Below are 114,222 nucleotides of genomic sequence, written 5' to 3'. Positions count from 1 at the left end.
TTCCAGCCCGGCGAAGGCCCGAGTGGCGCCGGTATCCATGAAAATGCTCCGCTGGAACTGGGCATGAAGTTTACCGCCTCGACAAGCGGGACCCTCACCGGCATTCGCTTCTACAAGGCTGCCGGTGATACAGGCGCCCACACCGGCTCAATATGGGCTGCGGACGGCACGCTGATCGGCACAGTCACATTCACAAGTGAGTCCCTGAGCGGTTGGCAGACGGCCAAGTTCTCCTCGCCGATCCAGATTACGGCCGGAACGACCTACATTGCTTCCTACCATACGACGGGCAATTATGTCGCAACCACCGATTACTTTTCGACTGCCCACACCAGCGGCGCGCTGACGGCCTTGGCAAGCTCTGCCAGTGGCGGCAACGGCGTTTTCTCCTATGGGACGAACACGACGTTCCCCACATCCAGCTACCAGGCAGCGAATTACTGGGTCGACGTCGTATTCAACCAATCAACGGTCAATAGTGCGCCGGTTGCGGCCAACGACAACGGGTTCACCACCTATTCGAACACGGTCCTGTCAATCGCGGCGGCAAGTCTGCTTGCCAATGACACGGACCCTGACGGCGATGGGCTGACGATCACGGGGGCGAATGGCGCAACAAATGGCACTGTGGCATTTGATAGCCAAACCAACTCCGTCGTCTTCACACCGACGACAGATTACGTAGGCGCGGCAAGCTTCAGCTACTCGATTTCCGACGGTCGCGGTGGAACGTCGACAGCCACTGTTTCACTCAACGTCGGAGCCCAAGCCAGCGGTGCGGGCCTATTTGCCACCACGGACACACCAAGTACTGCCGCCGAGAACGATTCCTCCTCCGTTGAATTGGGCGTCAAGTTCGTGGCATCTGCACGCGGCGAAATCACCGGCTTGCGCTACTATAAGAGTGCTCAGGACGTCGGCACCCATATCGGCTCACTCTGGAGCAGCACCGGCCAACTTCTCGCGACGGCAACCTTCACCAACGAAACGGCAAGCGGCTGGCAGACCGTCACCTTCTCGCAGCCGGTTAGCATTTCTGTAGACGTGACCTATGTCGCAAGCTATCATTCGAATGGCTTTTATGCAGCGACGCCCAACTACTTCACGACGAGCCATAGCAACGGTGTGTTGACAGCGCCGTCCAGTTCGGAAAGCGGCGGAAATGGCGTCTACGGATACGGAAGCGGCAGCCTGTTTCCAACCGCGACCTACAATTCGGCCAACTACTGGGTCGACGTCCTCTATCAACAGTCGTCACAAAACACTGCGCCGGTTGCCGTCAATGACAATGGAATTTCCACGGGGGTTGGAACGCCGGTCGTCATCCAGGCATCAAGCCTCATTGCCAATGACAGCGATCCTGACGGGGATCAGATCTCGGTTGCCAGCGTTGCCAACGCGATCAATGGTACGGTGGCTTTCGACAGCCAATCCGGCGCGATCACCTTCACCCCCCTGGCCGGGTACTCCGGTGCAGCCAGCTTTGACTACACGATCAAGGATTCTCAAGGCCAGACCTCAACGGCCAATGTCGCGGTTAGCGTGACCAACCAGGGTCCCGAGCAAAATGTCTTTGCCGCCGGCACGACCCCCGCAATCAGCTCGGTCAACGACAGCAGCCCGGTCAATCTCGGCATGAAGTTCCAATCGGATGCAGCCGGCTGGATCACCGGTATTCGCTTCTACAAGAGCGAGGAAAATACCGGACCCCATACGGGCTATCTGTGGACGGCAAGCGGCACATTGCTTGCAAGCGCGACCTTCACCAACGAGAGCGCAAGCGGTTGGCAGTCCGTCAATCTCTCGCAACAGGTCGCAATCGATGCCGGTACGACATACGTCGTCTCCTACAGCACCAACGGCAACTATTCGGCAACAGGCAACTACTTCGCTGACAGCACGACAAACGGCAACCTGCAGGCCATGTCGTCAGCGCTCAGTGGTGGCAACGGCGTCTATGGCTACGGCTCCAGCGGGCTGTTCCCGACAAGTACATTCAACAGCACCAACTACTATGTGGACGTGGCATTCAGGCAGCAGCTCGCAGCGTAACAGCGGGTGGGGGAGTATCAATGACAGGTGGCGACAAGCGCCTCCCAGTAACGGTTTTGGCGGGTTTCCTCGGCGCGGGAAAAACAACCATCCTCAACCATGTATTGCGTAACCGGGAGGGTCGCCGGGTCGCTGTCATCGTCAACGACATGAGCGAGATCAACATCGATGCCGAGCTCGTTCGTGATGGCGGCGCCAACCTCTCGCACACCAATGAAACGCTGGTTGAATTCACCAATGGGTGCATCTGTTGCACGCTGCGCGACGATCTCTTGAGCGAGGTGCGTCGGCTTGCTGCCGATGATCGCTTCGACTACCTGCTGATCGAGGGCACCGGGATCGCCGAACCTCTGCCGATCGCCGCCACATTTTCCTTCCGCGACGAAAATGGCAGTGCGCTCTGCGACGTCGCGCGGCTGGATACGATGGTTTCCGTCGTCGACGCGGCAAACCTCCTGGCGGATTACTCGAGCGCAGATTTCCTCAGTGATCGCGGTGAAACTCGTGACACCGATGACGAACGAATACTCGTCGATCTCCTCGTGGAACAGATCGAGTTTGCCGATGTCGTTGTGATCAACAAGGTCTCGGAGGTCAGTTTAGAAACACGCGCGATGGTGCACCAGATCGTTGCCGCGCTTAATCCCGATGCCCGTGTCATCGAGACGGACTTCGGCGATCTGCCGCTTTCCACCATTCTGGATACCGGTCTTTTCAGCGAGGCGAAGTCTGCTCGTCACCCGTACTGGCACAAGGAGCTCTACGGTTGGGGCAATCATGTCCCAGAAACCGAAGAGTACGGTATTTCGAGCTTCGTCTATCGCGCACGCCGCCCCTTCGACCCGGCTGCACTCGATCGCTTTCTCGCGCAGCAGTGGCCGGGCCTCATCCGCGCCAAGGGGCACTTCTGGCTGGCAACACGACCGAACGAAATCGGCCTGCTTTCCATCGCCGGCACACAGCGGCGCACCGACACAAAGGGCTTCTGGTGGGCGAGCGTGTCAAAGGCACATTGGCCACGTTATCCGCAATTCCGCCAGCTGCTCGACCGCCATTGGGACGCAGTCTGGGGCGATCGCCGCCAGGAACTCGTGTTCATTGGCGCGGGCTTCGATCAGCAGGCAATCAGCGCCGCGCTCGACGACTGCCTGATCGGAGAAGAGGCAAGCTTTGACCCCGATCTCGGCAGAGGTCTCACGGATCCGTTCCCGGCCTGGCAACACGCGCAGCATCACCATCCATGATCACTCATCAAAACGAGGAGACGACAATGAGCAATGAACTCTATGCAGACGGAATTGGCGAAATCACCATCACCGGCACCATCGTGCGCATCGATCTGATGTCGCTGTCGGCCACCGAGCGCGATGCGAGCAACAACCCGAAGCCCGTCTTCCGCCAGCGCATCATCATGCCGGTCGACGCTTTTGCAAACGCAGTCGACCTGATGCAGAAGGCACTGGGTGGATTGGTCGAGGCCGGTGCCGTGCGCCGTATCAACGATCAGCCATCAAGCCCGAAGGCTGAAATCATCCAACCGTCGGGTAGCGCGGTAAACGCCTCACCCAATTTCAACTGACCAAAAAGTTCCTCTTCAACGCAGACACTCGGGTGGGCCATGAGTACATTTTTGCACACCAATCTACACTGCCTTGCACTCGTCGCGCGCCATCACGGCGTCGATCTGTCCCCCGAGCGCCTACAGCACGACTATGCTGTCGACGAGCGGCCGGTCGAAGTCCGGCAACTGCTGCGCATGGCCAAGGATGCTGGACTGCGCGCACGGCAGATCAGCCTCTCCTGGACTGCGCTGCTCCAGTTGGGGGAGGCCTTCCCGGTTCTAGCGGAACTCGAAAACGGCAACTGGGTGGTCATTGCCGGCCCCGCCATGGGTGAGGAGGAGGCCAAGATCAGGGTTCTCGACCCCCTGGCCGTGCGCCCTGACTTCATTCTCCTGAACGAGGAGCAGTTCACCAGATCCTGGTGTGGATCCGTGGTGATGCTGAAGCGAAACTTCAGTCTCAATGATGCCGACCAGCCCTTCGGCTTCCGCTGGTTCATTCCCGAGATCATCAAACAGCGCAGCTTCTTCCGCGATGTTGCCCTTGCCGCCATCGTCCTCTACGGCCTTGGCCTGATGACCCCGATCTTCTTCCAGCTCGTCATCGACAAGGTGCTGGTTCATCAAAGCTATGCAACGCTGACGGTCCTGACCATTGGCATCGCCATCGCCCTTGTCTTCGATGCTGCCTTCAGCTTCCTGCGCCGCTACCTGTTGCTCTATGCCACGAACAGGATCGATATCCGTATTGCAACCCGCACCTTCGGGCATCTGCTCAATCTTCCAATCGCTTTGTTCGAGCAGGCATCTGCAGGTGTTCTCGTCAAGCACATGCAGCAAACCGGCAGGATTCGCGAGTTTCTGACAGGCCGCCTCTTCCTGACGCTCCTCGACGGCGTTTCCTTGCTGGTCTTCATTCCGATCCTGCTTCTCTACAGCGTGAAGCTGACGCTCGTCGTCATCGGCTTTGCCGCGCTTGTCGGTCTCGTCGTCATGCTTCTTGTCGGCCCATTCCAGCGCCGTCTCCAGGCGCTCTACAAGGCTGAAGGCGACCGGCAGGCCCTGCTCGTTGAAACCGTTCACGGCATGCGGACCGTCAAGTCGCTGGCGCTTGAACCGCGCCAGCGTCGCGCCTGGGATGACTATTCGGCGCAATCGATATCCGTGCGGTTCCGTGTCGAGAAAATCTCCACCGTCGCTCAGTCGATGACCGGGCTTCTCGAGAAACTGATGAGCGTCGCCATTATCGGGCTCGGTGCCCTTGACGTCTTCAGCGGCGCCATGACGATTGGCGCGCTGGTTGCATTCAACATGCTGGCTGGGCGGGTCTCGGGTCCGCTTGTCCAGATCGTCACGATGGTGCATGAGTACCAGGAGGTTGCGCTTTCGGTGCGTATGCTGGGCGAGATCATGAACCAGCGTCCGGAACAAGCCGGTCGCGGTCGCGGCATCCGCCCGCATCTCAGAGGCAACATCGAATTCGACAAGGTAACGTTCCGCTATGGGCCGGATGGGCCCCCTGCGCTCGACGACGTCTCCTTCAGTATTCCCGCCGGCTCGGTATTTGGCGTCGTTGGCAAGAGCGGTTCTGGCAAAACCACGATCACTCGCCTGATCCAGGGTCTTTATCAGAACCAGCAGGGCATCGTTCGAATGGATGGTTATGACAGTCGGGAGATCGACCTCGTGCATCTGAGAACGAGTACTGGCGTCGTGCTCCAGGACAACTTCCTGTTTCGTGGCACCGTTCGCGAGAACATCGCGGCAGCAAAGCCCGATGCAAGCATCGAGGAGATCATGGAGGTCGCGCGTATTGCCGGCGCCGAGGAGTTCATCGAACGGCTTCCGCGTGGTTTCGACACAATGCTGGAGGAAAACGCCTCGAACCTGTCCGGCGGGCAGAGGCAACGCCTGGCCATAGCCCGCGCACTCATCACCGATCCGAAACTCCTGATCCTGGATGAGGCCACCAGCGCGCTTGACCCCGACAGCGAGACGATCATCCGCCAGAACCTCAGCCAGATTGCGGCCGGGCGAACGGTGGTCATCGTTTCGCACCGCCTCTCCACGCTTGTCGATGCCGATGCCATCCTCGTCGTCGAACGGGGCAAGATCGCCGATATCGGCAGGCATGATCAACTCGTGACGCGCTGCATGACATACCGTCACCTGTGGTCTCAGCAGATGAGGCAGGTAGCATGAACGCGCGCGCTGAAAAACCAAAGGAGAACCTGCCTGTTCCGACGGCGGCCCAAGTCACGCAACCAGCCCTCAGGCGCTCGTTTCCAGCTGCAATCGCAGAGTTCCAGTCAGATGCTGTGGAACTTGAAGAGCGCGCGCCGCCAAGGGTCGCCCGCATGACGCTCTACGGCATTACTGCGCTGATTACCGCGGCAATCGTCTGGGCGTCGGTATCGTCGATCGATGAGGTCGTCGTCGCACCCGGCAAGCTGATTACGACCCAGCCGACCATCGTGGTGCAGCCGCTGGAGACATCGATCATCCGGACAATCAATGTCACCGCCGGGGAGATCGTGGAAAAAGGTCAGGTGCTTGCTACGCTCGATGCGACGTTCAGCCAGTCTGACGTCGATCAGCAACGAGCCAAATTCGTAGCCCTCGACGCCCAGGTAAAACGCCTGGAAGCCGAGCTTGACGGCACGGACTACACCAAGACTGCCGGCTTGTCGCGCGACGAACTGCTTCAGATGCAGTTGTTTGGGCAGCGCCGCGCCTATCATGCGGCGCAGTTGCAGAACTACGATCAGCAAATTGCGGCCCAGGCGGCGACGATTGCCTCAAGCCGGAACCAGGAGGCAGTCCTTGCCAATCGACGCGAAACGCTGTCGCAGATCGAAGGCGCCAGAGAACGGCTATATGATCGCGAGAGCGGATCTTTGATAACACTCCTGGGATCGCGTGACGCCCGTCTTGACGTTGAGACCAGCCTTACGGCTGTCCGGGGCAAGGCCGATGAAGCCGAGCATACCTTCGCCAAGCTCAAGGCGGATCGACAGGCATTCATTGAAGACTTCCGACGCGCCGCCATGGAGCAGCTTGTAGATCTGCGTAGCCAGCGCGACACTGCCGCCGAGGAACTGAAGAAGATGGAACTCCGGCGCGACATGGTGGTACTAACGGCACCAGCCAATGCCGTCGTGCTCGACTTGGCGGCGCGCTCGGTCGGCTCGGTGGTTCGAGAGGCCGAGCCCATCGTGACGCTGGTTCCTCTCAATGTACCGCTGGAGGCCGAGGTCTCGGTCAATACGCGCGACATTGGCCGCATCACCACGGGCAAGGAAGCGCGGATCAAGTTCGATGCCTATCCGTTCCAAAAATTCGGTACCGCGTCGGGAACGGTTCGAACGGTGAGCCGTGACGCGTTCACGCCGTCTCAGCAAGAGGCAGCGACTCAAACGACCGCGCCTTACTTCAAGGCACGTATCCCGTTGGCGGATCCAAGGCTGAAAGGCTCAGACGAGCCCGTGCGACTTTTGCCCGGTATGACCGTTTCAGCCGAGATCATGGTCGGTCATCGCACCGTCATCTCATACTTCCTCTATCCCATCCTGCGAGGACTGGATAGCGCAATTCGGGAGCCGTGATACGAAGAGAGGCACCATCGGTGCCTCTCGAACAACGGCTGCATCGCGATTTCGCCCCCCACGACGCGGTGGGGGTGCGGCAGCCTGCTGAATATGATAGATCGCACCCTCACCATCCAAGGAGGAGCCGGTGACGGCAGCGACCAACCAGGCAGATGTCCAGGCCAGCGAACTGATCCGACGGATTCTTGCCGAAAGCCCGCTTAAGGCAGCGGGCTTTATCGTGACAATCTACGGCGATGTCGTCGAGCCGCGTGGCGGCATCGCATGGATCGGCAACCTGATCGAGACCTGCGCAGAAGTCGGCATCAGCGAAACGCTCGTGCGCACTGCCGTCTCTCGGCTTGTCGCCGCCGGCCAGCTCTCCGGAGAAAGAGAGGGTCGACGCAGCTATTACCGGCTGTCGCGTTCGGCCGGCAGCGAGTTCGCGGCCGCCGCACGCGTGCTTTTCGGCGTTCCCGAAGAGAGCGGATGGCAGTTCGTTCAGGTGATGGGACCGGCCGTCGAAGAGGCCATGCAGTCGCTCAGGCGTGCCGGCCATGCGCGTCTCAACACCCGCCTTGCAGTTGGTCCTGCAAGGCCGATGGCAGCCGCAATTCCTGCCTTGATTTTCCGCGCAGACGTCCCGCAGGACCACAATGCCTTGCAGGCGTTTGCCTCCGAATATTGGGATCTTGCAGGTCATGCGGAGGCATACGAAACATTCCTGACGCAGTTCCGCGTCCTATCCGATTCGCCCAGCGCCCCCGGTTTTTCGCCCGCGATGGCGCTGACGATCCGGCTCCTCCTCGTGCATCGCTTTCGCACAGTTCATCTGCACGATCCAAGGCTGCCAGCCGCTGCACTTCCCGACAACTGGCCAGGCAAAGCGGCTCGGCAGCTGTTTGCACAGCTTTATCGACGGCTCTCACCGGCAACTGATGCGTTCGTAGCCCACACCTTTGTGACAGCCTCCGGCCCCCTTGCCGCTTCAACCCCCACAACAGACTTTCGCCTCGAGATGCTAGCCCACGAGGCCATTTAGCCCTCCGTTCCTGAGGCTTTTCAGGTCGGTGCGCGTCTTTTGTGCTAGAATTTTCCTCGTTAACATTAAACATCACACATCTATGCAAATAATCCATTGATCTGTGACATATCGCATGATAAATACATGACCGATCGGTCGGTTAATCAATACTAGATTGATCGGTATTGTGGGAGCAGGAGGAAGTCGCGCATGTCGGAAGCGTTCATCTGTGATGCCGTTCGCACACCTATCGGCCGCTATGGCGGTGCGCTTGCTGCGGTTCGCGCAGACGATCTGGCAGCCCTCCCCCTCACTGCGCTGATGGAACGTAACCCTGAGGTCGACTGGAGCAAGGTCGACGATCTCATCTATGGCTGCGCCAACCAGGCTGGCGAAGACAATCGCAATGTAGCCCGCATGGCCGTGCTGCTTTCGGGCATGCCGATCACCATTCCCGCGACCACCGTCAACCGCCTGTGCGGCTCCGGCATGGATGCCGTCGGCATGGCGGCAAGGGCGATCCGCGCCGGCGACTGTGACCTCGTGATCGCCGGTGGCGTCGAGAGCATGAGCCGGGCGCCTTTTGTCATGCCGAAGGCAGACAGCGCTTTTTCGCGTGCCAATGCCGTCTACGACACGACGATCGGCTGGCGCTTCGTCAATTCGAAGATGAAGGCTGAGTTCGGCGTCGATTCGATGCCGCAGACCGCCGACAATGTGGCGGCCGATTTTGGCGTCACCCGCGCCGATCAGGACGCGTTCGCGGCCCGCAGTCAGGCCCGCTGGGCGGCGGCCCAGGAAGCCGGCCTGTTCGTTGACGAATTGGTCAGCGTCAAGGTTCCGCAGAGAAGAGGCGATCCTGTTGTCGTCGACCGCGACGAGCATCCGCGCCCCGGTACGACCGTCGATCAGCTTTCCAAGCTCAAGGGCGTCAATGGCCCGGACCTCAGCGTCACCGCTGGCAACGCCTCGGGCGTCAACGATGGTGCTGCGGCCCTTGTCGTCGCAAGCGAGGCGGCCGCGAAGGCGCAAGGTCTGACACCGAGGGCCCGCATCGTCGCAATGGCGGCGGCCGGTGTCGAGCCGCGGATCATGGGCGTTGGTCCAGCACCGGCCGCCCGGCGTGTGCTCGAACGCGCAGGACTGACCATCGGCCAGATGGATGTGATCGAACTGAACGAGGCATTTGCCGCCCAGGCGCTCGCCGTGCTGCGCGATCTGGACCTTCGCGACGATGCACCCCATGTCAATCCGAATGGCGGCGCTATTGCGATGGGCCATCCGCTGGGCATGAGCGGCGCCCGATTGGTCACGACGGCAACCTACCAATTGCACCGTCAGGGCGGTCGCTATGCGCTTTGCACCATGTGCATCGGCGTCGGCCAGGGCATCGCAATCATTCTCGAGCGCGTCTGACGCGCGAAGGCAAGGGAGACGAACCATGTACGCACAGATGGTCAAAACCGACAGCGCCCGCGTCAAAACGCTTGATGAGATGGATCCGGTCGAACGTGCCTTTCAGGAGCGCATCGATGCTGGCCAGAAGATCGAGCCGAAGGAATGGATGCCGGAAGGCTATCGCAAGACGCTGATGCGCCAGATCAGTCAGCATGCGCATTCCGAAATCGTCGGCCAGCTGCCGGAAGGCAACTGGATCACCCGCGCCCCGACGCTGGAGCGCAAGGCGATATTGCTCGCCAAGGTGCAGGACGAGGCCGGCCACGGTCTTTACCTCTACTGTGCCGCCGAAACGCTCGGCATCAGCCGGGACGAGATGTATGAGCAACTGCATAGCGGCAAGGCGAAATACTCCTCGATCTTCAACTACCCGACGCTGAGCTGGGCCGACATCGGCGCGATCGGTTGGCTGGTTGATGGTGCGGCGATCATGAACCAGGTGCCGCTGCAGCGCTGTTCCTACGGGCCTTATGCCCGCGCCATGGTCCGCATCTGCAAGGAAGAAAGCTTCCATCAGCGGCAGGGCTTCGACATTCTGATGAAGATGGTGAAGGGCACGCCCGCCCAGAAGGAAATGGTCCAGGACGCGCTGAATCGCTGGTGGTGGCCGTCGCTGATGATGTTTGGTCCCTCTGACGACGCATCAGTGCATTCGGCCCAGTCGATGTCCTGGAAGATCAAGCAGAACTCCAATGACGAGCTGCGCCAGAAGTTTGTCGACCAGACAGTCCCGCAAGCCGAATACCTCGGCCTGACGGTACCGGATCCGGATTTGAAGTGGAACGAGGAAAAGGGCGGCTATGATTTCGGCGAGCCTGACTGGACCGAGTTCTTCGCCGTCATCGCCGGCAACGGCCCGTGCAATGTCGAGCGCCTCAGCGCCCGACAGAAGGCGTGGCACGACGGTGCCTGGTTCCGCGATGGTCTCGTTGCCCATGCCGAGAAGATGGCGTCGCGCCACGCCGCAGCGCGGACCGCCGCCGAGTAAATCAAGGCGCCGGCAGGGCCCCGCTCTGAGCAGTTGCTATCGTAACAAGTACGCGATTTTCGGGCCTTCGGCCGAGGAGTCGCAAGCAGGAGAAACACCGATGTCCAGCGAATGGCCCCTTTGGGAAGTTTTCATCCGCGGCCAGCACGGCCTCAATCACCGGCATGTTGGCAGCCTTCATGCACCCGATGCCGAGATGGCCGTCAACAACGCCCGCGACGTCTACACCCGTCGAAACGAGGGAGTGAGCATCTGGGTGGTCCGGTCCAACGATATCACGGCAAGCGCACCGTCGGACAAGGGCCCGCTGTTCGATCCGTCGAACTCCAAGGTCTATCGCCATCCGACGTTCTTCGACATTCCCGATGAAGTGGGGCATATGTGATGAGCGCCATCTCCAATACGACCGTCAGCCCGACGGCACTCTTTGAGTTCCTGACGCGGATCGGCGACAACACCCTGATCCTCGGTCATCGCGTATCCGAGTGGTGCGGGCATGCGCCGGCACTCGAAGAGGACATTGCTCTCTCCAACACCGCGCTTGATCTGATCGGACAGACCCAGCTCTGGCTCGGCCTTGCCGGCGAGATCGAAGGTAGGGGGCGCAGTGCCGACAATCTTGCCTATCTGCGCGATACCCGCGATTTCCGCAACGTCCTGCTCGTCGAGCGCCCAAACGGTGATTTCGCAAAGACGCTGATGCGTCAATTCCTGTTCGACGCCTGGCATTTCCTGACGCTGAAGGCACTGTGCGCCTCGACCGACAAGCGCATCGCCGACATCGCCGAAAAAACCTCGAAGGAAGTTGCCTACCATCTCGATCGCAGCCGCGATCTGATCATCCGTCTTGGCGACGGCACCGCCGAAAGCCACCGGCGAATGCAGGAGGCGCTTGACGATCTGTGGGCTTATACCGGCGAGCTTTTCGTGGGCGACGCCTCAGATGCCGAGCTTGCTGCGGCCGGCATTGCACCGGAACCCGAAAGCCTCAAGGCCGCGTGGGACGAGCTGGTTGATGACGCGCTTTCAGAAGCGACGCTGAAGAAGCCGGCCGACGGCTTTATGCATAAGGGCGGCAAGCGCGGCGTTCATACAGAGCACATGGGCTTCATCCTCGCTGAACTGCAGTTCCTGCAGCGCGCCTATCCGGGCGCGAACTGGTAACCGGAAGGAGGCGGTTATGATAGCCGAGACTTTGCCTTCGATCGCCGATGTCTGGCAATGGCTTGAGGAAGTCCCGGATCCGGAAATCCCGGTGATCTCGCTTGTCGATCTCGGCATCATCCGTGGTGTCGCCTGGAAGGAGGACACACTGGTCGTGACAGTGACGCCGACCTATTCCGGCTGCCCGGCAACTGCGATCATCAACCTCGATATCGAGCAGGCACTCAAGGAAAAGGGGATCGACAAGCTGCGGCTGGAACGCCAGCTTTCGCCTGCCTGGACAACCGACTGGATCAGCCCGGCGGGTCGCGACAAGCTGCGCACCTACGGCATTGCCCCGCCGGTGGACGGCACCGCGATAGATGGCATTCTGCGCCAGCGTATCGACCGGCTGTCCGGCCGCTCCAATCTGACAATCGCCTGTCCGCGCTGCGGATCGACGAACACGGAAAAGATCAGCCAGTTCGGCTCGACGCCCTGCAAGGCGAGCTATCGCTGCACCGACTGTCTTGAACCATTCGACTACTTCAAGTGCATCTGACCCTTTTGCCCAGTGAGGTCCGCAATATGGCGCGTTTCCATTCCCTTCAAGTCACCGACGTCAGGCGCGAGACGCGCGATGCCGTGGTCGTCACGCTCGCTCCGCAAGACGAGGACCGCGGTGCGTTCGATTTCACGCAGGGCCAGTACCTGACGTTCCGCCGCAAGTTCGACGGCGAGGAGCTGCGCCGGTCTTATTCGATCTGTGCTGGACGTGATGAAGGCGTCCTGAGGGTCGGCATCAAGCGGGTCGATGGCGGCTGCTTCTCAACCTGGGCGAATGAAGAATTGCGGATCGGTGACAGGCTGGAAGCGATGCCGCCGATGGGCGCATTCTTCACCGCGATTGAACCTGAGATCTCCAAAAGCTATCTCGGCTTTGCCGGCGGCAGCGGCATCACGCCGGTGCTGTCCATCATCAAGACGACGCTTGCGCGCGAGCCCCGCTCGCGCTTCACGCTCGTCTACGCGAACCGCCAGATCAGTTCGATCATGTTCCGCGAAGAACTGGAGGACCTGAAGAATACTTATCTTGGGCGGCTCTCCATTCTGCATGTGCTGGAAAGCGAAGCCCAGGACATCGATCTCTTCACGGGCCGTATCGACGCTGACAAATGCGCAGCACTGTTCAAGCACTGGATTGACCTCAAATCAGTCGACACCGTCTTCATCTGCGGTCCCGAACCGATGATGCTGACGATCGCAGCCGCCCTTCGCGATCGCGGCATGCGCGAGGAGCAGATCAAGTTCGAGCTCTTTGCGTCCTCGCAGCCCGGCCGCGCACGCCGAAAGAGCGAGAGTGCTGTCGCTGCCGACAGGGGAGCGGCATGCGAGGCGACAGTTACCCTCGACGGCGCGACCCGCGTCTTCAAGATGCCGAAGCAGGGACAAACACTGCTCGAGGCCGCTCTTAAGAACAGCATGGACGCGCCCTATGCCTGCAAGGCAGGTGTCTGTTCCACGTGCAGGGCCAAGGTGATTGAGGGCGAGACCGAGATGGAGGTCAATCATGCGCTGGAGGACTACGAGGTCCGCCAGGGCTACGTGTTGACCTGCCAATGTTATCCGCTGAGCGACCGCGTCGTGGTCAGCTACGACCAGTAAGGTGGCGAGATCGAGGGAGGAATGCCGATGTCAGATACGATGCCGATCGAGGAATATCTGCTCAAGGGCGGCGTGCTGACGTCGCCTGACAATGTGACCCCGCGCTATCGCGGCGAGCTTCTGCGCCTGATGGCGAGCTTCGTCGACAGCGAGCTTGCGGGTGCGGCCGGCTTTGCAGACACGATCAACGATGCGCCGGGCATCAAGGAACGCATTGCGTCCGCCAAGATCGTGCTTGAAAAGACCGACCACGCCGGCCGCGTGCTGGAGATCATGGGCAGCTTCGGTGCAGACACCGACCGCTATGCCGTGCATCATCCGTGGGGTGCCCGCCTGACGCGTGAGGCCGATATCGGTGCAGCACGCCAGGGCGGCGACATGCGCCTCTCGGTCTTCCACTATCCCTTGCAGGGATGGATCGACGCGGTTGTCATGAATATGCTGATGGGCACTGCAGGCACCATCCAGCTGCGGGAACTGACCCACGTCTCCTACCAGCCGCTTGCCGAAGTGTTCCGCGCGGTTCTGCCGCGAGAGGCGCATCACACCGAACTTGGCATCGAGGCGCTGAAGCGGATTGCTGAAAATGAAGACGGAGCGACGGCCGCGCGTGAAGCGATCGCCTACTGGCGCCCGCGCGTTGCTGCAAGCTTCGGACTCTCCGGCTCGACCCGCTACGAAACGCTGGCACGTTTCGGTCTGCGCCATACTCCCAACGAGACGCTGCTATCTGAATGGCAGGCAGCCGTCGATGCGCAGCTTGCTGCGCTCAATCTGAACTGACCGGAAGGATAAGACAATGAACGTTCTGGTAAACCCGCCGCGCCGCCTTCAAAGCTATGTCTACGGCCGCTGGGTTCCCGGCACGAAGGATGGCGCCGAACTGCTTGATGCCTCGACAGGCGTGCCGGTGGCGTTGATCGATTCCACCGGCGTCGACTTTGCGGCGTCTTTGGCGTACGGCCGCCAAAAGGCAGGCCCGGCGCTGCGACGCATGTCGTTTCACGAGCGCGCCGCCATGCTGAAAGCGCTTGGCCAGGCGCTGATGGACCGAAAGGAAGAATTCTACGCCCTTTCGTCGGCAACCGGTGCAACGAAGGCAGATAGCTGGATCGATATCGACGGCGGTATCGGCACCTTATTGTCCTACGCCTCAAAAGGCCGACGCGAGCTGCCCAATACGCGCGTGCTCGTTGATGGCGACGTGGAAGCCCTGTCGCGCGACGGTACTTTCTCGGCCCGGCACATACTGTCGCCGCTGCAGGGCGTCGCTATTCATATCAATGCCTTCAACTTCCCGGTCTGGGGCATGCTGGAGAAGCTGGCACCGACACTGCTTGCGGGGATGCCGGCGATCGTCAAGCCGGCGAGCCAGACGGCCTATCTCACCGAACTCGTCGTCCGTCGCATAGTCGAAACCGGTCTGTTGCCGGAAGGCGCCGTGCAATTGATCTGCGGCTCCGTCGGCGATCTGCTCGACCACGTCGACGGCCAGGATGCTGTCACCTTCACCGGTTCGGCCTGGACGGGCCGAAAGCTGAAGACGCATCCGGCGATCATTGAGAATTCGGTACGCTTTACCATGGAGGCCGACAGCCTCAATGCCTCGGTTCTCGGTCTCGACGCCGCCCCCGGGACGGAGGAGTTCGATCTTTTCGTCAAGGAGGTCTCCCGCGAAATGACGGCAAAGGCCGGGCAGAAGTGCACGGCCATCCGCCGTGTCATCGTACCCCGCGCCTATTGCGAGGCACTGGTTTCCGTCCTTGGCGAGCGTCTTGGCAAGACTACGCTTGGCAATGCCACCGATGAAACCGTCCGCATGGGCCCGCTTGCAAGCCTTGCCCAGCGTGACGAGGTTCGCCAGCGCATCCGCGATCTCCTCGCCGATGCCGAGATCGTCGTCGGCGATCCGGATAATCCGCGCATTGTGTCGGGTGACGCCGAGGCCGGCGCCTTCCTCAATCCGGTGCTGCTTTATTGCGACAAGCCATGGCAAGCCAAGGTGGTGCACGATGTCGAAGCCTTCGGCCCGGTCAGCACGGTCATGCCTTATGACAGTGCCGAGGAGGCGGTGGATCTTGCCCGTCGTGGCAAGGGAAGCCTGGTATCCTCGGTCTTTACCAACGACCCTGCCTTTGCCGAAGAGGTCGTTCTCGGTATGGCCCCGTTCCACGGCCGGGTGCTGATCGGCAACCGCGTGAGCGCCAAGACGTCGACCGGCCATGGCTCACCGCTACCGGGCCTGGTGCACGGTGGTCCAGGACGCGCCGGCGGTGGCGAGGAGCTCGGTGGGCTGCGCGGCGTCAAGCACTACATGCAGCGCACCGCGGTGCAAGGTTCGCCCACACTTCTGTCGGCGGTCACCGGCCGTTGGGTTTCGGATGCCGAGGTGCGCAAGGATGGTGAGCATCCCTTCCGCAAGTCGCTGGCCGAATTGCGCATCGGCGACCAGCTGGTCACCGGCACGCGCAAAGTCACGCTTGAGGATATCGAGCATTTTGCCAATTTCACCGGTGATACCTTCTACGCTCACATGGACGAGGAGGCTGCCCGTGCCAATCCGTTCTTCGATGGGCGCGTTGCCCACGGCTATCTGATCGTTTCCTTCGCTGCCGGTCTCTTCGTCGACCCAGCCCCTGGCCCGGTTCTCGCCAATTATGGGGTCGACAACCTGCGCTTCCTCACGCCAGTCAATCCGGGCGATACGCTGCAGGTGCAATTGACCTGCAAGGAGATCAACCCGCGTATCGGCGCCGAGCATGGCGAAGTGCGCTGGGATTGCCGTGTTAGCAACCAGAGTGGCGCGACGGTTGCTCAATACGACGTGCTGACGATGGTGGCCAAGACAAGGGCTTGATTAAGATGGCGCAGGTCTATTCCTATGATGGCGTCGTACCGGTGATCCACCCAACGGCTTTCGTCCATCCGGCCGCCGTAGTGATTGGTGACGTCATCATTGGATCGGCCTGCTATGTTGGCCCCTGCGCCGTATTGCGCGGCGATTTCGGGCGGATCGTCATGGAACGTGGCTCGAACGTCCAGGAGACCTGCGTCGTTCATAGCTTTCCTGATGTGGAGGTGGTGATCGGCGAAGACGGTCATATCGGCCACGGCGCCGTGCTGCACGGCTGCCGCATCGGTCGCAATGCCATGGTCGGGATGAATGCGGTCGTCATGGACGAAGCGGTGATCGGCGAAAATTCGATTGTTGCCGCCATGGCTTTCGTCAAGGCAGGTGCGGAAATCCCGGCAAACAGCCTGGCGGTCGGATCACCTGCCAGGGTCATTCGCGAACTCAGCGAAAAAGAAATCGCCTGGAAGCGCCAGGGAACGGGCGTCTATCAGCGCCTCGCGCTGGAAGCCAAGGACAAACTTCGACCCGTCGAGCCGCTCAGCGAACCAGAGGCGGATCGCCGGCGGATCCAGGCTCCCGCGTATGACCCGCTGATCTTGGAGCGGCTGAAATTCGGTGATTGAGCCAAGGCATGTCCCCCGAACAGGAAAGGGGTTCGGGACAAAGACATGCAGCCGCGGCCAGCTGGATGCTATCGGCCATTCAAGAGCGGATAGGTGAACGCGATCTTCTCGGCTGGAAAAAGCTCGCGGCCGTCGTGGATAAGGCAGCGCAACTGCTCAAGGCGCCAAGCAAGCATGTGCATTAATCTAGGACCAAAACCGGGATCGCCACGGTTAGCGAGCAGATTCGCGCGTCAGAACATAGAGGTTGCCGTCCAACGCGGAAACGACCATCCGCCGCTCGTCCCAGACAAGCACAGACACCGGGCGGGTCAGGCCCTCGAGAATAACCTTCGGTTCCCGCGTCATCTTATTGAACTTAAGCAATCTCCCACTCGCCTTGCGAAAACCTTCCTTCTGGTCGTAGGTGCCGTGCTCGAGGACAAGCATCTCTCCATCGTTGTCGAAAGCAATACTGACGGGCGCATTGAGCGCTTCGACGTCAATCTGCGGCATTGACTGATCGCCAGCCTCGGGAATCGAAACAATCTCTCCGGCACCGGTAAGGAAGGGAAAGCCGCCGAACAGCGCTATATAGAGGCGCCCGCCGTGAAGGGCGATACCGGCCGGCACCGCATCGGTTTCGTAGCTGTTGCCTTCGGTGAACTCCGTCGGCGAAAGGCTGCGGAGTGCCGTGGCCGCCTGCCCCATGCGGCGGAATGTCAGAATCGTGCTTTTGCTGCCGCCCGGCAGTAGACGTTCGACACTGTTTCGAGCGGAGTCTATCACGTAGTAGCTTCCGCTCGCCGCAATGAAGTCGAACGGATTCCAGAAATCGCTGCTGATCACGCGGACCTGACCGGCCGCGTCGAGCGCAACGAGCGCGTGGTCAAACGGCCCTTCTTTGGAGCCGACTGGCGTCCATCCCTGAGCGACGACAAGGCCATCGTGGGCGCGCACGACACGATATGGACCGGTCGGGTCGCCGATCACGTCGAGGCCATGGGGAAATACCGGGCCGAATGCGACAAGCTTGCCGTCCGCGCCGCGCCGGTAGAGCCGGCCGCTGGCGAGATCACTGACGAGCAGGCCTTCGGCGTCGCGAGATAGGCCGGCGAAGGCGGCACCAGGCGTGTTGAAGGTCTTAAGCGTGTAGCCGGGCGGCGCCGTCGGTTCCGCACCGGCGCCGGCGGCTAGCAGCAGAAAACCGGTGACGACAATCAAGGTGTAGAACGGACGCATCTGAAGCCACCGTTGGCTGAGAACCGGAATTCCGGATCATAGGCGAGCCGATAGGTCGTTGTCAGGTGGTTTGGATCGCTGTTCCAAGAGCCACCACGAAGCACGCGGTACAGCCCGGCACTCCTCACCGCGCTCCCGCCTTCATACGGCGCGTAGACGTCACGGGTCCACTCCCAGACGTTGCCGACAAGATTGAAGATGCCCTCTTTGCTTGCGCCATCAGCGAAGGACACCGCTGGTGCGGTCATCGGATACCCATCGCGCACGTCACCGGAACAACAGACATCCGCTCCCGAATTTGCCCGCGCATTGCCCGGTGGCACCTCGCCCCATGGAAACGCGCTGCCCTGAGTTCCTCGCGCCGCCCGCTCGTATTGTTGTTCCGATGGAAGAACCAACCCATAGTGACGGCAAAATGCATCGGCATCTCCCCAACTCACCCCGACGACCGGCCGGTCGTCCAATCCCAGGATTGGATGATTGGCGTAAAAGGCTGCACGATGGCCGGTCTCCTTGACGAAGAGCCCATATTGCTGGTTTGTAATCTCGGTGCGATTGATTGCAAACGCCTGCCCCTCCAGTTCGCGCCGCGGGCTTTCGTTTTCGGGGCCGTCGTCGCGGCCGAAGATGAACGTCCCGGGAGGAATCTCAATCAGCGGATTTCCAGCGATGAGGCCGCCATCGTCAGCGGTCGCAGCAAATGCAAGGATGATCACCATCACTGCCGCCCAAAGGCTAGAAGTCAACACGATCTTTGGTCTCGCCATTGAACAGAAATACGCGATCCGCCGCGACCTTGACGCCGATCTGCTGGTCGATCTGACCCGTGAAATTCTTGTCGGCACGCAAGGTCATGAGTTGACCTCCCAACCGTAGGCTCACAAGCGTGTTCTCGCCGGTGAGTTCCGCCGAATAGATCGGCGCGACCAGATTGACGTCTGCGTCACCGGCATCAGTCGGGTGGACGTCCTCCGGCCGGACGCCGAGGACAGCGCCAGAGAGGGTCGCCCGGCCGATACCGCCGACCCTGAGACCGCCGCTAACGAACACACCGTCTCTCACTTCTCCTGGAATTAGGTTCATCGGCGGCGAGCCAATAAAGCCGGCAACGAAGAGCGTGCGCGGGTCGTTATAGATCTCCCGCGGCGTCCCAAGCTGCTCGATAACGCCCTTGTTCATCACGGCCACGCGATGGGCAAGCGTCATCGCTTCGATCTGGTCATGGGTGACGTAGATCGTCGTGACCTGCAGCTCATGTTGCAGATGCTTCAGCTCGGCGCGCATCTGTGTGCGCAGCTTGGCATCGAGATTGGACAGCGGCTCGTCCATCAGAAAGACGCGTGGCGTGCGCACGATAGCGCGGGCAAGTGCCACGCGCTGGCGCTGCCCGCCGGAAAGTTCCTTCGGCAGCCGCGACAACATAGAGTCGAGTTCTACACGCCGTGCAACCTCTGCTATTCGTCGCTTGCATTCAGCGGGCGGCACTTTGCGGATCTTCAGCGGGTAGCCGATGTTGTCTTCGACGGTAAGGTGCGGATACAAAGCATATGACTGGAATACCATTGCAACGTCGCGATACTTGGGAAGGACACCGTTGACGCGGTCCTCGTTGATGTAGATGTCGCCGAACGTCGCTTCCTCGAGACCCGCGACCATCCGCATGGTCGTTGTCTTGCCGCAACCGGAAGGTCCGAGCAAAACGAGAAACTCCTTGTCCCTGATGTCGAGGTTGAAATCATTTACGGCAACGAATTCGCCGAATTTCTTGCAGACGTTCTTGAATGTGACGGACGCCATAGGTCTCAACCTTTGATGGCACCCAGGGACAATCCCCGGACGAGATGCTTCTGGACGATGAAGGCGAAGATGACGATTGGCACGCAGGCCATGAAGCCCGCCGCACTGATTTCACCCCAATAGGTGTTGTACTGCGTTACGCGCCCGGCAATGCCGATCGGCAGCGTCTGCGACTGCTCGGTGAGCGTGATGATGAGGGAAAGTAGAAACTCGTTCCACGAGATGATCAGACAGAAGATCGCGGTGGCCGCAAGCCCAGGCCGGGCAAGAGGTAACGCCACATGCAGGAATGCGCCCCACCGTGTGTCGCCGTCGACGATCGCCGCCTCCTCCAGTTCGACCGGAAGATCCTGGAAATAACTCTTCATCATCCACGTTGCGAACGGCAGATTGAAGGCAGTGTAGGCGACGATAAGAGCCGACTTGGTGTTGAGCATGTCGAAATAGTTGAAGAACAGGTAGAGCGGAATGATACTGACGATAGGCGGCATCATGCGCGTCGACAGGATCCAGAACGAAATCTGCTTCCGCCACTGCCAGGGATAGCTGAACCGTGCCAAGGCATAGCCGGCCATGGTGCCGAAGGTCACGGAAATGATCGTCGTTCCTACAGCGACGAGAAAGCTATTCAACGCGTAGCGTAGGAACGGACGCTGAATAAACGCTTCGCTATAGTGTTTTAGGGTGGGGTTGCGCGGTAGCCACTCCGGCGGCACCGCGAATATGTCGATATCATATTTAAACGAGTTGGTCGCGATCCAATAGATCGGAAAAAGTGTGACGACCAGCGCGACAACGATCGTCAGATAGGCCAGCAGGCGAATGAGCACCTCTGTGGTCCGACTGCGCGCGTGTATGGTTTTGGGCAGTGTCATGGTCATTCCGCCAACCGCATGCGTTTCATGAACCAGGTGCTTAAGACGATCGTCACAAACAGCACGAAAAGCGACATCGCCGCCGCGTAGCCTGGATCGGCGAAGCGGTAGGCGACTTGATAGATATAAAGGCTCAAGACCTTGGTCCGGTCAGCCGGCCCTCCTCCCGTCAGTATGAAGACCAGATCGAAAAGACGCAGTGCATCCATGACACGCAGAAGGAGCGCAATGGCGATAACCGGCTTGAGGAACGGCAGCGTCAGGTCCCGGAACTGCTGCCAGGACGAGGCTCCGTCGAGCGCGGCGGCCTCGTAGGGCTCGACCGGCAAGCTGGCCAACCCCGCCAACATTAGAAGGAATATGAAGGGTGTCCATTGCCAGACATCAGCGACGATGATCGAGAACATCGCAAGATTCACGTCGCCCGCCCATGCCTGCAATGGCAGACCGAGGCGGAACATGATTTCGTTCAGGACGCCGAACTGAGGTTCATAGATGAGCTTCCATGTGATCGCGACCGCGATCGGCGGCAGCATCATGGGGATCATCAGGACTGTCTTCAGAAAGGTCAACTTGCGAATGAATTTATCGAGGAGCAGCGCCAGGCCGAGACCGAGGATGAATTCCGCCGTCACCGCCGCGACCGTAAATACGGTGGTGTTCCAGAGCGCGACGTGAAATTGCGTGTCGGAAAAAAGCCGCGCGAAATTACCGGCACCGACGAACGTCCAGGGCAGATCGGGATTCGGGCTGATTTTGTGAACCGCCGCATAGAACATGTAGACGCTGGGAAAGATCGTCAGGCCGAGGAGTATGAGAACTGTCGGCGCAGGCATGAGGAAGCGCAAATGCCGCTCTACCCATCGCTCCAAACCGCCACCCGTTGGAAGCGGCGCGGCCACAGTTCCGCTCTCCGACGTCAACATTGACCTCTCCCGTAAAGCCCTGCCCCGACACGCCTGAATTCTCGGGTTTCAAGCTCATCGGACGCGATTGCCGGCGCAGCAAGGGAGCGGCGTCCGAAAACCCCGCTCCGAATAGCTGTTGCCTAGTAAAGGTTGGTAATCCGTGAGACCGCCTCCTGCGAGTTCTTCAGAGCCTCTTCCGGCGTGATCGTACCTGCGACCGCCTTGGAAAGCTCGATGCCGAAGGCGTTCTCGATCTCTGGCCACTTCGGGTGACGCGGACGGGGAGTCGAGGCCTGGATCGCCTCCATCAACACCGGATAGTGCCGGAACTTCTCCTGCGAGGTCAGTTCCGGGTCGGTGAAGACCGAGGTCCGGACAGGCGGATTGCCCCGTAGGGCCGAAATCTTGATCTGTTCAGGCGAGGTCGCCCACATCATGAAGTCGAAAGCTTCCTGCTTATTCTTGGAGGCCGACATGATGCCCATGGTCCAGTGGCCGATTTCCGAGCTGCCCGGTTTCGTTCCAGCAGGAATGGGACTGTAGGAGATTTTGCCGACCATCTTCGATTGGGTCGGATCTTCAAAGGTCGCCACCCAGTTCGGCCAGTTGATCGATGAAGCAGCAGTACCGGCGGCTAGCGCCGTGCCAACCTCGTTGGCATTGTAGCTCTCCACTCCCTTCGGCGAGACATCGCGTAGCGCCATGAATGTCTTCATGGCAGCGGCCCCTTCAGACGTGTCGATCGTTACCTTGGTTCGGTCGGCGCTGAACATATCCGCACCATAGGACCAGAAGATCGGCATGAAATCGGCAACCACCGGATTTCCCTGGCCGCCTCGGAAGACGTAACCGAAATAACGGCCACCTCCGCTTTCTGTCAGCTTCGTGCTCGCCTTCAACACGTCATCCCAAGTCTTTGGAGCATCTACGCCAGCTTCCTTGTACTTGGCAGCATCATAGAAAAACATCTGCGCATTTCCCACGTAGGGTAGACATACATAGGGCCCCGTATTGTAGGGATTGCGGCAGACCGCCAGCGACTTCGAAAGGAAATCACTGTCAGGCCCCTCCATTCCGGCCTTCTTGAAGTAGGCGGTCAGATCTTCCAGATGTCCATTCTCGGCGAAAAACGGAATCCACGGATCGTCCATCAGGATAATGTCGAAGACACCGGACTTGGTCGCGCCGGCATTGGCGCCCTGCTCGAACACGTTGGCATAGGGCGCCTGGACGGCCTCCACCTTCGTGCCCTTCAACTTTCCATAGTCTTCGGCAGCGGCCCTGAGACCGTCGCCCTCGCTGCCCGATGGCACGAGGATCGTGATGTCAGCCCATGCGGCTCCGTTGATCGCCAGCGCGGAAGTCGCAATAGCCAAGGTGAGAAACAATCTGCGAAGCATTGTACACCTCCCATTCCGAGATGTTATCCCGAGGCCTCTTTATCGGGGATTCAGTCTTTCCAGCATGGCGGAAACGCTACCTCGACACACAGGCGAACCACTCTGCGAAAAGTCGAAACGTCGCCCGGCATCTCATCCTCGAGCGAGTTGCAAATTTTATCACATCGGGAGCTATATTTAGAGTGTCTGTATTAGCATTTTCTGTATTTTTGCCCTGGTGGCCATCGCAGTTCTGGGGTCAGTTTTCCGACCTCCGAAGCTTTCTGATGAAGGGGTTGCGGCAACAATCGCCGTTGCGCTTTGCAGCCCGTCCGAGGATCGAGACGTCGCATCCTCGCAAGCTCAAGCGTTCGAGCGAAAGCTTGAGCTTTGCGTTCGTCTTTGGACGTACCCTGCGATGCTTTCCTTTCTCTTTGTGATTTCTGACATATATTAGAAATCATGCGCGTTCCGCAGGTCGTAGCGCTGAACTTAAAGCGTTGGCGGTGGCTGCCGCCAATCCTGATCTTGTTGTTCTCGCTGCTATCAACTCTGGGCATCTTCACGCTATCGGCGTCGTCGCAATCCAACCGCGCTGCGGTCGTCCTGAAGGTGAACGGCGCCATCGGGCCCGCAACAGCAGATTATGTGATACGAGGCCTTCAGCGTGCTGGCGAACATGGAGCGGGCTTGATCATCCTGCAGATGGACACACCCGGCGGCCTTGACACCTCCATGCGGAAAATCATTCGCGCGATCCTTGCCTCGCCCGTGCCTGTCGCGGGCTTCGTCGCACCGAGCGGGGCACGGGCTGCCAGCGCCGGCACCTATATTCTCTACGCAAGCCACATTGCGGCGATGGCGCCAGGCACCAACTTAGGAGCAGCGACACCGATCGCGCTCGGCGCAAACCCTTTTGGCGGCGATACGAAACCCGAACAAGAACCGAGCAAGCAAAATGACAAGCAGGCCGAGGCTCCAGGCAGCGCCAGCGACAAAAAACTCGTTAACGACGCGGTGGCGTACATTCGCGGGCTTGCGGAATTGCGCAATCGCAATGCCGAATGGGCAGAGCGGGCTGTGCGGGAAGCCGCAAGCCTTTCATCGACTGCTGCCGCGCGCGAACATGTCATTGATTTCACGGCAGTTGATGTCAACGATCTCCTTGCGCAGACACAGGCGCGCATGGTGCGGGTCGGTCAAACGGATGTCCGCCTCGATACCGCCGGTTTAGCCGTGCAGGAATTCGAGCCGGACTGGCGCACACGCCTGCTTTCCGTGATTACCGATCCGAACATCGCGATCATCCTGATGATGGTCGGTATCTATGGCCTGATCTTCGAATTTCTTGCCCCCGGGACAATGCTTCCCGGCACGATCGGCGGCATCTGCCTCCTTCTTGGTCTCTATGCCTTGGCATTGCTCCCGGTGAGTTTTGCCGGCATTGGGCTTATTTTCCTCGGCGTCGGATTGACAGTGGCTGAGATACATTCGCCAAGCTTCGGCGCCTTGGGCGTCGGTGGCGGGGTAGCCGTGATCCTGGGCGCAACCATTCTGTTTGATACGGATATGCCAGGCCTGGAGGTTTCGCGCCCGGTACTGGGCGCAATCGCTCTTGCATGCCTCGCTTTCAGCCTTCTCGTTGCTCGCCTCGCATTTACCTCGCGGTGGCGCGAAGTCGCTACTGGTGCGGAGCAGATGATCGGGATTTCGGGCCAGGTTGAGAGCTGGGGTGGGGCCACGGGTTACGTCATCGCGCATGGCGAGCGCTGGAAAGCGATTTCCACCGAGACGCTTACCGCTGGCGACGCCGTCAGCGTGATCGCCCGCAACGGGCTGACTCTCGAGGTCGAGAGGCGCCCCAACGAGACTTAGCGGCCTTCAGAAAGCAGGAGGAGACGTCATGGGTATGTTTGTAAATCTCGCCTTTTATCTCGTGGCGATCCTTATCTTGCTCATCATCGTCGCATCCGCGGTCAAGATCCTGCGGGAATACGAACGCGGCGTCGTTTTCACGCTTGGCCGCTTTACCGGCGTCAAGGGACCCGGCTTGATATTCCTCATCCCCTACGTCCAGCAGATGATACGGGTCGACTTGCGCACGCGAGTACTCGATGTCCCCAGTCAGGACGTTATTTCTCATGACAATGTCTCGGTCCGCGTCAGCGCAGTGATTTACTTCCGGGTCATCGATCCCGAGAAGTCGACGATTCAGGTCGAGGACTTCATGATGGCGACAAGCCAGCTTGCCCAGACGACATTACGCTCGGTACTCGGCAAGCACGACCTCGATGAAATGCTGGCGGAACGTGACAGGCTCAACTCCGACATTCAGGAAATCCTTGACGCTCAGACGGATGCTTGGGGCATCAAAGTCGCCACTGTCGAGATCAAACATGTCGACATCAACGAATCGATGATCCGCGCGATTGCCCGCCAAGCGGAAGCCGAGCGCGAGCGCCGCGCAAAGGTCATCAATGCCGAGGGTGAACAGCAGGCAGCCGCAAAGCTCCTCGAAGCGGCCGAAATACTCGCCAGGCAGCCGGAGGCTATGCAACTACGCTATTTAAGCACTTTGAACATCATCGCCAGCGAAAAGAGCTCAACGATCTTGTTTCCCTTTCCGATGGAGCTCGGTAATCTACTGCCCGTCAAGCCGAAATAATCAACCGTTTAGGTTTGGCCCCGTCGGTGATCACCCTCTGCGGTTTTGGCGATATCGCGTGCCCTGTCTCGCGCACCTTCATGGATTGATCGTGGAACCTTCCGTGCCGGCTCTGTGCCGCTGGTAGAAAGCGTCTTGCCTGCAGGGCAGTGATAAACGTCGTTCTGTCGATCCCCCCGTGAAGTCCTTGCGCGAGAATGTGCCATCCGTTCTGCCCGACCTATCAAAGACCGGAATGTGCGGGTCGATGCCTTGTTCGTGCACCAGCCAACCAAGCATCTCCGCCGAGCGTCTATCACCGCACCGGATTCGGCAGTCCAGCCGAATAAAATCTCGATTGCGAGAAGTGACGCTTCATGGTTGCTGCGGGGCGCGTCAGCCGCGATCAACTCGGCCGTACAGTCCCCAAGCACAATGCAGCGGTAGTCGCGGTTGCTTGCCGAATGGACCTCTCAAACGTCCGAGTTCTGATCATCGAACAAGATCATCGCTGGCCGATAAGGACCCCGCCTCCGCCAAGTGAATTCGCCGCCAATCAGAGATCGGCGCGCGCACGGCTCGGTGTGACGCGATAGCAACAGCCGTCGGGAAATCCAGTTGCGCAAGCGCATGCTAATACAGCAACAAATTGTGCGCTGGCTCACTTCGTATGAATACTGACCTGACTGTGCCAATTCCTGCGCTCCGCCGCCCAAGACGATCCGGTGTGACGCTCCGTGCATTTGCGCATCCGAGCCACATAGGCAGCGACGCGCTTTTGATGTTTTCGCGACTTGGTTTGGGGGCGGATGGGCATGTGTGGATTTTGTTTCGAAGCACCTTGTTCCTTTGACGGCTTTTCCAACGGACAACACCAGCGGCGCAAGCCGCTCGTGTTCGGTCTTGTGTCATCGAGTTGGCGGCCGCCGTGGCTTTTTGCCTTGCCTATGGTCGCATCGCTTGGACTGTCGGCGCAGGCCGCCGCGCAGGAGGTGTTCGCCACCACCAACGAGCCGGCGACATGGATCGGCGGTACGGGAACAAATCAGTGGAACAATCAAAACAACTGGGACATCAAGGCTACGCCGCTCCTGGTTGCGAACTTCACAAACCTGGCTACGGTGAGCAACAGAACGGTCCGCGACCAAAATAACCAGTCCATTGGCAGGCTCAATTTTACCGCCCTAGGCTATGTCCTGAGCTTGGAGAACAACAGTACCTTTACCGTCAACGGCGCGGGGTTCGTGATCGACACTCCGGCCAACAGACCGACCGTCAATGTAGGCCTCGTTGGCGGCGGCACGATCAAGTTCACGAGCGCCTCCACTGGAGACGTGGCGAAATTCGTGATCGCGTCAAACGGTACGCTCGACATGTCGGGACGTTCGACGACAACCGGGATGACAACGGGTGCTATCGACAACGCCGGCAGCATCATTGTTGCAAACAGCGACGACAGCAGCGTTGGCAACGAGCTCACTGTCTTCGGTCCCTATAACGGCACCGGGGGTTCCATTTACCTGAGAACGGATCTGGGAGACGATAGCTCGCCGTCCGACAAGCTCGTAATCGATGGCAGTACGATCACGATCGATGGTCCAGCCCAAGCAATGGGCAACACATTTCTGCACATTATCTCTGGCCCGAACAGCCCCGGCGCCTACACGGCGGCGGACGGTATCCTGGTGGTTGACGCGACCAACGGCGGCACGACAACGGAGGGTGCCTTTACGCTCGCCGGCGAGGTGCGCGGCGGATTCATCGACTACCGTCTCTTCCGCGGCGGCCTCAACGACAGCGACGCCGATGACTGGTTCCTCCGTTCGGATTTTAACGGCGACAACGGCAACGGTGGCAATGGGCCGATCACACCGCCGGACGAACTGCCGCCAGAAGCACTGCCGGAAGACTTGCCGGCGACACTGCCGCCAGGGGTTTATCCAATCATCGGACCGGAGATTGCGACTTACGGTACGGTACAGCCGACTGCCCGGCAGCTTGGACTAGCCACGCTCGGGACCTTGCATGAGCGTATTGGTGACACGCTTGCGACAGGGAATCCGGAAAGCAGCGGCGGGAACCGGGCCAGTTCCGCTTGGGGCCGCGCCTTCGGTGAGCAGATTAACGACCGCTATCGCGCCTTCGCCGATCCGCGCACCGACGGCTATTTGGGCGGCCTTCAGAGCGGCATCGACCTGCTGCGCGGGGAATGGCTGCCCGGCCATCGCGACGTCGCCGGCATCTACTTCGCCTTCGCCAATGCCAATGTCGACGTGACCGGCCTCGTCACCAACGAGACTGCAACGAACTATACGCTACGCAAGACCGGCAGCGTTAATCTCAATGGTTGGTCGGGCGGCGCCTATTGGACACACCACGGCCCGACCGGCTGGTATCTCGATGCAGTGTTGCAGGCAACAGTCTACGAAGGCTCGGCGTCGACGAACTTCGCCAGTCTGTCGCCCAATGGTACCGGCTTCGCCTCCTCGCTGGAAGCGGGCTATCCCATTCCTATACCGGGACTCGGTCCCGGCTTCGTGCTGGAGCCGCAGGCGCAAATTATCTGGCAACATGTCTCGTTCGACGACGACAATGACGGCTTGGGCGATGTCGCGCTCGGTTCAACATCGGGAGCGAGCGGACGGCTCGGTCTGCGCGGCCGCTGGACCATCGTCAGCGATGATGGTCAGGTTTGGCAGCCTTATGTGCGCGCCAACTTGTGGCGCGATTGGGGCGCACAGCCGACCACGACGTTTTCGGGCGTCGATCGGGTTCCGTTGCTGGAACAGGCAACGCGAGTTGATCTGAGCGCCGGGGTGACCACCAAAATCAACGCCGGGCTGAGCTTTTATGCCCAGGCTGGGTATCAGTTCGCGGTTGAGGACACCGATGGCCACGAGCGCGATGGCGTTCGAGGCGATTTCGGGCTGCGCTATACGTGGTAAGGGTAGGGCCATCTCACCGGAGAAGCGCAGGATGGCGCCGGCCAGCTCCGGCCTTCGCTCAGCAATACGAGACTAAAACGCAACAAGTGAATCTGAAATTCGGCGATTAAGCTTAGCGCTCAGCGCACCGCCTTGACGCCCTCGAGGATCAGGGTGGTGGCGATGTCGGCATATTCGTCGCGACTGACGGGACCGCCCGGGCGGAACCACATATAGACCCAGTTCATCATCCCGAAGAGCGACATTGTCACGGGCATCAGCAGCGGCTTGCTCGCATTGAGATCCGGATTGATCTCGATGATTGTGTTGGAAAAGCGCTTGACGATCCGGCGCTCGATTGCCCGCAGTTCGTCAAGCTGCTCAGTTGAGAGCGCGCTCGTGCCGTTCAGCTGCACTTTATGCTCGTTGTCCGCGTCGCGATAATTTTCCAGCACCTGCCGCACCAGCAGCCGAAGTCTCTCCTGAGGCGTCGCCTCAGGTTCGTCTGCGGCGGCGACGGCGGCTTCCAGTTCCTCGAGATGGTTGCGAATGATGTCGAAAATCAACGCGTCCTTGCTCGGGTAGTAATGGTAGAGCAGGGCTTTGGAAACGTTGCTGCGCGAGGCAATGTGAGCCATGGAGGCTTTCTCCATCCCCATCTCGGCAAAGACGGCGGCGGCGCTGCTCAAGAGGCTGCGTTGTTTCTCTTCAAAGTCGATCGCGCGCGTTCGTGCCATGTTGTCCTGCGTTCCTGTTCTTCCTCCGCGCCCTCCACGCGACGAGCTCGTGACAGCTCTTGTTGGGTGCTTACCGGAATGGTCATCACGCCGGGAAGCCGTCATCCTTATTCCTTCGGTCTGTTGTCGACGACCCGTTTCGCCTTGCCCTCGGACCGTGCGACTCCACCCGGGTCGCGAATCTCGATCTTTGTGGTAACACCAACGACGCTCTTGATGTAGTGGGCAAGGGATTTTGCCGAGGAAGCACGTGCAATTTCGTCGGCAGCCTCCGGCGTACACTCGACATGAACCGTCATCTCGTCCATGCGGCCGGTGCGGCTGAGCTCGATCTGGAAATGCGGGGCAAGCCCCTGACACTTCAGGATCTGCTCTTCGATCTGCGTCGGGAAGACGTTGACGCCGCGAAGGATCATCATGTCGTCCGATCGACCGGTGATCTTTTCGATGCGCCGCATGGAGCGCGCCGTGCCAGGCAGGAGCCGCGTCAGGTCGCGGGTGCGATAACGAATGATCGGCAAGCCTTCCTTGGTCAGCGTCGTGAAGACGAGTTCGCCCATTTCGCCATCGGGCAGAACGTTGCCCGTCGCCGGGTCAACGATCTCCGGATAGAAGTGATCTTCCCAGATGTGCAGACCATCCTTGGTCTCGACGCACTCACTGGCAACGCCGGGCCCCATGACTTCCGAAAGACCGTAAATATCGACCGCATGCATGTCGAACGACTGCTCGATCTCCTGGCGCATGGCGTTTGTCCAAGGCTCGGCGCCAAAGATGCCAACGGCCAGCGAGCTTTCGCGCGGATCGATCCCTTGGCGGCGGAATTCGTCGAGGATGGAGAGCATATAGGAGGGCGTCACCATGATGATGCGTGGCTTGAAGTCCTGCATCAGCGTGACCTGCCGCTCGGTCATGCCACCGGACATCGGCACGACAGTACAGCCAAGCCGCTCGGCGCCGTAGTGGGCACCCAGGCCGCCGGTGAAGAGCCCATAGCCGTAAGCGACATGAACCATATCGCCGCGGCGGCCGCCGGCGGCGCGAATGGAGCGTGCCACCACATCCGCCCAGATATCGATATCCTTCTGCGTATAGCCGACGACGGTCGGCTTGCCGGTGGTGCCGGATGAACCATGAATGCGGGTCAGCTTTTCGCGTGGGACGGCAAACATTCCGAACGGATAGGTATCGCGGAGGTCCTTCTTGGTCGTGAAGGGGAACTTTGCCAGATCGGCCAGCGATTTCAGATCCGACGGATGGACGCCTGCCTCGTCAAATCGCGCACGGTAGAAGGGTGAGTTCTCGTAGGCGTGGCTCAGCGACCATTTCATCCGGTCAAGCTGAAGTGCTGCAATCTCGTCACGCGATGCTGTTTCTATCGCGTCGAGATCCCCAGGGCGGGGTGATAGGTCTTCCATGTCTGTCTCCTCCGAGATGAATGACCGGCGGCTTTACGCCCTTTCCGGCAAAAGCGTGCCCTTGACGGTGCGCGAGTGGCCGCGGAACTCGGCAATGTGCTCGCCGTTCTGATTGGTCACGTTGATATCGTAAATGCCGCCACGACCGCGCCGCGAGACCTCCCGCGCGATTGCCGTCAGGCAGTCGCCGGCAAAGGCCGGTGCGATATAGGTGACCGAACAGTGCTGTGCGACGGCCCGGTGATTGTAGGTGTTGCAAGCAAAGGCGAATGCGGAATCGGCCAGCGTGAAGATGTATCCGCCGTGGCAGGTCCCGTGGCCGTTGGTCATCTCAGGCTTGATGACCATCGATATCACCGCCATCCCGGGCGCCACGCGTTCCATCGCCATGCCGAGGTGACGCGTCGCATTATCCTCGCGCCACATTGCGTCGGCGCAGGCATCGGCAAGCCCCTGCGCTGTCAGAACGAGCCTATCCGTCATTGTCCCTTGAACTCCGGCTTGCGCTTTTCCAGGAAGGCTAAGACGCCTTCGGCGTAGTCCGCGCTACGTCCAGCCTCGCGCTGCAGATCGCGTTCAAGCTCCAGTTGCTCGTCCAGCGAATTGGTCGCCGCAGCCTGGATGGCGCGCTTGGTCATGCCAAGGCCCTTTGTCGGTCCGGCTGCGAGTCTGGTGGCAAGAGTATTGGCTTCATCAAGAAGCTCAGCATCGTCGACCGCCTTCCAGATCAGGCCCCAGCTTGCCGCTGTTTCCGCATCGAGCGGTTCGGCGGTCAATGCCAGCGCCTTGGCGCGCGCCTCACCAAGCAGGCGTGGCAGGCTCCAGGTGCCGCCGGAATCGGGTACCAGACCGATCTTGGCGAAGGCCTGAATGAAACGCGCCGAGCGCGCAGCCAATGTGATGTCGCAAGCAAGCGCGATATTGGCGCCGGCACCTGCGGCAACGCCGTTCACGGCGCAGATGACCGGCTTTTCGAGTGTCCTGATCAAACGGATCAGGGGGTTGTAGAAAAGCTCGATCGTGCGTCCAAGGTCGGGGGCCGCCCCACCATTGCGCGGATCGCGATCGCCGAGATCCTGCCCGGCACAAAAAGCCCGACCGGCGCCAGTCAGAAGCACAGCCCGCACGGATGCATCCTGATGCGCGCGTTCGAAGCCGGCGCGCAGCGCCAGATGCATCTCTTCGTTGAAGGCATTGAGCTTGTCGGGGCGGTTGAGGGCCAAAGTAAGGACGCCACCTGCAAACGCCGATAGGACGGTGTCGGATTCGGACATGTTTCCTCCAGTTCCGCCAGGATCGGGCGGTGCATGAAAAAACTCTTGCATAAACCGACCGGCCGGTCAATTATAAATCACAGCATGAAAGGAACATGTGATGGATGCCCTTTTTGACCGCCACCAGCCGACACTTACCGCAGCCCTAAAGGCTGCGCAGGAACGCGGCTATTGGTCGGCCTACCCGGAAATCCCGAGTGGCAAGATCTATGGCGAAACCGCCAAGGACGATGGTCTGGCATCCTACAACGCCCGGCTTGGCAAGCCCTTCGACATGTCCGGTCATCCCGTAACGGCACAGGTCGGTGCGGAAGTTTCGCCGTTCGGCCCGACGCTCGATATCACCTATCCGGCTGCCGATGCCGGCACCCTGATTGCCGCCTCGCAGTCTGCAGCACCGGGATGGGCCACCGCCTCTGTGAAGACACGTGTCGGCATCTGCCTTGAAATTCTCGCCCGCCTCAATCGGCGCAGCTTCGAAATGGCCAACGCCGTCATGCATACGACGGGACAGGCCTTTGCCATGGCGTTTCAGGCTGGTGGACCGCATGCGCAAGATCGCGGCCTTGAGGCTGTTGCCTATGCCTACGCAGAGATGACCCGCACCCCGACACAGGCCCTGTGGACCAAGCCGCAAGGCAAAGGCGAGCCGATTGTACTGGAAAAGCATTGGCGGATCGCACCGCGCGGCGTCTCACTGGTGATCGGCTGCCAGACCTTTCCGACCTGGAATAGCTATCCGGGCCTGTTTGCCAGCCTTGCGACCGGCAACACAGTCATCGTCAAACCGCATCCGGGCGCAATCCTGCCCTTGGCGATCACGGTTGCAGTCATTCGCGAAGTGCTTGTTGAGGAGGGATTTGACGCCAATATCGCACTCCTTGCGGCCGATGCGCCAGGAGCCGAAATCACCGGCGATCTCGTAAAGAGCGATGCGGTGTCGATTATCGACTACACTGGCTCGAACAGCTTTGGCGAATGGGTGCGCAAGCATGCTGGCGAGGCGCAGGTCTATACCGAAGAGGCCGGCGTCAATTCGATCGTCATCGCCGCCACCGGCGACTTTGTCGGCATGTGCGCCAACATCGCCTTTTCCCTGTCCCTTTACAGCGGCCAGATGTGTACCGCGCCACAGAACATCTACGTCGCCAAGACCGGCATCCAGACGAATGAGGGTCACAAGAGTTTTGACGAGGTGGCAGCGGGCATTGCCGCGGCGATCGACGATCTGCTTGCCGATCCGGCGCGTGCCGCCGGCGTCTGTGGAGCGATCGCCAACCCTGCGACCGTTCAGCGTGTCGAAGCCGCACGCAGCCTTGGAAAAATCATTCGCGACTCTGCCCGGATCGGGTCAGGTGATGCGCGCACCGCGACCCCCCTCATCCTTGCCGTCGATGGCAACGAAACGAATGCGCATGCGCAAGAGCTCTTCGGTCCGATCGTCTTCATCGTCGCCGTAGCCGATGCGACCGACGGTATTGCGCAGGCGACCTCGCTTGCCCGTCGCAAGGGTGCAATTACCGCAGGGCTTTACGACACCGACGACAGCCGTATCCACGTGGCTGTCGATGCCTTTGCCGCCGCTGGCGTCAACCTCTCGGTCAACCTCACCGGCAGCATCTACGTGAACCAGAGCGCCGCCTTCAGCGATTTCCACGTCACCGGCGCCAACCCGGCCGGCAATGCCAGCCTGACCGATGCGGCCTTCGTGGCCAACCGATTCCGCACCGTCATGTGGCGCCGCCCGAAGGCGGCGTGACGGGCTTTGATTTAACCTTTGTTCTCTTGGGAGGAGACTGACATGAAATTTGCGATAACGACCGCGCTGGCGGGCACGCTGGCGTTTGCCCTCGGTCTGGCCGGCCCCGCCCTTGCCGATATCCGTATCGGCGCAACCATCTCGGAAACCGGTCCCGCCTCGTTCCTCGGCGATCCGGAAGCAAAGACGCTGAAGCTTCTGATCGACGAGATCAATGCCGCCGGCGGCGTTCTTGGCGAGAAACTCGAACTCGTCATCTACGACGATGGTGGCGACCCGAACAAGGCACGCACCTTCGCAACGCGACTGGTCGAGGACGACGAAGTAACTGCCGTGATCGGCGGCACCACCACCGGCACCTCGATGGCGATCATTCCGGTCGTCGAAGATGCCGAGATCCCCTTCATCTCGCTTGCCGGCGCAATCGAAATTGTCGACCCGGTGAAGCCCTATACCTTCAAGACACCGCACACCGATCGCATGGCATGCGCAAAGATCTTCGATGACATGAAAAAGAAGGGCTTCACGAAGATCGGCATGATTTCCGGTTCCGACGGCTTTGGCGCCTCGATGCACAAGCAGTGCATGGCAATCATCGGCGAGTACGGCATTGAGGTGGTTGCTGACGAAACCTATGGACCGAGCGATGCGGACATGACCCCGCAGCTTACCAACATCAAGAACACGGCTGGCGTCCAGGCGATCCTCAACCCGGGCTTTGGCCAGGGGCCGGCGATCGTCACGCGAAACTACGCACAGCTCGCCGTCGGACTGCCGCTCTATCAGTCGCACGGCGTTGCCTCGAACGGCTTCATCGATCTTGCCGGTGCAAGTGCTGCCGAAGGTATTCGGCTGCCGGGCACGGCTCTTTTGGTGGCCGACCTGTTGCCCGAAAATGATCCGCAGCGCGCCGTCGTTGCTGCCTACAAGAAGAGCTACGAAGCAGCGACCGGCAAGCCGGTATCGACCTTCGGGGGCTATGCCCATGATGCACTGCGGATTCTGGTCGACGCGATCAACCGCGCCGGCAAGGCCGATCCGGCGGCTATCCGCGAAGCCATCGAAGGGACGAAGGGCGTCGTCGGAACGACCGGCACAGTCACCATGGCAAAAGACGACCACCTCGGCCTCGATCTCACCGCCTTCCGTATGCTCGAGATCCGAGACGGCGGTTGGAAGATCGTCGACTGACGCGCAAAACCGCTTCCGTCGGGAGGGACCAGCTCTCCCGACCTTGTGCAGCGCAAACGGAGGGACCCATGGCCGAGTTCATGCAATTTTTGCTGTCCGGGGTGACGGTCGGCGCGGTCTACGCGCTGGTCGCGCTCGGCTTCACCATCATCTACAACGCATCCGATGTCGTGAATTTCGCTCAGGGCGAGTTCGTCATGCTTGGCGGCATGATCACCGTCTTTTCCTATCAGGCGGCCATTCCTCTGCCCCTGGCGGCGATCCTCGCAATCCTCGTCACAGCGGCAATCGGGATCGCGCTCAACAAGCTCGCCATCGAGCCTGCGCGAGGGGCTCCCGTCGTGTCCCTGATCATCATCACGATCGGCGCCTCGATCTTCATCCGCGGGCTGACGCAGATCACCTTCGACAAGCAACTGCATCGCTTTCCCGCCTTTTCAGGTGATACGCCGATCGCGATCGCCGGAGCGACCATTTTGCCGCAAAGCCTGTGGGTCGTTGCTGGCGCGTTGGCAGTCTTCATTGGCCTTTGGCTGTTTTTTACCAAAACGCTGACCGGGCGCGCGGTGCTGGCGACTGCCAACAATCGCATCGCCGCGCAGCTGGTCGGCATCAACACCCGCTACATTATGACGCTGAGCTTCGCGCTTTCGGCGGCGATCGGCGCGCTGGCGGGGGTTCTCGTGACGCCGATCACGCTGACCAGCTATGACGTCGGCATCTCGCTCGCGTTGAAGGGATTTGCCGCCGCCATGCTGGGCGGCATGGGCAATCCCAAGGGAGCGCTGGTGGGCGGCCTTCTGCTCGGCATGCTCGAAGCAATGACGGCCGGCTACATCAGCTCACAGTACAAGGACGCTGCCGCCTTCATCGTCATCCTCGCCGTCCTCTTCGCCATGCCGCAGGGCATTTTTGGCCGCAAAGTCACGGATCGGGTATGACGATGAAACTCTCCTCGAAAGCCACCACCTTACTGGTGCTTGCGCTCCTCGTCATTGCGCTGCCCTTCCTGTTTCCCTCGTCCTACTATTTCCGCGTCGGCTCGCTGATCTTTGTCAACGGACTTGCGGTCACGGGCCTCGTCATCCTCACCGGATATGCCGGCCAGATCAGCCTCGGCCATGCCGGCTTCGTCGGCATCGGCGGCTATAGCTGCGCGCTTGCGCCGCTCCATCTCGGCCTACATCCCGCTCTGGCCGCTATCCTTGGCGCCGTGCTCTGCGCCCTCGTCGCCTGGCTGGTCGGCCGACCGATCCTGAGGCTCAAGGGATATTATCTCGCTGTCGCAAGCCTGGGGCTTGGAGCGCTGGTCGCCATGGTACTTGCCAACGAGGCCGCCTGGACCGGCGGGCCCGACGGCATCGCTGTCGCAGATCTCGGACTTCGGGCGCTGCTGAAATCGCTCGGCCTCGACATGTCGAACCCCGTCTTCTGGTACGCATTTACCGGGCTCATCATGCTGATCGGCGCCTGGCTTGCACTCAACCTCTTTCACAGCCCCACCGGGCGGGCGCTGCGCGCGCTGCACGGCTCGGAGATCGCGGCTCGGACCGTGGGCGTCGATGTCGCCAACTACAAGCTGCGGGCATTCGTGATCTCCGCCGTCTACGCGTCGGTCGCAGGATCGCTACTGGCTCTGCAGAACAAGTTCATCACGCCCGACGTGGCCGGCTACATGCACTCGATCGAACTGGTGACCATGGCGGTTCTGGGCGGTGCGGGTTCGGTCGCCGGCGCGATCCTCGGCGCGGCGATCCTGACGACGTTGCCGCAGGTTCTGACCGTGTTCCAGGAATACGAACAGCTGGTGCTCGGCCTTATCATGATGCTTGTCATGATCTTCATGCGCGACGGCCTGCTGCCGAGCCTTGCGCGCCTGATCAGAGGGAGGGGAGAATGAGCCTGCTTCAAGTCGAGAGCCTAGGGATCGACTTTGGCGGTCTGCGTGCCGTCAACGATGTGAGCTTTTCCCTGAAGGCGGGCGAAATCGTTTCGGTGATCGGGCCGAATGGCGCCGGTAAGACGACGCTCTTCAACATGATCTCAGGCGTCTACCTGCCCGGGCGCGGGCGAATATTGCTCGCCGGGGAAGAGGTCACCGGCCTCGGCCCGCATCTTTTGGCCGAGCGCGGTCTGTCGCGCACCTTTCAGAACCTGCAGATATTCCAGACGATGACCGTCCTCGAAAATGTCACCGTGGGCCATCACCTGCATGAGCGGGGATCCGTCCTGGCCGATCTTTTGGCTCTACCGGCGTCGCGCCGCCGAAGCCGTACTTCGGAGGCTGGCGCCTACACATTACTGGAACGGGTGGGCCTTGCCCAGGCGGCGGAAAGAACTGCCGGTTCGCTGTCTTATGGTGCGCTGAAGCGCCTGGAAATCGCCCGCGCGCTCGCCTTGCGGCCGCGTGTCCTGCTTCTCGATGAACCTGCCGCAGGCTGCAATGCCGTTGAGACAGAGGAGATCGATCACCTGATCGCCGAGATCGCCGCTGCGGGCGTTTCCATTCTGCTGGTGGAGCACGACATGAAGATGGTCATGCGAATATCGAACCATATCGTGGTCCTCGATCACGGCGAAAAGATCGCCGAGGGAGAACCGTCGACCGTGGCGCGCAATCCGCGGGTCGTCGAAGCCTATCTCGGTGCACAGGGTGTGGAGGCGGCCAATGTTGACTGTTGAGGGACTCCGCTCTCGTTACGGCCGCATCGAGGTGCTGCACGGCATCGACCTTGAGGTGGGCTCCGGTGAAATCGTCACGGTGGTGGGCGCGAACGGGGCTGGCAAGACGACGCTCCTGCGATGCCTATCCGGCATACAGCCGGTTTCAGCCGGCACCATCGTGTTTCGTGGCGAGGCCCTGAACGCCGTTCCGGCTTACCGTCGCGCAGCACGCGGTCTCTCGCAATCGCCGGAGGGCAGGCAGATCTTCACAAATCTTTCTGTCGAGGAAAACCTGCGTCTGGGCGCTTTCCTCTATTCGGATGACAAGGTCGAACGGGACATGGAGGACGCATTCGCCATGTTCCCGATCCTGCGCGAGAAGCGCAATCTGGCGGCCGGCGGCCTCTCTGGCGGTCAGCAGCAGATGCTTGCCATCACCCGCGCCCTTATGGCCCGTCCCTCCTGCCTGCTGCTTGACGAGCCGAGCATGGGGCTGGCTCCGATCCTCGTCGCGCAGATCTTCGAGGTGGTGAAGGGCTTACGCGCGCTCAATGTCACCGTGCTGCTGGTCGAACAGAACGCCTTCGGCGCACTCTCCATCGCCGACCGTGGCTACGTGATGGAGACCGGCCGTATTACAATGTCGGGACCAGCGCCGGAGCTGATTGCCGACGAACGTATTCGCGAAGCCTACCTGGGACTATGACATCATGACCGTGACCATCGAACGCACTGGCGACGTCGCCGTCGTCACCATTGACAACCCGCCCGTCAACGCGCTCTCGCAGGGCCTGCGCCAGGATCTGTGGAATGCGGCGGAAACGCTGGACGCCGACCCCTCGGTGCGCGCCGTGGTCCTGATCTGCCAAGGGCGGACATTCATCGCAGGTGCCGATGTCAACGAACTCGGCAAGCCGCCGATGCCCCCTCACCTTCCAGATCTCGTCGCTCGTATAGAGACGGCGACCAAACCATGGATAGCGGCAATTCATGGCAGTGCGCTCGGAGGCGGTTGCGAAGTGGCGCTCGGCTGCCGTTTCCGCATTGCCGTACCGTCGGCGAGCGTCGGCTTGCCCGAGGTCCGGCTAGGCATCGTTCCAGGGGCCGGAGGGACCGTGCGCCTGCCACGACTGATCGGACCGGCGCTCGCTGCCGACATGGTTACATCTGGTACCCCGCTGGCGGCGCCGAAGGCTCGATCGCAGGGGCTGATCGACGCTATCGTCGAGGGTGATCTGGAACGGGGAGCGATCGACTTTGCACGGGCGGCCGTAGATCAATCTCTTCCGCTTCCACTCAGCGAGCGAAGCGTGCCCGCAGTGGACGCGACTTTCTGGGAAACAACGTCTAGGGCCGTTGCCGATCGCGCCAAGCGCGAAGACGCGCCGCTCCGCGCGCTTGCCTGCGTGCGCAAGGCGGTCGAAGCAGATTTCGACACTGCAATGGCCTTCGAGCGCCAGACATTTCTCGAATTGCGCGGCTCGTCCCAGGCTGCCGCCTTGCGCCACGTTTTCTTCGCAGAGCGTAGCGCGCCACGGCCCCCTGAGCTCGCCGGCGTTGAGACCCGCTCGATCCGTTCTGCCGCCGTCATCGGCGGCGGCACGATGGGAGCAGGGATTGTGGCAGCCCTTCGCGATGCAGGCCTTCCGGTCACTCTCGTGGAACGCGACGAGGCGGCAGTCGAGCGGGGACTATCGAACCTGCGTTCGATTTTTGAAAACTCGGTCAAGCGCGGCAGGATCACCTCTGAAACGGCGGCCGAGCGACTGTCCGGTGTAATCGGCACGACCAACTACGAGCTTCTTGCTCGGGTCGACGTCGTCATTGAAGCGGTGTTTGAAGATCTCGACGTGAAGCGCGAGGTCTTCGGCAAGCTTTCCACCGTCTGCCGTCCCGATGCCGTGCTCGCCACGAACACCTCCTACCTTGACCCCGAGCAGATAGCGGCCGGCATCAAACACCCGGAGCGCTTTTTCGGGTTGCACTTCTTCAGCCCGGCCCATGTCATGAAACTGCTTGAGATCGTGCCGACCGCTCATACGACGCCGGCGACACTCGCGACGGGTTTCGCGCTCGCCCGCATGCTGAAGAAGATTCCCGTGCGCGCCGGCATTTGCGATGGCTTTATCGGCAACCGGATCCTGAAAATCACCCGCGCCCAAGCCGAACGCCTGCTGCTATCAGGTGCGACACCAAAGGCGGTCGATGCGGCGATGCGCAGCTTCGGCCTGTCCATGGGTCCCTTCGAGGCTCAGGACCTCGGCGGTCTCGACATCGCCGCGTTCCAGCGCCGGGCGGCGCGCGCCCGTGGCGAAACGCCCTTTGCGCCGATCGCCGAACGGCTTTGTGCGTTGGAGCGCTTTGGGCAGAAAAGTGGCGGGGGATGGTACGACTACGCGAAGGGCGACCGTACTCCGCAACCCTCTGATATCGTCGCTGATATCATTGCGGGGGAAGCCAAAGGAATATCCCAACGGCAGTGGGATGAAGCCGACATCATTGATTGCATTGTCCTTCCAATGGTCAACGAGGCCGCGAAGATCCTGCACGAGAAGGTCGCGCTCAGGGCCTCCGACATCGACCTCGTGGAAATCCATGGATATGGATTCCCGCGCTGGCGCGGTGGCCTGATGCACTATGCTGAAGAGCGTGGACTTACTGAAATTGCGGCGAAGCTCAAAGAACTCGCAGCAAATGATCTAACTGAGCCGCCTTGCAATCAGTTCGAGAGTGCCTGAGGAAAGCGCGGGACCTCGAGCGAGGGTTGAATGCCAAGAAGGACTGTCCGGGGCGGCCTCTTTTCCTAATAGCCATACTGTTCCTGACTGTACTGGCTCTTGTTGAGGACAACCCCTAGCACATTCGTTTTCTCGCGCAGGCTCTGCTCGCAAATATCCACTTCGCTGACTGTGCTCTGGTCGGAAGCGGCAACGAGGACGACGCCGTCCACATTCGGCAGGAAGGCGAGCACATCGTCGGTCGATAGCATTGGCGGCAAGTCATAGAGGATGACGTCCGGCTTTATCTCCTGACGCATCTCTCGTAGCGATTGAGCTGCCGCGGCACTTTGAAGGAGTTCCGCCGAATACTGTACCGCCTGCCGGTTTGGCCCAATCGCGAGGTTGTCGCCGTATCGGAAAAAGGTTTCGCGTAAGCCAGCGTCGCCCTTCAGGAAACTCTCGATAGAGCCTGGATTCTTAATGGCAAGGGTCTTGCCGATCTGCGGGCGCCGTAAATCGAGATCGACAAGGACAGTTCGACAATCCCTCTGATTGGCCAGACTGAATGCGAGATTGAGCGCAATGCACGTCTTCCCGCATGCCGGGGTAGGCGACGTGATGGCGACCGAGGTCCAGTTATTCTCCCTGAGGAGACGGAGCAGTTTCGTCCGCATCATGTCAAAGGCGCCATGGGCCGGGGACAACCGGTCCAACGTGATAACGCGATTGTTGGCGGCTGCATCGTGGTCGATGACAAGTGGGGGCAGTCCCTCCCACGCCCCTCTCACAATTTCAAGCGGTTCCGGCAACGCCGGACTCCGATCGTCCATCTCGGCAACCCCTCTACTACGCGACGATCTGCCAACAAATTCCATTACATGTCCTCAATCACTGCGTCGAAGCCTGACGCTATTTAGGTTCACCACTTTGGCCAGCAGTCTGGGAATGCGGAACCTCTTCCCAAATTCAACGTCAACGGTAGCTGAACATCCGCGTGACGCTATTGAGCTTCCTCTTCAATGGCGGCGTTCGCGTTTCGTAGGGGGTATTGATGAACGGGATCACCGCCAGTGGTTGTGCCTGGAGCATCTGGACCAATTCGACCGGCCGGCGGATCGTCCTGTTCAGCATTTCAAGCAATGCGATGATCGCAAAACTGAGCGCAATGCCGGCCAATAAGCCAGCAAGGACGATAAGCCGCCGGCGCGATCGCAACGGTGATTGCGGCTCGGTGGCCGCTTCCAATAGCGAGAATCGGCCACCATCCGAGCGCGCCTCTATCTGCTGGCCCAATGAGGCTTCCGCGCGTTTGGCAATCGCCGTATTGTATTGCGTTTGCGTGTTTGAGAGCGTGCGTTCAAGCGCGTTCAGGCGGATATCGGTGGCTGGCGTGGCGCTTATGGATTGCGTGAGAGAAGCGATCTTCTCGGTTATCTGCACCCGCTCCTTCTCGATTGCATCTATCCGCCTGTCCACGTCGGAGAGCTGAAGGTCAAGACCGGACTGCGCTTTGGTATCGGCGCCCTCTTGCTTTTTGGGAACGACCTTTCCGCGTAGGGCGGCAATGCGTGCTCTCAGCGCGATAATGTTGGGGCTCGTTTCGGCAAAGACCGAGAGCTGATCGGCGAGCGCTTTGTTGAGATCCAAAAGCATCTGCTGTTCGGCAGTCAGCGGCTCGCCTGTCGGATATTTGCCGGTCACCATATAGGTCTCGACCAAAAGACTGCGTCTCGTGCGAAGATCCGATTCCTCACGCTCAAGCGATATCAGGCGCTCTTGCAAGGTGCTCTGCTGGGTGCGACGAAACTCCAGGCTCTCAGGCAGCGTATCCCTGTTTTCGTTCTTGAATTTCAATAGGTCAGCTTCAATGCGACCGAGGTCGTCGTCCAGCCTCTTCACCTCGTCGTTGAAGAACTCCAGCGTGTCCCCCGCTCTATCGGTTCTTTGCTTCTGATTGCTGTGCAGGATCGATGTCGCAAGTTCGTTAGCGACACGTGCCGCCAAGGCGGGCGTGCCAGCCTCGAATCCAATTGTGAATACCGATGCGCCATCGCCGCTGCTGAGCTCGGTTTCCTCAAAGATGAGCCGGGACCGCAAATCCTTCACCAAATACTCGACAGGAGGTTTCTCCTTCTCGCCCGCATAGATGTCGAGTTTGGCCGCGAGTCTAACCAGATTGTCCCGTGTCGTTAGATGCTGCTGGATTATTTGCAGCTGGCCAAGCGAACTTGTCGGCACTGTCGAGCGTACCAGATTAACGGGAATCTGTGGCGCCTCGACCAGGATCTTGGCTGTAGACTGATAGCTACGCGGCAAAAGGAGGGCAGCAGTGAGAGCGAGAGCTGTCGTCACGGTCACGCACAACAGAATTAACGGCAATCTCCGTAGCAGAATAGAAAGATAAAAACGGACATCGATGTCACCCATTACGAATTCATCCGAACTAAAGAAACGAGAGCGGCGTACTGTAGGGGTGACATCTTCGATCAGTTTTTGGATCCACGATAGTTGATCGATAGTGGGTGTGCCGCCAACGGTTTGTTAGTCCATTTGGCTAGTTTTTGTTCCAGGCGAGCCGCGTTTCAAAGCTAACCCCAATGCCCCGAGAGATTTCCTTTCCGTCATCATTGTCAGACGCTCATCATTTTTGGTTATTTGGCGCCCCTTGTCGGATGGTCGCATGTGAATGTATTCTTCAAGCAACAGAGAATAGATCTAAAATAAAATTCTCGCGACATCTCTAAATTAGACTTGAAACGACGCAGAACCAACTCTGGAAGTTTGCTGATGCACTATTTGATATTGAGGATGGGCTTCGGCAACCTTTTACGGCCACTAGCGCGGCTTCCCGCCGCAGCGATTGCTGCACTCGTTTTCCTGAATGTCGGCGCGGCTTGCGGCAGCCCACTTCTTCCGAACACGAAGGTCCGGTTGACACTCGTCCAGTGGATGCCGACCAAGGGGAGCTACGAGCAATGGGCCACGGTCGGAGGCGAATATACCGTCTCGGACGCAGGAACGATATCGATCCCCCTGCTTGGACCTGTTTCCGTTGGAAACATGGATGAGGCAACGCTGGCATCGGCCATTGCAAAGCAGTTGAAGGAAAAGATCGGGCTTGTCGACGAGCCAGCCGCCACTATCGAGATCCTCAAATATCCACCAATCTATGTCGTTGGCGATGTTACAAATCCCGGTGAGTATGCGTTTCACACCGACATCACCGTCCTGCAGGCCTTCGCAATGGGAGGCGGCCAAATGCGCGCCTCAGCTGGTTCGCAAAACTCGGTGGACACTACCAAACTGGTGGGCGACCTAAAGGAAATCGACGACGCCATCATCCGCAGCACGGCCAGAATCGAGCGTCTGGAAGCGGAAATGGCCGGGGAAAAGAGCCTACAATCCCGACAAGAGGGCGCGAATGCGAACCCGTTGACTGCTGCCATTTATAAGCAGGAAGAGGCAATATTCTCCGCCAGGGCAAATGAGCTGACCAGACAGTCGAAATCACTGTCGGGACTACGTGACCTCCTGTCAGAGGAAATCAACGTACTGCAGGAGAAGGTAAAAAGCACGGACGCGAACATAGGCTCGGTGCAACAGCAGCTCGACAGCACGATTGCCCTCATTGAGAAGGGCGCTATCGTTGCAACGCGACAGGCCGAGGTCGAGCGTGTCATGAGAGGCTATCAAAACGACCGCCTTGATCTCACGGTTGCAATAATGCGGGCCCGCCAAAGCATAAGTCAGGCAACGCGAGATCTCGAGGGTCTATACGATAGAAGACAGACGGAAGTTGCTTCGGAATTGCAGGCCGAGCGGGCGACCATAGGACAGTTACGAGTGAAGAGAGATACCAGTCAGAAGCTGCTGATGGACAGCCTGTCATCCAGCAGCGCCGCGCGGCCCAATGAAGATCCGAAGCTCGCATTCAGCATCGTTCGCAATCTTGCTGGAAAAAGCAACGAAATCGACGCCTCCGAAACTACCACGATGATGCCTGGAGATGTCCTGAAAGTTACCCTGCGGCCAGGCTCCCAAACCTCCGCGTCAAATTCCCTGAAGGCGGCCGAAACGACTGCGCGCAACATCAGCCAATGATCAGCGACCTCGACAACGACGATCGTGTTGAAAAGCCGACGCCAGGCCCGTCAAAGATGACCCCTCCCATCGGCACCGGGAGCAAGAGTTACTTACAGATAGTCAAGTCGACGATGCTTATCGGCGGGTCGTCGGTTATCAATGTGATGTTTTCCATCATCCGAAACAAAGCCATGGCGCTGCTTCTCGGGCCCGAGGGCATCGGAGTGATGGCTCTTTATAGTTCGATCGCAGACATTTCACAGACCGTGGCGGGGCTTGGCATCAATGCGAGCGGTGTTCGCCAGATTGCCGCTGTCAATTCAAAAGACACTGTGCAGATAGCCGAGGTCGTAGCGGTGCTGCGCCGCGTTTCCTTGCTTTTGGGCTTCGTCGGAACAGCCCTTTTACTGCTCTTTTCGGAACCTGTTGCGCAATTTACCTTCGGTACCCGCCAGCATACCGTTGGAGTGATGCTCTTATCGCTAGCAGTATTCTTTCAGGTGGCAGCGGGAGGAAGAGCCGCGCTGATACAGGGCATGCGTGATATCTCCAGCCTTGCCTGGATGAGCGTTCTTGGGGGCCTTTTCAGCGTAGTGGTCGGGGTGCCGATCATTTACTTCTTCGGAGAGCCTGGAATTGCGATATCGCTGGTAGCTGCAGCCTTCGCAAGCTTCGTAGCCTCATGGTGGTTCAGCCGGAGGATTGATATACCTCGCGTCCCTGTTACTGCGCGACGGGCCTTGCAGGAAACCAGCGCGCTGTTCAAGCTCGGCATCGTGTTCATGGCGAGTGGCTTTTTAACCATGGGCAGTGCCTATGCCATCCGCCTTATCGTGTCATCAGAGAGCGGATTGCATGCGGCCGGCCTTTACCAAGCAGCCTGGTCACTGGGAGGGCTTTATGCGGGCTTCATCCTACAGGCCATGGGCACCGACTTCTATCCGCGCCTCACGGCCGTCTGCGAGAACAATGCAGAATGCAACCGGCTGGTCAACGAACAGACTGAAGTCAGCATCCTGTTGGCCGGTCCTGGCCTGATTGCGACGCTAACACTTGCCCCGGCCGTCATGGCGCTGTTCTACTCCTCTGCATTTCAGGGAGCGGTCGATATTCTGCGCTGGATTTGCCTTGGAATGATGCTGCGCATTGTGGCCTGGCCGATCGGATTCATTATTCTCGCCAAGGGTGCAAAAGCGATTTTCTTCTGGTCAGAAGTCGCTGCCGCCGTCGTTCACGTTGGACTCGCGTGGCTGTGTGTGCCGGCACTTGGCGCCGCAGGCGCTGGCCTTGCCTTCTTCGGCCTTTATGTTTGGCACAGCGTCCTGATGTATTGCGTGGCGCGACGCTTCACGAACTTCCGCTGGTCACCCGCCAATCGCAAATTAATTACGGCCTATCTCCCGATATCGGCACTTGTCTTCGGCGCATTCCAGTGTTTGCCGCTCTGGCAAGCAACAAGCCTTGGACTGTGTATCGCAATTCTGGTTGGTCTATTCTCGCTGAGGATGCTGGCTGGTCTGCTTCCACAACACATGTTCCCGAAAGCAATTCGGCCGCTGCTTGAAAGTATACGGGGTGCATAAATATCCACGGCCCCTCCATCTCGATGGTTGGCGGATGCGGGCCAGTGAGATTGAGACTTTGGGCAAGACACAGCGTGAAAGATCAACCCACCTGTTCGATTGCCAATTCAGGCGCGCAAACGGACGCTTTCACTGCCTCGGCAACCGATGTCAATTCGCTCGCCGTCATCTGCACAAACAGCGGGAGAATGATCGAATGCTGCTGTGCCAGGACACTTTGTTGCAGGCTCGTCGCGACGCGATGCGAGCCAGGTTCGGCATAGGCGGCCTCAAGATGGATGTTCATGATCCCGCGTCTCGTCGAGACGCCCTGATCAAGCAACTCCTGCATGACGTCATGCTGGTCGAGATCTAGTGACAATCCCAAGCAGAAGCTCTGCCAATTGCTGCGCGCCCACGAGGGCTCGATGGGCGGCGCAACCCCCGCTGCTGCATAAAGCTGTTCGGCATACTGGCTCGCAAGTTCGCGCCGACGCACAATGATCGCCGGCAAACGCTTGAGTTGCTCGCGGCCAACGGCTGCCTGCATGTCCGTCATCCGATAATTGTATCCAAGCTCGGGATAGGACTCGAAAATAACCTGCTTCGAACCGTGCCGCACAGCATCGGTGACGCTCATTCCATGTTGCCGCCACAGGCGGAACTTTCGATCATACTCGGGATTGGCCGTCGTCAGCATGCCGCCGTCACCCGTTGTCACCACCTTGCGAGGATGAAACGAAAAACAGGCTATATCGCCGTGGGGCTTGCCGATCTTTTCCCAGCGGCCCTTCCAGAGAATTTCGCTGCCGGTGGCGCAAGCGGCATCCTCGATCACGGGGATGGAATGACGGGCCGCGATCGCAACGACGCGATGCAGATCGCAAGGCATTCCGAGCTGATGGACGCAAATGATGGCCTTGGTACGGGGCGTGATGGCCGCCTCGATCAGGTCGGGATCGATGTTGTAGCCGTCTTTTTCGATATCGACGAAGACGGGCACGGCACCGCAATAGCGGATCGCATTTGCTGTTGCGATGAAGGTGTGGCTAACGGTGATGACTTCATCGCCGGCCTCGACGCCGACCGCCTTCAGGGCGAGGTGAAGCGCGGTCGTGCAATTGGAAACGGCACATGCATGCCGGGCACCGACAAAATCGGCGAACTCTTCTTCGAAGGCAGCGACCTCTGGCCCTTGTGTAACCCAACCGGACAGAATGACGCGGCGAACCGCCTCGACCTCCTGCTCATCGAGGACGGGCTTGGCAACCGGGATCTGGTTCATGCTGCCTCTCCTGCGTTCAGGCTCTTTTCCTGGCGCCACCACTCTACGAGATCGCGCAGGCCCTCTTCCATTGTCACCTTTGAGCTGAAGCCAAGAAGCTTCTCGGCCTTGGCGGTCGAGGCAAGGCGCCGCGGCACGGCGTTGACTTTACGCGCCGGTCCGAATTGCGGCTCCAACGACGAGCCCATGACCTTGGTCAACAGGGCTGCAAGCTCACGCAAGCTCGTCTCGGTGCCGCTTGCGACGTTGAAGACTTCGTCAGTCACATCGGATTTCGCGGCAAGCAGATTGGCCCGCGCGATGTCGTGCACATGAACGAAATCCATCGTCTGCGTACCGTCCCCGAGGATGATCGGCGGCAAGCCGCCGGCAATGCGTTCCATCCAGCGGATCAGAACTTCCGTGTAGGCGCCGTAGACATCCATGCGCGGACCGTAGACGTTGAAGTAGCGAAGCGCCACGTAGCGCAGGCCATACATCTCCGCAAAGCTGCGCAGCACACCCTCGTTGAAGGCTTTGGCGGCGCCATAGATGGTACGATTGTTGTAGGGGTGATGTTCCTCGGTGGTCGGGAAGGTGTCGGCCAGTCCAAGGACCGACGCTGAGGACGCGGCCACAACTTTCGACACCCCGGCCTGCACCGCCGCTTCAAGCACGTCGAATGTCCCGCCTGCCAGGACATCAAAAGCAAGCCGCGGTTCCTCGGCGCACTGCGTGATGCGAATGGCGGCCTGGTGGAAGACAACATCGATGCCTTGGCTCACTTCCTTGATAAGCGCGCGATCCCTGATGTCGCCCTCGACTATCGTCACGGGAGCCCGGTTGACGGCGTCGGCCAGGTTCTCACGCCTGCCGCGGACGAAATTGTCCAGGATCACTATTTCCTTGGGTTCCTCGCGGGCGACGAGATCGGCAATGTGCGAGCCGATGAGACCGGCACCGCCGGTGATCAAAATCCGCTTATCCTTCATACTCTAACACTCCGAATTTGGTCCGCTCGAATCCTGATCCGTTCGCCAGCGGAGGAATTTTGCAGGAACGCCGGCGACGACAGAGAAGGGGGCAACATCGTCAACAACAACGGCACCCGCGCCGACAATTGCGCCTTTGCCGACAGTCACGCCGGGAAGGATCGTGGCACTGGTGCCGATGTCTGCCCATGCGCCAATGCGGACCGGTTTGATTTCGAGGTCGGTGCGGATAATCGGCATATCGACTGGCATTGCAGTATGGCTTGAGCCCAGGACCTTCGCGCCTGGCCCCCACCCAACATGATCCTCAAGCACCAGGTCACGCGCATCAAAATAGGCCTGGGGGCCGATCCAGACGTTGTTTCCGATGCGGCACGTGCCGTCGAATCTGCCCTGAATGTAGGCTTGTGCGCCGATAAAAACCCCGTCGCCGATTTCGAAGGTTTCCGGATGTTTGAAACCGGCGCCGCTGCCGACCTGCAAGCCGTTGCCACAGGCGCGCGCCAGGCTTTTCCAGATCGCCTTGCGCATGAAACTGTCAACAAAACCGTCGCCGGTCGCGAAGCGTGCGTAGAGTTCTACGAGGCCCACGGTACCATAGGAGCGCGTCAACTCTTCGGCCAGATGAACGACATAGTCGGGGTCCACGGAGGTTTGCTGGCGCCCATGGACAGCCAGGACAAGACGCACGCCGGTGACGGGGTCAGCTGACATAGGCGTCCTGCTCCACAGCAGCTGCAATCTGATCGACTTGCTCCAATGTCAGCTCCGGATAGATCGGCAGCGAGAGCACCTCACGCGCTGCGGCCTCCGATACCGGGAGATCTCCGGCACGATACCCAAGATCAACATGCGCTTTCTGCAGGTGGATCGGGATCGGATAGTGGAGCCCGGTATGGATGCCCTCGGACCGCAACGAGTGCTGCAGATGCTCACGGTCGCGGCTGCGCACGGCGTAGACGTGGTAGACATGGCGGCGATCCATCATCACAACGGGAACGCGCACCGAGCGCGAATCGGCCAAAAGCGTTGAATAGCGATCGGCACGAACCCGTCGTGCTTCGGTCCAGGCTTCGAGATGTCGAAGCTTGATCCGCAGGATCGCGCCCTGGATCTCATCCATGCGGTAGTTGAAGCCCTTCAGCGTGTGGTGATAGCGCTGCTCCTGACCCCAGTCCCGCAACATTCTGATTTTCTTGGCATGTTCGTCATCGTTGGTGACGACGATACCACCTTCGCCACAGGCGCCGAGGTTTTTGCCGGGGTAAAAGCTGAAGCAGCTCGACACACCGATGCTTCCCGCACGCCGTCCCTTATATTCGGCGCCATGGGCCTGGCAGGCGTCTTCGATCACCGCAATTCCATGCTTGTCAGCGATAGACTTGATTGCGTCCATGTCGGCCATCTGCCCATAAAGATGGACGGGCATGATGGCCTTGGTCCGCGGTGTTATCGCGGCTTCCAGCTTAGCCGGATCCATTGTCAGCGTCGCTGGCTCGACATCAACGAAGACCGGACGAGCGCCCGTGTAGCAGACTGCGGATGCGGTCGCGACAAACGTGAAGGAAACGGTAATAACCTCGTCACCTGGACCTACGCCGGCAGCAAGCAGGGCAAGATGCAAAGCGCTTGTCCCGGTGTTGACCGCGATCGCATGCTTGGCATCGCAATAGACCGCAAATTCGTCCTCAAAGCGAGCGACTTCCTCGCCGAGGACATAATGGCCCGAGGCGAGCACGCGCATCACGGCGGGCTCGACCTCGCTCTTGATAGAGGCATACTGAGCCTTGAGGTCGAGAAGGGGGATCATGCGATCAGCCTCGCCGGCTCGAGTTCGATGACACGCCCGCGCTGTGCGAGCGACTGGGTGGCGGCTTCAAGAATGCGCACGACGCGCAGTCCTGCATGGCCATCGGCAATCGGCTGGCTGTTTGTCATGACACAATCGACAAACTGCTTGAGCTCCCGGCCAAGTGCTTCCGTCATGTCGAGTTGTGGGGCGTACATGTCGCCGGTGCGGTAGCCTACGCGCATGTCGTAGACCTTCTCGCCGTCCGACTGCGGATTGCCGTTGAGCGTGATACCCTTGTCGTAGACCTTGATCTTCTCACTTGGCTCCAGATCGTCATAGACGATCATCTTGCTGCTGCCGCCGATCAGCGTACGGCGCACCTTTACGGGTGCGAGCCAGTTGACGTGGATGTGGGCGATCAGCTTGCTCTCGAAGAAAAGCGTCAGATAGGCGATGTTCTCGGGCTCGCCGGCAACGTGACCCATGCCCGTCGCCGACACCGCCACCGGCTTTTCCGGCAGGACGTAGTCCATGATCGACAGATCGTGGACGGCGAGATCCCAAATGACGCTGACATCATGCTGGAACAGGCCGAGATTGACGCGCACGGAATCGTAGTAATAGATCTCTCCGAGACCATTCTCGATGATTTCCCGCATCTTGCGGACGGCGCCGGTATGAATGAAGGTGTGGTCGACAGCGAGAACAAGATGGCGGCGCGCCGCCTCATCCACCATTCGGCGAGCCTCTTCGGAGGTTGACGCCATCGGCTTTTCAACAAACACATGTTTTCCGGCCATCAGGGCTTTCATCGCCAGCATGTAGTGAGCCGATACCGGCGTCGCGATGGCGACGGCATCAACGCGGGGATCACGCAACACCTCGTCGAAATCGTCGGTGATCTGGACTGTCGGATAGCGCAGCTGGACGCCGGCAAGGCGATCCTTCTTGAGATCGCATACCCAGACAAGCTTTGCGCCCGGCGTTTCTGCAAGATTGCGGACCAGATTCGGCCCCCAATACCCGTAACCGACGACAGCAACCCCAATCATCTTGCTCTCCCGGATGAAATGACTTCGAGCGGCGCATCCTTTGCGCGGCCGATAACTCTTGCCGGTACGCCGGCAACAATTGCGTAGGCAGGCACGTCCTTGGTGACGACCGCACCTGCGCCAATCTGCGCGCCTTCGCCAATCGTTATGCCGGCGACGATGGTCGCGTTGCTGCCGATCGAGGCGTAACGCTTGACGAGCGTCGGCACGACCGACCAGTCCGCGTCGGATTGAAGGGTGCCATCGAGATTGACGGCACGTGGATGCAGATCGTTGGTGAACATCACGCCGTGGCCTACAAAGACGCCGTCTTCGATGGTGACGCCTTCGCAGATGAAAGAGTGGCTGGAGATCTTGCAGTTTTCTGCGATTGAGGCGTTCTTCTGGATCTCGACAAAGGTTCCGATGCGTGAGCCCCGGCCGATCGAGCAGCCGTAAAGATTTACGAGATCTGGATGATGGATCACGACGTCATCGCCCAGCCTTACGCTTTGTGCGATCATGGCATCCGCCTCGCGTAGCAACCGCTTGATCCCAGCGGATCGTCATTTACCTCGAGCATAAAACGCGCCCCCAGCTGAACAATGTACTGAAGACAAAGAAGTCTTTTTTTATCCTTCGAGTAAAGAAAACAAAAATCGGTATTCGATAGATCGAAAGGAGTACGCGTGAAATCAATTTGCCAGTTTTACATTGCGTAGCGAAAGTAATTTATAGAATAGGATTGAAATTGGTCATGCAGACGCAATTGACCAGGCGGAAAGACACCGTCGCGGCAGGCGAGCGTAAAGAACGCATTGGGCACGGAGACGGCACGATTGCCACTTACATCAAAGAAGTTTTCGGGCGTCAGTCTCCTCGCGTCGGCAATTGCGATCGTGACGACAGCACGCACACAGCTGAACCGTCGTACGCGTCAGATCAAGCGCCTTGTGTTCGATGAGGGGCTGGGCGCGCTCACTGACAAAATCAGGACCAAGCTGTCGGACGCAATTCGACCCAAGACATTTATGTGGCACGTTTTTCCATCGGATATCCTGCAGGCCGACCTGTCGAAGCCGCAACACCAAACCATCCCTGTCATAAACGACGGCCAGCCGATCGAGCTAAACTGGATCGTGGGCCCCGCTGGACCCGGATCGGGAGGCCACACCACCATCTATCGGACGCTAAAGCATCTTCAGGCCGCCGGGTATCACAACCGCGTCTACTTTTATGACCCCTTCGGCGGTGACGGCCAATACTATCAGGACTTAGCACGGTCTTATTATGGACTGACCTGCGAGATCCAGGACATTCGCCATGGCATGAAGGATGCTCACGGCGTCATAGCAACGTGCTGGCCCACTGCCTATGCCGCGTTCAACGCGTCGTGCTCCGGCAAAAGGTTCTATTTCATCCAGGATTATGAACCGTACTTTTACCCCGTGGGCACCAACAGCGCTCTGGCAGAGACCACCTACAGAATGGGATTCCACGGGCTCACCGCGGGACGTTGGCTCTCGGAAAAGCTCACGCGCGAGTTCGGAATGGACACGGATTGGTTTCCATTCGGGTGCGATACGACACGCTATCGTTTTGATGCCAATTCGCAACGCTCCGGCGTTGCCTTCTATGCGAGGGCAGGCACCCCGCGCCGCGCGGTCGAGATTGGGCTGCTTGCTCTCGAGCTGTTTTCCAAGCGGCAGCCTGATGTCGAGTTGCACCTGTTTGGCCAGCGGATGGGAAGCCTTCCCTTTAAGTTCACCAACCACGGCCTGGTCTCTCCGGACAAGCTCAACCAGATCTACAACCGCAGTTTTGCAGGGTTAAGCCTCTCGTTGACGAACGTCTCGCTCGTACCTCATGAAATGCTTGCCTGCGGCTGCATGCCCGTCGTCAACGAAGCGGATCACAATCGCATCGTGCTGGACAATGCTTATGTCCGATACGCTGCACTGCTGCCGCATGCGCTTGCCGAAACACTGGAAGCGATCGTCACAATGCCAAACTTTGGCAGTGCGGCCCAAAGAGCTGCCGACAGTGTCAAGTCGACGTCCTGGGATATCGCCGGGGCAGCTGTCGACACCGCAATTCGCAATGCGATCATCGCGGAGACCGCCAGATCACGATCTCGACGGGCCTTTCCGATCTCAATCTCGTCATAAAGAGGCCAACATGACCACTGTCGATATTGTGATTCCCTGCTATCGCTACGGCAAATTTCTCAAACAATGCGTCGACAGCGTCATCACTCAACACGATGTCGAGGTAAGGTTGCTCATCATCGATGACGCCTCGCCTGACGATTCACCTGAGATCGCAGAAGAACTCGCACGTCAGGACAACCGGATTGAGATTGTTCGTCACACAAGAAACAAAGGACACATAACGACCTACAACGAAGGGATCGAGTGGGCCAAGGCCGACCTTTTCCTCCTTCTATCCGCGGACGACTATCTGCTTGCCGGTGCGCTCTCGCGTGCCGCCGAACTGCATAGAGCCAATCCAGACATGAGCTTTGCCTTTGGGGATGCGATTTTGGCCTACGACGATGGGACGCAGGCCGCACGCAAACCGTTTGGAACCGCATTCAGCGACACCACGAAAGTGTTCGCCTGCGCGGACTTCATCAAGGCTATGGAAGGCAGGAACATTGTTCCAACGCCGACCGCGATCGTGAAAACCGCGGTACAAAAGAAGGTCGGCGGTTATTCTCATCATCTCCCACACGCCGGCGACATGGCAATGTGGCTGAACCTGTCGGCCGAAGGACCTGTGGGGTTCGTTGGCGCCCCTCAGGCGGCCTACCGCATGCATTCGCATAATATGTCACGTTCCTACTCATCGGCCCGCCTGCCGGACCTCCAGCAAAGGCAGGCGGCGATTGAGCATTTTCTGGAACGTATCCGCTCGACACGGTCAGACGTCGAGCAATTTCGAAGGATATTGATGCGAGATCTTGCTGTGAGCGCGTCCATGCAGGCCGCGGCCGCGTTTGATGAGCGTGAATCCGACATCTCCCGCCAACTGGCAAAGTTTGCACTTACTCTGGACCCAACCATTCGGTTCAGCCTGCCGTGGCTGCGACTGCATCTGCATAAGGCTATCGGACCCCGGGGATGGCAGATCCTGCGTTCTTCACTTGGAGTGTCCGCCGGCGTTCCCGACTGATCGATGCATCTCCTAGAAAAATAGACTCATCGGCGCGCTGCAAGGCGGCTGACACGCATTGGTGCTCCCCCGGCAGCGCGGTCACTGACTGTTCGGCCTGACGGGTTTTCATGACCACGCGAATCCAGTATCCAGGCGCCGGCTCCGCCCAAAAAGAAAAACCACGCATATGTGGCACCCCAGAAATGCACGGTGGCACCGACGAAAACGAAGCTTGCCATGCAAATGAGGTAGGCGGTGCGATAGGAGGCAACGACGGGCTCCAAAACCTTCCTACGCGCAATCGCGAACCATAAGCCGAACCAGGACAACACCATAAGTGTAACGCCAGGGATGCCGTGGCGCATCGCCAAAATTAGCCAGAAGTTGTCTATACTATCGCTCACCATCCAGCCCGGACGCATCCAGTCGCCAAGGCCAATTCCAAAGATCGGGTGCCTTTCGACTGAGGCCGTGCCATACTCCCAGATCCACATGCGGTACCAGCCAGTCTGCTGCTCGAAGGTAAAATGTGAGACGTAAAACTGCGCGGGCGTTTGGTTGGAGCCGAACTCGATAGCACCGATGCCGAGGATTGCGACCGCCCACAATAGCTTCCAACGTCCCGGGAAGCCACGTAGCAATCTGTCCCAGGTCAGGAGCGCAATTTGCAACGCAAGTCCAGCAATTGGAGCCGACGACATGGAAAGGACAGCACTGCCGACAACCACGCTTGTGAAGAATACCGCGGTGAAACCGTTGTAACGGAATGACGATGCCCGGCATACTAGGGCAAGCAGGCTAGCGCAAAACACGCCGTACAGGATCGAATGACTAAACGGTCCCTGTACGCGCCACAAGCCCATACGTGGATACATCCGGGTGATCTCGACCGTGGGAAAAATCGTGCCAAGTATCGTCAGGAGCGGCTTTTGCCCAGTCAACCATTCATAGAGACAGAACGGCAGCAGGCACACGAGCAGCTTCGAGACGAACATTACCATGCTGCGAAAATCATCTGGCGTACGGATGAAGCATCGGGCCATCAAGTAGGAGCCCATGCCCTCGATGAACAGCATGCCACCCGGTTGAATCGCTGGACCTATTCCGTGGACAACGACAAGTCCAACGGCGGCCCAGAGGTGGAACAGCGTCAGCCCCAGATCAGGGAGACGAATGCGTCCAGCCCTGCCCTGCATCCAGAGCACCGAGCATGGCACGAATGCCACCAGCAACACGATTCTATAGGCCGATAGATTGAGGGAACCAAACGGAATGATCCATGGCAGGACCAGGCCGACCAAGAAGAGCTTCACTGGCAGTGCAAGCCCGTGGTTAGGTTGCGCCACCATCTCTGGTGCCGCTTGCGCCGATATCTCGGGCTTTCGAAACGGTCGATCGACGGGTTGATAGCGGTGCACTGTGGTCATGAATGCCCAACGGCCTGATATACGCTCAAAATGCAAGCACAACGGGCTTGTTTTACTCGGAACAATACTAATCTGAACCGCTAAACATTGCGCTTATTCTTTCTGGTGCGCGTATTTCGCCCAAAGGAGGATGCCAGTCACGCCTTACCTGCTTGCAGGCGATCGCCTACTCTCAAAGAGCGGGCCTAACAGGCGGTGCCCGATCGGGGGACAAACGTGCAAGCCACCGTGGCCGGCATCAGCATCAAACCGACGGTGGGAGTATAAGATGTCCTACGACCAAGCGCTGAGAGTCATGCGCGCCGCTCTGCGAAGCCGCCTCATGGCGGGCAGGTGACCATCCAAAATGTGGTCGATCATCGCATCCGTCATGCCGCCCCGTATCGAGGTGCGGGCCTGCAAGAATCGACCGGTCGTGGCGTCGCCGCCGTCGCTCGAATAGACGGTTTCGTAGCCACAGGCGCGCAGCTTCGCCAGTGTCGCGCGATTATAGCGACCGAACGGGATAGAGGCCGAATGCAAATGATGGCCGCAGATCTCCTCGAGCAGACGTTTCGACTGGCCCAGTTCCCATTCGAGTTCGCCATCCGACAGACCGGACCAATCGCGGTGATCGATCCCATGACTGCCGACACCCATGCCCATCTTCAGAAGCCATCGAACGTCGTCTGGATCGAGCGAGCCTGTCTTGCCCAGTCTCCCGGTTAGCACGAAGAATTCCGCGTCCAGACCCCGCCGGCATAGTTCCGGCGCCGCAAGGCGAAGATCTGACAGGTTGCCATCATCAAAGGTGATCAGAACTTTGTCTCGATCGACGTGGTGGCAGACGCGATCCAGAATATCGCAGAACCGGTCAAGGCCAATCCAGTAATCAGCTTCCCCCGGATCGAGAAGTCGCTCAGGCTCACCTACTCCGTGAAACGTCAAAATCCGGCGCTTCATGACTTTCTCCAGCTCAGGCTCGGGCCGTCGCCCGGAATTGCGATAGCGCCCCGGAAGGCCGCAATGCGCCACCTAGTCCGGCGCGGTGTGTGGACCCACGCCAGCATCGAAGCATCTGCCCGAAGGCGATTCCCGAAGCAAACAACGCCGCTTTCAGCCGTCCGTGATGTCTGCGATAGTAGCGAATTCGGTTCGCAGTCATCAGCGCGAACAACCGCGGACTGCTGCCGCTACCACCACCGGCATGCATGACCTTTGCCTGCGGTTCAAAGATAATCGAAAGGCCGGCCTCTCGCACCCGTCGCTGATAGTCGACTTCCTCGCTATAGAGGAAGAAGGACTCGTCCCACTCACCGACGATCCTGCGTGCTTGCGCGGAGATGAGAAGCGCCGACCCGGTTGCCCATTCGGCGGCACCGCAGCTGTCGTAGCGTGCGGACAAATCGACAATTTCTCCCCACCCTACCCTCGCTGCCAGGCTTCCGCCCAGAACCGCCTCTGCCCAGGCGCTCAGAACCGAGGGCTCGCGACGCAGCGTTGGGTCGACGCTCCCATCCTGCTTGTAATTGATAGGCACGACCACGCCGACACCCGGGCTTGCCAGATGCTCGACGAGCGGTTTTGCCGCGTCTGGATAAAGTCGCAGATCCGGATTGAGCACGAGCAGGCTGACGCCTTGGCGAACCGTTGCAGCAGCCGCGTTGATCGCCGCGGCATAGCCGGCATTCCACCCCATGCGGATCACCCGTGCTCCAATGGGATGGGCCGCGGCAAGGTCCGAGGAACCATCGTGCGAATTGTTGTCGGCGACGACTACCTCGAACCGCTCGATGCCGCGAAGTCCGTCTGCAAGCGAGTCAAGCAAAGCCGGCAAAGCCTCGGCACTGTTATAGGTGACGATGATGACCGCAAGCCCACCTTTGTCGTCGGGCGATGTTTCGACAATATCCATGGTTGCCCCATGCTCCCTGCCCAAGTCCCTCGACCTCCGCACCTATGCAACGCTGCCCGGATGGCCAAGCGTCAATGCGTTCGATGCCGATCGACAAACGCCGCGAGTGAGCCGACGGTCTCGAAAATCTCGCCGGTGAAATCGTCGTCGTCGATCTGGAATCCGAACCTGGACTCCAGCGCCGATGCCAGACTTAGCACCGCGAAGGAATCGAGTTCGGGGATGTTGCCGAACAACGGCGTGGAGGCTTCCGCGATGCGGGCGCGGTCGGCGATACCAAGCGTATCTGCGATCACGTCCTTGACCGATTCGAATGTTGAAGAATTCATGGCACCTCACCGTTTCTAATGAATAGCGTGGATCTGAAGCTTACTAGACAAGGATCTCCGGCGGCATCGGATGCCCGAGAAATGCGGTTGGGCTGGCCGTCAAGCCATAGGCACCAGCCTGGAAAATGACCACCAGATCGCCGACCTGGGCCGGCGGCAGGCATACGTTCTCCCCGAGCAGGTCGAGCGGCGTGCAAAGGCAGCCGACCACCGACACCGTTTCGCGGTCCTCCACGCCCATCCTGTTGCCGATGATGAGCGGATAGTTGCGACGGATGATCTGACCAAAATTTCCGGAGGCCGCCAATTGGTGGTGAAGCCCACCATCGACAACGAGATAGGTCCGGCCGCGCGACACCTTTCGGTCGACGACGCGCGTCACATAGACTCCAGATTCACCGACGAGGTAACGGCCGAGTTCTATCACCACACGGGCGTCCGGCAGAGCCGGGCGAATTGCGCTTTCTACCAGATCGCTCAGTCTGCGCCCAACCGGCACGAGGTCAAGTGGTTGATCCTTCTCGAAATAAGGAATTCCAAAGCCACCGCCAAGGTTGAGATAGCGAACAGGATATCCGCAGGTTTCGGCAAGCTTGAGTAGCAGCTCGACATTGTGGGACAAGGCATCGCAAAGAATGTCGGCGTGCAAGTTCTGAGAGCCGGCAAACACATGGAAACCGACGAAGTCGAGATCAGCACTTGCGAGATGGCGAAGCAGCGCCGGCACCTCTTCGGCATCGATGCCGAACTGCTGCGAGCCGCCGCCCATCTTCATGCCGGAACCCTTGACCTGATAGTCCGGGTTGACCCTGAGCGCGACGCGCGGCCGGATTCCAAGGCGGTTGCCGGCTTCAACGATGCGCATGGCTTCGCCCGCTGACTCCATCTCAATGGTCACGCCGGCGGCCACGGCTTGGGAAAGTTCCTGCGATGTTTTGCCGGGGCCAGCAAAACTGATGTTGGATGGCGGCACGACCGTGTCCAGCGCCGTCTTCATCTCATATGCCGAGGCAACGTCGAAGGAATCGACAAGTCCAGCCATATGCTGGACCAGTGCTGGCATCGGATTGGCTTTGACCGCGTAACTGAGCGTCACATCCTTCGGCAGAACAGAGCGAAGATTGGAAATGCGCGAGTTGATCAGCCGACGGTCATACGCGAAAAACGGCGTTGTCCCGACGCGCTCGGTCAAACGGTCAAGGGGTATGCCGCCGACCGCCAGACAGTCTTCGGCAACATCGAATATGCCAATGGAAGGATGTACGCTCACGAACCCAGTTGCTCCCTCAACAGTACACGGTCGAACTTGCCGTTTGGATTTGTCGGAATAGACGTCATCTCTATGACCTTGGACGGCACCATGTATTGCGGCAGCTGGCGCCTGAACGCGCTCAGCAGGGCGGCAACGTCCAGCGTTTCTGATACCGGGCTGGCGACGAGGACAATACGCTGCCCGAGCGCTTGGTCATCGACGCCCATGGCAACCGCGTCGCGTGCGAGGCCTGTCGCGTAGGCAACCTCCTCGATTTCTGTCGGACTGACACGATAGCCAGAAGTCTTTATCATCTCATCGCGCCGACCGACAAAGTAGAGAAAGCCTTCATCATCCCGCACGACCGTGTCGCCAGAAAAAACCGCCATTTCAGGCTGCTTCCAACGTGCGACAGTGCCCGGCCATGACTTGAAGCGTTCACCAGTGCGGACTGGATCGTTCCAGTATCCGAGGGCCACCAGCGGCCCCCTGTGCACCAGCTCCCCTGGCTCTCCCGGGTCGCAAAGTGATCCGTCTGACCGCACGACGAGGATCTCTGCGTTCGGAATCGCCTTGCCGATTGAATCCGGCCGACGGTCTATTTCAGCCGGATCGAGATAGGTCGATCGGAATGCCTCTGTCAGTCCATACATCAGGTAGGGCAGTGCGTTCGGGAAGGCCGATCGCAGCCGTTCGAGCGTCGCCTTGGGCATGCGACCACCGGTATTGGCGAAGTAGCGCAGTCGAGCAGCCACCTCAGGCGGCCACGCCAGATCGCAGACTTGGATCCAAAACGGCGGAACACCAGTAATTCCCGTTATCTTATGCCTCTCGCACAGCCGCATCACATCGGAAGGGAGGAGATAGTTCATCAACACCAGGTGGGCACCGGAATGAAAGGCCGTCGTCAATTGGCTCAGGCCCGCGTCGAAACTCAACGGCAGAACTGACAAAATGGTATCGTGCTCTCCATTGCCGAGATAGTGACTGACGCTCTCGGCGCCCACGATCATGTTGCGGTGGCTGAGAACCACGCCCTTTGGCTTCCCGGTGCTCCCGGACGTGTAAAGAATTGCGGCAACGTCGCTGTCTACGCCCGCAGGTCTTGATGCCTCGCCTTGCGAGGCCACGACCTGTTCAGTCCAGGAATGGAGGCGCCATGGCTCACTCGGGGTGGTGCTCTCGTTGCCAGCTGGCGCATCGACAAGGATAACATGCTGAAGGGCGCTGTCGCTGTCGACGAACTCTCGCAGTTGCGCCAGCCGGTCTGGCGAGGTCACAAGTACCCGAACATCGCAATCGGCAAGGATATAGGCGACCTGTTGCGGTCGCAGTAGCGGATTGATTGGCACGGTAACGCAATTCGCGGCCGCCGTCCCAAATATCGCTTCGACTGTTTCAACGCGCTTGTCGAGCAGCACCGCCACCCGATCGCCGCGAGCGACCCCGAGCCTATTGAGCGCGGATGTGAAGCCGAGGACATATTGCCACATCTCTTCATAGCTGAGGGTGGTCGCCTTGAAGGTGACAGCCGGGGCGGATCCATGGCGGGCTGCTCCGTTGCGAAGGAGATCAGAAAGATTGATGTTGACCGGTGATCGCATGTTCGCCCCAACGTCTACCAAGGCACGCACGTGAGTTCGCTGTAAAGGTAATCGACCTGACTTGGCGGCACCCGGCTGCTCAAGATCATCTTCGGACGCGGCGATTTGAGCGGTAGTGCCAAGAACAGCGGGGCGCTCGCGAACCGTTCCTCAATCAGCGTGGCCGGCAGACCGAAGCGCGTCAGCAAGTAGCTGCGCAAATGCCAGGCGGTCTCTGAAAACAGAGATCTATCCCCGACGTGCAGGATCGAAGCGAACAGGCGCAGGCCCTTGCGCGTATCCTTGCGGAAGATCACGTAGCAGCTTCGATGCCCTTTGACGATGACCAGATGATGCGCAGCCGGCGCACTGACATGGTCCCTGTAGATCTCGAGGTCCCGACCAGACAGGTAGGTCTGCATCAAGGCGGGATGATCGACGATGCGCACGCCGCTTCCCCATCTCGGCCACGGCAGATTGACCGCCAGCGCGGCAGCCGTGTTAAGTGCCTGGAACTTCAGGCGACGATTGAGCGGAACGACATTGCCACTTGGTGACAGATCAGTGAAGCTGTAGCCAGGCTGATCGAGTAGCGCCTTTAAGAGGCGCAGGCCGTGGGCGCGATAAGTATCAAGCACACACCACGCAGCAAGGTTGCAGAATTTCTCGTTCTGTCCGTCGACGATGCGCTGCGAGTAGAAGGCGACGTGTGCGCCAACGATGTGCCCCCCCGAGAGCAGCATGAAGCCGTGGTTTGGAGCCTCGCTTTGCCAGCCCGGACGAATGGCCTGCGCCCAAGAGGCCGGCGTTAGGCGGGCGTTTAGCTCCTCATGAAGGAAAGATGCGACCCGATCCACGTCATCGGCGGTGATGGGGCGCACCGTTGCTCTTTGATCGTCAGCTTGGAGAACGGACCGCGCCACTTTCTAAAAATTCCCCTAGTACACGTTACAAACACCATCAAATCCGGACCACTGTTTTACAAGTATAACTGACCTACTTGGTAGATACCCTTATGGCTGAAGCGGATATACACAAAAGATCCGCTCGACTATCCCGTTTGCTAACTGGAGAATTTCCTCTGAAGAGATTTGAATTGAGGCACAAACCCGCTCAATAAACACACGGGAGGCCGCCATTTCTAGGAACAACCATATTCTAATCTTGGTCGAGAACTTGCCGGTCCCCTTCGATCGCCGAGTCTGGCAGGAAGCACAGGCGCTCGTTGAAGCCGGGTTCGACGTTTCCGTCATCTGCCCGCAAGGGAAGGGACACGACAAGAGCTACGAGGTGCTGAACGGCGTGCACATCTACCGGCATCCACTTCGCGAGGCGAAGTCCGCCGCCGGCTATCTTCGGGAATATTGGATGGCTCTCTTCCATCAGATGCGTCTGTCGTTTCGCGTCCGGCGCCGACAGTCGATCGATGCCATTCAGGCCTGCAACCCTCCCGACCTGATGTTTCTCGTCGCGCTCGTACACAAACTTCTATTTGGCACGCGCTTTGTGTTCGACCACCACGATCTCAGCCCCGAACTCTACGTGACGAAGTTCGGGCGGAAGGACATCCTTTATCGCCTCCTCTGTTTCTTCGAGAAGCAGACCTTCAAAATGGCAGATGCCAGCATCGCCACGAACGAAACCTTCAGGGATATCGCAATCTCGCGTGGCGGCATGGCGCCTGATCGCGTGATTGTCGTCAAGAGCTATCCCGAAGCGTCGCGCTTCCGCCGCACCATTGCCGACCCGTCCCTGGTCATACCCGGCAAACATCTGATCGGCTATATTGGCATCATGGGCGAGCAGGACGGGGTGGAATCGCTCGTTCGCGCCCTGGCAGAGATCGTCCATGTCCGCAAGCGCAACGATGTTCACGGCCTGATCATCGGCGACGGCCCTGAACTGCCGCGCCTGCGGGCGATGGCGACCGAGTTGGGCCTCAATCACGTCCTACGCTTCAGCGGTTATCTGACCGGTCAACCTCTGATGGCGCACCTTTCGGCGCTGGATGTGGGCGTCATTCCCGACCCCCCGAATGACTTCAATGACAAGCTTTCGATGAACAAGGTCTTTGAATACATGATGCTCGGTTTGCCGATCGTTCAATTCGACCTCAGACAAGCCACACGCGACGCCGGAAACGCGGCTGTGGTGGTGCGCGAGCATACGCCGATGGCCTTGGCTGAGGGCATTCTCTCCCTCGTCGACGACCCGCGACGCTGCAGCGAGATGGCTTCCGTGGGCCGGGCCGTGGCCGAACGCGAGTTCAGATGGACGACGGAATCACGTCGCTACCTAGGGGCTTACCGAAGCCTGCTTCGCAGGAGCCTGGATATCAATGATCAGCGTCATTATCCCGCATCTTGACCAACCGGAACTGCTGAGCACCTGCCTGGCGTCTCTCGCAGCCCAGACCGGCGTCCGGCAACCCTACGAGATCATTGTCGTCGACAACGGCTCGAAGCAACTGCCCACTGGGGTTTGCGCAGCTCATCCCGGAACGGTTCTGCTGTCGGAGACGGTGCCGGGCCCGGGGCCGGCACGCAACCGTGGCGTATCGAAAGCGACAGGCGACATTCTCGCATTTATCGACGCGGACTGTCGGGCAAGCAGCGTTTGGCTCAGTGAAATCGAGCGCCAGTTTGCTGACTCGAGCGTGACCATTATCGGGGGCGATGTGCGCATCGGCTTTGAAGATCCCGCATGCCCGACGCTTCTGGAAGCTTATGAGAGTGTTTATGCCTATCGAATGAAGGAATACATCGCCAAACAGGGCTTCACCGGCACCGGAAACCTGGCAGCGCGAGCGAATGTTTTTGCCGCCGTGGGCAAATTTGGCGGCATCGACATTGCTGAAGACCGCGACTGGGGCCAGCGGGCCTTGAGTTGCGGATATCAGACGCGGTACTGCCCCGACATGATCGTCTTTCACCCCGCCCGCAAAACGTTTGCAGAGCTGGCACGCAAGTGGCAGCGACACACGGCTCACGATTTTGCGCGTGTTCGCGCGCGACGCGCCTGGTGGCCGCGATGGATGCTTCGCACGGCAGCCGTCGCTCTGTCGCCGGCTGCCGAGTGGTTCCGCATCGGCCGCTCGGACCGCCTGCATGGAATAAGAGCGCGGCTCCTGGCCTTCACCGGTCTGACCCTCATTCGCTGCTACAGGGCAGCGATCATGCTATCGCTTGCGTTTGGGGCCAGCGCGACACGCATGAGCGCTCAATGGAACCCGGCATCCATGCCGGCCCTGCCCCGCGATAGCTAGGCGACCAGAAGGCCTGCATGCCGCACGACGCCGATCATTTGAAACAGGAACTCCAATGCCTATCGACAACCGCAACACGCATCCTGCGCTTTCACTCATTCTTGCTGCCGCAGTCGGTGGGTGGGGAACGCAGGCGGCAGGAGGGGTCGACCTGGCGGCGTTTCCAGGCCCGGACAATACCGGGATACCATCCGGAATTACCTTGACGCCCTACGATGGCCCTTGCGAGATCACGCAGCCCAACACCATCATCGATGCGAAGACGGTCAGCTGTCCGCTGGTGATCCGGACAACCGGCGTCGTCATCTCGCGAAGCAAGACCTCGCGCATCGATGTTGACGGACGAGGCGTATCATTGACGATCGAGGACAGTGAGGTCGACGGCGGGAAATGGCAGGGGCCGGCCATCGGATTCTCCAATGTCACGGTGCGGCGCTCGGAGGTCAGGGGCGGACAGACAAGCATTCAGTGCACGCCGGAGTGCCTCGTTGAGGACTCTTGGTTGCATGGCCAATACATGCAACCAGGGAAACCCCAACATCTCGGCGGTTTTCTCTCAAATGGCGGGCATGACGTAACGTTGCGGCACAACACGATCGTGTGCGACGTACCGGACAATGATGTGGGTGGCGGTTGCTCGGGAAGCGCACAAATCTACGCCGATTTTTCCGCACTGACCAGGTTCCGCTTCGAACGCAATTTCTTCCGCGCAACTCCAGGCGGCTTTTGCACGTCATTCGGGTTGAGTCCTGGGAAACCGTTCGGGGACAACCCGACCTACGTTGTCGTTGCCGACAATGTTTGGGAACGGGGACCTAATGGCAACTGCGCGGTCTATGGACCGACCACGTCCTTTCATGCGGGGGGCGAAGGTAATGCGTGGCGCGGCAATGTCTGGGACGACGGAACCCCGCTGGAGGCGCGCTAGCCGCTCCCAGCGGGACTACGGTCAGCTTCCGAAGCCGCCGGCTGTCGGCGTTGTGACGATGATCGCCTCACCCGCTTCCAATACCGTCTGATCGCTTGCCTTCAGCACCTCCACGCTACCATCCAGCCGTCGCACGCTCGTTGCCCCCACACGGCCGTTGCCGCCCCCGTTTATTCCCCGAGGCGGGTGGTCGCGGTGGGAGGACAGAATTGCGCTTTCCATCCGCTCCAAAAACCGAATGGTTCGCTCGGTTCCGTCGCCTGCGTTCCATTTGCCGCTTCCGCCCGAGCCCGGTCTGATGTGGAAGTCCTCCAACAGGACCGGGAATCGAAGTTCCAGCACCTCGGGGTCGGTGAGCCGCGAATTTGTCATGTGGGTATGAACGCCAGCCGTCCCGGCAAAGCCGCGCCCGTCGTTCATCTGTCCCGCAGGCGAGCCCGAGCAAATCGTTTCGTAGTACTGGTACTTGGCATTTCCGAAGGTCAGATTATTCATCGTACCCTGCGAATTGGCCATCGCTCCCATGGCGCCGAAGAGCGCGTTGGTTACATGCTGCGACGTCTCAACATTTCCCGCGACAACCGCGGCAGGATAGGCAGGCCTTAGCATACAACCGTCCGGGATGATGATGTTTATCGGTCTCAGGCAGCCGGCGTTCATCGGGATGTTCGCTTCAACCATCACGCGGAATGCGTAAAGAACCGCAGCGCGGGTGACCGGTTCCGGCGCATTGAAGTTGTTCATCTCCACCTGGGACGTGCCAGTAAAATCAACGGTGGCCTCACGTTTCTCGCGATCAACTGTGATCTTGACCTTGATGACTTGCCCCGTGTCGGTCGGGTAGTGGTATTGGGCCGTGTCCGGCAAGCGATCGATGACACGACGCACACTTTCGGCCGCATTGTCCTGGACATGCCCCATATAGGCTTCGACCACCGAGAGGCCAAAATGGGCAACCATTTTGCGCAACTCCGCCACGCCCTTTTCGTTCGAGGCAATCTGAGCCTTTAAGTCGGCGATGTTCTGGTGCGGATTGCGCGCCGGATAACGATGATTTGTGAGGAGCTCGAACAGTTCGGCTTCGCGAAAACGGCCGCCTTCGACCAGTTGGAAATTATCGAAAAGGACACCTTCCTCTTCAACGGTCGTCGCAAGCGGTGTCATCGAGCCCGGTGCGGTTCCTCCTATGTCGGCGTGATGTCCGCGCGAGGCGACATAAAACAGGATCTCGGTTCCCGCGTCGTCAAAGACAGGCGTGACGACTGTTATATCGGGGAGATGGGTGCCACCGTTGTAAGGGGCGTTGAGCGCGAACACATCACCCGGGTGGATATTCCCTGTGTTCAATTTGATGATCGTTTCGACTGACCGGTCCATGGAGCCGAGATGAACCGGCATATGCGGTGCATTGGCCACCAGCGCGCCGGTTCGATCGAAGACAGCGCAAGAAAAATCCAACCGTTCTTTGATATTGACGGAATAGGCGGTGTTTTGCAGCGTGACGCCCATCTGTTCGGCGATCGACATGAAGAGATTGTTGAATATCTCCAGCATAATCGGATCGGCCTCAGTCCCCAGCGCTGCTGCAGTCTTCTTCTTTTCAATACGGCGCAGCAACACGTGGTTTCTTGAGGTGATTTCTGCCTGCCATCCAGGCTCGACGACAATTGTCTGATTGGCTTCGATGACAAGTGCTGGACCGAGCGCTTGGCAACCGGGGGAGAGATCCTTACGCTTGAAAACGCTGGCATCACACCAGGCGCCCTCGAAGAATACGCGACGGCTTTGAGGAGCATGAGCGACCCTTGCCGCCGCCTCGTGACTTGCCTCCTGATAGCGGTCCGCGGATTGATCGGTTCCCTCGACGCCCACGGATTCAACGACAATTGGTTTCCCGTCGTAGATGAAGCCAAACTGCGCCTTATGCGCCCGCTCGAAGTCGGCCCTGGCACCTGATATCGAGCCAAGGCTGAAGTCGACCGGCAACGCGGTATCCGTACCCTCATAGCGCAAGTCCAGGACGGGCCTGAATTCCATTGAAGAGGGGGAAATGCCTTGTGCCTCCAATTCTTCGCGAACGTCCACGCTCAAGGTTTCGATCAAACGACCGAGCTCCGGGAGCACCTCTGCGGATAAGGGTTTGATGAACGCTTGCTGTCGCGATGCGAAGATCGATGACAAGCCCATGCCGTAGGCGGAGAGCAGGCCTGAGAACGGGTGGATGAGCACCGTGGACATCCCGAGGGCATCGGCAACGAGGCAGGCATGCTGACCTCCGGCACCGCCGAAGCAGTTCAGCAGGTAGCCGGTCACGTCGTAACCACGCTGCACCGAAATCTTCTTGATGGCGTTGGCCATATTTTCAACTGCGATCTTGATGAAGCCTTCCGCAACACTCGCCGCGCTATGCCCGGTGGCTGCTTGCACCGATAGGTCCTCGAATCTTTGGCGCACGGCCTCAATGTCCAGCGGCTCGTTCTGGCCGGGCCCGAAGATTGCGGGAAACAGGTCTGGTTGCAGCTTGCCAAGCATGACGTTGGCGTCGGTTACCGCCAGCCGACCGCCGCGACGATAGCAGGCTGGGCCCGGGTTGGCACCGGCCGAATCGGGGCCAACGCGAAAACGACCAGCTTCAAAATGAAGGATGGAGCCGCCGCCGGCGGCGACCGTGTGAATGCGCATCATCGGCGCCCTTACACGAACCCCTGCAACTTCGGTCTCGAAGGCACGTTCATACTCGCCGGCATAGTGGGCGACATCGGTTGAGGTTCCCCCCATGTCGAACCCGATGACCTTGTCGAAACCGGCAAGCTTTGCAGTCTCCACCATTCCGACCACGCCCCCGGCCGGTCCGGAGAGGAGTGCGTCCTTTCCCCGGAACATATCTGCAGCAGTCAGGCCACCCGATGACATCATGAAACTGAGACGCGGCGAGGCATTCCCGGCACGTGCCACGCCCAAATCGCCAGCCACCTCTTGGACGTAACGCGACAGGATCGGTGAAAGGTAAGCGTCCACGACAGTCGTATCGCCGCGGCCGACCAGCTTGAGCAGCGGAGAGACTTCGTGGCTCACTGAAATCTGCTTGAAGCCCGCCGCCCGGCACAGCTGTGCGACCACTGTTTCATGCTGGGGAAACTTGTAGGCGTGCATGAACACGATGGCGACGGCATCGAAACCATCGGCCCTCGCTGTTGCGATCGCCGCCTCGACACTGGAGGTCTCAAGCGGCACCTCGATCGAACCGTCCACGCGCACACGCTCGTCGACTTCGACGACGCGCTCATAAAGTTGTTCTGGTAGAATGATTTCCTTGGCGAAAATATCGGGGCGCGCCTGGTAGGCGATGCGGAGCGCGTCACGGAATCCCTTCGTGATCAGCAATAGCACCCTGTCGCCCTTGCGTTCCAGTAGCGCATTTGTGGCAACCGTCGTTCCCATGCGAATGTCGCCAATGCGATCGGCCGGAATGGGATCCTCTTCCTTGAGGCCCAGGAGCCCTCGGATTCCGTGAACCGCTGCGTCCCGATAGGCTTCCGGGTTTTCGGAAAGAAGCTTTCGCGGATGCAAACTGCCATCGGGTGCGCGGCCCACAATGTCGGTGAACGTGCCTCCACGATCAATCCAGAAGTCCCACACCCCGTTAGACATATCCTCACTCCGTACCGAAGACTAGCTATCGGTGTTAGTGCCGCGCCTGCTCGAGCAAAACAATCCATAAAATTGACCTGATCATTCAGCGTATCGAAGTCGGCATGATCCGGAGCGGTGATGCCAACGCTCGCTTTCTCGATAAGCCCCTGCAGCGAGCCTCTTTCAAATTGCTGCAATCGGACTTATTGGTGTCATCCGCACAGACAGTCCCGTCGTCGGGAGGCGGCAGTTGAAACCGAAGCAATCGATATTCATGCAGTGGATGGTGCGCATATCTTGCGCCATCGCACTTCTGTTTGTCGGATTCGCTCACCAGGCTCCGGCCTTCGTCAAAGACAGCTTCGTTCCCGCAGAGTTCGCCGAGTACGTTCTGCCGGACGGCACACTGCCTGTCATCTGCACTGACGGCAGCAAGCATGCCGTCGATCAACATGGAAACGCGCATAGCCATGGCTGTGAGGCATGCCGTATTGCTGCCTCGACTCTCCTGCCGTTGCCCAATTTAGCTGACGTTGTAAGTCTTCGGATCAACACCAGCATCACCCTACCGGTGATGCGTGAAGCAAGGAACGAGGAACCGTTTCCGCCCAACAAAGGCCCGAGAGCGCCGCCCCAGATTCCGGTTTTTGGGTAATCCTGAGCCGCGGTCGACACCGTGACATCAGTACATTGTCGGTCGTCATTCGCCGGTGCGCCGGTCGAGCACTCGTGGATCGCATCGTCTCATTTCATTCACACACGCACGTCAACGAGGCCGGCATGATCCGCTGACCCACGTGACGGCCAAACCGAGAATAGCCATCATGAAAAAGCTTACAACCTTCATCGCCGGCCTCCTGTTTACCGGTCTAATTACTGCCGTTGCCGCGGCCAATGACATCAAGGTCGGCGACATCGACATCGCCCACCCGCATGCGCGCGCCATGGTGCCGGGCGCCAAGGTCGGTGGCGGCTACCTGAAGCTGACCAACACCGGTTCGACTGACGACAAGCTGGTCAGCATCACGTCTGATCGGGCCGCGACAACCGAAGTCCATCAGATGAGCGTCAACAACGGTGTAATGACCATGCGCTCCGTTGCGGGAGGGCTCGTCATTCCGGCCGGCCAGACCGTCGAGCTGAAACCTGGCGGCTTCCACGTCATGTTCATGGGCGTGGAAAAGCCCTTCAAAGAGGGCGAGATGATCAAGGCAACCTTAACATTTGAGAAGGCGGGCTCCGTCGACGTTGAATTTGATGTTGGAAGCGCTGCGGGAGCCGGTGGCAAAGACCACCACTCCGACATGGGCGGCATGGATATGTCCAAACCGCAATAGGCTTACTACCCCTAGCGAAACCGTCGTCTGAATTTAGGAAGTAAGAACATGTCGACACTTTCCAACCTTGTCGCATTGTCCGCCGTTGCAATCCTCGGCTTTGCCGGGCAAGCCCTCGCGCATGCACACCTGACAAAAACTGTTCCTGCCGACAAGGCAACGGTCGCTGCCTCCCCTGCCGAACTCGACCTTCACTTCTCAGAAGAGCTCAACATCAAGTTCTCCGGTGTGAAAATCATCGGCCCAGACAAGGCTGTAGTGAAAATCGGCGACGCTATGTTGATGGATGAAGGCAGGACGCTGATGGTCCCTCTTGCGCAAACGCTGAGCCCGGGCGCTTACGCGGTGGAATTCCACGTCCTGTCGACGGACGGGCATAAGACCAACGGTACTTACCGCTTCACGGTCAAGCCGTGACACCAGACGCTGCGCTCATCCTGTGCCGCTTCCTGTTTGATGGCGCCGCCGTATTTCTATGGGGCGCGTCAGCTTACATCTGCTGGATCATGCCTGCAGACTTGGCGGCACAGGTGGGCCGACGGCTCCGGCATTGGTATGCTCTTGCAACCCTCTTGATCATCGGCACGACCGCGTCGCATCTCCCGCTGCAAGCGGCAACGATCGGAGACGGCTGGGCCGATGCGCTTGCGCCGCAGATGCTGAGCTCCATCCTTTCGGAAACCAGTGTCGGGCAGGCCTGGATTGCCCAGGTTGGTGCCGCCATTCTGCTGGTCGCCTCTTGCCTAGCACCAGTCCGGTTCAGATACCGCGTCCGCGCGCTCAGCGCCGGGCTGTTGCTCATCAGCCTCACGATCAGCGGTCATGCCGCGATGAATAGCGACTGGTTACGCACGATGCATCGCCTCAACCATGGCCTTCATCTCCTGTCAGGTGGCGCCTGGCTCGGCGCGCTAATACCTGTCGTCGTTATCTTGCCGATGCTCCACGACGCGCGATGGCAGCAGGATGCACGGACGGCGCTGATGCGGTTTTCGACCGCGGGCCATGTTGCGGTCGCTCTCGTCATCATGACCGGCATCATCAATACGATCCTGATCGTCGGATCTGCTCCGCTGGATTGGCAGCTCGACTATCAGTTCCTGCTCAGCATCAAGATCCTGATCGTGTTCGTATTGGTCGCGCTTGCGGTAACCAATCGCTACCTTCTTGTCCCGAGGCTCTCTCGCAACCCATCACTGCAACCGCTCAAGTGGGCGACTGGCGCCGAAATAGCCTTGGGCTTCGCCGTGCTTGGCCTTGTCTCTGTGTTTGGCACATTGCAGCCAACTTGAGGGGGTCGACATTTTGGAAGCCGACCTACGTCAAATGACGGTGTCGCTCATTTTTTCGCTTTATCCCCCTGATCCCGCGTGCCATTTTCGGCGCAACATGCACAAAGTAGGGGCCATCTATGTTTTCAAAGATTTCCAGATTTAGCGCCGCGATCGCGGCTTGCGTCTTTGCCCCATCACTCGCCTTCGCCCACACCGGTCTTGGACAAACGGTTGGTTTCGTTCACGGTTTCACCCACCCCGTCTCGGGGGTCGATCACGTCCTCGCGATGGTCCTTGTCGGCGTTCTCGCCTGGCAGCTCGGCGGCCGTGCGCTCTGGCTCGTTCCGACAACCTTCGTCTCGGTAATGGCCGTCGGCGGCGCACCAGGCATGCTGGGAATTTCGCTCCCCTTTGTCGAAGCCGGAATCGCGTTCTCCGTCATCATCCTTGGAGCCGTCGTCGCGCTTGGTATCCGCGCTCCCGTCGCCATCGCAGCAGGGGTCGTCGGCCTCTTTGCGATCTTTCACGGATACGCACACGGCTCCGAAATGCCGGCGGCGGCCGGCGGCATCGCCTATGCGGCGGGCTTCATGCTGGCGACGGCAGCGCTGCACATTGCCGGCATTGCCCTCGGTTATCTGGTCGGCAAGCAGGGCGCAATTGTCATGCGCCCGGCTGGCGGCATTGCTGCAGTGGCCGGCGTCGGCCTGCTCACGGGCCTGATTTAGCCATTGGGCTGCCCGGGCGAAGGGTCAGGCAGACCCTCAGCGCACGCCGATACCAGCCGTCAGCCCCCCATCGATGCGGTGATCCGATCCGGTAATGAACGCAGCCTTATCCGACGCGAGGAAGGCCGCGAGTGCGGCCACCTCTTCGGGCTCACCAATGCGGCCAAGTGGGTGCGCTTCGCCGAAACGTCGAAACACGGCATCGACGTCAGCTTCCTCTCCTTCGAATGTGCGCGCGGCGAGTTCCAGGATCGGCGTACGCACCGAACCGGGGCTGATCGACACGACGCGAATATTGTCTGCCGCAAAGTCGATCGCCATCGCCCGCGTCAATGCGTGGATCGCCCCCTTCGATGCGACGTAGGCCGAGACGCCGGACTGGCACGCAAAGCCTTGTACGCTCGAGATATTGATGATCGCGCCGCCGCCGCGCTTGCGCATTTCCGGTATGCCATATTCCGCTGTCAGATGGATCGAGCCGACGTTCACCGCCATGCAGCGCATGAACGTCTCAAAGGGCGTGTCCGTGGCATTGCCGTAAGGATGCACCGCCGCCGAATTGACGATGATATCGACGCCCCCAAACGCGGCGACGGCTTCGCCAACGGCGTCGGCCACGTTGGTGGGGATGGAAACATCCGCATGGATGACACGAAGGGCCAGACCCGCTGCGGCACCGATCTCCGCAAGCTCGTTGTTCGCCTTTTCATCGATGCCAAGGGACGCGACGGCGGCTCCTTCGCGCGCCAGATGCAAGGCGATCGCGCGTCCGATGCCGGTGGTCCCAGTGACGATTGCGATCTTGCCGGTGAATTCTCCCATCAGCCTCCCCCACTCTTCTCGGTAGAAATGAATTCAAGACCGGCGCTGAGATGTCGATCCATATGGTAGACAAAGGCAATCCGGTCGCGATCACGAAGGGCATGAAGAATGTCGCGGTGCTCGGCCACGACCGCCTGCAATGTCGGTCGTTGCGATTTGCCCGCAAGCATCAATCGCTGAATGACCGGCTTCAACATGCCATAAGTTTCCGACAATGTACGATTGCCGGCCGCGTCCACCAGCAGGCGGTGAAACTGGAAGTCAAGCTCGGAGGCACGCTCGGCGTTTTGCGCCGTCAGGATGGCTGCATTGACCGCTTCCATCTCGGCAAGAGCCTGGTCGGTCAGGCGTTCAGCAAGCAGATCAAACAGGTTCATTTCTGTGAGCCGCCGATATCCCTGTATGTCGCGGAAGGCGTCGACTGAAATCTCCATGGCGAAGGAGAAAAGATCGCGCATCGCGTTCTGATGCTGGTCTGTCAGGACGGCGCCGACCTTTTGCCTGGATTCGGCGACACCATAGGCCTTCAAGGTGCGGAAGGCTTCGCGCACCGTATTGCGACTGGAATCGAACATCGTGGCCAGCTCGACTTCGCTCGGCAAGACGTCGCCCACGCCGAGCCCCCGTTCGCGGATCAGAACGCGGATTTGCCGGACGACATCATCCACAGCCGAAGCGCGATTGCTTGAGTCCACAGTCAGCACCTCCGTTTTTATAAAGCCTAATATGTTGGCCTTATTTTGGCAACGGTCGGCTTTCGGCTTGCGTGAGCCCCCAAAAATGCGCTTAATTGTCCAACATTTTAGGGAGGTGTTATAATGTTGGAGAGTTGGCGCTGGTTCGGACCACAGGATCCGGTCACATTGTCCCATGCTCGTCAGGCAGGCGCGCACGGCATCGTAACCGCCCTCCACCACATCTATGACGGCCGAATTTGGACCCCGGACGACGTCGCCGAACGCATGGCGCTCGTGAAAAATGCCGGTATGGTCTGGTCGGTCTGCGAGTCCATCCCTGTCAATTCGGCTATCAAACTGCGAAGCGAAAACTGGCGCCGTTATGTCGACGCGTGGAAGCAGAGCCTTGCCAATCTCGGCAAAGGCGGCGTGCCGGTGGTCTGCTACAATTTCATGCCCGTCGTGGACTGGACGCGCACAAACCTTCTCTACCCGACCCCCGTCGGCGGCTTGGCGCTTCGCTTCGACATGATCGACTTTATTGCTTACGACGTCTTTGTTTTGAAGCGTGCTGCAGCCGAGGAAAGCTACCAGACTACGCTCGTCGAGGCGGCGCGTGAGCGGCTGGCAGGCATGCGCGAGGAGACTGTGGAAACCCTCGAACGGAATATTATTGCGGGTCTGCCCGGCGGCGAGGACAGCCACACGCGCGAAACCATTCGCACGCATATTGCCGCGTTCGACGATCTCTCGGACGACGATATGCGCAGCAATCTGGTCGAGTTTCTGAAAGAGGTCGTGCCGGTGGCGGCCGAAAACAACGTGCGCCTGGCAATTCACCCGGACGATCCGCCGTTCTCGCTGTTTGGGCTGCCGCGCGTCGTATCAAAGTCCGAGGACATCGAGACCATCCTTTCAGCAGTCAATCACACTGCCAACGGTATAACCCTTTGCGCCGGCTCCTACGGCTCACGCCACGGAAACGACGTCGTCGGTATGGCGAGCCGTTTTGCCGAGCGCATCCACTTCGCGCACCTGCGAAATGTGGCGAAGGAACCGGATGGCTCCTTCGTCGAATCCGAACACCTCGGTGGAGACGTCAACATGGTCTCGCTGATCGCGGCGCTGCGCCGGGAGGAGCGCCGCCGGGCCGCGGTCGGCAGAGCAGACAGCGTCATTCCGATGCGCCCCGACCATGGCCACCTTTTGATCGATGACCAGGCGAAGAAGGTCAATCCAGGCTATTCCTGCATCGGCCGGCTCAAAGGATTGGCGGAGCTCAGGGGCGTGATTGCCGCGGTGGACCAGCTGGACGTTCAGGCTGCGTGAGTGCACACTACCGTTCTGCCACGGCGCGCGCCTCGAGCGCATGCCTTAGCGAGCGTTGCACGATCGCGGGCGTTGTCGGCTTGCTGACGACGCTCAGCGCCCCCTGAACTCGTCCGGCGACCGCTTCCGGGTTGCCGGTCATGAAAACCACCGTCACGCCGAATTCCTCGACGAGACGCCTGCCGATTTCGGGGCCTGTCGCCCCGTCAGCCAGGTTGACATCGACAAACGCGATATCTGCCATCGGCGCCAGCCTCAGCGCTTGCTCCTTGTCGGTTGCAAGACCGATCACGTCGAGCCCCATGTCCTTGACAGTCGCTTCAAGGTCGATGGCAATGAGGAACTCATCCTCGACGATCAAGACGCTTTGGCTGGCAACCCGGTTTGTCCGTGGTTTGCTTTCGACATCGCTGTCCATGAACCGTCCCTTTTCCTGCTCTTTTCACAACACTGGTTATGCCCAACTGCATGTTGGCGAAGAGGGAACGGCGCTTGGGCCGATATGTTCCGGGTTGGATCGAAATAGTTCATGGTCAAATCACTGTTAACATTGACAAATCGTTAACAACAAGCCGCAGCGCACGTAAGATCCGATGGATTTTGCCGGGATATCAACGGTTTGTCTCAAAGGTGAAAGCGGGTTCGCTGCGGAAATTGCGCGGCGAAGGCGTGCCTTGCGCTCTGGCGGGCTCCATGAATGTCGCGCTTGAGCTCCTCGATCTTCAGTCTCAGCTCACAATCAACCCCTCGGAATGTAAGTTCACCGCCCGAGAAGCAGCAACCGCTTTCGCTTTACGGCGTGCGGCACGCTCAGCGGGATCATCGTATGAAGGAAGCGGTTCTTATCTCACGACGATCATTGATTTCGGAAGACCAAAGAACTTCTCCCAATGCAGCTCGGCGTCCGGAAAGTACCGGCGCATCTCCGTTGCTGTGAGCAGTTGTGTCGACAATACCTCGTCGAGCGTCTGGGGCTTTGGCCAGCCCCAAGTGTGCCCTAGCGGCCACCATATTGCAGCCTTGTAGCGCAAGGGTAGGGGCAAGAACTGCATTCCCGGCAACAACCAGTGAGGCTCTACCGGGAAATATCGATAGGGGGTTTGGATAAGGTACCGCGGTGCCATCTTTCTGGCGACATTGGCAAGCTTTGACCATGCGTGATGACCACCCACATGTTCGATCAGGCTGTTTGAAAATACCAAGTCAAAAGTCTGATCGGTAAGCAGGCGATCAGCTTCGCAGGCATCGCCCCGAACCGTCGTAAGTCTTCCCGCCTGTTCGTCGATGTCCAGATTGACGATTGTAACCTGAGGCGGTTGGAATGGCGCTTTGAGCCACCAGTTTCTCGTCCCGCCGAGGTCGAGGATTTTCATCCGAGGGAGATCAGGCATGAGCTTGAGCATCATTTCCCAGCGCTTCAGCCTGATACGGGCTGACAGTGATCGATCGCCATTGACGAAAAGATTACGAGCTGCTGCAACGTCCATTTTCTAGCACTCCCATCCAGAATGATGCCGAAGCTAGGGTAGCTCGCCGAAAACAGGACGTCGCCTTAGCTCATTGGATGAGTGGGGAGGATATAAACTAAGGCGGAAACACCTTCTGTGGTCTGACAGCGTAATTCTGGGCTAATGAAAACGCCCAGCGGTGGCGCGGGGGCAGTATGATCTGGCGTGCCTTGAGCGGGTCGCTCAAGCACTTGGCTCGAACTGAGCATTCCGTCGTCACTGCTAACCCTTTCTGGCACCTTCAATCAAGCAAATCAAAGGCCGGCACCTCACGCCTATGTGAGCGCGCAACGGCACCGTGCGCCCCATTCCGAAACAACGCTTTGGCCGAGTTGACAACCGGTTGTGGAGTGCGGAGAGTGCACCCCGGACCAGCGCCAGCACCTTGGGGGGACCTATGTCTGTACGCGCGTTTTTCGCCATTGCCGCCGTTGCTCTCGCATCGATCACCGCAAGCCTTCCCGCGTTCGCGGCAGACACGAGACGCGAGATCCAGACGATCCAGGACGCCGATTACTTCGGCTTCGATCTGCGGACCGAACAGAACCTTACGCTCGATCAGTGCAAGGCGTCATGCATCGGTGACAAGTCCTGCAAAGCCTTCACCTACAATCCGAAGGTGAAGTGGTGCTTCCTGAAGTCCGATTTCAAGACGATGAACGCCTTCCCGGGCGCCATCGCCGGCAAGATCGTCGAGACCACCGCCGCAAAGCAGGAGCCGGATATCGGCGCCGCCCCCCGCCTCAGCTTCCTGTCCGGCGATGTCATCCAACAGGCGCGCAACGACAAGGCCAACCTTGAAGTGGCCGACGATCAACAGGGCCAGAGCGCCGACAGCCTGATCGCCAACGGCCGCCTCGACCTGACGGCAGGCAATGTCATCGACGCTGTAAAGTCCTTCCGCAGTGCGCTCGCTCGTTCCCCCGACAACGCCGATCTCTGGCTGGAAATGGCACGCGCCGCCGACAGCTTCGCCAAGACCGACGACAACAACGGCAGCGAAATCTACGGACAGGCCGTACTGGCCGCAGTGAACGGCTATGAGTTGACGCGGACAACCTCGGGCCGTGCCGAGGCGCTTTCGGTGCTCGCCGCCGCGCTCGACAAGAACACCAATTATCGCGCCGCCCTCAACGCCTACAAGGCGAGCCTGGCACTGGTGAACTCAAGGGAGATCCAGGCCGCGTTCCTGCAGTTGAAATCGACTGAAGGCTTCCGCATTACCGAACATACAGTCGATGCAGACAGTGCCAATCCGCGCGCCTGCGCGACATTCTCCGAAACCCTGGTCAAGACCCTGGACTACACGCCCTTCGTGACATTGAACGGTGCTGCCCCCAAAGCGCTCGAAACCAAGGACAAGCAGGTTTGCGTCGAGGGGCTGACCCACGGCGAAAATTATAAGATCACCTTCCGCACCGGCCTGCCCTCTTCGGTCGACGAGGTCCTCGAGGCCCCGGTTAGCCTCGATATCTACGTCAAGGATCGCACCGCCAGTGTACGCTTCACTGGTGACAGCTTCGTCCTGCCGTCGACGGCACGACGCGGGATCCCGATCGTTTCCGTCAACATGACGTCGGCCAATCTCAAGCTCTACCGCGTCGGTGATCGTGGCATCGCACCGCTGTTGACGAGTTCGCAGTTCCTGACCCAGCTCGACGGCTACAGCGCACAGCGGATCGAAGACGAGAGCGGCGAACTGGTCTGGCAAGGCTCGATCGATGTTGCCAACGATCTCAACAAGGACGCCGTCACAAGCTTCCCGGTGGATGAGGCACTGCCCGAGCGCAAGCCCGGCGTCTATGTGTTGACAGCAACGGCACCGAACGCCCCGGACCAGGACTGGAATGCGCAGGCGACGCAATGGTTCGTCGTTTCCGATATCGGCATCACGACGTATGCGGGCACGGATGGCCTCAACGTGTTCACCCGCTCACTCGCCTCGGCAAAGCCGATCGCTGGCGTTGAGCTGCAGCTCCTGGCGAAAAACAATGAAGTGCTCGCAACCGCGACGACGGATGAGAATGGTCGGGCGACTTTCACCGCTGGTCTGATGCGTGCAACGGCCGCCCTGACGCCTGCTGTTATCACCGCCAGGAAAGGTGACGCCGACTACGTCTTCCTCGATATGACGCGCGCGGGCTTTGATCTCTCCGATCGCGGCGTCACTGGCCGTGCTTCGCCCGGCGCCATCGATATCCTGAGCTGGACAGAGCGCGGCATCTATCGCGCCGGCGAGACGGTGCATGCTGCAGCGCTTGCCCGCGACACAGATGGGAATGCCATCGAGAACCTGCCGCTGACCTTCATCATCCTGCGCCCCGATGGCGTCGAGGAGCGCCGGATTGTCAGCCAGACCAACAATGTCGGCGGCTATGCCATCAACGTGCCCGTTCAGGAAAACGCCATGCGCGGCACCTGGACGATCAACATTCACACCGACCCGAAGGGCTCGCCGATCGCGACGAAAACCTTCCTTGTCGATGACTTCGTGCCCGATCGCACGGACATGGAGATCAAGACCGAGGCGAAGGTCATCGGTCCGGAAACGCCCGCGACAATCAACATCAGCGGCAAGTATCTCTATGGCGCACCGGCTGCCGGGCTCTCGCTCGAAGGCGATGTCGTGATCAGGCCGACCCGCCAGGCAGACGCCTTCCCCGGCTACTTCTTCGGCCTCGCCGACGAGGAGGCCAGTGAAGACACACGCCAGACAATCGAAGGCCTCCCCGAGCTTGACGAGAATGGCGAGGGTATTACCGAGCTGACTGTCGGCGACCTACCGGCAACGACGCAGCTTCTCAATGCCACCGTCTATATCCGGATGCAGGAAGCCGGCGGTCGCGCCATCGAGCGTTCGCTCGTTCTTCCCGTCAAGAACCAGGGCCCGATGATCGGCGTCAAACCGGAATTCTCGGGTGACCTCGGCGAAAATTCGATCGCCAACTTCACCGTCATCGGCGTTGGCGCCGACAGCGAGAAGCAGGCGATGAGCGGTCTGCGCTGGAAGCTTTACAAGCTGAACCGCGACTACCAATGGTATCGCGACGGAACGGCCTGGAAATATGAGCCGATCTACACCGCCGAGCAGGTTGCAAACGGCAATGTCGATGCGTCTCTCGACGGAGCAAAGATATCCTCTCCCGTTGCTTGGGGGCGCTACCGCCTCGAAGTCGAAAGCACTGAGACCGACGGCCCTGCTTCAAGTGTGGAATTCGATGCAGGATGGTTCGTCCAGGCAACATCGACGGAGACGCCTGATGGGCTTGAGATCGCGCTGGATAAGGACAGCTACAAGATCGGTGAGACAGCCAAGCTGAAGGTCTCGTCGCGCTATGCGGGCGAATTGATGATCGCAGCCGGCACGGAAAATCTCGTCGCCGTCCAGAACGCGTCAATTGGCGAGAATGGCGGCGAGGTCGATATTCCGGTCACCTCAAATTGGGGTGCCGGCGTTTACGTTACCGCCACTTTGTTCCGCCCCGGCGACGCCCAGGACAGCCACATGCCGATGCGTGCCATTGGCGTGAAATGGCTGAAGGTCGACCCGGCAGAGCGTGCGTTGCGCGTTGCGATCGACGCACCGGAAAAGATGCTGCCGCGCGCACCGCTGCCGATCACCCTTGCCGTGGCCGGTGCGGGCGCCAACGAGGACGCTTATGTGACCGTTGCTGCTGTCGACGTTGGGATTCTCAATCTGACGCGATACGAGCCGCCGAACCCCGAAGACTGGTATTTCGGCCAACGCCAGCTCGGTCTCGAGATCCGCGACCTCTACGGACGGCTGATCGACGGCTCGCTCGGCGCCACCGGTAAGCTCAGGACGGGTGGTGACGGAGGTGCCGTAGCACTTCAGGGGAGCCCGCCGACGCAAAAGCTGGTTGCCTTCTTCTCCGGCCCCGTGAAACTTGATGCCGAGGGCAAGGCGAATGTCAGCTTCGACATTCCGCAGTTTAACGGCACAGCTCGCGTGATGGCAGTTGCCTGGTCCAAGGCCGGCGTTGGCCATGCGACGAAGGATGTCATCATTCGCGATCCGGTCGTCGTAACGGCTAGCCTGCCGCGCTTCCTCGCACCCGGAGATAGGTCCGAGCTTCGCCTCGATATTGCCAATACCGACGCGCCAGCAGGCGACTTTAAACTGACCGTTGCCGGCAACGACGCGGTGGGCGTTGACGAGGCTTTGCAGACGATCCATCTCGAGGCCGGTGCCAAGTCAGCCCTGACACTCGCCGTCACCGGCAAGCAGCCGGGCAATGGCAGCGTTTCGATCAATCTCTCTGATGCAGCGGACCTGTCGCTGGATCAGACGGTGGACGTCACCGTGCGACCAGCTGTTCTGCCGATGACCGAACGCCGCGTGCTGGCGCTCAATCCATCCACCAAGCTGACAGTCGACAAGGCGTTGTTGGCAGACAGCGTGCTGCCAGGCGCCTCCGTCAGCATCGGCGTCACGCGTTCGGCCGCCTTCGACATTCCCGCTCTGCTGATGTCGCTCGACCGCTACCCATTCGGCTGCGCCGAGCAGACGACGAGCCGTGCCCTGCCGCTGCTTTATCTGAGCGAACTTGCCAAGCAGACCGGCCTTGAAGATGACGCCGATGTCAAGAAACGCGTTCAGGACGCAATCTACCGGGTCCTTTCGTATCAAGCCTCGGCCGGAAGCTTTGGCCTCTGGGGGCCTGATAGCGGCGATCTCTGGCTCGATTCCTATGTCACCGATTTCCTGACGCGCGCGCGCGAACAGAAATATGACGTGCCGGATCGCGCTTTTGTGCAGGCGCTGGAGAACCTTCAGAACGCGCTGAGCTATGACGTCAATGTCAAGGATCAGGGCGACCAGATCGCCTATGCACTTTATGTTCTCGCCCGCAACAAGAAAGCCGCAATCAGCGATCTTCGCTACTATGCCGATACGATGATCAACGATTTCCCCACGCCACTTGCCAAGGCTCATATCGCCGCGGCGCTGGCGCTTTATGGCGACGCAACCCGCTCGAAGAACATCTTCGTCGACGCCTTGCAGATGTCGGAGCAGTCGATGGTTACGCGCGTCAATCTTTCGAGAACGGACTATGGCTCGATCCTGCGGGACGGCGCCGCAATCCTTGCTCTCGCGGCCGAAAGCCGGCCCGTCCCGCCCGTGGTGCCGGAACTCGCGAAGGCTGTCGCCAAGGAATGGAACCGCAGCAAATATACGAGCACCCAGGAACAGGCCTGGATGCTGCTTGCCGCGCGTGCCATCCAGGGCGGCGACGATTCGATCAAGATCGACGTCAACGGCGCTCTGCACAACGGCGCCTATATGGCGAAGATGACCGGGGACGTCTTGATGGGCAACGCACTCACGCTCACCAACCAGACCGGCGAGCCCCTCTCGGCTGTCGTCACGACGGTGGCCGCTCCCGTCGCGCCGCCGCCTGCAGGCGGCGATGGCTTTGCCATCGAGCGCACCTACTACACGATGGATGGCGAGCAGGCGAATGTCACCGAGGCGAAGCAGAACGAACGCTATGTTGTCGTCCTGCACATCACGGAAAGCAACAGCTGGCCGTCACGCATCGTCGTCACGGATCTGCTGCCGGCCGGCTTCCAGATCGACAATCCAAGCCTTGTTGACAGCGCCCAACTGACGAACTTCGACTGGATCGGCGAGGTGACCGCCGCCCATACGGAATTCCGCAACGACCGTTTCGTGGCCGCGTTCAACCGCTCTGCGGACGACAATCGCGAAATCAACGTCGCCTATGTCGTACGCGCAGTCACGCCCGGCACCTATGATCATCCCGCAGCCGTCGTCGAGGACATGTATCGGCCGCAGCTTTCTGCGCGTACGGCGACCGGCAAGATGGAGGTCACCGCAGCGCCAAAATGAGAGCGAAGAAGAAGCTCGCGATCGGAAGCGTCGCCGGCATCCTCCTTGCCGGCGTCGGGCTGGTCTTGCTCGATGCCGCCGACCGGGCCTATCCCCCGCCACTCGACAGGGCAGACACGGTCTCTGCGGAAGTGCTCGACGCGGATGGTCAATTGCTGCGCGCCTTCGCAACCCCCGAAGGTCTCTGGCGTCTGAAGACCACGTCGGCCGATGTCGATCCGCAATTCCTCAAGATGCTTGTCGCCTACGAAGACCGGCGGTTCTACACCCATGCCGGTGTCGATGTGCAGGCAATCGGACGCGCCGCGGTACAACTCGTCACCAATGGCCGCATCGTCTCTGGCGCATCGACCCTATCGATGCAGGTCGCCCGGCTCATCGAGCCACGCCAGGGCCGCTCGCTGTCGGCGAAGCTTCTCCAGATGGCCCGTGCCATCCAGATTGAGAGACGCCTGTCCAAGGAGCAGATCCTCGATCTCTATCTGACGCATGCGCCCTATGGCGGCAATCTCGAGGGCGTACGGGCGGCAAGCCTTGCCTATTTCGGGAAAGAACCACGGCGGTTGACGGTCGCCGAAGCCGCCCTCCTTGTGGCGCTGCCGCAGTTGCCGGAAAAGCGTCGCCCGGACCGTAACTTGGCGGCCGCCGAGGCAGCACGCAAACGTGTCCTGGAACGTGTCGCCGTCGCCGAGGCCGTCGGTGAGGGCGAGGCGGCGCGCGCCGAAATCGTGCCGGTGCCGTCTCAACGCCTGCAGCTTCCGGCGCTCGCACCGCATGTGGCCGAAGCAGCACGCCGCAGGGATCCGAAGACACGCCAATACCAGACCACCCTGAAGAAGCAGGTGCAGGCAGGATTGGAAGCCGTTGCGAGCGCCTCCGCCCTGAAACTCGGCCCGAAGCTGTCGATCGCCATGGTTATGGCCGATGCACAGACGGGCGACATTGTCGGCGAGGTTGGCTCGGCCGACTACTTCGACGCCAGCCGTTCGGGCTGGATCGACATGACACGCGCCAGCCGCTCACCGGGTTCCACGCTGAAACCGTTCATCTATGGCCTCGCGTTCGAAGAAGGTCTCGTAAGCCAGGAAACGATCATCGAGGACCGACCGGCTGATTTTTTTGGCTACCGCCCGCGAAATTTCGACATGAGCTATCAGGGCGATGTCACGGTGCGCGAAGCGCTGCAATTGTCCCTCAATGTCCCGGCGGTAAAGCTGCTCGACGCCGTCAATCCGGCAAAGCTGCTCATCCGCTTTCGCCATGCCGAGGTGCGTCCGCTATTGCCCCCGAACGAAACACCCGGCCTGGCAATCGGTCTCGGTGGCCTCGGCGTCACGCTGAAGGATCTGGTCCAGCTCTACACCGCGCTCGCCAATCGCGGCCAGCCTGTGCGCATCGGCGATGGCGTCAACGACCGGCCTGGCAAGATAGATGGCGAGGGCATGCTTGATCCGGTGGCCGTCTGGAATGTCGCCGATATCCTCTCGGGCGTCCTTCCGCCGGCCGGCGCGCCAAAACGGGGGATCGCCTACAAGACGGGGACCAGCTACGGCTATCGCGACGCCTGGTCCGTCGGTTATGATGGACGCTACGTGCTCGGGGTCTGGGTCGGCCGCCCCGACAATGGCGCCGTGCCGGGATTAACGGGCTACGGCACCGCGGCCCCCATCCTCTTTGAAGGCTTTGCAAAATCAGGGATCGCGACGACGCCCCTCCCCCGTCCGCCATTGGGAGCAATGCGGATCGCCCAGGCCGAGCTGCCGATCAGCCAACGTCGCTTCGCCATCAATCTAAGTGGCCTGTTGGCAACCTCCGGCCGCGAACCGGCGCCGCAGATCGTCTATCCGCCCGAGGGTGCGCATGTCGATCTTGGGGCAAAGAGCGGCGATCTCTCGCCCCTGACGCTGAAACTGCAGGGCGGACGAGCCCCCTTCCGTTGGCTCGCCAACGGCAAGCCTTTGCCCGATATCTCCCGCCGTCGCACCAATCAGTGGATGCCAGATGGCGGCGGCTACTCAAAGCTCACCGTGATTGACGCAATGGGCCGGGCAGCAAGCGTCGGCGTCTTTGTCGATTAACCGACAAACTCGACTGTCGGGGTTAGGTGACTACATCCAAGGGTGTACGTGCCTTCAAAGATAAGTTACGCCTATATTAGCTAAGCCTAAATCGGATGATTGCATTGGCTTTGATCACCGATCGTAGTCGGTTTTTCCTTGTTTGCGTTGTCTTCGTCCAACACTGCATCGTCCTGGTGCAGCTAAAAAGAGGTGAGCATGAGCAACAGCGAGGAGCCGCGGTGGGAGCTCGACGACGAGCTCAAGACCTTGTCGATCACCTTTCCGACAGATCCACCGGTCGCGTTCGTACTTGACGCAGATTCGCTATCAAGGCTCATCGACAGTGTCGGTCAAATCAGGGCAGAGATGCCCCCGCCGCACCAGGAGACTTGGAAAGGCGGCCAGATGGTCAATGCCGTGCTCGATCCTCGTTGGTATTCGGAACCCGACGCGTTGCTTGGAGAATCACTTCTCCACATTCGTGACCCGCGCTTTGGGTGGCTGCACTATGCCCTGCCCCGAGAATCCGCCAGGGCTCTGGGAATCCTCTTGGTGCACCAGGCTGATGATGTGCCTGATGACGAACAAGAGCAGCATCGCAAGAACTGATCTCTTCACCGAATGGTAGGCCCACTTACCGCTTTTGTCTGAAGTGTAATCAACGCCCGGTCGTGCTCTTATGATATGGCAAGATGCGGAATTTGTTTCGAGTAGTATTTCAGTATCTGCCATTATCCTTGCGGTTGACTATGGCCTGCCCTCCGGCAGGCCATTTGTCTTTGTGCAGGCTTCTCCCGCCAAATTTGCCGAACTTTCCGCTTGACCTTCCAGTTGCTGGAAGGTTCATAAGGTTATCCACTGCCTTGTCCGGCAAAGGAGAATCGAATGGATAGCAGCCACGGCCATCACCACCGCGATCATCACGGCCATGATCATGGCGCTACAAATACGGACGGCATCGTGCGCGATCCTGTCTGCGGCATGACGGTCGATCCCGAGGCCGGCAAGCCTTCGCTTCTATATGAAGGGCATACCTATCATTTCTGCTCGCACGGCTGCCGGCGAAAGTTCGAGGCTGCACCGCAAAACTACTTGACGGCGACTGATCCGGTTTGCGCAATGACTGTCAAGCGCGCCAGTGCAAAGCATATGCTGAAGCATGAGGGCGAAAGGTTCTACTTCTGCTCGGCTGGCTGCAAGGCGAAATTCGAAGCAGACCCCAGCGTTTATCGAGACGGCAAGAAACCCGCCGAGAAGCCGATGCCGAAAGGCACACTCTATACCTGCCCGATGCATCCCGAAGTGGTCAGCGATCATCCGGGCGACTGCCCGAAATGCGGCATGGCGCTGGAACCGATGGGTGTTCCACCGGCTGATGAAGGCCCGAATCCGGAATTGGTGGATTTCACCCGCCGCCTCTGGGTGAGCGGCACACTCTCGATCCCGCTGCTTGCAATCAGCATGGGACCGATGATCGGTCTGCCGCTACGCGACTGGATCGGCGAACCAGAGGCGACGTGGATCGAACTTCTTCTTGCCACGCCGGTCGTTCTTTGGGCCGCGCTGCCGTTCTTCCGACGGGCACGGGCTTCGCTCGTCAATCGTAGCCCCAATATGTGGACGCTGATCGGGCTCGGCGTTGGAACGGCCTACGTCTATAGCGTCGTTGCGGCGATCGCACCCAGCATCTTCCCGCATACCTTGCGCGGTCATGGAGACACCGTTCCCGTCTATTTCGAAGCGGCTGCCGTTATTGTGGCTCTGGTCTTTGTCGGCCAGGTTCTGGAATTGAAGGCCCGCGAGAAGACTGGTTCGGCTATACGCGCATTGCTTGATCTTGCACCGAAGACGGCGCGACGCATCAATGCGGACGGCTCCGAAATCGACGTGGCTGTCGATGAAATACAAGTCGGAGATCGTGTCCGTGTTCGCCCGGGCGAGCGTATCCCGATCGACGGTTCCGTCACCGAAGGGCAGTCGACCCTCGACGAAGCCATGATAACAGGCGAACCGATCCCGGTCGAAAAACAGAAGGGTGACGCGGTCACCGGCGGCACGATCAACAAGAACGGAACGCTCGTGATGATCGCCGAGAAGGTCGGTGCCGACACGACGTTGTCGCGCATCGTCGACCTGGTCGCAAAAGCCCAGCGTTCACGTGCGCCCATCCAGGGAGCGGTCGATCGCGTTTCCGCCATCTTCGTTCCCGCTGTTGTCGCCGCAGCTATCATCGCTTTCATCGTCTGGAGCCTTGTCGGCCCCGAGCCCCGCATGGCACATGCGTTGCTCGCCGCCGTTGCTGTTTTGATCATCGCTTGCCCCTGCGCACTCGGCCTGGCGACACCCATGTCGATCATGATCGCGACGGGCCGCGGCGCTCAGGAAGGCGTTCTGATCAAGGACGCGGAAGCGCTTGAACGCTTCGCACGCGTCGACACCCTGATCGTCGACAAGACAGGTACCCTGACGGAAGGAAAGCCGAGACTTACGGATGTCGTTTCCCTTGGCGGCGTCGCGGAAACTCGCCTCCTGAAGCTCGCTGCCAGCCTTGAGCGTGGATCCGAGCACCCGCTGGCGGAGGCCATTGTATCCGGCGCGCAGGAGCGCGGGATCGATCTGAGCGACGTCACCGGCTTTGAAGCAAGAACCGGCAAGGGTGTGGTGGGCAAAGCCGACCGGACCATTGTCGCGCTTGGCAACGCCACAATGATGGAGGATCTCGGTGTCGATGTTACACCTCTTGCCGAACAGGTTCGGTCGTTCCGGGATGAGGGCAAAACCGTGATGTTCGTGGTCGTCGATGAAAGGCTCGCCGGCTTCGTGGCGGTTGCCGACCGGATTAAGCCGACCACGGCAGCTGCGATCAGGGCGCTGCACGAGACCGGCCTGACCATCATCATGGCCACAGGCGACAATGAACGCACCGCGCGCGCCGTGGCAAAAAGCCTTGGCATCGACGAGGTACGCGCCGACATCCTGCCCGAAGGCAAGAAGGCTTTGGTCGACGAACTGCAAGCTAAGGGTGCAGTCGTCGCCATGGCAGGCGATGGCGTCAACGATGCGCCTGCGCTCGCCGCGGCCGACGTAGGTATCGCGATGGGCACCGGTGCTGATGTTGCAATGGAAAGCGCCGGCCTGACACTCGTCAAGGGCGATCTGAATGGGATCGTCCGTGCAAGGCGGCTCGCGATGGCCACCATGCGCAACATCCGCCAGAACCTCGGCTTTGCTTTCGGTTACAACGCACTTGGCGTACCGCTGGCAGCGGGTGCGCTCTACCCTGTGTTCGGATTGCTGCTGTCGCCGATGATCGCTGCCGCCGCCATGAGCCTGTCGTCTGTGTCGGTCATCGGCAATGCGCTACGACTGCGGCTCGTCAAGCTATAGGAGATCGCCGTGAATATAGGGCAAGCATCGGAACGCTCCGGATTGGCGCCGAAAACGATCCGCTACTATGAGGATATCGGCTTGATCCGCCCCGACCGGGGCGGAAACGGCTATCGCGACTATGCCGAGAGTGACGTCCACAAGCTGCACTTCTTGCAGAGATCGCGCGGGCTCGGCTTTTCCGTGGAAGAATGTCGTCAGCTGCTGGCACTCTACGAAGACAAGAGCCGGGCGAGTGCGGATGTAAAGGAACTGACGCAGGCGAAGTTGACGGAAATCGATCGCAAGATCCGGGAACTCACGGGGCTGCGCCGGACATTGGAACATCTGGTCCACGCATGCCATGGCAACGACAGACCGGATTGCCCGATCCTTGAGGAACTGTCGGACGGTCGGCCCGGGTAGCTCCGGTTAACTCGATACGGTTTTTGCACGAGCGTTGTCCCGACGTAACCTTGTCGGCTTCCGCGAGCCGTCTATCACTGATTCTTGTTCGAAATTTCCTCGACGGCTGGAATAATTCGTCGCTCGCATCCGGCCCATTCGATGTCATCGGCCAGTTTGCAGCGCTTCGGGTGCTATGCGCGCTCGCTCGTGCGCAATTCGGATGATGCGGAAGATCTCGTTCACGATGACGCGCTGCTGCGGGCCTACGAAAAGAAGCAGAGTTTCCGCCGTGGTAATAACCTGCGGACCTGGCTGCTATCGATCATGCACAATGCTCACATCGATCGCATCCGCCAAGATCGCTCTTTGGCACGTCGGCACGAGGAAGCCGCTGCCGCGCGAGCTGTCGTTCGAGAGTGGCTGGCTCGGTCGCGCCGCCTCTTCCCGTCTTTGGAGCATGTCCAATGCCAGATGCAAAACAGCGTGACGAGAACGAAGGCTCAGCAAGGTCACGCGCCAAACTGGCCATGTCGCAACACTTCGGTGGTGGCAAAGGGAGGAGGAACGCTTACGTTCCCTCCTGTTGGGGAGACTTCACCAGCGCGCAACGCGGCGGCCGAGGATTGTGCCGAGCACCACAAGCCCCGCGATCGCTATCGAGTACCAGGTCGCGACGAACAGAGGCGAATCGTCGGTGCAATGGGCCGCGTAAAAGGTTGCGGCGATGCCACCGGCAAGCAAACCAGCGACGGCGCCTGCCGGACCGGGGCGCGTCGGCGCGCCGTGACGGAGTGCCACGAGAAAAATGGCCAGCGGACCGAGACCGATCAGTGGGATGAAAGTCAGGCAGACATAGACGTTGCTGCCCCACCAGACTGTGAGCAACTGATCAGTGGGCACGACGAACAGCTCGGCCACGACCGCGGCGCCGAGAAGGATCGGTGTCAGAACGAGCCAATACGCGACACCTCTGACGTTTGAACCGGGTCGAGACAACACCCGCAAGAGCCCAAAGGCGACGACGGTGAGCGTGAGCATGACGATGAATTTTAACAGGAAGCGGAGCGTATGGGCGGCCGCCGCGAAGTCCGGGCGCGGACCGATCAGCACGAAGAACGCGACCGCCGCAACGATCGTCGCAGCCGCGATCGCCACCCACCACGCATAGCCAAGCGGCATCGCGTGCTTTGCTGCATCTGCCTTCAGGGCATTGATGAGGTCGTTGGTCTGCATTTCAGCTCCGTCCAAACGTTCTCGCGATCGATCGCAAACCCCGGTGCAGCGCCACGCGCACCGCCGTCTCGGTCATACCGAACTTCTCGGCCGTCTCGCCGATCGAGCGCCCCTCGACCGAAATCGCGGCCACGACCGAACGCTGGCCTGGCGCCAACCCATCCAGCGCACGGCCGATCTCGCGGTCGCTCACCGTCTCGGCCTCCGGCTGGGCGACCGTCTCGGCGATGTCACCGATCTCGATCTCGACGCGGTGGCCACGCTTGCGAAAGGCGTCGATCAGCTTGAAGCGCGCGATCGCATAAATCCAGGGCAGGACAGGCGCGTCGCTGATCCATGTATGACGCTTCATATGAATTGCCAGAAGCGTTTCCTGCACAATGTCCTCGGGATCGAGGCCGCCCTGCACAATCTTCCGGCGCGCGAAGCCGCGCACGATGGCAGCGGTGCGTCCCAGAAATGCCGCATACGCCCCTTCGTCCCCTGCGATCGCAGCGCGCAGCAACGTGGCAAGTTCTTTTTCGGCGTCGCCGTTCAATCCTTGTCTCTCCAATACGCGCGTTGAGGCCGCTTTGTTACGCGCCGCCCGAAATAATGTCCAACCAAGCCGCACCGTCGATCACGAATTCGTGTTTGTTGCCATGCGTAACAGAAGTCTTCGCCAGACCGAAGGGAGGATTACGCGGCCGATGACCGGCACGCGTAACTTCCAAGAGGAGATCATCCATGAACCGTTCCACGCTCACACTTACCCTCGCCGGCTCGCTCGCCACCGCCCTTGCATCGGTTGCCTTCGCCGCACCGTTGCCGGCTGAGAAAATGGTCGGCAACGAGAAATGCTATGGCATCGCGCTCAAGGGTCAGAACGACTGCGCCGCCGGCGCCGGCACGACCTGCGCGGGCACCTCGACGACGGACTATCAGGGCAACTCCTGGAAGGCTGTCCCTATCGGTACCTGCACGACCATGAACGTCAATGGCCACATGGGCAAGCTGGAGCCGATCAAGGGCTGACTGTCAGGCGGGGCCCGGCTGCACGGGCCCCGCCGGTTGTCTGACAAATCCGGGGAGAACCGCGATGTCCGCTTCAAAAATCCCAACTACCGCCCTGCCCGCGCGTGCCGGCCTCGGCCTCAAGCCCGAGCACTACGAGACCATTCTGGCCAATCGGCCGGATGTCGGCTTCTTTGAGGTGCATGCCGAGAATTACATGGGCGCGGGTGGGCCGCCGCATCGCTACCTGGAAGCCATCACGGAACTCTATCCACTTTCGCTGCATGGCGTCGGCTTGTCGATCGGCGCGGCGCGCGGGCTCGACAAAACGCATCTGAAGCGGCTGCGCAGCCTGATCGATCGCTACCGGCCGCAGAGCTTCTCCGAACATCTGGCTTGGTCGACCCACGACACGGGCTTTCTCAACGACTTGCTGCCGCTTCCCTATACACCGGAAACCCTGGCGCGCGTCATTGACCATGTCGACGAAACGCAGCAGGCGCTCGGGCGACCGCTGCTGCTCGAAAACCCCTCGACCTACGTGCTGTTTACCGACAGCACGATCGATGAGGTGGACTTTCTCGCGACGATTGCGGAGCGGACCGCCTGCGGTCTGCTGCTCGATGTCAACAACGTGATGGTCTCGGCGGTGAACCATAGGCTCGATGCCACCACGTATATCGACCGTTTCCCGGTCGAGTTGGTCGGCGAGATCCACCTTGCCGGCTACGACGAGACCGTCGACGCCGCCGGCGACCGGTTGCTGATCGACGCGCATGGTACGGCGGTGAAGAGCGACGTGGTGGCGCTCTACGAACACACACTTGCGCGCAGCGGACCGTTACCGACGTTGATTGAATGGGACAACGACGTCCCGGACTTCGCCACCTTGCATGCGGAGGCGGCACGCGCCGATGCGATGCTCGCCGCCGAAGCGCTCCGCCGCGACCAGATTCGGGCGGCATGACCATGGGATTCGCTGTCAGCCAGAGCGCCTTCGCTGCCGCGTTGCTTAACGCCGACCGACCAGTGCCGGACGGCATTACCACCGCACGCGGCGAAGCCGACACAGCGCGGTTTGCCGTCTACCGCAACAATGTCTTCGTCGGGCTGACAAAGGCACTGGCGCAGCACTTTCCGGTGACCGAGCGGCTCGTTGGAACGGAATTCTTCATGGCAATGGCGCGGGCCTATGCTCAGGATCACAAACCGGCTTCACCGTTGATGATCGAATATGGCGGCGACTTTCCGGATTTCATTGCAAGCTTCCAGCCGGCGAGGGAGCTTGCCTATCTGTCGGATATCGCCCGGATCGAGGCCGCCTGGATGCGAAGTTACCACGCGGCGGACGCCGTGCCGATCAACCTTGCGGTACTCGCAGCTGTGGCGCCCGAAATGCTTGCGGACTTGCGGCTCGTCCCGCACCCTTCGGCGGCCTTGATCCGGTCGGAATACCCCATCGGCTCGATCTGGGGCGCGCATCAGCAGGAGATGGTAACACCGGTCGCCGACTGGCGGCCGCAGGCTGTCCTGGTCGCACGGCCGGAGATGACGGTCGAAGTTCATATCCTGCCGCCGCAGGACGTCATCTTTGCAAACTCCTTGTTCGACCATGCCACCCTTGGCGAGGCGGCAGAGGCGGCATTTGCCTCTGGCCTCCAATTCGATTTCGGGGCGGCGCTGGCTGGTCTTGCAAGTCTCGGCGCTTTCAGCGCCCTCCAACAGGATGAAGGAAACGTCCCATGAAGACCGAAGCCGCACCATCACACGGCCTTGGCGCAGCCCTTACCGCCCTGATCATACGCGCCGATGGACTGCTCGCCTCCGTCCCCCGGTCGTTGGCGCTGCTCGCGCTGCGTTTTGCGCTCGCTGTTCCCTTCTTCAAGTCGGGATTGACGAAATGGGACGGGTTCCTAACGCTTTCGCAGGGCGCAAGATATCTTTTCGAGCAGGAGTTCAAACTCCATATCTTCGGCAGCGAAATTCCTTACCCGTTTCCACTGGCGATGGCGACGGCAGCCGGGATTACGGAACTGATCCTGCCGATTTTGTTGATCCTTGGCTTGGCGACGCGCTTCGCAGCCCTCGGCTTGCTGCTGATGACCGCGGTTATTCAACTCACCATTCCGGACGGTTGGGCGAACTTCCATTTGCCCTGGGCGGCGATGGCGCTGGCGCTGGTTGGGTTCGGTAGCGGCAGGATCGCGATTGATCCGCTTGTCATGCCACGCCTCAAATGACCTGCGCTCGCAACTTGTTCGGGTTCACCGCGCACCTGGTGGCCATGCTGAGCGAGCGATCGGCTACGCGATGAGCGCTTTGCCGATGAGGTCGAATGCCGGACAAGACTTGTTCACACGGTGCCCGCATATTCGCCTCTCGCCGGATCGTCGTTTTTGATGATGAAGTCCAAGGCTTGCACCATTTCACTGGAATTGGGCCGGACAAACGGCATCGATTGCACTGAGAGATAGTAGATCGTTTGGTCGGAAGGGCAAAAATGTCGCCCCGGACCGCCTCAATGACCAGGAAGTGGCCCGCCTCGTCAAGAAGACGGGGTCGCCGCCGGCATACGCGGTGATCTTCCCGAGATCGAACGGGGACTGAAGTTTTCAGGCCACTCGCTGCGCGCCGGCCTCGCCTCGTCGGCCGAAGTCGACGAGAGCGCTACGTCCAGAAGCAGCTCGGACGTGCCTCCGCCGAAATGACCCGCCGTTACCAGCGCCGGCGCGATTGGTTCCGCGACAATCTCACCAAGGCGGCAGGGCTGTAGACCCCCTCCCCTGCTAGTGGGGCTGGCTCAGAGCTTCGAACCGTGTCGAGAGCGCTCCGCGATGCTGGAAAGATCGACTTTCTTGCCCGCGACATCCGCGACGATCTTCAACGTGCCGCCGAGGGATTCGACATAATCGCGAAGCGTCGACAGCTTCATGTCGGCGCGCTTCTCCAGTCTCGAGACGTTGGTCTGCCTGAAACCCGTCCGAGCAGACACGTCTTCCTGCGTCCTTCCAGCAAGTGCCCGCAATTCACGCAGATTGTGCGCCGTGACGAGTTCGTCGGCACGCTTCGCAACGGCGCGCTGTTCGTCTTCGGGAAGTGTCTTTATCAGCTTGTCGAGATCATCCATGCTTCTTCTCCAACTCGCTCAAATGCTCGTCGTACCGTTTGTCCGCCAGATCGATCAGGCGTTTGTAGAAGAGTTTCTGGCTCACACCGCTCTTCGCACCACCGCAGAAAACCACAGCCTTTCGCTCCGGATCGAAGGCAAAGGCGAACCGCCATTGCACCTTCAAGACCTTGACGCGAAGCTCTTTCATGTTCGCGTGTTTGGAGCCTTCGAGTGTGTCGACCTCAGGTCGTCCCAGTCGAAACCCCTTCTCGCGAAGCAACACTAAATGCGCGAGCAACTCGACTCGAACATCGGCTGGAAGGTCAGTGATCTCGCGCTTGAAGCGGTCATGAAACTCGACCTTCCATTCCGTCATTTCATATCCTGAATGATATAGATACTTTGGGATATATAGTCCGCGTCTCCCCTCAAGGCAATAGTGGCTGTCGGTTTTCCTTATTGAGTGAACCTGCTCCTTAATTAGTGAACTGGTGCGCTAATAACCGAACTGGGCGTTCTGGTCGGGACAGGAGAATGAAGCAAACTATTCGCGGAAGCGGCGGTAAGCATAATGCCAAAGCGTTGCATGATCTCATGTTGAACATGTCCGGCGCTCCACGCCCCGTATCCGCGCGTGCGCCCGCGGATAGCGGATAGTGGTAAGCCAAATGGCGATCTCGTGTTCCTGGGCCTTGGGCAAATCACGCGCGCGCGCTGTCGCGACACAACCTTGTCGGCTTCCGCGAGCCGTCTATCACTGATTCTCGTTCGAAATTTTTCTCGACGGCTGGAATAATTCGTCGCTCGCATCCGTATACTCAATCATGGAACGGAAAGAACGCCCATTCGATGTCATCGGCCAGCTTGCAGCGCTTCGGCGCTATGCGCGCTCGCTCGTGCGCAATTCGGATGATGCGGAAGATCTCGTTCACGACGCGCTGCTGCGGGCCTACGAAAAGAAGCAGAGTTTCCGCCGTGGCGGCAACCTGCGCACCTGGCTGCTCTCGATCCTGCACAATGCTCACATCGACCGCATCCGCCAAGATCGCTCTTTGGCACGTCGGCACGAGGAAGCCGCCGTCGAGACAGAACAATCGCTGCAAGCCGGCCAGGAACACGCCGTTCGCCTCCAGCAGGTGCGAGACGCATTCTTCCATCTGCCGGAGGAACAGCGAGAGGCGCTCCATCTGGTCGCGATCGAGGACCTTTCCTACCAGGAAGCAGCGGCAGCCCTCGGGATACCGATCGGCACCTTGATGTCGCGCATTTCGCGCGCCCGCGCGCAGCTTCGTGAGTTCGAGGAGAACACGCCACGCGCTGCGCACCTGAGACTAATCGGAGGGAACGGCAATGAAGGTAATTGATCCTGTCATCGACGCTGATCTCGATGCTTATGTCGACGGAGAACTCGACCTGGCGCGCCGCATTCAGGTCGAATCCTTCCTTTCAGAAAACCCTGCCATTGCCGCGAAGGTCATGGCTGACCTGAGCATGAGGGGTGAATTGCGCCTTGCGCTCGCCAGCGAAAGTGCATTCGGTCGCCCGGAAACGCGCGACGCAGCTCGACGCCTGGAGCGTGGCCTCACCTATGGTCGCATCTTCCATTCGATGCAGCGGATTGCGGCTGTCGGCATTCTGGTCGCCGCAGGCTGGGTCGCGCACACCTCCTTCGGCGCATTTACCGCGACCGAAGTTGCCGCCTCGGTGCCTGCCCCGGCCTATGTTGAGGATGCGGTACGCGCCTATCATACGGCAATGCTGCGCCAGTCCGTGCCGTCTCAGTCTGTGGCGAGCTACAAGCCAGAGGACATTCGTGCGGCAACTGCGATCGTCATGCCGCAGCTGCCGGAAGACTGGACGATTTCTGACGTGCAGATCTTCCCGTCCGAGTTCGGCCCGAGCGTCGAGATGGCTATCAAGACGGCAGACAGCAAGCAGCTTTCGCTGTTTGCCGTGCGACCCGGTGCATTCGCAGTGCAGTCCGTAAGCCACGTCGCGCTCGACAAGGCAGAAGCTGCCTACTGGCAGATCGGCGATGTGGCCTATGCGCTCGTGGCCGGCGATCGCGAAATAAATCTGGATGCGGAGGCCGATCGGCTCGCCCGCACCCTTTATTAGTTCAACCGAGGAGATCAGTATGAACCCGACCAATCCGCGTTTTGGCTACGGCTCAGCCGCCGGCTCGCAGGCGCTCTTCGACGAGGGCCTGCGCCAGCATATGCTGCGCGTCTACAACTACATGGGCCTCGGCCTCGTTATCACGGGCATCGTCGCCTTTGTCGTCGGCAGCACGCCGGCGCTCTATGTGCCGATCTTCCAGTCCCCGCTCAAGTGGGTCGTGATGCTTGCGCCGCTCGCCTTCGTCTTCTTCTTCTCATTCAAGATCCAGACGATGTCGGCCAGCGCTGCACAGATGACGTTCTGGGCCTTCTGCGCAGTCATGGGCCTTTCGCTCGCATCCGTCTTTCTCGTATTCACGGGCACGAGCATCGCACGCACCTTCTTCATTGCCGCGACCATGTTCGGCGCTACCAGCCTTTACGGCTATGTGACCAAGCAGGATCTCTCGCGTTTCGGCTCGTTCCTGATGATGGGCCTGATCGGCGTCATCATCGCGAGCATCGTCAATGTCTTCCTGGGCTCGAGCGCCCTGCAGTTCGCGATCTCGGTGATCGGTATCCTCGTCTTCGTCGGCCTGACGGCCTACGACACGCAGAATATCAAGGCGCAGTATTCCGAGAATTACGATCAGGAATCGAACCAGAAGCTTGCCGTCTTCGGCGCGCTGTCGCTCTACCTGAACTTCGTCAATATCTTCCAGCTGCTGCTCAATTTCACGGGCGAGCGGGAGTAAAGATAAGCGCTTCTGGGGGCAAAGGAAGCGCTAGGGCGCCCGGTCCGCACTCTGTGACAGGATGCGCGGATCGGGTGCTCACTCAACGAAAGCGGCCGGGTCTCCACACCCGGCCGCTTTCGTTTTGACCTCCGATCAGATGATACCCCAGGCGCGGTAACGCCCTCGCCCGGTGATTTCGCGGATGCCAATGTCATTCAGCAGATTGAGCGCGCCGCGGCTCGTCACCCGCAGCTCTCGGGCCACCATTGCCGAGGAGACCATCGGCCGCGACAGAACGAAGTCCGCAAGCTGCGGCAGGCTGCTGTTCGAGCGACGATCCCTGAAGCGGATTTCCATCTGCGTGCGCGCCAGCGAAAGACGGTCCATTTCCTTCAGGCCCGCGGCAGCGCTCTCTACCATTGCCTCGAGAAACGCCTGCAGGCGCGTCAGCCGGTCACGCGCACGCCGTCGCTCGTGGCGTATTGTCTTGAGGCCGGCATAGAAGGCAAAAAGGTGGGACGTGACCTTGCCGCGTGCGCGCAGATAGCCGGCAACGAGGAGACCTCCGAGCCAATGCTGCCGGCGGAGAGGTTCGATCCTCTCCCAGGCATCAAATATCAAAGCTGCGCCAAGCGTCGCGGGTAAGCCGTCGGCGATGACGACAGTTTTACGCCATGCGCGAAGACGCGCCGGCTCGTCCCATTCCTCATCATCGAACAAGCCGAGGGGATCGTCGTTCCGCTTCTCACGAGCGCGGTCGGACGTGTCACTCAGTTCGGGAGCGCCGAGACGGCTATGACTATCCAATAGTCGCTGCGATCTCTCCAGGATCGCATCGATCTCGGCCAGTTCAGCGGAGAGAAGGCTATCCGTCGCGCCGTCTATATCCTCATCGGCCAGGAACCTTGCGCTCTTGATCTCCAGGGCTGCCCCCTCCCCTTCTATGCCGCCGGCCAGGGCCGACAGTCCCGAGGGACTGAGCGCCCAGTCCGGCGCTGCCGTCCAGATGCGACGTCGCACACGCAGGATCGAATGGGCGATCGTCAGTTCGTGGCTTGGCGTGCGCGTATCCATATGGGCGTCGTGCAGGACGAGGTCCTCGACGTGGATCAACTCACCAGCGACCCAGAGGGCACCGACGGCATCGAAAAAATGCCGGCGCTCGGCAAAGCCTTCTGCGACCGCTGCACGTGCCGCCCGCTCATCCAGCCTCGCCAAGCCATCTTCGGCCTCGACAATCGTCGGCAACAGGCTGACCAGCAACGGACTGTCGATTTCATAGCGCATTGTTAGTTATTTTGATTTCCCTGCAACGGAACCCAAATCACGCTTAACTTCCGTCATGTATGGCATGATTGATCTGCGCATTCAAACCGCCGGACAGCAAAAATTCCCTCTAAATGCTGGAGATGCGGCGTTGATTGGCAGGGTCAGCGTCCGTGCCGGCTTCGGAGGCTATTTTCCACTCTTGAACGCCTCGTAGAGTTCGTCGAGGCGGCGCGAGATGTAGTCGCCAAAGTCCGCCGCATCGCCCGTCTTCAGCGCGAGGGTGAAAGAATCGCCGGCGCTTTTGATGCGGCCTTTGATCTTACCCGATTGCTTCGGGGACCATTCGTACTCGGTCACCGCCTGCCTGTCCGGCTTCCGTGCCAGTTCGGTGACGACGAGTTCAAAGCGGCGATCGCTGTCTTGAGCAGCGAACTGTGCCGAGCCAAGTAGACCCCGCAGGCGGGACGCCGTTGCATTGGTCCAGCCTTGCGCGAGCGCAATCCATTTGCGCCGTCCAGCGGCCGGCGCGGCACCTATGGCCATGATCACATCCATCGGTATGCTCTTGGCAACCGAGATCAGTTTCGACAATTCCGTCTTGTCGGTCGAAAGCGCCTTCATGATGACGGGTCGCTCGAAGCCCTTGCTCTCGAGATTGAAGGCAAAGACGGCACGTTCAATATAGGACAGGTTGCGCCTTGCGGAATTCTCGATGCCTTGCGCGATGACGACGTCGACATCGTCAAGTTTCCGGATGATCGCTTGCACCTTACGCCCAAGCAGCCGTAGCGCCTGAAGCCGCCGGTGCCCATAGACGACTTGATAGCGCGTAGCGTTCTCGGGATGCTGCCGAACGAGAATGGGGACCTCCTGTCCATTCTCCTCGATCGACCTCACCAGTTCGTCGGCAAGATCCTGCGGCAACTCGGCTAGTCGATCCCTGACAAAGGACATGTCGACGAGGTCCGGATCGAGCTCAACGACGCGCTCGCCGGAGAGCAGCGCCTCCTGCATCGCCCTACTTTCTTCTTCCATGCGCCCGAGCGTCAGCGCCATCGAACGAACCGGACCTGCGGGGCCGCGCAGCGGCGTTTCATCGTCCGGGTTGGCCGCGGCCAACTCCTGCGCGGTATCGTCGAAAAGCCCCTTCAGTCGATCGCGTCTGCTCATGTCCGGCCCCATGCTTTGTGAATTCCCGCCAGCACTTCACCGTTCGCCGCGTTCACCGACTCCAATGCTCGGTCATAGGTCGAACGCCGGACCTGCCCTCTCTCGATCTCGTAGAGCGACTGCTTCGTCAGCCCGGCATCGGCGATCGCCGTGGACTTTAGGATGGTCGCCGTCAGCACGTCGTCGCTAAAAAGGTTGCGCAGCAATGCCACGATCTGCGACTGCGGGGCATCGAACGGTTCGTGGCGCGTGACCACGTATTTGATGAAGTCATGTTGCAGGTCGCCCCCGGCCTTGCGCACGACGGACAGCAGATCCGATGTCATCAACAAAAACTGCGACATCGACGCAACGTCGACCATCTGCGGGTGGATGGTGATCAGAAGCGACGTTGCCGCACAGACGGCGCCGAGCGTCAGATAACCAAGCTGCGGCGGGCAATCGATGACAACGACATCGTAGTTGGCCTCGACTTCTGAAATGGCAACGCCGACACGCCGGAAGAACACCTCTCCGGTCCGCTGGCGATCACCGAGCGCGCGCGGCGTCTCGTGCTCGAACTCCATCAGTTCGAGATTTCCTGGCACGAGGTCGAGCCCGTCGAAGTAGGTCTTGCGCACCACGTCCTTCAGCGAGCGGCGGCTCGCGTCATAGCGGATCGCGCCGTAGAGCGTATCGCCGTCAGCCAAATCGAACTCCGGCTGGACTCCAAGCATGGACGACAGAGAGGCCTGAGGATCGAGATCGATTGCCAGCACACGGTAGCCGTTCAGCGCCAGATATTGAGCGAGATAAAGGGTGGTCGTGGTCTTTGCCGAACCGCCCTTGAAATTCGTCACCGCAACCGTCTGCAGCTTTTCGCCTGGCCGCCGCCATGGAAGATAGGACAGCGCATCCTTCGGCTTGATCCGCGCCATATGGTGCCGCAACTCGTTGATCTGACCGAGCGTATAGGAACGCCGGCCATTGAGGGAAACCTCCGGCTGCGGCCCCTTGCCGTCGAGCGAGAGCTGGCGCAGATATCCGTCGGATACGCCGATCATCTGCGCGGCTTCCCCGGATGTGAAAGTCCGCAATGTCTTCTGTGACAGTGGCGGAAAGAGCTTCTCTCGAAGAAGCTTCAGCTGACGTGAAAGCTGGTTGGCGTGCCGCTCGATGCGCACGTCCGTCGTCGATACGCTAATGTTGTCCAAAACACCCGATCCCTATCAATGCGCTTTTCTATCAACATCGCGCTAAAAAGCGTATCGAAGATGCCATGATTCGCGAATCGCGACAATAACAGCCATGGCTGGCAGACAGTCGCGAAGTTGGCCGCGGCCAACTTCGTCCCGGGCACTTGCGGAGACGGGTTGACTGCGCCAGAAACGACCAGAATTGAAGAGGAAAAGGCGTGCGACACATCCACATCATCGGCATCGGGACGGGAAATCCCGAGCATTTGACCGTCCAGGCGATCAACGCGATGAATGCCGTGGATGCGATCTTCATTCCGACCAAAGGTGCTGAAAAGGACGGACTTGCCGCTGTCCGACGAGAAATCTGCAACCGCTACGTCACGAACAACAAGACTGAGATCATCGAATTTGCGGTGCCCAAGCGCACCACAGCCGACCGGACCTATCTCGAAAGCGTGGATGCCTGGCATGCCGCCATTGCCGAGACCTATGTCAGGCTCATCGAGGGCTTGCCAGAAGCCGGGACGGGTGCCTTCCTGATCTGGGGCGACCCCAGCCTCTACGACAGCACCATTCGCGTTCTCGAGCGTGCCCGGCAAGCCAGTCGTATCGTCTTCGAATTCAGTGTCATTCCCGGCATTACAAGTGTCCAGGCGCTTGCCGCAAGCCACCGTATTGCGATCAACCTTGTTGGAAAACCGCTTGAAATCACCACGGGTCGGCGTCTTGTCGAGCAAGGCAATCGGGCCGACAGCACGGTCGTGATGCTCGATGGCGAACTCGCCTTTTCAAAGATCGATGACCCGGACGCGGAGATCTTCTGGGGTGCCTACCTCGGAACCCCGGACGAGATCACACGCGCCGGCCGATTGGCGGACGTTGCTGACGAGATCGTCGCGCTCCGGGCTGAAGCGCGGGCGCGTCACGGCTGGATCATGGACATCTATCTGCTGCGCAAGGGGCATGATTTCGACGATCTTTGACATGGATCATGGTTTTGCGATGATCGCGCCGATCATGTAAGGACGTGATCGAAGGAACTGGCGACGATGGCATTTGGCGAACAGACGGCGCGCGACGGTCGGGAAGAGGCCCCCTCGGCCTGGATGCGCCGTGGCGCCTGCCCAACGCTCACCAAGCCGATGCAAACCGGTGACGGTCTCCTGGCACGGCTGCGGCCCACCGGCGGCATCCTTTCCATCCAGCAATTCATCCAGTTGGCCGAGGCCGCGCAAAGACACGGAAACGGGATCCTCGAGATCACGGCGCGCGGCAGCCTGCAAATCCGCGGCCTCCGACCGGAGACCGTCCAACCGCTCGCCGCAGATCTCGACACCGCCGGTATCTCGGTTCCCGCCGGCCCCGTGATCGAGCTCTCGCCGCTGCATGGCATCGCGCCTGACGAGATCGGGAACTCGGCTGCAATCGAAGCATTGCTGCGCGAAGAACTCGCTGCGGAGCTTCTTTCGCCCTTGCTTGCGCCGAAGCTGTCAATCCTGATCGACGGCGGCGGCACGTGTGGCCTTGCTGCATTCACCGGTGACATTCGTGTGACCGCGGTTTCCGCTGGTGTCTGGCGGGTTGCTATCGACGGCAACGAGCGAACGGCCTTGCCATTGCTGGCGGGAAACGCCGATGCGGCAGTTCGGGCGGTGGGAGATCTGCTTCAGCTGCTCGCTTCGCTTGGCCGTCACAAGCGGTGCCGTGATATCGAGCGTGAGCATCTGCTGTCAGCTTTCCCTTCGATGGAGGCCATGCCGCTTGCAGGTGCGCCCGAGTGCAAAAGTCCTTTGGTCGGCACCCTCGCCCTGTCCGACGGTTCCGCGGTTCTCGGCCTGAGGCCTCGCTTCGGCCAAATGCACGCCAGCGAGCTTGTCGCATTCCTTGGCGCCGCCGAAGCGCTCGGCGCAACGCAAGTCAGGCCAAGCCCTAAGCGCGTCTTATTTTTGGCTGGGCTTTCTTCTCAGTCAGCCGCAACCCTTGCGGAAATGGCACCCCGGTACGCTCTGTCTGCCGACATCGATGATCCGGCGATGCATATCGCTGCGTGTGCCGGCGCCGGTGCCTGCGCTTCAGGCCGTTTTCAGACCAAGGTTCGCGCCGAGAGGTTGGTCACGATCGCTCCCGAATTGCTGGACGGCTCGATGGTTGTTCACCTCTCCGGCTGCGCCAAGGGTTGCGCCCATCTGCGACCCGCTCTTTGCGTTGTCGGCGCCGAAGATGGTTACCATCTCATACTGGACGGCGTAGCGTCGGATATTCCCGATGCACAGATTGCTAGCGGCGACATCGATTCCGCTATAGAGAAACTCGCTCGCCTGATCAAAGACGAGAGACAAGCTGGCGAATCGGCTGCCGCATGCCTTAGACGGGTCGGCAAACACGACGCCATAAGGGCGCTGCGACAGGGATAGGAATGCCTGACTACGACTACATTCACAGCGGGGACGCGATCTACGAGCGATCCTTTGCGATCATTCGCAGCGAAGCTGACCTTTCACGGTTTTCTGTTGAGGAAGCCGATATTGCCGTGCGTATGATCCACGCATGCGGGCTCGTTGAAGCGGCAGAGCATTTCGTGTTCTCGCCCGGCTTCGTCAGCGCCGCGCGTGCCGCCCTGCACGACGGAGCACCGATCTTTTGTGACGCGGAAATGGTGGCACACGGTGTCACGCGCAAGCGCTTGCCGGCCCACAACGACGTGCTCTGCACCTTGCACGATCCGCGCACGGCGGAGCTGGCAAAGCAGACCGGCAACACGCGCTCGGCAGCAGCGCTCCACCTTTGGCTGGAGCGGATCGCAGGCAGCGTCGTCGCCATCGGCAATGCCCCGACAGCCCTCTTCCATCTGCTTGAACTGCTTCGAGACGGCGCGCCGAAACCGGCAGCGATCATCGGCATGCCGGTCGGTTTCGTCGGCGCAGCGGAATCAAAGGATGCCTTGGCGCAAAACTCCTACGGCGTACCGTTTTCGATTGTGCGTGGCCGCCTCGGTGGCAGCGCGATGACGGCAGCCGCCCTGAACGCTTTGGCGAGAGCTGGCCTATGAAGAATTCTGGCCGTCTTATCGGCGTCGGCACTGGTCCCGGCGACCCGGAGCTCCTGACCGTCAAGGCTGTCAAGGCGATCGAGGCAGCACATGTCGTTGCGTATTTTGCCAAGCAGGGCAGGGGCGGTAACGGCAAGGCGATCGTCGAGCATCTGTTGAACGCAGAAAAGACGCTCCTACCGCTCTACTATCCGGTGACGACCGAGATCGAAAAAACGGACGAGGCCTACCGGGGTCAGATTACTGCCTTTTACGATCAATCAGCGGCCGCAGTGGCCAGGCACTTGGAAAACGGTCGCACCGTCGCCGTGCTGAGCGAGGGCGACCCCCTGTTTTACGGTTCCTACATGCATCTGCATGTACGCCTGGCAAACCGCTATCCGACCGAAGTCATTCCCGGGATCACCGCGATGTCAGGATGCTGGTCGCTCGCCGGCATTCCAATCGTCCAGGGAGATGACGTCCTCTCCGTACTGCCGGGAACGATGGCTGAGGCCGAGCTGCAGCGCAGACTATCGGATACGCAGGCCGCTGTGATCATGAAGGTGGGGCGCAACCTTCCGAAGATCCGCCGCGCGCTCGAGGCATCCGGCCGGCTCGCCGAGGCCGTCTATGTGGAGCGGGGCACAATGGTCAATGCGGCGATGACGAAACTTGCCGACAGGCCGGATGATGATGCGCCGTACTTTTCGCTGGTGCTCGTGCCCGGTTGGGAGGCCGCTCGATGACCGGGAAGCTCTTCGTGATCGGGACGGGCCCGGGCAATCCGGATCAGATGACACCGGAAGCTGCCGACGCCGTTTCCCAGGCAACGGAGTTCTATGGATACGGACCCTATCTCGACCGGCTGCACCTCAGATCCGATCAGCGGCGGCAGGCATCCGACAACCGGGAGGAGTTGGATCGAGCAGCGGCCGCTCTGCATGCCGCAGCAACCGGCGCGACCGTCTGCGTCGTTTCCGGCGGCGACCCGGGTATCTTTGCCATGGCCGCGGCCGTTTGCGAAGCCATCGATAGCGGTCCGGAAGAATGGCGCGCCGTTGATCTGGTCGTGCTCCCGGGGATTACCGCGATGCTTGCGGTCGCCGCCCGCATCGGGGCGCCACTCGGCCACGATTTCTGCGCCATCTCGCTATCTGACAATCTAAAGCCTTGGAATATAATAGAAAACCGCCTTTCCACGGCGGCAAAGGCAGGCTTCGTCATCGCGCTCTACAACCCGATCAGCAAGGCACGGCCCTGGCAATTGGGCAAGGCGTTCGAACTGCTGCGCTTAGTGTTGCCCGCAACAACGCCAGTGATTTTCGGCAGGGCTGCGGGACGTCCCGACGAACGCATCACGATCCAGCCACTTCATGAAGCCGACGCTGCGACCGCGGATATGGCAACCTGCGTCATCATTGGCTCGCCTGAGACGAAGGTGATCGCCCGAGACGGCAAGCCGGACCTCGTCTACACGCCGCGGTTCATCGCAGGGGAAAACAGGTGATCGATCGCCGCCAGCATCGCTTCGATCGTGGTGACCGTCTGCAAGGCAGCGGCTGGCACGCGCACGACCATAATCACCTCGATACCGAGCCGGCGCGCCGCCTCGATCTTGGCATAAGTCGCCGAACCGCCGCTGTTCTTGGTCACCAAGGCGTCGATGCGATGACTGCGAAGCAGCGAAACTTCGCCTTCGACATCGTAAGGGCCGCGATCGAGGACAAGCTGAACGTCGGGAAGGACAAGCGGCGGCTCGACAGGATCGACGCTACGCACGAGGTAAAAGTGCTGGGGCGCGACTTCGGCGCGATGCGCTTCCTGGCGACCGATCGCCAGGAAGACCCGGCGAGGGGAGGGGCCAAGCCTCTCAATTGCTTCTGTGATGGTCGCAACATGCGTCCACCGATCACCCGGTTCAGCCACCCATTCTGGCCGGCGCAGCGTGAATGCGGGAATGCCGATCGCCGCCGAGGCCTCGCTGGCGTTTCTGGAGATGCGAGCTGCAAAGGGATGCGTTGCGTCGATCAGGAGGTCGAAGCTACCATCACGCAGAAAAGCAGCCAGTCCGTCGACGCCACCAAAACCGCCGATGCGAACAGGAACCGGTTGATCGCACGGTTTTTCCGTTCGGCCAGCGAGCGAGAGCAACACATCGTACCGGCCGGTGTTCGTGAGCGCTTGGGCGAGGGAGCGCGCTTCGCCGGTGCCTCCCAGCATCAAGATGCGGATTTTGCCCATGTCTGATATGCCTTCCGCTCCCAGCCAACGCTGGCTGACTATTATCGGCATCGGCGAAGATGGTCCAGCCGGGCTAGGTGACGAGGCAAAGCGATTGATCGCTGCCGCGTCCGTCGTCTTTGGCGGAAGACGGCATCATGAGCTGGCGGCAGCAATCATCACCGGCAAGAGGCTCACCTGGGAAAGCCCCTTCGAGAAGTCCGTTGAGGCGGTCGTTGCGCACCGTGGCTTGCCGGTCGTCGTCCTAGCCTCGGGCGATCCGTTTCTTTATGGCGTTGGCGCGACGCTATCGCGACGCATCGCCGCCGAGGAAATGCATGTCATCCCGGCCCCATCCTCTTTCAGCCTGGCTGCCTCGCGGCTCGGCTGGCCACTGCAAGAGGTGGCCAGTGTTTCGCTACACGGCCGCCCGTTGGATATGATCCGACCGCACCTGCATCACGGCAGGCGGATCATCGCATTGACGTCGGACGGCGAGACACCAGGCCAACTCGCAGAGCTTCTCCGCGTCTCCGGCTTCGGCCAATCCGAATTGCACGTTCTTGAGGCGCTTGGCGGGGAGCGCGAGCGGCAGCGTCACGCGCGCGCCGATCGCTTTGACCTTGCGGAGATCGACCCGCTGAACGTCTGTGCGATCGAGGTTGTGGCAGGGCAGGGGGCGCGGACGATTGTCTTCACACCGGGGCTCAATGACGCCCTTTTCGAGCACGATGGCCAGCTAACCAAGCAGGACGTCCGTGCAATCACGCTTGCCGCGTTGGCCCCGTGCCATGGCGAACTGCTCTGGGACATCGGCGCCGGCTCCGGCTCGATCGGCATCGAATGGATGCTGGCCGACCCATCGCTGCGGGCGATCGCCATCGAGCAATCGAGCGAGCGGGCCGCGCGCATCGCAAGAAATGCGCTTGCCTTCGGCGTCCCCGGCCTTGCGATCGTGGAGGGAACCGCCCCCGAGGCGCTTGCGAACCTGCCGGAACCCGACGCCATCTTCGTCGGCGGTGGCGGCAGCGAGGCAGGCGTGCTCGAGGCAGCGCTTGAAGCCCTGAAGAGGGGAGGGCGTCTGGTTGCCAACGCCGTGACGCTTGAGATGGAGGCAATGCTGCTTTCGCTGCATCGGCAGTACGGCGGCACGCTGACCCGTATTGAAATCGCACGCGCAGCACCCCTCGGCGGCATGAACGGTTGGCGTCAAGCCATGCCCGTCACGCAGTGGCGCTATGGAAAGAAGTGAGACAAAGCAGATGACGACAGTGCATTTCATCGGCGCCGGGCCGGGTGCGGCGGACCTGATTACGGTGCGCGGCCGCAACCTCATCGCCAAATGCCCAGTCTTTCTCTATGCGGGCTCGATCGTGTCCCCGGAACTACTGCAATACTGCCCGCCTGACGCGCGCATCATCGATACGGCACCGATGTCGCTGGACGAGATCGAGGCTGAGTACCTGCGGGCCGCCGCAGCCGGCGAGGACGTTGCGCGATTGCATTCGGGCGACCTTTCCGTTTGGAGCGCCGTTGCCGAGCAAATCCGCCGGCTCGAAAAGCACAACATCGACTACACGATGACGCCCGGCGTGCCCGCCTTTGCTGCGGCAGCCGCCGCCCTTGGCCGGGAACTGACGATTCCAGCCGTCGCGCAAAGCCTGGTGCTGACGCGCGTTTCGGGTCGTGCGTCGCCGATGCCGAACGACGAAACATTGGCGCGATTTGGCGCGACCGGCTCAACATTGGCCATCCACCTTGCCATACATGCGCTCGAGCAGGTTGTCGCGGAACTGACGCCGCTCTACGGCGCCGACTGCCCCGTCGCGATCGTCGCCAAGGCGTCCTGGCCGGATGAACGGATCATCCGGGGGACACTTGGCGACATCGAGGCAAAGCTGAGCGCTGAGCCGATCGAGCGAACGGCGATCATCTTCGTCGGCCCGTCACTTTCGGCCAGCGATTTTCGTGAGAGTTCGCTCTACGACGCCGCATACCAGCGACGCTTTCGTGGCAGAGGGTAAGGGGGAGGGGCTACGCGGCTCAGACCTGCGCCGAAAGGTAGTCCATGCTCGCCCGCAACGCCTTTGCCGGATCCTTGAGATGATGCACCTCGGCAGCGAATGGCTCGAAGGAGAACGGTCCGGCATAACCCGCCTCTACGAGTGCACGCATCTGCCCGGCATTGTCCAGACGATCATCTGCCGCCACCAGCACGCGGTGAGGATCGCGCATATCCACGATCGAAACGTCAGGGTCGCTGACACCAGAGATATGAACCAGCCCGGTCAGGTCGGGAAAGAGCTGTCCTTCGCCGGCAAGATGATGATGGAACGTGTCATGGACCAGCTTGAACGTCGATCGGGCCGACAGGGCATCGATCGCCGCCGCGGCCTCCGCCTTTGACCGTAGGGAACAGATCTCGAAGCCCAGCGGCTCCACAAGCCCTATGATCCCGGCGGCCTCGAGCATCGGCTTCAGTGCCGCCAGCGACTGGCGCAGATTCTCCTGACGCTCGCCGTCGGCTCGGCCGGTGCCGTCGTTCTTGGGAACAAGAACGAGCGCCTTTGCGCCGCACGCTTTCGCAAAGCTGATCAACGCCTGCGCTTCCTCGGCGCGCGCAGCGTTCCATTCATTGAAGCGCTGCAGCGCATTGATCGAGATAATGGTCAACGCGTGTTGTCGTGCCGCCTGCGCGATCACCTCCGGTGTGGTTCCATCGAGGATCGCATTGCCCGTGAGATCATTGCGTATCTCGACTGCATCGATGCCAAGCGACGTGGTCAACGCAAAGAAATCTTCAATCGGCAGCGACGGCGCCGCCATGTGGTTGAGGGCAAAACGAAGCGATGACATTTCCGGGCTCCTCCTTAAGCCTTGAACATCCCGGGAGGGTGCTCTTGCCTTTAGTTTCTCTACCCGACTTCCCGATGCGATCCACCTCTTTGCATAAATCCCCACTTTCATCCTTGAGAGAAAATCACCCCCGATGATGTAATGACCTCACACGATGAGACTGAACGCACTCCACAGGGAGCACAGTGAGCACTTGACGGGAACGTCGATAGTGGGACTGCTACGACAGCAACTGTAGCCTAAATATCAACGGCTGAAACCGGCACAACTCGCAGCTACGGCCAAACTTAAATGCGCCTGATAAGAGTAGTTTCATTGAAGGAACTTAATTTCAATAACATCTGTAAGGAATTTTATTCCTTACAAGATCAATACCACCCACTGCATGCCGATGTACTTTCGCTGCTGAGAAAATACATTCCGAGTTTTCCGAAAAGAAAGCATATTTTTATATACTCTAACTCTCAGCATTAACCGTCTGAAATATTTTTGTATTGCTTATTAGCATCCATGTATGTAGTTTCTTAATAAAGTAGAAACGAACCGATCAGCAGACTTGTGATTGGACATACGCAGTACTTCTACTTTGGAGGCATACTAAAGGGGATCATCAAATCGTTCCGGGGTCGTCGCAAAGTATTGCATTCATTACGCACGACTATTCTCCGGAACTCTAGGGGTATGAGGCTAGTATGAATTACGTACCTTCGGAATTTGAAAGCGGACGGATACCACTGAATAGGCTTCGGCATGATGCGGTGACATCGAGGGCGAAAGCAGACTTCGAGCATTCTGACGGGGCGCTAGACGATGATCGCTGCGTGCTGATTATCGACGCCAGAACACTTGAACGTCAATGCCTTGCAACAACGCTGAGGGCGAATGGTCTGCGCATGGACGCCCTGACCGTTGCTTCAATTGGAGAGTGGCGCGAAGAGAAAGACAAGGACCAGCCTGTTGGTGCGGTCCTGCTCAACATCGCCGGTCGCAGGATGGATGACGCCACCCTGTACGATGAGATTAAGCACATAACGTCGGAAGTCGCGCCAGCGCCGGTTATCATTTTGGCGGATGGTGACGACCTGAACCAGACGTTGAAGGTCCTTCAATACGGCGCTCGCGGTTTCATTCCAACCTCTGTAGGGATCGAGGTCTGCGTCGAGGCAATTTCCCTGGCGATCGCAGGCGGGACCTTCATTCTCGCAAGTGGCGCCTTCTGCCCTGGTGCAGCGGCCACAGTTGACCGGAACCAGCAGCGGCCGAATGAACTATCGCGCCTGTTTACGATGCGGCAAGCCGAGGTCGTGCAAGCGCTTCGCAAAGGCAAGGCCAACAAGATCATCGCCTATGAACTCAACCTGCGCGAAAGCACGGTCAAAGTTCATATCCGAAATATCATGAAAAAGCTGAAGGCGACCAACCGCACGGAAGTTGCCTACAAGCTCAACGACATGTTCCAGTAATTATGGAAGATTAGGGCAGGGAGGCGCGCAGCTGTTGTCTGCGCGCCTTCTTCGATTGCACGACTTTATCTGCAATAAAGAGAGTATCTGCAACAAAGAGAGTCGCAAAACGCTGCCAGATCTTACTCATACGCCGTGTGTTCCTTTTGGGGCGCGACGGTCAGCTGCGGCTTGTGGCGACGTCCTAGTATCTGTCTGAACCCTCTCGCCGAAAACGGTTGAACGAGCTGGGCAACGAAGCCCTCGGCAATCCGTCCACTGATCCCGATCTCAGCCGGCGGTCTGCGAGGCGGATTGAAATACGTCCCGAATATCTGATCCCATAAAACGAGATTCTCGCCGTAGTTGGTGTTTCCCTCGGAAAGCACCTTCGAATGATGCCAGCGGTGCAAGCGCGGGGTGCTGAAAATCCCGTCGAGCGGACCTGTCCTGACATCCATGTTGCAGTGGGTGAGAAGGCCGATGAAAGCTGTCACCGCGCTGATCCAAAGGAAAACGGGGAGGGGCGCCCCCAAGACATAGAGCGGGATTTGGCTAAGCGCGATCTTGAAGAGCGAATCGACGACGTGAAAGCGGCCGGTATTGACAACCCACAGGCGCTCGACGCTGTGATGCAGGGCATGAAACCGCCACAACGAAAGGATCTCGTGCGCGGCGCGGTGCGCGACATAGAGACCGAATTCGGCGATGACCAAACCCAGCGCGACCTGGAAGGCAAGGGGCCAGTGGTCCGGCCATATCGCCGCAGGCGACGTGACCGCTGGCTGCACGACGGTGGCAATCGCCATTGGGGCAGACGCTCCAATGGCCGCGGCAAGTTGTACGCCACCCTTAGTCAGGAGCGTATGTGCGATGTCGTTGAAAGTTTCGCCATCATGCTTCAGCCATTCCTGCTCATAGGGCATCAGCCGCTCGAAGCCTGCGATCGCCGCGACGATCGACAGATAGACGACGTTGAACCACAACAGCGGCGCGCCTGTATGAAAAGCCCAGCCGGCCCCGCTCAATCCCGCGGCGAAGAGCGCTGGCCACAATGCCCACGACGTCGCCATGTAAAGTGCCGACTTGCCCTCATTCATCACGCGCACCCTCTACCTTGCCTCAGACGTCTTATGATACACCGGACTTGCGTGCGTCAGGCAAGGCCCGAAGCGACGATCTGTCATAAGGCCACACCCTTGAAGCAACTGACAGGCGCGGACCAGCCGGATACGTGGAAAACGCCTGCTGGCCGCCCGACGGCAACTTTGCCGTGTTGATTTCTTGCGATTGTCACGCGGCGGGCTTCTTGCTAGGCATCATCCATAAGATGTAATCCCGCCACAGGCCAATGCTCCAACGATCCCATGACCACGCCGCGAGCCCGCTCGTCGGAATTGCGCTTGCTTGCTCCGGCTATTCGCTATTTGCCATTCAGGACGCGGTGGTGAAGTGGCTGGTGGCCGATTACGCGGTTCCGCAAATCCTCTTCATGCGCAGCATCATCATTGTGGTTATCGCCGGCGTCATGGTTCAGCGGCTGCGGCATCCTTCAATATTAAAAAGCCCGCACCGGAAGTCCCTGCTGTTGCGCGCAGGGCTCATGCTTGCGGCATGGATGGCCTACTATTCTGCTGCACGCCACCTCGGCCTCGCCGAGATCACCACGATGTATTTCTCAGCGCCTATCATGGTGGTCCTGCTATCGATCCTCGTCCTCAAGGAGAACGTCGGGCCGATGCGATGGTTCGCATGCATAGGCGGCTTCGTCGGCGTGCTGCTCGCCGCCAATCCCGCCGAAGCACCAAGCCTTGTGCCCGCTGGGATGGTCATCTTCGCCGGTTTCTGCTGGGCGTGGAGCACCGTGCTTGTTCGCCTCGTCAGCCGCACCGAAAGCACCCCGAACCAGATGATGGCAACAAGCTTTGCCTTTGTTGTCGCCTGCGGCGCGACGCTGCCGTGGTTGTGGAAGACACCGGATCTTTTCGGCTGGATGCTGATGATCGGCCTCGGCTTCGTGGCTGCAGCCGGCCAGTATCTGCTCTACGAGGGTTTCCGCCATGCACCTGCCTCGACGCTTGCGCCGATGGAATATAGCGGCCTCGTCTGGGCGTTTCTTTACGGCTATCTCATCTGGTCGGAAGTCCCGACGGTCAATGTCGTGGCAGGTGCCGGGCTGATCGTCGCCTCCGGCCTCACGCTTGTATGGTGGGAGCGTCGGCAGATGCTCTCCGCCACCCGGCTGTCTACGTAGGGCGCCGGCCACGCCGTCAATTGTAAGCCTTCTGCACACTGGCCTCGTGCGCCACGCTCAGCTTCTGAGCGGCCAGCACGACTTCGAGCCGGTTTCGAGCGTCGAGCTTCTGCATCAGGACGGTCATATAGTGCTTCACCGTCTTTTCGCTGATGTCGAGACAGCTCGCAATCTCCCGGTTCGTGCTGCCGCGCATCAAGTAGCCGACGATCTGCTCTTCGCGGGCGCTCAACCGGAGATGTACCTGCGTCTTTCGACGTAGCGCCTCGGTTTTCATCGACATGATTACCTTGGTGGCGAAACCGGGTGTGATGAAGGTATTGCCGGCATAGACCGTGCGGATAGCCTCATGCAAATCAGAGGCGGTGCTACCCTTCAACACGTAACCGGAAACACCCAGACCCAAGACCTGGATCGCCGACTCGATACTGGAGCTGGCAGTAAACACGATGATGCGGGTACGCTGATAGCGCTGCAGTATGATCTCGATCGCGGAAAGCGCGTCGCCAGGCATGCTCAGGTCGACCACGATCACATCAGGGTCGAGTTCCTCGACAAGCTTCAATGCGTCAACTGCATTTTCCCCTTTGCCGACAATCGCCAGATCTTCCTTGTTTGAGTAGAGACTGACCAATCCTTCGAGTAGTATTGGATGATCATCAACGAACGCTACTGAAATCGCCATGCCACTCCCCTCTCATTTTAAGTACTACCCTAGCGCACAAACACGTGTTTTTGAAGATAATACTTAAGTGATAGTTAAATCAGTCTACGATGAGATAATGTCTCTTTCACTACACATTTCGTTTCAGTAGTAAAATCGCGCTACCCCCCCGCCAATACTTTCGTCATCCGGTCAGGAATAGCTGAATCGGCATGAGAAGGCCGAAAGTGTGGGCGCGAGCTAGCGGAGACAACAGGCAAGGCGCTCATTTTGAGCAAGGGCCAAACGGCACTATCTCGAGAATAAACCAACACCCCTTAATATCTTGGAGACCTCTAATAATAGCATCCGCCGCCGTATTAAAGAATGGTTAACATCCATCCCTCTCCTACAACGATAGAGGTATATATTATTGCAATACGCAGCGCGGCAGACAACAGCCTGCAATTGAACTTGAAATGCTCCGTCATCCAGCGCGGTTGCTGTGTCGATAGTCGTTGCCGACCTGATGTCAATGCCGCCCCAGTCCCCTCCTTGCTACTCCTCCCTGAATGCCTTCATCATCTGGTCTGAGAATGGTTTGAGGATGTATGAGAGTGCGGTTCGTTCTGCGGTTTGGACGAAGACTTCGACGGGCATTCCGGGGATGAGTTTGTTGTCCTTGAGGAGTTTCTGGTCGTTAAGGGAGAGGGAGGCGAGGTAGTAGGGCTGGCCGGTTGCGCGGTCGAGGGTTGTTGCGGCGGCGACGACGGCGACGGTGCCGTGGAGTTCGGGTGTGGTGCGCTGGTTGAAGGCGGTGAAGCGCATGCGGGCGGGCTGGCCGGGAAAGACGCGGTCGATGTCGACGGGGGGAATGCGGACCTCGATGGTGAGGTCGCCGCTATTTGGCACGACGGACATGACGACGGCGCCGGGCGCGATGATGCCGCCGATGGTGTGGATCTGCAGGTCATAGACGAAGCCGTCGACGGGGGCACGCACCTCCATGCGGGTGAGGCGGTCGCGGGCGGCGATCTCGCGCTCGTTGAGCTCGGCGATCTTGGCGAGCAGGTTGACGATCTCGGTCTGCGCCTCCTTGCGGGTGGTCTGGTCGATGGAGATCAGCTTCATGTTGAGCTCGCTGATCTCGCCCTCGGCCTCGGCGACGCGGGCGATGAGCTCGCCGCGGCTGCCCTCGATGCGGGCGCGCTGGCGCAACAGGTCGCGCTTCTGCGAGATCGGCACCAGCTGGTTGGCGAGCAGCTTCTCGGTCTTGGCAAGCTCCTGCTCGACGATCTCGGCCTCGCTGTCGTTGGAGCGGCTCTGCGCCTGGAAGCCGCGCACCTGCTCCTCGAGCTGGACGATTTGCAGGCGCAGCTGCTCCTTCTGGTTGGCGACCATGCGGCGGTTGGCCTCAAACAGCCTCGTCTCGCCCGAGATCACGGCAGGGGAGAGATCGAGCGTGTCGAAGCCGACGGCGTCGGCCTCGTCGCGCTCGGCCACCAGCCGGGCATGGGCGGCGGTGAACTGCTGCAGCTGCGCCTTGACGATCGATAGCTCGACGCGGGTCTGGGTGTCGTCGAGGACAAGCAGGACGTCACCCTTCCTGACGGCGGTGCCGTTGTCGACGCGGATGGCGGCGATGATGCCGCCGTCGCGGTGCTGGATGGTCTTGACCTGTTCGGAGACGACCACCTGGCCATGGGTGATGACGGCGCCCGACAGCTTCGCCTGGGCGGCCCAGCCGCCGATGCCGAAGACCAGCGCGCCTGCCAGCGCCGAGGAGGCGACGATGCGCGAGGTGATGCCGAACTGCCGGGTCTTGTTCTTGTCGCCGCCGTTCCGGTCACGGCTCTTGTCGTTGGTCGTGGTGATCATTGCGCTATTCCCCTGAAGCCTTGCCTGGCCTTGTTGTCATGTCGTCATGGTCCTGCGGTCATGCTTGCT

The 114,222-nt window shown here is 59.9% G+C and carries 102 protein-coding genes and 4 pseudogenes (1 of these 106 only partly in view); 61 read left to right on the top strand and 45 right to left on the bottom strand.

What is annotated here, in order from left to right; all coding sequences use genetic code 11:
* From PMI09_RS22840 to PMI09_RS22770, 15 genes are all read left to right on the top strand, one after another.
* Positions 1 to 2,052: the 3' end of a DUF4082 domain-containing protein gene (locus PMI09_RS22840; RefSeq protein ID WP_338009972.1), read on the top strand. 2,658 nt of this gene lie to the left of the window's left edge; only the last 2,052 of its 4,710 coding nucleotides appear in the window; its start codon lies beyond the left edge, outside the window; the stop codon is at positions 2,050 to 2,052.
* Positions 2,053 to 2,072: 20 nt separating this feature from the next.
* Entirely contained in the window at positions 2,073 to 3,296 is a 1,224-nt protein-coding gene (locus tag PMI09_RS22835; protein WP_007800010.1) for a GTP-binding protein, read from the top strand.
* Positions 3,297 to 3,322: 26 nt separating this feature from the next.
* Positions 3,323 to 3,631, top strand: coding sequence for a hypothetical protein (locus tag PMI09_RS22830; RefSeq protein ID WP_007800008.1), 309 nt, complete (start codon positions 3,323 to 3,325; stop codon positions 3,629 to 3,631).
* Positions 3,632 to 3,670: 39 nt separating this feature from the next.
* Positions 3,671 to 5,815, top strand: a complete 2,145-nt coding sequence (locus PMI09_RS22825; protein ID WP_007800006.1) for a peptidase domain-containing ABC transporter — start codon at positions 3,671 to 3,673, stop codon at positions 5,813 to 5,815.
* Positions 5,812 to 7,218 carry an HlyD family type I secretion periplasmic adaptor subunit gene (locus PMI09_RS22820; RefSeq protein WP_007800004.1) on the top strand — a complete coding sequence of 469 codons (1,407 nt, stop codon included), beginning with the start codon at positions 5,812 to 5,814 and terminating at the stop codon, positions 7,216 to 7,218. Before PMI09_RS22825 ends, PMI09_RS22820 begins: the two co-directional genes overlap by 4 nt.
* A gap of 130 nt (positions 7,219 to 7,348) precedes the next feature.
* A complete protein-coding gene (locus PMI09_RS22815) occupies positions 7,349 to 8,242 on the top strand; it encodes a PaaX family transcriptional regulator C-terminal domain-containing protein (RefSeq protein WP_007800000.1) in 894 nt (297 codons plus the stop codon).
* A 192-nt stretch (positions 8,243 to 8,434) separates the two neighbouring features.
* Positions 8,435 to 9,640 (top strand): 3-oxoadipyl-CoA thiolase, encoded by a 1,206-nt coding sequence (gene pcaF, locus PMI09_RS22810; RefSeq protein ID WP_007799998.1) that lies wholly within the window; start codon positions 8,435 to 8,437, stop codon positions 9,638 to 9,640.
* A 25-nt stretch (positions 9,641 to 9,665) separates the two neighbouring features.
* A complete protein-coding gene (gene paaA / locus PMI09_RS22805; RefSeq protein ID WP_007799997.1) occupies positions 9,666 to 10,670 on the top strand; it encodes a 1,2-phenylacetyl-CoA epoxidase subunit PaaA in 1,005 nt (334 codons plus the stop codon).
* A gap of 100 nt (positions 10,671 to 10,770) precedes the next feature.
* Positions 10,771 to 11,055 (top strand): 1,2-phenylacetyl-CoA epoxidase subunit PaaB, encoded by a 285-nt coding sequence (gene paaB, locus PMI09_RS22800; protein ID WP_007799995.1) that lies wholly within the window; start codon positions 10,771 to 10,773, stop codon positions 11,053 to 11,055.
* Complete coding sequence (gene paaC, locus PMI09_RS22795) at positions 11,055 to 11,834, top strand: 1,2-phenylacetyl-CoA epoxidase subunit PaaC (protein ID WP_007799993.1); 780 nt, start codon at positions 11,055 to 11,057, stop codon at positions 11,832 to 11,834. Before paaB ends, paaC begins: the two co-directional genes overlap by 1 nt.
* Before the next feature lie 16 nt (positions 11,835 to 11,850).
* A complete protein-coding gene (paaD, locus tag PMI09_RS22790) occupies positions 11,851 to 12,375 on the top strand; it encodes a 1,2-phenylacetyl-CoA epoxidase subunit PaaD (RefSeq protein WP_007799991.1) in 525 nt (174 codons plus the stop codon).
* Positions 12,376 to 12,401: 26 nt separating this feature from the next.
* The gene (paaE, locus tag PMI09_RS22785) at positions 12,402 to 13,478 is read left to right on the top strand and encodes a 1,2-phenylacetyl-CoA epoxidase subunit PaaE (protein WP_007799988.1); all 1,077 of its coding nucleotides are present in this window, start codon (positions 12,402 to 12,404) and stop codon (positions 13,476 to 13,478) included.
* A 27-nt stretch (positions 13,479 to 13,505) separates the two neighbouring features.
* Complete coding sequence (locus tag PMI09_RS22780) at positions 13,506 to 14,261, top strand: Phenylacetic acid catabolic protein (protein ID WP_007799986.1); 756 nt, start codon at positions 13,506 to 13,508, stop codon at positions 14,259 to 14,261.
* A gap of 16 nt (positions 14,262 to 14,277) precedes the next feature.
* Complete coding sequence (gene paaZ / locus PMI09_RS22775; RefSeq protein WP_007799983.1) at positions 14,278 to 16,335, top strand: phenylacetic acid degradation bifunctional protein PaaZ; 2,058 nt, start codon at positions 14,278 to 14,280, stop codon at positions 16,333 to 16,335.
* Positions 16,336 to 16,340: 5 nt separating this feature from the next.
* Complete coding sequence (locus tag PMI09_RS22770) at positions 16,341 to 16,955, top strand: transferase hexapeptide repeat family protein (RefSeq protein ID WP_007799981.1); 615 nt, start codon at positions 16,341 to 16,343, stop codon at positions 16,953 to 16,955.
* A gap of 213 nt (positions 16,956 to 17,168) precedes the next feature.
* Here PMI09_RS22770 and PMI09_RS22765 read toward each other — a convergent pair whose 3' ends face one another.
* The 6 genes from PMI09_RS22765 to PMI09_RS22740 all read right to left on the bottom strand — a co-directional run bounded on the left by PMI09_RS22765 (position 17,169) and on the right by PMI09_RS22740 (position 23,156).
* Positions 17,169 to 18,176, bottom strand: coding sequence for a ScyD/ScyE family protein (locus PMI09_RS22765; RefSeq protein ID WP_007799976.1), 1,008 nt, complete (start codon positions 18,174 to 18,176; stop codon positions 17,169 to 17,171).
* The gene (locus tag PMI09_RS22760) at positions 18,155 to 18,895 is read right to left on the bottom strand and encodes a formylglycine-generating enzyme family protein (RefSeq protein WP_007799974.1); all 741 of its coding nucleotides are present in this window, start codon (positions 18,893 to 18,895) and stop codon (positions 18,155 to 18,157) included. The genes PMI09_RS22765 and PMI09_RS22760 overlap by 22 nt, the downstream gene beginning before the upstream one ends.
* A 16-nt stretch (positions 18,896 to 18,911) precedes the next feature.
* Positions 18,912 to 19,973: an ABC transporter ATP-binding protein gene (locus PMI09_RS22755; RefSeq protein ID WP_007799972.1), complete on the bottom strand. Its 1,062-nt coding sequence runs from the start codon at positions 19,971 to 19,973 to the stop codon at positions 18,912 to 18,914.
* A gap of 5 nt (positions 19,974 to 19,978) precedes the next feature.
* Positions 19,979 to 20,854, bottom strand: a complete 876-nt coding sequence (locus PMI09_RS22750; protein WP_037083828.1) for an ABC transporter permease subunit — start codon at positions 20,852 to 20,854, stop codon at positions 19,979 to 19,981.
* Entirely contained in the window at positions 20,851 to 21,774 is a 924-nt protein-coding gene (locus tag PMI09_RS22745) for a carbohydrate ABC transporter permease (RefSeq protein WP_007799968.1), read from the bottom strand. Before PMI09_RS22745 ends, PMI09_RS22750 begins: the two co-directional genes overlap by 4 nt.
* 122 nt (positions 21,775 to 21,896) lie before the next feature.
* Positions 21,897 to 23,156: an ABC transporter substrate-binding protein gene (locus PMI09_RS22740; RefSeq protein ID WP_007799966.1), complete on the bottom strand. Its 1,260-nt coding sequence runs from the start codon at positions 23,154 to 23,156 to the stop codon at positions 21,897 to 21,899.
* 441 nt (positions 23,157 to 23,597) lie between these two features.
* Between PMI09_RS22740 and PMI09_RS22735 the strand changes: the two genes are divergently transcribed.
* Together PMI09_RS22735 and PMI09_RS22730 are read left to right on the top strand one after the other, a co-directional pair.
* Positions 23,598 to 25,010, top strand: a complete 1,413-nt coding sequence (locus PMI09_RS22735) for an NfeD family protein (protein ID WP_007799964.1) — start codon at positions 23,598 to 23,600, stop codon at positions 25,008 to 25,010.
* A 28-nt stretch (positions 25,011 to 25,038) separates the two neighbouring features.
* Complete coding sequence (locus PMI09_RS22730) at positions 25,039 to 25,800, top strand: slipin family protein (protein WP_007799962.1); 762 nt, start codon at positions 25,039 to 25,041, stop codon at positions 25,798 to 25,800.
* A 32-nt stretch (positions 25,801 to 25,832) separates the two neighbouring features.
* Here PMI09_RS22730 and PMI09_RS32865 read toward each other — a convergent pair.
* Positions 25,833 to 26,088 (bottom strand): annotated as a pseudogene (locus PMI09_RS32865) (IS5/IS1182 family transposase); the annotation flags it as partial.
* A gap of 638 nt (positions 26,089 to 26,726) precedes the next feature.
* On the opposite strand from PMI09_RS32865, the gene PMI09_RS22725 reads away from it, so the two are divergent.
* Positions 26,727 to 28,724, top strand: a complete 1,998-nt coding sequence (locus PMI09_RS22725) for an autotransporter family protein (RefSeq protein ID WP_244423810.1) — start codon at positions 26,727 to 26,729, stop codon at positions 28,722 to 28,724.
* A 119-nt stretch (positions 28,725 to 28,843) separates the two neighbouring features.
* On the opposite strand, the gene PMI09_RS22720 is transcribed toward PMI09_RS22725, so the two are convergent.
* The 4 genes from PMI09_RS22720 to paaG form a co-directional block, all read right to left on the bottom strand.
* Positions 28,844 to 29,440 (bottom strand): TetR/AcrR family transcriptional regulator, encoded by a 597-nt coding sequence (locus tag PMI09_RS22720; protein ID WP_007799957.1) that lies wholly within the window; start codon positions 29,438 to 29,440, stop codon positions 28,844 to 28,846.
* A gap of 107 nt (positions 29,441 to 29,547) precedes the next feature.
* Entirely contained in the window at positions 29,548 to 30,858 is a 1,311-nt protein-coding gene (gene paaK, locus PMI09_RS22715; protein WP_007799954.1) for a phenylacetate--CoA ligase PaaK, read from the bottom strand.
* A gap of 33 nt (positions 30,859 to 30,891) precedes the next feature.
* On the bottom strand, positions 30,892 to 31,341 hold the full coding sequence (paaI, locus tag PMI09_RS22710; protein ID WP_007799953.1) for a hydroxyphenylacetyl-CoA thioesterase PaaI: 450 nt from the start codon (positions 31,339 to 31,341) through the stop codon (positions 30,892 to 30,894).
* Positions 31,338 to 32,132, bottom strand: a complete 795-nt coding sequence (paaG, locus tag PMI09_RS22705; RefSeq protein ID WP_007799952.1) for a 2-(1,2-epoxy-1,2-dihydrophenyl)acetyl-CoA isomerase PaaG — start codon at positions 32,130 to 32,132, stop codon at positions 31,338 to 31,340. The genes paaI and paaG overlap by 4 nt, the downstream gene beginning before the upstream one ends.
* Before the next feature lie 100 nt (positions 32,133 to 32,232).
* On the opposite strand from paaG, the gene paaN reads away from it, so the two are divergent.
* From paaN to PMI09_RS22670, 7 genes are all read left to right on the top strand, one after another.
* On the top strand, positions 32,233 to 33,891 hold the full coding sequence (gene paaN, locus PMI09_RS22700; RefSeq protein WP_007799950.1) for a phenylacetic acid degradation protein PaaN: 1,659 nt from the start codon (positions 32,233 to 32,235) through the stop codon (positions 33,889 to 33,891).
* Positions 33,892 to 33,933: 42 nt separating this feature from the next.
* A complete protein-coding gene (locus PMI09_RS22695) occupies positions 33,934 to 35,082 on the top strand; it encodes an ABC transporter substrate-binding protein (protein ID WP_007799947.1) in 1,149 nt (382 codons plus the stop codon).
* Between the two features lie 68 nt (positions 35,083 to 35,150).
* Entirely contained in the window at positions 35,151 to 36,023 is an 873-nt protein-coding gene (locus PMI09_RS22690) for a branched-chain amino acid ABC transporter permease (protein WP_007799945.1), read from the top strand.
* Between the two features lie 2 nt (positions 36,024 to 36,025).
* Positions 36,026 to 36,982 carry a branched-chain amino acid ABC transporter permease gene (locus tag PMI09_RS22685; RefSeq protein ID WP_193385418.1) on the top strand — a complete coding sequence of 319 codons (957 nt, stop codon included), beginning with the start codon at positions 36,026 to 36,028 and terminating at the stop codon, positions 36,980 to 36,982.
* Complete coding sequence (locus tag PMI09_RS22680) at positions 36,979 to 37,764, top strand: ABC transporter ATP-binding protein (RefSeq protein WP_007799941.1); 786 nt, start codon at positions 36,979 to 36,981, stop codon at positions 37,762 to 37,764. The genes PMI09_RS22685 and PMI09_RS22680 overlap by 4 nt, the downstream gene beginning before the upstream one ends.
* Entirely contained in the window at positions 37,751 to 38,452 is a 702-nt protein-coding gene (locus tag PMI09_RS22675) for an ABC transporter ATP-binding protein (RefSeq protein ID WP_007799939.1), read from the top strand. The genes PMI09_RS22680 and PMI09_RS22675 overlap by 14 nt, the downstream gene beginning before the upstream one ends.
* A 4-nt stretch (positions 38,453 to 38,456) precedes the next feature.
* Positions 38,457 to 40,484, top strand: a complete 2,028-nt coding sequence (locus PMI09_RS22670; protein ID WP_007799937.1) for a 3-hydroxyacyl-CoA dehydrogenase NAD-binding domain-containing protein — start codon at positions 38,457 to 38,459, stop codon at positions 40,482 to 40,484.
* Between the two features lie 65 nt (positions 40,485 to 40,549).
* On the opposite strand, the gene PMI09_RS22665 is transcribed toward PMI09_RS22670, so the two are convergent.
* Together PMI09_RS22665 and PMI09_RS22660 are read right to left on the bottom strand one after the other, a co-directional pair.
* Positions 40,550 to 41,296, bottom strand: coding sequence for a CpsD/CapB family tyrosine-protein kinase (locus PMI09_RS22665; protein WP_007799935.1), 747 nt, complete (start codon positions 41,294 to 41,296; stop codon positions 40,550 to 40,552).
* A 142-nt stretch (positions 41,297 to 41,438) separates the two neighbouring features.
* Positions 41,439 to 42,893, bottom strand: a complete 1,455-nt coding sequence (locus tag PMI09_RS22660; RefSeq protein ID WP_007799932.1) for a GumC family protein — start codon at positions 42,891 to 42,893, stop codon at positions 41,439 to 41,441.
* 381 nt (positions 42,894 to 43,274) lie between these two features.
* On the opposite strand from PMI09_RS22660, the gene PMI09_RS22655 reads away from it, so the two are divergent.
* Positions 43,275 to 44,567: a polysaccharide biosynthesis/export family protein gene (locus PMI09_RS22655; protein WP_443216199.1), complete on the top strand. Its 1,293-nt coding sequence runs from the start codon at positions 43,275 to 43,277 to the stop codon at positions 44,565 to 44,567.
* A 56-nt stretch (positions 44,568 to 44,623) separates the two neighbouring features.
* A complete protein-coding gene (locus PMI09_RS22650; RefSeq protein ID WP_037083874.1) occupies positions 44,624 to 46,132 on the top strand; it encodes an O-antigen translocase in 1,509 nt (502 codons plus the stop codon).
* 82 nt (positions 46,133 to 46,214) lie between these two features.
* Here PMI09_RS22650 and PMI09_RS22645 read toward each other — a convergent pair whose 3' ends face one another.
* Genes PMI09_RS22645 through PMI09_RS22620 form a run of 6 tightly spaced genes read right to left on the bottom strand, consistent with a single transcriptional unit; the run spans position 46,215 to position 51,714 of the window.
* Entirely contained in the window at positions 46,215 to 47,396 is a 1,182-nt protein-coding gene (locus PMI09_RS22645; protein WP_007799925.1) for a DegT/DnrJ/EryC1/StrS family aminotransferase, read from the bottom strand.
* Complete coding sequence (locus tag PMI09_RS22640; RefSeq protein ID WP_007799924.1) at positions 47,393 to 48,367, bottom strand: NAD-dependent epimerase/dehydratase family protein; 975 nt, start codon at positions 48,365 to 48,367, stop codon at positions 47,393 to 47,395. Before PMI09_RS22640 ends, PMI09_RS22645 begins: the two co-directional genes overlap by 4 nt.
* 3 nt (positions 48,368 to 48,370) lie before the next feature.
* Entirely contained in the window at positions 48,371 to 49,081 is a 711-nt protein-coding gene (locus PMI09_RS22635) for an acyltransferase (protein WP_007799921.1), read from the bottom strand.
* Positions 49,071 to 50,177 carry a DegT/DnrJ/EryC1/StrS family aminotransferase gene (locus tag PMI09_RS22630; RefSeq protein ID WP_007799919.1) on the bottom strand — a complete coding sequence of 369 codons (1,107 nt, stop codon included), beginning with the start codon at positions 50,175 to 50,177 and terminating at the stop codon, positions 49,071 to 49,073. The genes PMI09_RS22635 and PMI09_RS22630 overlap by 11 nt, the downstream gene beginning before the upstream one ends.
* Entirely contained in the window at positions 50,174 to 51,211 is a 1,038-nt protein-coding gene (locus PMI09_RS22625; protein WP_007799917.1) for a Gfo/Idh/MocA family protein, read from the bottom strand. Before PMI09_RS22625 ends, PMI09_RS22630 begins: the two co-directional genes overlap by 4 nt.
* The gene (locus tag PMI09_RS22620; RefSeq protein WP_007799915.1) at positions 51,208 to 51,714 is read right to left on the bottom strand and encodes an acyltransferase; all 507 of its coding nucleotides are present in this window, start codon (positions 51,712 to 51,714) and stop codon (positions 51,208 to 51,210) included. Before PMI09_RS22620 ends, PMI09_RS22625 begins: the two co-directional genes overlap by 4 nt.
* 315 nt (positions 51,715 to 52,029) lie before the next feature.
* On the opposite strand from PMI09_RS22620, the gene PMI09_RS22615 reads away from it, so the two are divergent.
* Together PMI09_RS22615 and PMI09_RS22610 are read left to right on the top strand one after the other, a co-directional pair.
* Entirely contained in the window at positions 52,030 to 53,358 is a 1,329-nt protein-coding gene (locus PMI09_RS22615) for a rhamnosyltransferase WsaF family glycosyltransferase (protein ID WP_007799913.1), read from the top strand.
* 10 nt (positions 53,359 to 53,368) lie between these two features.
* Positions 53,369 to 54,364 (top strand): glycosyltransferase family 2 protein, encoded by a 996-nt coding sequence (locus PMI09_RS22610; RefSeq protein ID WP_007799911.1) that lies wholly within the window; start codon positions 53,369 to 53,371, stop codon positions 54,362 to 54,364.
* A 26-nt stretch (positions 54,365 to 54,390) separates the two neighbouring features.
* Here PMI09_RS22610 and PMI09_RS22605 read toward each other — a convergent pair whose 3' ends face one another.
* The 7 genes from PMI09_RS22605 to PMI09_RS22575 form a co-directional block, all read right to left on the bottom strand.
* Positions 54,391 to 55,422, bottom strand: a complete 1,032-nt coding sequence (locus PMI09_RS22605; protein WP_157213397.1) for an O-antigen ligase family protein — start codon at positions 55,420 to 55,422, stop codon at positions 54,391 to 54,393.
* A 624-nt stretch (positions 55,423 to 56,046) separates the two neighbouring features.
* Positions 56,047 to 56,715 carry a polysaccharide deacetylase family protein gene (locus PMI09_RS22600; protein WP_007799907.1) on the bottom strand — a complete coding sequence of 223 codons (669 nt, stop codon included), beginning with the start codon at positions 56,713 to 56,715 and terminating at the stop codon, positions 56,047 to 56,049.
* A gap of 13 nt (positions 56,716 to 56,728) precedes the next feature.
* A complete protein-coding gene (locus PMI09_RS22595; protein WP_052026573.1) occupies positions 56,729 to 57,667 on the bottom strand; it encodes a glycosyltransferase family 2 protein in 939 nt (312 codons plus the stop codon).
* Positions 57,668 to 57,738: 71 nt separating this feature from the next.
* Positions 57,739 to 57,996, bottom strand: coding sequence for an acyl carrier protein (locus PMI09_RS22590; protein ID WP_007799903.1), 258 nt, complete (start codon positions 57,994 to 57,996; stop codon positions 57,739 to 57,741).
* A gap of 43 nt (positions 57,997 to 58,039) precedes the next feature.
* Entirely contained in the window at positions 58,040 to 59,266 is a 1,227-nt protein-coding gene (locus PMI09_RS22585) for a pyridoxal-dependent decarboxylase, exosortase A system-associated (protein WP_007799901.1), read from the bottom strand.
* Positions 59,263 to 60,852, bottom strand: coding sequence for an acyl-CoA ligase (AMP-forming), exosortase A system-associated (locus PMI09_RS22580; protein WP_007799899.1), 1,590 nt, complete (start codon positions 60,850 to 60,852; stop codon positions 59,263 to 59,265). The genes PMI09_RS22585 and PMI09_RS22580 overlap by 4 nt, the downstream gene beginning before the upstream one ends.
* A gap of 14 nt (positions 60,853 to 60,866) precedes the next feature.
* Positions 60,867 to 61,712 (bottom strand): hypothetical protein, encoded by an 846-nt coding sequence (locus PMI09_RS22575; RefSeq protein ID WP_007799897.1) that lies wholly within the window; start codon positions 61,710 to 61,712, stop codon positions 60,867 to 60,869.
* Between the two features lie 295 nt (positions 61,713 to 62,007).
* Between PMI09_RS22575 and PMI09_RS22570 the strand changes: the two genes are divergently transcribed.
* The 3 genes from PMI09_RS22570 to PMI09_RS22560 are packed head-to-tail and all read left to right on the top strand — an operon-like array spanning position 62,008 to position 65,024.
* Positions 62,008 to 63,198, top strand: a complete 1,191-nt coding sequence (locus PMI09_RS22570; protein WP_244423805.1) for a glycosyltransferase family 4 protein — start codon at positions 62,008 to 62,010, stop codon at positions 63,196 to 63,198.
* Positions 63,170 to 64,096, top strand: a complete 927-nt coding sequence (locus PMI09_RS22565) for a glycosyltransferase (RefSeq protein ID WP_007799892.1) — start codon at positions 63,170 to 63,172, stop codon at positions 64,094 to 64,096. Before PMI09_RS22570 ends, PMI09_RS22565 begins: the two co-directional genes overlap by 29 nt.
* 55 nt (positions 64,097 to 64,151) lie before the next feature.
* Positions 64,152 to 65,024 carry a hypothetical protein gene (locus tag PMI09_RS22560; protein WP_007799889.1) on the top strand — a complete coding sequence of 291 codons (873 nt, stop codon included), beginning with the start codon at positions 64,152 to 64,154 and terminating at the stop codon, positions 65,022 to 65,024.
* Between the two features lie 21 nt (positions 65,025 to 65,045).
* Here PMI09_RS22560 and PMI09_RS22555 read toward each other — a convergent pair whose 3' ends face one another.
* Entirely contained in the window at positions 65,046 to 68,675 is a 3,630-nt protein-coding gene (locus tag PMI09_RS22555) for a hydantoinase B/oxoprolinase family protein (protein WP_007799886.1), read from the bottom strand.
* A 232-nt stretch (positions 68,676 to 68,907) separates the two neighbouring features.
* Between PMI09_RS22555 and PMI09_RS22550 the strand changes: the two genes are divergently transcribed.
* The 5 genes from PMI09_RS22550 to PMI09_RS22530 all read left to right on the top strand — a co-directional run bounded on the left by PMI09_RS22550 (position 68,908) and on the right by PMI09_RS22530 (position 71,996).
* Complete coding sequence (locus PMI09_RS22550; protein ID WP_007799885.1) at positions 68,908 to 69,312, top strand: hypothetical protein; 405 nt, start codon at positions 68,908 to 68,910, stop codon at positions 69,310 to 69,312.
* A gap of 169 nt (positions 69,313 to 69,481) precedes the next feature.
* The gene (locus PMI09_RS22545) at positions 69,482 to 69,994 is read left to right on the top strand and encodes a copper chaperone PCu(A)C (protein WP_007799882.1); all 513 of its coding nucleotides are present in this window, start codon (positions 69,482 to 69,484) and stop codon (positions 69,992 to 69,994) included.
* Between the two features lie 48 nt (positions 69,995 to 70,042).
* Positions 70,043 to 70,411 (top strand): copper homeostasis periplasmic binding protein CopC, encoded by a 369-nt coding sequence (gene copC, locus PMI09_RS22540; protein ID WP_007799880.1) that lies wholly within the window; start codon positions 70,043 to 70,045, stop codon positions 70,409 to 70,411.
* Positions 70,408 to 71,286 carry a copper homeostasis membrane protein CopD gene (copD, locus tag PMI09_RS22535; protein ID WP_007799878.1) on the top strand — a complete coding sequence of 293 codons (879 nt, stop codon included), beginning with the start codon at positions 70,408 to 70,410 and terminating at the stop codon, positions 71,284 to 71,286. Before copC ends, copD begins: the two co-directional genes overlap by 4 nt.
* A gap of 119 nt (positions 71,287 to 71,405) precedes the next feature.
* Positions 71,406 to 71,996, top strand: a complete 591-nt coding sequence (locus PMI09_RS22530; RefSeq protein WP_007799876.1) for a HupE/UreJ family protein — start codon at positions 71,406 to 71,408, stop codon at positions 71,994 to 71,996.
* Between the two features lie 36 nt (positions 71,997 to 72,032).
* Here the strand turns inward: PMI09_RS22530 and PMI09_RS22525 are convergent, their stop codons facing one another.
* Positions 72,033 to 72,818, bottom strand: a complete 786-nt coding sequence (locus PMI09_RS22525; RefSeq protein ID WP_007799874.1) for an SDR family NAD(P)-dependent oxidoreductase — start codon at positions 72,816 to 72,818, stop codon at positions 72,033 to 72,035.
* Entirely contained in the window at positions 72,818 to 73,513 is a 696-nt protein-coding gene (locus PMI09_RS22520) for a FadR/GntR family transcriptional regulator (RefSeq protein ID WP_007799872.1), read from the bottom strand. Before PMI09_RS22520 ends, PMI09_RS22525 begins: the two co-directional genes overlap by 1 nt.
* Positions 73,514 to 73,636: 123 nt before the next feature.
* Between PMI09_RS22520 and uxuA the strand changes: the two genes are divergently transcribed.
* The gene (uxuA, locus tag PMI09_RS22515) at positions 73,637 to 74,824 is read left to right on the top strand and encodes a mannonate dehydratase (RefSeq protein ID WP_007799870.1); all 1,188 of its coding nucleotides are present in this window, start codon (positions 73,637 to 73,639) and stop codon (positions 74,822 to 74,824) included.
* 7 nt (positions 74,825 to 74,831) lie between these two features.
* Here uxuA and PMI09_RS22510 read toward each other — a convergent pair whose 3' ends face one another.
* Together PMI09_RS22510 and PMI09_RS22505 are read right to left on the bottom strand one after the other, a co-directional pair.
* Entirely contained in the window at positions 74,832 to 75,242 is a 411-nt protein-coding gene (locus PMI09_RS22510) for a response regulator (RefSeq protein ID WP_007799868.1), read from the bottom strand.
* Between the two features lie 424 nt (positions 75,243 to 75,666).
* The gene (locus PMI09_RS22505) at positions 75,667 to 76,311 is read right to left on the bottom strand and encodes an SAM-dependent methyltransferase (RefSeq protein ID WP_007799864.1); all 645 of its coding nucleotides are present in this window, start codon (positions 76,309 to 76,311) and stop codon (positions 75,667 to 75,669) included.
* A 418-nt stretch (positions 76,312 to 76,729) separates the two neighbouring features.
* On the opposite strand from PMI09_RS22505, the gene PMI09_RS22500 reads away from it, so the two are divergent.
* From PMI09_RS22500 to PMI09_RS30600, 6 genes and pseudogenes are all read left to right on the top strand, one after another.
* Entirely contained in the window at positions 76,730 to 82,207 is a 5,478-nt protein-coding gene (locus PMI09_RS22500) for an alpha-2-macroglobulin family protein (RefSeq protein WP_007799862.1), read from the top strand.
* Positions 82,204 to 84,285, top strand: coding sequence for a penicillin-binding protein 1C (gene pbpC / locus PMI09_RS22495; RefSeq protein ID WP_007799860.1), 2,082 nt, complete (start codon positions 82,204 to 82,206; stop codon positions 84,283 to 84,285). Before PMI09_RS22500 ends, pbpC begins: the two co-directional genes overlap by 4 nt.
* A gap of 198 nt (positions 84,286 to 84,483) precedes the next feature.
* Positions 84,484 to 84,876 (top strand): hypothetical protein, encoded by a 393-nt coding sequence (locus PMI09_RS22490; protein WP_007799858.1) that lies wholly within the window; start codon positions 84,484 to 84,486, stop codon positions 84,874 to 84,876.
* A 276-nt stretch (positions 84,877 to 85,152) separates the two neighbouring features.
* The gene (locus PMI09_RS22485; RefSeq protein WP_007799855.1) at positions 85,153 to 87,654 is read left to right on the top strand and encodes a heavy metal translocating P-type ATPase; all 2,502 of its coding nucleotides are present in this window, start codon (positions 85,153 to 85,155) and stop codon (positions 87,652 to 87,654) included.
* A 9-nt stretch (positions 87,655 to 87,663) separates the two neighbouring features.
* A complete protein-coding gene (cueR, locus tag PMI09_RS22480) occupies positions 87,664 to 88,059 on the top strand; it encodes a Cu(I)-responsive transcriptional regulator (RefSeq protein ID WP_007799852.1) in 396 nt (131 codons plus the stop codon).
* An 80-nt stretch (positions 88,060 to 88,139) separates the two neighbouring features.
* Positions 88,140 to 88,434: pseudogene (locus PMI09_RS30600) on the top strand (sigma factor); the annotation flags it as partial.
* A 201-nt stretch (positions 88,435 to 88,635) separates the two neighbouring features.
* Here the strand turns inward: PMI09_RS30600 and PMI09_RS22475 are convergent.
* The 3 genes from PMI09_RS22475 to PMI09_RS31455 are packed head-to-tail and all read right to left on the bottom strand — an operon-like array spanning position 88,636 to position 90,002.
* The gene (locus PMI09_RS22475; protein ID WP_007799850.1) at positions 88,636 to 89,274 is read right to left on the bottom strand and encodes an NrsF family protein; all 639 of its coding nucleotides are present in this window, start codon (positions 89,272 to 89,274) and stop codon (positions 88,636 to 88,638) included.
* Between the two features lies 1 nt (position 89,275).
* Positions 89,276 to 89,812, bottom strand: a complete 537-nt coding sequence (locus tag PMI09_RS22470; protein ID WP_007799848.1) for a sigma-70 family RNA polymerase sigma factor — start codon at positions 89,810 to 89,812, stop codon at positions 89,276 to 89,278.
* Positions 89,813 to 89,849: 37 nt separating this feature from the next.
* The gene (locus PMI09_RS31455; RefSeq protein WP_157213396.1) at positions 89,850 to 90,002 is read right to left on the bottom strand and encodes a hypothetical protein; all 153 of its coding nucleotides are present in this window, start codon (positions 90,000 to 90,002) and stop codon (positions 89,850 to 89,852) included.
* On the opposite strand from PMI09_RS31455, the gene PMI09_RS22465 reads away from it, so the two are divergent.
* From PMI09_RS22465 to PMI09_RS22450, 4 genes are all read left to right on the top strand, one after another.
* On the top strand, positions 90,001 to 90,288 hold the full coding sequence (locus PMI09_RS22465; RefSeq protein ID WP_007799846.1) for a BufA1 family periplasmic bufferin-type metallophore: 288 nt from the start codon (positions 90,001 to 90,003) through the stop codon (positions 90,286 to 90,288). The genes PMI09_RS31455 and PMI09_RS22465 overlap by 2 nt on opposite strands.
* Before the next feature lie 64 nt (positions 90,289 to 90,352).
* The gene (bufB, locus tag PMI09_RS22460) at positions 90,353 to 91,234 is read left to right on the top strand and encodes an MNIO family bufferin maturase (RefSeq protein WP_007799844.1); all 882 of its coding nucleotides are present in this window, start codon (positions 90,353 to 90,355) and stop codon (positions 91,232 to 91,234) included.
* Positions 91,231 to 92,013 carry an HvfC/BufC N-terminal domain-containing protein gene (locus PMI09_RS22455; RefSeq protein WP_193385416.1) on the top strand — a complete coding sequence of 261 codons (783 nt, stop codon included), beginning with the start codon at positions 91,231 to 91,233 and terminating at the stop codon, positions 92,011 to 92,013. The genes bufB and PMI09_RS22455 overlap by 4 nt, the downstream gene beginning before the upstream one ends.
* Positions 92,010 to 92,507 carry a DoxX family protein gene (locus PMI09_RS22450; protein ID WP_007799839.1) on the top strand — a complete coding sequence of 166 codons (498 nt, stop codon included), beginning with the start codon at positions 92,010 to 92,012 and terminating at the stop codon, positions 92,505 to 92,507. The genes PMI09_RS22455 and PMI09_RS22450 overlap by 4 nt, the downstream gene beginning before the upstream one ends.
* Positions 92,508 to 92,620: 113 nt before the next feature.
* Here the strand turns inward: PMI09_RS22450 and PMI09_RS32315 are convergent.
* A pseudogene (locus tag PMI09_RS32315) lies at positions 92,621 to 92,758 on the bottom strand (AhpC/TSA family protein); the annotation flags it as partial.
* Between PMI09_RS32315 and PMI09_RS32310 the strand changes: the two are divergent.
* Positions 92,758 to 93,040: pseudogene (locus PMI09_RS32310) on the top strand (tyrosine-type recombinase/integrase); the annotation flags it as partial. The pseudogenes PMI09_RS32315 and PMI09_RS32310 sit on opposite strands and share 1 nt — an antisense overlap.
* Positions 93,041 to 93,067: 27 nt before the next feature.
* On the opposite strand, the gene PMI09_RS22445 reads toward PMI09_RS32310, so the two are convergent.
* Both PMI09_RS22445 and PMI09_RS22440 read right to left on the bottom strand, forming a co-directional pair.
* The gene (locus tag PMI09_RS22445; protein ID WP_007799837.1) at positions 93,068 to 93,394 is read right to left on the bottom strand and encodes a helix-turn-helix domain-containing protein; all 327 of its coding nucleotides are present in this window, start codon (positions 93,392 to 93,394) and stop codon (positions 93,068 to 93,070) included.
* Entirely contained in the window at positions 93,387 to 93,752 is a 366-nt protein-coding gene (locus PMI09_RS22440) for a type II toxin-antitoxin system RelE/ParE family toxin (RefSeq protein ID WP_007799835.1), read from the bottom strand. Before PMI09_RS22440 ends, PMI09_RS22445 begins: the two co-directional genes overlap by 8 nt.
* 448 nt (positions 93,753 to 94,200) lie before the next feature.
* On the opposite strand from PMI09_RS22440, the gene PMI09_RS22435 reads away from it, so the two are divergent.
* From PMI09_RS22435 to PMI09_RS22425, 3 genes are read left to right on the top strand one after another with little or no spacing between them, the layout of a single operon-like run.
* The gene (locus PMI09_RS22435; RefSeq protein ID WP_007799834.1) at positions 94,201 to 94,740 is read left to right on the top strand and encodes a sigma-70 family RNA polymerase sigma factor; all 540 of its coding nucleotides are present in this window, start codon (positions 94,201 to 94,203) and stop codon (positions 94,738 to 94,740) included.
* Complete coding sequence (locus PMI09_RS22430) at positions 94,727 to 95,494, top strand: anti-sigma factor family protein (protein WP_007799832.1); 768 nt, start codon at positions 94,727 to 94,729, stop codon at positions 95,492 to 95,494. The genes PMI09_RS22435 and PMI09_RS22430 overlap by 14 nt, the downstream gene beginning before the upstream one ends.
* Before the next feature lie 19 nt (positions 95,495 to 95,513).
* Entirely contained in the window at positions 95,514 to 96,230 is a 717-nt protein-coding gene (locus tag PMI09_RS22425) for a Bax inhibitor-1/YccA family protein (protein ID WP_007799831.1), read from the top strand.
* Between the two features lie 135 nt (positions 96,231 to 96,365).
* Here the strand turns inward: PMI09_RS22425 and PMI09_RS22420 are convergent, their stop codons facing one another.
* From PMI09_RS22420 to repA, 3 genes are all read right to left on the bottom strand, one after another.
* Complete coding sequence (locus PMI09_RS22420) at positions 96,366 to 97,499, bottom strand: RHE_PE00001 family protein (RefSeq protein ID WP_007799829.1); 1,134 nt, start codon at positions 97,497 to 97,499, stop codon at positions 96,366 to 96,368.
* Between the two features lie 168 nt (positions 97,500 to 97,667).
* Positions 97,668 to 98,651 (bottom strand): plasmid partitioning protein RepB, encoded by a 984-nt coding sequence (repB, locus tag PMI09_RS22415; protein ID WP_037083857.1) that lies wholly within the window; start codon positions 98,649 to 98,651, stop codon positions 97,668 to 97,670.
* On the bottom strand, positions 98,648 to 99,844 hold the full coding sequence (gene repA, locus PMI09_RS22410) for a plasmid partitioning protein RepA (RefSeq protein WP_007799826.1): 1,197 nt from the start codon (positions 99,842 to 99,844) through the stop codon (positions 98,648 to 98,650). Before repA ends, repB begins: the two co-directional genes overlap by 4 nt.
* 200 nt (positions 99,845 to 100,044) lie before the next feature.
* Here repA and cobF point away from each other — a divergent pair, with 200 nt between their 5' ends.
* The 5 genes from cobF (at position 100,045) to PMI09_RS22385 (ending at position 104,367) form a co-directional block, all read left to right on the top strand.
* A complete protein-coding gene (gene cobF / locus PMI09_RS22405; protein WP_007799825.1) occupies positions 100,045 to 100,812 on the top strand; it encodes a precorrin-6A synthase (deacetylating) in 768 nt (255 codons plus the stop codon).
* 66 nt (positions 100,813 to 100,878) lie between these two features.
* Positions 100,879 to 102,243, top strand: a complete 1,365-nt coding sequence (gene cobG, locus PMI09_RS22400; RefSeq protein WP_007799823.1) for a precorrin-3B synthase — start codon at positions 100,879 to 100,881, stop codon at positions 102,241 to 102,243.
* A 2-nt stretch (positions 102,244 to 102,245) separates the two neighbouring features.
* On the top strand, positions 102,246 to 102,878 hold the full coding sequence (locus PMI09_RS22395; protein ID WP_007799821.1) for a precorrin-8X methylmutase: 633 nt from the start codon (positions 102,246 to 102,248) through the stop codon (positions 102,876 to 102,878).
* Positions 102,875 to 103,606: a precorrin-2 C(20)-methyltransferase gene (locus PMI09_RS22390; RefSeq protein ID WP_007799819.1), complete on the top strand. Its 732-nt coding sequence runs from the start codon at positions 102,875 to 102,877 to the stop codon at positions 103,604 to 103,606. The genes PMI09_RS22395 and PMI09_RS22390 overlap by 4 nt, the downstream gene beginning before the upstream one ends.
* On the top strand, positions 103,603 to 104,367 hold the full coding sequence (locus PMI09_RS22385) for a precorrin-3B C(17)-methyltransferase (protein WP_007799809.1): 765 nt from the start codon (positions 103,603 to 103,605) through the stop codon (positions 104,365 to 104,367). Before PMI09_RS22390 ends, PMI09_RS22385 begins: the two co-directional genes overlap by 4 nt.
* Here the strand turns inward: PMI09_RS22385 and PMI09_RS22380 are convergent.
* A complete protein-coding gene (locus PMI09_RS22380) occupies positions 104,331 to 105,101 on the bottom strand; it encodes a cobalt-precorrin-6A reductase (RefSeq protein WP_007799807.1) in 771 nt (256 codons plus the stop codon). The two genes, PMI09_RS22385 and PMI09_RS22380, sit on opposite strands and share 37 nt — an antisense overlap.
* Between PMI09_RS22380 and PMI09_RS22375 the strand changes: the two genes are divergently transcribed.
* Positions 105,100 to 106,332, top strand: a complete 1,233-nt coding sequence (locus PMI09_RS22375) for a bifunctional cobalt-precorrin-7 (C(5))-methyltransferase/cobalt-precorrin-6B (C(15))-methyltransferase (RefSeq protein WP_037083821.1) — start codon at positions 105,100 to 105,102, stop codon at positions 106,330 to 106,332. The genes PMI09_RS22380 and PMI09_RS22375 overlap by 2 nt on opposite strands.
* 10 nt (positions 106,333 to 106,342) lie before the next feature.
* Complete coding sequence (gene cobM, locus PMI09_RS22370; RefSeq protein WP_007799802.1) at positions 106,343 to 107,104, top strand: precorrin-4 C(11)-methyltransferase; 762 nt, start codon at positions 106,343 to 106,345, stop codon at positions 107,102 to 107,104.
* Between the two features lie 19 nt (positions 107,105 to 107,123).
* On the opposite strand, the gene PMI09_RS22365 is transcribed toward cobM, so the two are convergent.
* The gene (locus PMI09_RS22365; RefSeq protein WP_007799799.1) at positions 107,124 to 107,936 is read right to left on the bottom strand and encodes a TIM barrel protein; all 813 of its coding nucleotides are present in this window, start codon (positions 107,934 to 107,936) and stop codon (positions 107,124 to 107,126) included.
* A 692-nt stretch (positions 107,937 to 108,628) separates the two neighbouring features.
* Here PMI09_RS22365 and PMI09_RS22360 point away from each other — a divergent pair.
* Positions 108,629 to 109,399 carry a LuxR C-terminal-related transcriptional regulator gene (locus PMI09_RS22360; RefSeq protein ID WP_007799798.1) on the top strand — a complete coding sequence of 257 codons (771 nt, stop codon included), beginning with the start codon at positions 108,629 to 108,631 and terminating at the stop codon, positions 109,397 to 109,399.
* A gap of 122 nt (positions 109,400 to 109,521) precedes the next feature.
* Here the strand turns inward: PMI09_RS22360 and PMI09_RS22355 are convergent, their stop codons facing one another.
* Positions 109,522 to 110,478 carry a sterol desaturase family protein gene (locus tag PMI09_RS22355; RefSeq protein WP_007799795.1) on the bottom strand — a complete coding sequence of 319 codons (957 nt, stop codon included), beginning with the start codon at positions 110,476 to 110,478 and terminating at the stop codon, positions 109,522 to 109,524.
* A 251-nt stretch (positions 110,479 to 110,729) separates the two neighbouring features.
* Here PMI09_RS22355 and PMI09_RS22350 point away from each other — a divergent pair, with 251 nt between their 5' ends.
* Complete coding sequence (locus tag PMI09_RS22350) at positions 110,730 to 111,632, top strand: DMT family transporter (protein WP_007799791.1); 903 nt, start codon at positions 110,730 to 110,732, stop codon at positions 111,630 to 111,632.
* A gap of 16 nt (positions 111,633 to 111,648) precedes the next feature.
* Here the strand turns inward: PMI09_RS22350 and PMI09_RS22345 are convergent, their stop codons facing one another.
* On the bottom strand, positions 111,649 to 112,317 hold the full coding sequence (locus PMI09_RS22345) for a response regulator (protein ID WP_007799790.1): 669 nt from the start codon (positions 112,315 to 112,317) through the stop codon (positions 111,649 to 111,651).
* Positions 112,318 to 112,833: 516 nt separating this feature from the next.
* Positions 112,834 to 114,153, bottom strand: coding sequence for an HlyD family type I secretion periplasmic adaptor subunit (locus PMI09_RS22340; RefSeq protein ID WP_007799789.1), 1,320 nt, complete (start codon positions 114,151 to 114,153; stop codon positions 112,834 to 112,836).
* Positions 114,154 to 114,222: the final 69 nt, after the last annotated feature.

This window comes from Rhizobium sp. CF122 (assembly GCF_000282035.1).
Taxonomy (GTDB): Bacteria; Pseudomonadota; Alphaproteobacteria; order Rhizobiales; family Rhizobiaceae; genus Rhizobium.
This window is presented reverse-complemented; position numbering and strand designations above follow the sequence as displayed.

What these genes read in the sequence shown, in the direction of transcription:
- PMI09_RS22780 (WP_007799986.1), top strand. Translation starts at nt 13,506, where the DNA reads ATGTCAGATACGATGCCGATCGAGGAATATCTGCTCAAGGGCGGCGTG.
- PMI09_RS22355 (WP_007799795.1), bottom strand. Translation starts at nt 110,478, where the DNA reads ATGAATGAGGGCAAGTCGGCACTTTACATGGCGACGTCGTGGGCATTG.
- PMI09_RS22395 (WP_007799821.1), top strand. Translation starts at nt 102,246, where the DNA reads ATGCCTGACTACGACTACATTCACAGCGGGGACGCGATCTACGAGCGA.
- PMI09_RS22645 (WP_007799925.1), bottom strand. Translation starts at nt 47,396, where the DNA reads ATGAACCAGATCCCGGTTGCCAAGCCCGTCCTCGATGAGCAGGAGGTC.
- PMI09_RS22525 (WP_007799874.1), bottom strand. Translation starts at nt 72,818, where the DNA reads ATGGGAGAATTCACCGGCAAGATCGCAATCGTCACTGGGACCACCGGC.
- paaK (WP_007799954.1), bottom strand. Translation starts at nt 30,858, where the DNA reads ATGGAAGACCTATCACCCCGCCCTGGGGATCTCGACGCGATAGAAACA.
- PMI09_RS22640 (WP_007799924.1), bottom strand. Translation starts at nt 48,367, where the DNA reads ATGAAGGATAAGCGGATTTTGATCACCGGCGGTGCCGGTCTCATCGGC.
- PMI09_RS22420 (WP_007799829.1), bottom strand. Translation starts at nt 97,499, where the DNA reads ATGCGCTATGAAATCGACAGTCCGTTGCTGGTCAGCCTGTTGCCGACG.
- PMI09_RS22485 (WP_007799855.1), top strand. Translation starts at nt 85,153, where the DNA reads ATGGATAGCAGCCACGGCCATCACCACCGCGATCATCACGGCCATGAT.
- PMI09_RS22475 (WP_007799850.1), bottom strand. Translation starts at nt 89,274, where the DNA reads ATGCAGACCAACGACCTCATCAATGCCCTGAAGGCAGATGCAGCAAAG.
- pcaF (WP_007799998.1), top strand. Translation starts at nt 8,435, where the DNA reads ATGTCGGAAGCGTTCATCTGTGATGCCGTTCGCACACCTATCGGCCGC.
- PMI09_RS22620 (WP_007799915.1), bottom strand. Translation starts at nt 51,714, where the DNA reads ATGATCGCACAAAGCGTAAGGCTGGGCGATGACGTCGTGATCCATCAT.
- PMI09_RS22350 (WP_007799791.1), top strand. Translation starts at nt 110,730, where the DNA reads ATGCTCCAACGATCCCATGACCACGCCGCGAGCCCGCTCGTCGGAATT.
- PMI09_RS22750 (WP_037083828.1), bottom strand. Translation starts at nt 20,854, where the DNA reads ATGACCATGACACTGCCCAAAACCATACACGCGCGCAGTCGGACCACA.
- PMI09_RS22340 (WP_007799789.1), bottom strand. Translation starts at nt 114,153, where the DNA reads ATGATCACCACGACCAACGACAAGAGCCGTGACCGGAACGGCGGCGAC.
- PMI09_RS22365 (WP_007799799.1), bottom strand. Translation starts at nt 107,936, where the DNA reads ATGTCATCGCTTCGTTTTGCCCTCAACCACATGGCGGCGCCGTCGCTG.
- PMI09_RS22605 (WP_157213397.1), bottom strand. Translation starts at nt 55,422, where the DNA reads ATGCTGTTCATCGAGGGCATGGGCTCCTACTTGATGGCCCGATGCTTC.
- PMI09_RS22565 (WP_007799892.1), top strand. Translation starts at nt 63,170, where the DNA reads ATGATCAGCGTCATTATCCCGCATCTTGACCAACCGGAACTGCTGAGC.
- PMI09_RS22630 (WP_007799919.1), bottom strand. Translation starts at nt 50,177, where the DNA reads ATGATCCCCCTTCTCGACCTCAAGGCTCAGTATGCCTCTATCAAGAGC.
- PMI09_RS22725 (WP_244423810.1), top strand. Translation starts at nt 26,727, where the DNA reads ATGGTCGCATCGCTTGGACTGTCGGCGCAGGCCGCCGCGCAGGAGGTG.
- uxuA (WP_007799870.1), top strand. Translation starts at nt 73,637, where the DNA reads ATGTTGGAGAGTTGGCGCTGGTTCGGACCACAGGATCCGGTCACATTG.
- PMI09_RS22500 (WP_007799862.1), top strand. Translation starts at nt 76,730, where the DNA reads ATGTCTGTACGCGCGTTTTTCGCCATTGCCGCCGTTGCTCTCGCATCG.
- PMI09_RS22425 (WP_007799831.1), top strand. Translation starts at nt 95,514, where the DNA reads ATGAACCCGACCAATCCGCGTTTTGGCTACGGCTCAGCCGCCGGCTCG.
- PMI09_RS22545 (WP_007799882.1), top strand. Translation starts at nt 69,482, where the DNA reads ATGAAAAAGCTTACAACCTTCATCGCCGGCCTCCTGTTTACCGGTCTA.
- PMI09_RS22435 (WP_007799834.1), top strand. Translation starts at nt 94,201, where the DNA reads ATGGAACGGAAAGAACGCCCATTCGATGTCATCGGCCAGCTTGCAGCG.
- PMI09_RS22835 (WP_007800010.1), top strand. Translation starts at nt 2,073, where the DNA reads ATGACAGGTGGCGACAAGCGCCTCCCAGTAACGGTTTTGGCGGGTTTC.
- copC (WP_007799880.1), top strand. Translation starts at nt 70,043, where the DNA reads ATGTCGACACTTTCCAACCTTGTCGCATTGTCCGCCGTTGCAATCCTC.
- PMI09_RS22390 (WP_007799819.1), top strand. Translation starts at nt 102,875, where the DNA reads ATGAAGAATTCTGGCCGTCTTATCGGCGTCGGCACTGGTCCCGGCGAC.
- PMI09_RS22820 (WP_007800004.1), top strand. Translation starts at nt 5,812, where the DNA reads ATGAACGCGCGCGCTGAAAAACCAAAGGAGAACCTGCCTGTTCCGACG.
- PMI09_RS22760 (WP_007799974.1), bottom strand. Translation starts at nt 18,895, where the DNA reads ATGGTGATCATCCTTGCATTTGCTGCGACCGCTGACGATGGCGGCCTC.
- PMI09_RS22680 (WP_007799941.1), top strand. Translation starts at nt 36,979, where the DNA reads ATGAGCCTGCTTCAAGTCGAGAGCCTAGGGATCGACTTTGGCGGTCTG.
- PMI09_RS22655 (WP_443216199.1), top strand. Translation starts at nt 43,275, where the DNA reads ATGGGCTTCGGCAACCTTTTACGGCCACTAGCGCGGCTTCCCGCCGCA.
- PMI09_RS22580 (WP_007799899.1), bottom strand. Translation starts at nt 60,852, where the DNA reads ATGCGATCACCGGTCAACATCAATCTTTCTGATCTCCTTCGCAACGGA.
- PMI09_RS22385 (WP_007799809.1), top strand. Translation starts at nt 103,603, where the DNA reads ATGACCGGGAAGCTCTTCGTGATCGGGACGGGCCCGGGCAATCCGGAT.
- PMI09_RS22695 (WP_007799947.1), top strand. Translation starts at nt 33,934, where the DNA reads ATGAAATTTGCGATAACGACCGCGCTGGCGGGCACGCTGGCGTTTGCC.
- repB (WP_037083857.1), bottom strand. Translation starts at nt 98,651, where the DNA reads ATGAGCAGACGCGATCGACTGAAGGGGCTTTTCGACGATACCGCGCAG.
- paaD (WP_007799991.1), top strand. Translation starts at nt 11,851, where the DNA reads ATGATAGCCGAGACTTTGCCTTCGATCGCCGATGTCTGGCAATGGCTT.
- PMI09_RS22465 (WP_007799846.1), top strand. Translation starts at nt 90,001, where the DNA reads ATGAACCGTTCCACGCTCACACTTACCCTCGCCGGCTCGCTCGCCACC.
- PMI09_RS22445 (WP_007799837.1), bottom strand. Translation starts at nt 93,394, where the DNA reads ATGGATGATCTCGACAAGCTGATAAAGACACTTCCCGAAGACGAACAG.
- PMI09_RS22740 (WP_007799966.1), bottom strand. Translation starts at nt 23,156, where the DNA reads ATGCTTCGCAGATTGTTTCTCACCTTGGCTATTGCGACTTCCGCGCTG.
- PMI09_RS22560 (WP_007799889.1), top strand. Translation starts at nt 64,152, where the DNA reads ATGCCTATCGACAACCGCAACACGCATCCTGCGCTTTCACTCATTCTT.
- PMI09_RS22765 (WP_007799976.1), bottom strand. Translation starts at nt 18,176, where the DNA reads ATGCGTCCGTTCTACACCTTGATTGTCGTCACCGGTTTTCTGCTGCTA.
- PMI09_RS22595 (WP_052026573.1), bottom strand. Translation starts at nt 57,667, where the DNA reads ATGGATATTGTCGAAACATCGCCCGACGACAAAGGTGGGCTTGCGGTC.
- paaI (WP_007799953.1), bottom strand. Translation starts at nt 31,341, where the DNA reads ATGACGGATAGGCTCGTTCTGACAGCGCAGGGGCTTGCCGATGCCTGC.
- bufB (WP_007799844.1), top strand. Translation starts at nt 90,353, where the DNA reads ATGTCCGCTTCAAAAATCCCAACTACCGCCCTGCCCGCGCGTGCCGGC.
- PMI09_RS22490 (WP_007799858.1), top strand. Translation starts at nt 84,484, where the DNA reads ATGAGCAACAGCGAGGAGCCGCGGTGGGAGCTCGACGACGAGCTCAAG.
- PMI09_RS22685 (WP_193385418.1), top strand. Translation starts at nt 36,026, where the DNA reads ATGAAACTCTCCTCGAAAGCCACCACCTTACTGGTGCTTGCGCTCCTC.
- paaN (WP_007799950.1), top strand. Translation starts at nt 32,233, where the DNA reads ATGGATGCCCTTTTTGACCGCCACCAGCCGACACTTACCGCAGCCCTA.
- PMI09_RS22735 (WP_007799964.1), top strand. Translation starts at nt 23,598, where the DNA reads ATGCGCGTTCCGCAGGTCGTAGCGCTGAACTTAAAGCGTTGGCGGTGG.
- PMI09_RS22660 (WP_007799932.1), bottom strand. Translation starts at nt 42,893, where the DNA reads ATGGGTGACATCGATGTCCGTTTTTATCTTTCTATTCTGCTACGGAGA.
- PMI09_RS22745 (WP_007799968.1), bottom strand. Translation starts at nt 21,774, where the DNA reads ATGTTGACGTCGGAGAGCGGAACTGTGGCCGCGCCGCTTCCAACGGGT.
- PMI09_RS22675 (WP_007799939.1), top strand. Translation starts at nt 37,751, where the DNA reads ATGTTGACTGTTGAGGGACTCCGCTCTCGTTACGGCCGCATCGAGGTG.
- PMI09_RS22505 (WP_007799864.1), bottom strand. Translation starts at nt 76,311, where the DNA reads ATGGACGTTGCAGCAGCTCGTAATCTTTTCGTCAATGGCGATCGATCA.
- PMI09_RS22510 (WP_007799868.1), bottom strand. Translation starts at nt 75,242, where the DNA reads ATGGACAGCGATGTCGAAAGCAAACCACGGACAAACCGGGTTGCCAGC.
- PMI09_RS22665 (WP_007799935.1), bottom strand. Translation starts at nt 41,296, where the DNA reads ATGGACGATCGGAGTCCGGCGTTGCCGGAACCGCTTGAAATTGTGAGA.
- PMI09_RS22345 (WP_007799790.1), bottom strand. Translation starts at nt 112,317, where the DNA reads ATGGCGATTTCAGTAGCGTTCGTTGATGATCATCCAATACTACTCGAA.
- paaZ (WP_007799983.1), top strand. Translation starts at nt 14,278, where the DNA reads ATGAACGTTCTGGTAAACCCGCCGCGCCGCCTTCAAAGCTATGTCTAC.
- PMI09_RS22730 (WP_007799962.1), top strand. Translation starts at nt 25,039, where the DNA reads ATGGGTATGTTTGTAAATCTCGCCTTTTATCTCGTGGCGATCCTTATC.
- PMI09_RS22825 (WP_007800006.1), top strand. Translation starts at nt 3,671, where the DNA reads ATGAGTACATTTTTGCACACCAATCTACACTGCCTTGCACTCGTCGCG.
- PMI09_RS22670 (WP_007799937.1), top strand. Translation starts at nt 38,457, where the DNA reads ATGACCGTGACCATCGAACGCACTGGCGACGTCGCCGTCGTCACCATT.
- PMI09_RS22770 (WP_007799981.1), top strand. Translation starts at nt 16,341, where the DNA reads ATGGCGCAGGTCTATTCCTATGATGGCGTCGTACCGGTGATCCACCCA.
- PMI09_RS22650 (WP_037083874.1), top strand. Translation starts at nt 44,624, where the DNA reads ATGACCCCTCCCATCGGCACCGGGAGCAAGAGTTACTTACAGATAGTC.
- paaG (WP_007799952.1), bottom strand. Translation starts at nt 32,132, where the DNA reads ATGTCCGAATCCGACACCGTCCTATCGGCGTTTGCAGGTGGCGTCCTT.
- PMI09_RS22610 (WP_007799911.1), top strand. Translation starts at nt 53,369, where the DNA reads ATGACCACTGTCGATATTGTGATTCCCTGCTATCGCTACGGCAAATTT.
- PMI09_RS22755 (WP_007799972.1), bottom strand. Translation starts at nt 19,973, where the DNA reads ATGGCGTCCGTCACATTCAAGAACGTCTGCAAGAAATTCGGCGAATTC.
- PMI09_RS22590 (WP_007799903.1), bottom strand. Translation starts at nt 57,996, where the DNA reads ATGAATTCTTCAACATTCGAATCGGTCAAGGACGTGATCGCAGATACG.
- PMI09_RS22360 (WP_007799798.1), top strand. Translation starts at nt 108,629, where the DNA reads ATGAATTACGTACCTTCGGAATTTGAAAGCGGACGGATACCACTGAAT.
- PMI09_RS22830 (WP_007800008.1), top strand. Translation starts at nt 3,323, where the DNA reads ATGAGCAATGAACTCTATGCAGACGGAATTGGCGAAATCACCATCACC.
- PMI09_RS22555 (WP_007799886.1), bottom strand. Translation starts at nt 68,675, where the DNA reads ATGTCTAACGGGGTGTGGGACTTCTGGATTGATCGTGGAGGCACGTTC.
- cobM (WP_007799802.1), top strand. Translation starts at nt 106,343, where the DNA reads ATGACGACAGTGCATTTCATCGGCGCCGGGCCGGGTGCGGCGGACCTG.
- cobG (WP_007799823.1), top strand. Translation starts at nt 100,879, where the DNA reads ATGGCATTTGGCGAACAGACGGCGCGCGACGGTCGGGAAGAGGCCCCC.
- paaB (WP_007799995.1), top strand. Translation starts at nt 10,771, where the DNA reads ATGTCCAGCGAATGGCCCCTTTGGGAAGTTTTCATCCGCGGCCAGCAC.
- PMI09_RS22600 (WP_007799907.1), bottom strand. Translation starts at nt 56,715, where the DNA reads ATGAAGCGCCGGATTTTGACGTTTCACGGAGTAGGTGAGCCTGAGCGA.
- pbpC (WP_007799860.1), top strand. Translation starts at nt 82,204, where the DNA reads ATGAGAGCGAAGAAGAAGCTCGCGATCGGAAGCGTCGCCGGCATCCTC.
- paaA (WP_007799997.1), top strand. Translation starts at nt 9,666, where the DNA reads ATGTACGCACAGATGGTCAAAACCGACAGCGCCCGCGTCAAAACGCTT.
- PMI09_RS22530 (WP_007799876.1), top strand. Translation starts at nt 71,406, where the DNA reads ATGTTTTCAAAGATTTCCAGATTTAGCGCCGCGATCGCGGCTTGCGTC.
- PMI09_RS22690 (WP_007799945.1), top strand. Translation starts at nt 35,151, where the DNA reads ATGGCCGAGTTCATGCAATTTTTGCTGTCCGGGGTGACGGTCGGCGCG.
- PMI09_RS22440 (WP_007799835.1), bottom strand. Translation starts at nt 93,752, where the DNA reads ATGACGGAATGGAAGGTCGAGTTTCATGACCGCTTCAAGCGCGAGATC.
- PMI09_RS22450 (WP_007799839.1), top strand. Translation starts at nt 92,010, where the DNA reads ATGAAGACCGAAGCCGCACCATCACACGGCCTTGGCGCAGCCCTTACC.
- PMI09_RS22380 (WP_007799807.1), bottom strand. Translation starts at nt 105,101, where the DNA reads ATGGGCAAAATCCGCATCTTGATGCTGGGAGGCACCGGCGAAGCGCGC.
- paaE (WP_007799988.1), top strand. Translation starts at nt 12,402, where the DNA reads ATGGCGCGTTTCCATTCCCTTCAAGTCACCGACGTCAGGCGCGAGACG.
- PMI09_RS31455 (WP_157213396.1), bottom strand. Translation starts at nt 90,002, where the DNA reads ATGGATGATCTCCTCTTGGAAGTTACGCGTGCCGGTCATCGGCCGCGT.
- paaC (WP_007799993.1), top strand. Translation starts at nt 11,055, where the DNA reads ATGAGCGCCATCTCCAATACGACCGTCAGCCCGACGGCACTCTTTGAG.
- PMI09_RS22625 (WP_007799917.1), bottom strand. Translation starts at nt 51,211, where the DNA reads ATGATTGGGGTTGCTGTCGTCGGTTACGGGTATTGGGGGCCGAATCTG.
- PMI09_RS22720 (WP_007799957.1), bottom strand. Translation starts at nt 29,440, where the DNA reads ATGGCACGAACGCGCGCGATCGACTTTGAAGAGAAACAACGCAGCCTC.
- PMI09_RS22375 (WP_037083821.1), top strand. Translation starts at nt 105,100, where the DNA reads ATGTCTGATATGCCTTCCGCTCCCAGCCAACGCTGGCTGACTATTATC.
- PMI09_RS22430 (WP_007799832.1), top strand. Translation starts at nt 94,727, where the DNA reads ATGAAGGTAATTGATCCTGTCATCGACGCTGATCTCGATGCTTATGTC.
- PMI09_RS22455 (WP_193385416.1), top strand. Translation starts at nt 91,231, where the DNA reads ATGACCATGGGATTCGCTGTCAGCCAGAGCGCCTTCGCTGCCGCGTTG.
- PMI09_RS22635 (WP_007799921.1), bottom strand. Translation starts at nt 49,081, where the DNA reads ATGTCAGCTGACCCCGTCACCGGCGTGCGTCTTGTCCTGGCTGTCCAT.